This is a genomic window from Bacillus sp. Leaf49 (assembly GCF_001426125.1).
Classification (GTDB): Bacteria; Bacillota; Bacilli; order Bacillales; family Bacillaceae; genus Bacillus; species Bacillus altitudinis.
In genome coordinates this window covers 1-115,343 of the sequence record NZ_LMRK01000021.1, presented here as the reverse complement: position 1 = coordinate 115,343, position 115,343 = coordinate 1, and the positions used below count along the sequence as shown (strand labels likewise).

120 protein-coding genes and 1 riboswitch are annotated in these 115,343 nt (G+C 40.3%); of the genes, 89 read left to right on the top strand and 31 right to left on the bottom strand.

The annotated features are described in order from the left end of the window. Positions 1–404: 404 nt before the first annotated feature. Positions 405–2,510 carry an ATP-dependent Clp protease ATP-binding subunit gene (locus ASG46_RS13690; RefSeq protein WP_056704851.1) on the bottom strand — a complete coding sequence of 702 codons (2,106 nt, stop codon included), beginning with the start codon at positions 2,508–2,510 and terminating at the stop codon, positions 405–407. A gap of 245 nt (positions 2,511–2,755) precedes the next feature. Here ASG46_RS13690 and ASG46_RS13685 point away from each other — a divergent pair, with 245 nt between their 5' ends. The 6 genes from ASG46_RS13685 (at position 2,756) to ASG46_RS13660 (ending at position 6,885) form a co-directional block, all read left to right on the top strand. Beyond that, positions 2,756–3,799 carry a YkvI family membrane protein gene (locus tag ASG46_RS13685; RefSeq protein ID WP_048003074.1) on the top strand — a complete coding sequence of 348 codons (1,044 nt, stop codon included), beginning with the start codon at positions 2,756–2,758 and terminating at the stop codon, positions 3,797–3,799. A 71-nt stretch (positions 3,800–3,870) separates the two neighbouring features. Beyond that, a riboswitch (PreQ1 riboswitch) is annotated at positions 3,871–3,915 on the top strand. A gap of 158 nt (positions 3,916–4,073) precedes the next feature. Further along, the gene (gene queC / locus ASG46_RS13680; RefSeq protein WP_008348090.1) at positions 4,074–4,730 is read left to right on the top strand and encodes a 7-cyano-7-deazaguanine synthase QueC; all 657 of its coding nucleotides are present in this window, start codon (positions 4,074–4,076) and stop codon (positions 4,728–4,730) included. Continuing rightward, positions 4,731–5,171 carry a 6-carboxytetrahydropterin synthase QueD gene (gene queD / locus ASG46_RS13675; protein WP_024719651.1) on the top strand — a complete coding sequence of 147 codons (441 nt, stop codon included), beginning with the start codon at positions 4,731–4,733 and terminating at the stop codon, positions 5,169–5,171. It abuts the gene before it with no gap. Continuing rightward, positions 5,164–5,895 carry a 7-carboxy-7-deazaguanine synthase QueE gene (queE, locus tag ASG46_RS13670; protein WP_024719652.1) on the top strand — a complete coding sequence of 244 codons (732 nt, stop codon included), beginning with the start codon at positions 5,164–5,166 and terminating at the stop codon, positions 5,893–5,895. The genes queD and queE overlap by 8 nt, the downstream gene beginning before the upstream one ends. A gap of 15 nt (positions 5,896–5,910) precedes the next feature. Beyond that, positions 5,911–6,408 carry a preQ(1) synthase gene (queF, locus tag ASG46_RS13665; protein WP_003211403.1) on the top strand — a complete coding sequence of 166 codons (498 nt, stop codon included), beginning with the start codon at positions 5,911–5,913 and terminating at the stop codon, positions 6,406–6,408. A 258-nt stretch (positions 6,409–6,666) separates the two neighbouring features. Further along, positions 6,667–6,885 (top strand): hypothetical protein, encoded by a 219-nt coding sequence (locus tag ASG46_RS13660; RefSeq protein ID WP_056704849.1) that lies wholly within the window; start codon positions 6,667–6,669, stop codon positions 6,883–6,885. Between the two features lie 124 nt (positions 6,886–7,009). Here the strand turns inward: ASG46_RS13660 and ASG46_RS13655 are convergent, their stop codons facing one another. Continuing rightward, positions 7,010–7,198, bottom strand: coding sequence for a YkvS family protein (locus ASG46_RS13655; RefSeq protein ID WP_003211747.1), 189 nt, complete (start codon positions 7,196–7,198; stop codon positions 7,010–7,012). A 167-nt stretch (positions 7,199–7,365) separates the two neighbouring features. On the opposite strand from ASG46_RS13655, the gene ASG46_RS13650 reads away from it, so the two are divergent. The 16 genes from ASG46_RS13650 (at position 7,366) to ASG46_RS13575 (ending at position 25,755) form a co-directional block, all read left to right on the top strand. After that, positions 7,366–7,560, top strand: coding sequence for a hypothetical protein (locus ASG46_RS13650; RefSeq protein ID WP_056704847.1), 195 nt, complete (start codon positions 7,366–7,368; stop codon positions 7,558–7,560). A 306-nt stretch (positions 7,561–7,866) separates the two neighbouring features. Then, positions 7,867–8,520 carry a cell wall hydrolase gene (locus tag ASG46_RS13645; RefSeq protein ID WP_056704845.1) on the top strand — a complete coding sequence of 218 codons (654 nt, stop codon included), beginning with the start codon at positions 7,867–7,869 and terminating at the stop codon, positions 8,518–8,520. A gap of 113 nt (positions 8,521–8,633) precedes the next feature. Further along, positions 8,634–9,950, top strand: a complete 1,317-nt coding sequence (locus tag ASG46_RS13640; RefSeq protein ID WP_017359440.1) for a polysaccharide biosynthesis protein — start codon at positions 8,634–8,636, stop codon at positions 9,948–9,950. A 54-nt stretch (positions 9,951–10,004) separates the two neighbouring features. Continuing rightward, a complete protein-coding gene (gene stoA / locus ASG46_RS13635) occupies positions 10,005–10,493 on the top strand; it encodes an endospore biogenesis thiol-disulfide oxidoreductase StoA (RefSeq protein WP_008348077.1) in 489 nt (162 codons plus the stop codon). Between the two features lie 295 nt (positions 10,494–10,788). Then, on the top strand, positions 10,789–12,708 hold the full coding sequence (locus ASG46_RS13630; RefSeq protein ID WP_056704843.1) for a heavy metal translocating P-type ATPase: 1,920 nt from the start codon (positions 10,789–10,791) through the stop codon (positions 12,706–12,708). A gap of 104 nt (positions 12,709–12,812) precedes the next feature. Beyond that, entirely contained in the window at positions 12,813–13,907 is a 1,095-nt protein-coding gene (locus ASG46_RS13625) for a M24 family metallopeptidase (protein ID WP_007498720.1), read from the top strand. A gap of 292 nt (positions 13,908–14,199) precedes the next feature. Continuing rightward, positions 14,200–15,189, top strand: a complete 990-nt coding sequence (locus ASG46_RS13620; protein WP_056704841.1) for a LacI family DNA-binding transcriptional regulator — start codon at positions 14,200–14,202, stop codon at positions 15,187–15,189. Between the two features lie 55 nt (positions 15,190–15,244). Next, on the top strand, positions 15,245–16,099 hold the full coding sequence (gene glcT, locus ASG46_RS13615) for a glucose PTS transporter transcription antiterminator GlcT (RefSeq protein ID WP_017359435.1): 855 nt from the start codon (positions 15,245–15,247) through the stop codon (positions 16,097–16,099). A gap of 202 nt (positions 16,100–16,301) precedes the next feature. Then, on the top strand, positions 16,302–18,401 hold the full coding sequence (ptsG, locus tag ASG46_RS13610) for a glucose-specific PTS transporter subunit IIBC (protein WP_024719659.1): 2,100 nt from the start codon (positions 16,302–16,304) through the stop codon (positions 18,399–18,401). A gap of 93 nt (positions 18,402–18,494) precedes the next feature. Beyond that, complete coding sequence (locus ASG46_RS13605) at positions 18,495–18,761, top strand: phosphocarrier protein HPr (protein WP_003211078.1); 267 nt, start codon at positions 18,495–18,497, stop codon at positions 18,759–18,761. Continuing rightward, positions 18,761–20,479 (top strand): phosphoenolpyruvate--protein phosphotransferase, encoded by a 1,719-nt coding sequence (gene ptsP / locus ASG46_RS13600; protein ID WP_008348058.1) that lies wholly within the window; start codon positions 18,761–18,763, stop codon positions 20,477–20,479. Before ASG46_RS13605 ends, ptsP begins: the two co-directional genes overlap by 1 nt. 114 nt (positions 20,480–20,593) lie before the next feature. Further along, positions 20,594–20,821, top strand: coding sequence for a transcriptional regulator SplA domain-containing protein (locus tag ASG46_RS13595; protein WP_008361179.1), 228 nt, complete (start codon positions 20,594–20,596; stop codon positions 20,819–20,821). A gap of 80 nt (positions 20,822–20,901) precedes the next feature. After that, on the top strand, positions 20,902–21,930 hold the full coding sequence (splB, locus tag ASG46_RS13590) for a spore photoproduct lyase (RefSeq protein WP_007498710.1): 1,029 nt from the start codon (positions 20,902–20,904) through the stop codon (positions 21,928–21,930). Positions 21,931–22,045: 115 nt separating this feature from the next. After that, the gene (locus ASG46_RS13585; protein WP_056704839.1) at positions 22,046–24,007 is read left to right on the top strand and encodes a methyl-accepting chemotaxis protein; all 1,962 of its coding nucleotides are present in this window, start codon (positions 22,046–22,048) and stop codon (positions 24,005–24,007) included. Between the two features lie 76 nt (positions 24,008–24,083). Beyond that, entirely contained in the window at positions 24,084–24,869 is a 786-nt protein-coding gene (locus ASG46_RS13580; protein ID WP_056704837.1) for an SDR family oxidoreductase, read from the top strand. Between the two features lie 13 nt (positions 24,870–24,882). Next, entirely contained in the window at positions 24,883–25,755 is an 873-nt protein-coding gene (locus ASG46_RS13575) for an NAD(P)-dependent oxidoreductase (RefSeq protein WP_056704834.1), read from the top strand. A gap of 114 nt (positions 25,756–25,869) precedes the next feature. Here the strand turns inward: ASG46_RS13575 and ASG46_RS13570 are convergent, their stop codons facing one another. Beyond that, complete coding sequence (locus tag ASG46_RS13570) at positions 25,870–26,667, bottom strand: CAP domain-containing protein (protein WP_007498701.1); 798 nt, start codon at positions 26,665–26,667, stop codon at positions 25,870–25,872. 336 nt (positions 26,668–27,003) lie between these two features. Between ASG46_RS13570 and ASG46_RS13565 the strand changes: the two genes are divergently transcribed. After that, positions 27,004–29,130 carry a peptidoglycan D,D-transpeptidase FtsI family protein gene (locus tag ASG46_RS13565; RefSeq protein WP_045035143.1) on the top strand — a complete coding sequence of 709 codons (2,127 nt, stop codon included), beginning with the start codon at positions 27,004–27,006 and terminating at the stop codon, positions 29,128–29,130. Positions 29,131–29,286: 156 nt separating this feature from the next. Further along, positions 29,287–31,113 carry a PAS domain-containing sensor histidine kinase gene (locus tag ASG46_RS13560; protein WP_056704832.1) on the top strand — a complete coding sequence of 609 codons (1,827 nt, stop codon included), beginning with the start codon at positions 29,287–29,289 and terminating at the stop codon, positions 31,111–31,113. Between the two features lie 26 nt (positions 31,114–31,139). On the opposite strand, the gene ASG46_RS13555 is transcribed toward ASG46_RS13560, so the two are convergent. Beyond that, entirely contained in the window at positions 31,140–32,312 is a 1,173-nt protein-coding gene (locus ASG46_RS13555; RefSeq protein ID WP_007498694.1) for an aminotransferase A, read from the bottom strand. 294 nt (positions 32,313–32,606) lie between these two features. Here ASG46_RS13555 and ASG46_RS13550 point away from each other — a divergent pair, with 294 nt between their 5' ends. Beyond that, positions 32,607–33,491: a cation diffusion facilitator family transporter gene (locus tag ASG46_RS13550; RefSeq protein ID WP_056704830.1), complete on the top strand. Its 885-nt coding sequence runs from the start codon at positions 32,607–32,609 to the stop codon at positions 33,489–33,491. A 63-nt stretch (positions 33,492–33,554) separates the two neighbouring features. Here the strand turns inward: ASG46_RS13550 and ASG46_RS21135 are convergent, their stop codons facing one another. Beyond that, the gene (locus ASG46_RS21135) at positions 33,555–33,707 is read right to left on the bottom strand and encodes a hypothetical protein (RefSeq protein ID WP_017367142.1); all 153 of its coding nucleotides are present in this window, start codon (positions 33,705–33,707) and stop codon (positions 33,555–33,557) included. 300 nt (positions 33,708–34,007) lie between these two features. Between ASG46_RS21135 and ASG46_RS13545 the strand changes: the two genes are divergently transcribed. The 3 genes from ASG46_RS13545 to ASG46_RS13535 all read left to right on the top strand — a co-directional run bounded on the left by ASG46_RS13545 (position 34,008) and on the right by ASG46_RS13535 (position 36,964). Beyond that, entirely contained in the window at positions 34,008–34,547 is a 540-nt protein-coding gene (locus ASG46_RS13545; protein ID WP_039169112.1) for an RDD family protein, read from the top strand. Positions 34,548–34,671: 124 nt separating this feature from the next. Further along, positions 34,672–35,982: an MFS transporter gene (locus ASG46_RS13540; RefSeq protein WP_008348037.1), complete on the top strand. Its 1,311-nt coding sequence runs from the start codon at positions 34,672–34,674 to the stop codon at positions 35,980–35,982. Positions 35,983–36,055: 73 nt separating this feature from the next. Continuing rightward, the gene (locus tag ASG46_RS13535) at positions 36,056–36,964 is read left to right on the top strand and encodes a chemotaxis protein (protein WP_008348035.1); all 909 of its coding nucleotides are present in this window, start codon (positions 36,056–36,058) and stop codon (positions 36,962–36,964) included. 236 nt (positions 36,965–37,200) lie between these two features. Here ASG46_RS13535 and ASG46_RS13530 read toward each other — a convergent pair whose 3' ends face one another. Together ASG46_RS13530 and ASG46_RS13525 are read right to left on the bottom strand one after the other, a co-directional pair. Then, the gene (locus ASG46_RS13530) at positions 37,201–37,662 is read right to left on the bottom strand and encodes a YkyB family protein (protein WP_007498684.1); all 462 of its coding nucleotides are present in this window, start codon (positions 37,660–37,662) and stop codon (positions 37,201–37,203) included. 219 nt (positions 37,663–37,881) lie between these two features. Continuing rightward, positions 37,882–38,778 (bottom strand): AraC family transcriptional regulator, encoded by an 897-nt coding sequence (locus ASG46_RS13525; protein WP_008348020.1) that lies wholly within the window; start codon positions 38,776–38,778, stop codon positions 37,882–37,884. A gap of 113 nt (positions 38,779–38,891) precedes the next feature. On the opposite strand from ASG46_RS13525, the gene ASG46_RS13520 reads away from it, so the two are divergent. Then, complete coding sequence (locus ASG46_RS13520; protein WP_056704828.1) at positions 38,892–39,836, top strand: DMT family transporter; 945 nt, start codon at positions 38,892–38,894, stop codon at positions 39,834–39,836. Between the two features lie 156 nt (positions 39,837–39,992). Here ASG46_RS13520 and ASG46_RS13515 read toward each other — a convergent pair whose 3' ends face one another. Next, positions 39,993–40,208 (bottom strand): hypothetical protein, encoded by a 216-nt coding sequence (locus ASG46_RS13515; protein ID WP_008348016.1) that lies wholly within the window; start codon positions 40,206–40,208, stop codon positions 39,993–39,995. 167 nt (positions 40,209–40,375) lie between these two features. Here ASG46_RS13515 and ASG46_RS21130 point away from each other — a divergent pair, with 167 nt between their 5' ends. Next, on the top strand, positions 40,376–40,552 hold the full coding sequence (locus tag ASG46_RS21130) for a hypothetical protein (protein WP_200939624.1): 177 nt from the start codon (positions 40,376–40,378) through the stop codon (positions 40,550–40,552). 225 nt (positions 40,553–40,777) lie between these two features. Here the strand turns inward: ASG46_RS21130 and ASG46_RS13510 are convergent, their stop codons facing one another. From ASG46_RS13510 to ASG46_RS13500, 3 genes are all read right to left on the bottom strand, one after another. Further along, positions 40,778–42,055 carry an MFS transporter gene (locus ASG46_RS13510; protein WP_056704826.1) on the bottom strand — a complete coding sequence of 426 codons (1,278 nt, stop codon included), beginning with the start codon at positions 42,053–42,055 and terminating at the stop codon, positions 40,778–40,780. Positions 42,056–42,128: 73 nt separating this feature from the next. Next, positions 42,129–42,626, bottom strand: coding sequence for a L,D-transpeptidase family protein (locus ASG46_RS13505; RefSeq protein ID WP_008348009.1), 498 nt, complete (start codon positions 42,624–42,626; stop codon positions 42,129–42,131). Between the two features lie 156 nt (positions 42,627–42,782). After that, positions 42,783–43,640 carry a metallophosphoesterase gene (locus ASG46_RS13500; RefSeq protein ID WP_056704824.1) on the bottom strand — a complete coding sequence of 286 codons (858 nt, stop codon included), beginning with the start codon at positions 43,638–43,640 and terminating at the stop codon, positions 42,783–42,785. A 139-nt stretch (positions 43,641–43,779) separates the two neighbouring features. Between ASG46_RS13500 and fadH the strand changes: the two genes are divergently transcribed. The 15 genes from fadH (at position 43,780) to ASG46_RS13425 (ending at position 54,831) form a co-directional block, all read left to right on the top strand. Then, positions 43,780–44,544 carry a 2,4-dienoyl-CoA reductase gene (gene fadH / locus ASG46_RS13495; RefSeq protein WP_056704822.1) on the top strand — a complete coding sequence of 255 codons (765 nt, stop codon included), beginning with the start codon at positions 43,780–43,782 and terminating at the stop codon, positions 44,542–44,544. 64 nt (positions 44,545–44,608) lie between these two features. Continuing rightward, positions 44,609–45,829, top strand: coding sequence for an EAL domain-containing protein (locus ASG46_RS13490; protein ID WP_056704821.1), 1,221 nt, complete (start codon positions 44,609–44,611; stop codon positions 45,827–45,829). A 261-nt stretch (positions 45,830–46,090) separates the two neighbouring features. Further along, on the top strand, positions 46,091–46,987 hold the full coding sequence (locus tag ASG46_RS13485) for a manganese catalase family protein (protein WP_007498675.1): 897 nt from the start codon (positions 46,091–46,093) through the stop codon (positions 46,985–46,987). A 184-nt stretch (positions 46,988–47,171) separates the two neighbouring features. Further along, positions 47,172–47,414 (top strand): YkuJ family protein, encoded by a 243-nt coding sequence (locus ASG46_RS13480; protein ID WP_003212254.1) that lies wholly within the window; start codon positions 47,172–47,174, stop codon positions 47,412–47,414. A gap of 139 nt (positions 47,415–47,553) precedes the next feature. Further along, positions 47,554–48,069, top strand: coding sequence for a ribonuclease H-like YkuK family protein (locus ASG46_RS13475; RefSeq protein WP_056704819.1), 516 nt, complete (start codon positions 47,554–47,556; stop codon positions 48,067–48,069). A gap of 149 nt (positions 48,070–48,218) precedes the next feature. Continuing rightward, positions 48,219–48,410, top strand: coding sequence for an antirepressor AbbA (abbA, locus tag ASG46_RS13470; RefSeq protein WP_008347999.1), 192 nt, complete (start codon positions 48,219–48,221; stop codon positions 48,408–48,410). A 146-nt stretch (positions 48,411–48,556) separates the two neighbouring features. Continuing rightward, complete coding sequence (cbpB, locus tag ASG46_RS13465) at positions 48,557–49,000, top strand: cyclic-di-AMP-binding protein CbpB (RefSeq protein ID WP_007498671.1); 444 nt, start codon at positions 48,557–48,559, stop codon at positions 48,998–49,000. A 96-nt stretch (positions 49,001–49,096) separates the two neighbouring features. After that, positions 49,097–49,978 (top strand): LysR family transcriptional regulator, encoded by an 882-nt coding sequence (locus tag ASG46_RS13460; RefSeq protein WP_007498669.1) that lies wholly within the window; start codon positions 49,097–49,099, stop codon positions 49,976–49,978. Positions 49,979–50,072: 94 nt separating this feature from the next. Further along, a complete protein-coding gene (locus tag ASG46_RS13455) occupies positions 50,073–50,480 on the top strand; it encodes a DUF4275 family protein (RefSeq protein WP_056704817.1) in 408 nt (135 codons plus the stop codon). 190 nt (positions 50,481–50,670) lie between these two features. Then, entirely contained in the window at positions 50,671–51,147 is a 477-nt protein-coding gene (locus ASG46_RS13450) for a flavodoxin (RefSeq protein WP_056704815.1), read from the top strand. Then, positions 51,137–52,030 carry a WD40/YVTN/BNR-like repeat-containing protein gene (locus ASG46_RS13445; RefSeq protein WP_008347991.1) on the top strand — a complete coding sequence of 298 codons (894 nt, stop codon included), beginning with the start codon at positions 51,137–51,139 and terminating at the stop codon, positions 52,028–52,030. Before ASG46_RS13450 ends, ASG46_RS13445 begins: the two co-directional genes overlap by 11 nt. Positions 52,031–52,046: 16 nt before the next feature. Then, on the top strand, positions 52,047–52,505 hold the full coding sequence (locus ASG46_RS13440) for a flavodoxin (protein WP_008347989.1): 459 nt from the start codon (positions 52,047–52,049) through the stop codon (positions 52,503–52,505). Positions 52,506–52,614: 109 nt separating this feature from the next. Next, positions 52,615–53,325 (top strand): 2,3,4,5-tetrahydropyridine-2,6-dicarboxylate N-acetyltransferase, encoded by a 711-nt coding sequence (dapD, locus tag ASG46_RS13435; protein ID WP_008347987.1) that lies wholly within the window; start codon positions 52,615–52,617, stop codon positions 53,323–53,325. Positions 53,326–53,359: 34 nt separating this feature from the next. Next, a complete protein-coding gene (locus ASG46_RS13430) occupies positions 53,360–54,538 on the top strand; it encodes an N-acetyldiaminopimelate deacetylase (RefSeq protein ID WP_046527697.1) in 1,179 nt (392 codons plus the stop codon). A gap of 50 nt (positions 54,539–54,588) precedes the next feature. Next, on the top strand, positions 54,589–54,831 hold the full coding sequence (locus tag ASG46_RS13425) for a YkuS family protein (protein ID WP_003211408.1): 243 nt from the start codon (positions 54,589–54,591) through the stop codon (positions 54,829–54,831). A 24-nt stretch (positions 54,832–54,855) separates the two neighbouring features. Here the strand turns inward: ASG46_RS13425 and ASG46_RS13420 are convergent, their stop codons facing one another. Next, a complete protein-coding gene (locus ASG46_RS13420) occupies positions 54,856–55,665 on the bottom strand; it encodes a mechanosensitive ion channel family protein (RefSeq protein ID WP_008347975.1) in 810 nt (269 codons plus the stop codon). Between the two features lie 271 nt (positions 55,666–55,936). On the opposite strand from ASG46_RS13420, the gene ahpA reads away from it, so the two are divergent. The 3 genes from ahpA (at position 55,937) to ASG46_RS13405 (ending at position 58,277) form a co-directional block, all read left to right on the top strand. Next, positions 55,937–56,479, top strand: coding sequence for a biofilm-specific peroxidase AhpA (gene ahpA / locus ASG46_RS13415; protein ID WP_007498654.1), 543 nt, complete (start codon positions 55,937–55,939; stop codon positions 56,477–56,479). Positions 56,480–56,755: 276 nt separating this feature from the next. After that, the gene (locus ASG46_RS13410; protein WP_008345174.1) at positions 56,756–57,214 is read left to right on the top strand and encodes a TlpA disulfide reductase family protein; all 459 of its coding nucleotides are present in this window, start codon (positions 56,756–56,758) and stop codon (positions 57,212–57,214) included. Positions 57,215–57,695: 481 nt separating this feature from the next. Next, on the top strand, positions 57,696–58,277 hold the full coding sequence (locus ASG46_RS13405) for a Rok-like winged helix domain-containing protein (RefSeq protein ID WP_007498648.1): 582 nt from the start codon (positions 57,696–57,698) through the stop codon (positions 58,275–58,277). 62 nt (positions 58,278–58,339) lie between these two features. Here ASG46_RS13405 and ASG46_RS13400 read toward each other — a convergent pair whose 3' ends face one another. Then, complete coding sequence (locus ASG46_RS13400) at positions 58,340–59,257, bottom strand: hypothetical protein (protein WP_025207264.1); 918 nt, start codon at positions 59,255–59,257, stop codon at positions 58,340–58,342. An 83-nt stretch (positions 59,258–59,340) separates the two neighbouring features. On the opposite strand from ASG46_RS13400, the gene ASG46_RS13395 reads away from it, so the two are divergent. Genes ASG46_RS13395 through moaD form a run of 6 tightly spaced genes read left to right on the top strand, consistent with a single transcriptional unit; the run spans position 59,341 to position 63,471 of the window. Beyond that, positions 59,341–59,922, top strand: a complete 582-nt coding sequence (locus ASG46_RS13395; RefSeq protein ID WP_025207265.1) for a molybdenum cofactor guanylyltransferase — start codon at positions 59,341–59,343, stop codon at positions 59,920–59,922. Positions 59,923–59,951: 29 nt separating this feature from the next. Continuing rightward, complete coding sequence (locus ASG46_RS13390) at positions 59,952–60,968, top strand: ThiF family adenylyltransferase (RefSeq protein ID WP_025207266.1); 1,017 nt, start codon at positions 59,952–59,954, stop codon at positions 60,966–60,968. Between the two features lie 9 nt (positions 60,969–60,977). Then, the gene (locus ASG46_RS13385; RefSeq protein ID WP_025207267.1) at positions 60,978–62,252 is read left to right on the top strand and encodes a molybdopterin molybdotransferase MoeA; all 1,275 of its coding nucleotides are present in this window, start codon (positions 60,978–60,980) and stop codon (positions 62,250–62,252) included. Next, positions 62,234–62,761, top strand: coding sequence for a molybdopterin-guanine dinucleotide biosynthesis protein B (gene mobB / locus ASG46_RS13380; RefSeq protein WP_019743802.1), 528 nt, complete (start codon positions 62,234–62,236; stop codon positions 62,759–62,761). The genes ASG46_RS13385 and mobB overlap by 19 nt, the downstream gene beginning before the upstream one ends. Then, positions 62,754–63,245, top strand: coding sequence for a molybdenum cofactor biosynthesis protein MoaE (locus tag ASG46_RS13375; RefSeq protein WP_008345161.1), 492 nt, complete (start codon positions 62,754–62,756; stop codon positions 63,243–63,245). The genes mobB and ASG46_RS13375 overlap by 8 nt, the downstream gene beginning before the upstream one ends. Next, entirely contained in the window at positions 63,238–63,471 is a 234-nt protein-coding gene (gene moaD / locus ASG46_RS13370; protein WP_008345159.1) for a molybdopterin converting factor subunit 1, read from the top strand. Before ASG46_RS13375 ends, moaD begins: the two co-directional genes overlap by 8 nt. A gap of 47 nt (positions 63,472–63,518) precedes the next feature. Here moaD and ASG46_RS13365 read toward each other — a convergent pair whose 3' ends face one another. Further along, a complete protein-coding gene (locus ASG46_RS13365) occupies positions 63,519–63,896 on the bottom strand; it encodes a Rok-like winged helix domain-containing protein (protein WP_017359410.1) in 378 nt (125 codons plus the stop codon). A gap of 518 nt (positions 63,897–64,414) precedes the next feature. On the opposite strand from ASG46_RS13365, the gene ASG46_RS13360 reads away from it, so the two are divergent. The 8 genes from ASG46_RS13360 (at position 64,415) to lepB (ending at position 72,728) form a co-directional block, all read left to right on the top strand. Next, a complete protein-coding gene (locus ASG46_RS13360; RefSeq protein WP_008345152.1) occupies positions 64,415–65,035 on the top strand; it encodes a YIP1 family protein in 621 nt (206 codons plus the stop codon). Positions 65,036–65,055: 20 nt separating this feature from the next. Then, complete coding sequence (locus tag ASG46_RS13355) at positions 65,056–66,162, top strand: efflux RND transporter periplasmic adaptor subunit (protein ID WP_017359409.1); 1,107 nt, start codon at positions 65,056–65,058, stop codon at positions 66,160–66,162. Beyond that, positions 66,159–66,860, top strand: coding sequence for an ABC transporter ATP-binding protein (locus ASG46_RS13350; RefSeq protein ID WP_017359408.1), 702 nt, complete (start codon positions 66,159–66,161; stop codon positions 66,858–66,860). Before ASG46_RS13355 ends, ASG46_RS13350 begins: the two co-directional genes overlap by 4 nt. After that, positions 66,847–68,040: an ABC transporter permease gene (locus ASG46_RS13345; protein WP_017359407.1), complete on the top strand. Its 1,194-nt coding sequence runs from the start codon at positions 66,847–66,849 to the stop codon at positions 68,038–68,040. Before ASG46_RS13350 ends, ASG46_RS13345 begins: the two co-directional genes overlap by 14 nt. A 335-nt stretch (positions 68,041–68,375) precedes the next feature. After that, positions 68,376–69,131: a DeoR/GlpR family DNA-binding transcription regulator gene (locus tag ASG46_RS13340; RefSeq protein WP_008345143.1), complete on the top strand. Its 756-nt coding sequence runs from the start codon at positions 68,376–68,378 to the stop codon at positions 69,129–69,131. Further along, positions 69,128–70,039, top strand: coding sequence for a 1-phosphofructokinase (gene pfkB, locus ASG46_RS13335; RefSeq protein ID WP_056704813.1), 912 nt, complete (start codon positions 69,128–69,130; stop codon positions 70,037–70,039). The genes ASG46_RS13340 and pfkB overlap by 4 nt, the downstream gene beginning before the upstream one ends. 13 nt (positions 70,040–70,052) lie before the next feature. Continuing rightward, entirely contained in the window at positions 70,053–71,945 is a 1,893-nt protein-coding gene (locus ASG46_RS13330) for a PTS fructose transporter subunit IIABC (RefSeq protein ID WP_008345139.1), read from the top strand. 210 nt (positions 71,946–72,155) lie between these two features. Continuing rightward, positions 72,156–72,728, top strand: coding sequence for a signal peptidase I (gene lepB / locus ASG46_RS13325; RefSeq protein WP_034647709.1), 573 nt, complete (start codon positions 72,156–72,158; stop codon positions 72,726–72,728). Between the two features lie 63 nt (positions 72,729–72,791). Here the strand turns inward: lepB and ASG46_RS13320 are convergent, their stop codons facing one another. Beyond that, positions 72,792–73,067, bottom strand: coding sequence for a hypothetical protein (locus tag ASG46_RS13320; RefSeq protein WP_008345136.1), 276 nt, complete (start codon positions 73,065–73,067; stop codon positions 72,792–72,794). A 144-nt stretch (positions 73,068–73,211) separates the two neighbouring features. Between ASG46_RS13320 and ASG46_RS13315 the strand changes: the two genes are divergently transcribed. Further along, on the top strand, positions 73,212–74,831 hold the full coding sequence (locus ASG46_RS13315; protein WP_046343439.1) for an ABC-F family ATP-binding cassette domain-containing protein: 1,620 nt from the start codon (positions 73,212–73,214) through the stop codon (positions 74,829–74,831). Between the two features lie 40 nt (positions 74,832–74,871). Here ASG46_RS13315 and ASG46_RS13310 read toward each other — a convergent pair whose 3' ends face one another. The 3 genes from ASG46_RS13310 to mreBH all read right to left on the bottom strand — a co-directional run bounded on the left by ASG46_RS13310 (position 74,872) and on the right by mreBH (position 77,424). Next, a complete protein-coding gene (locus ASG46_RS13310; protein ID WP_035700613.1) occupies positions 74,872–76,104 on the bottom strand; it encodes an aminopeptidase in 1,233 nt (410 codons plus the stop codon). A gap of 106 nt (positions 76,105–76,210) precedes the next feature. Then, positions 76,211–76,342 (bottom strand): protein YkpC, encoded by a 132-nt coding sequence (locus ASG46_RS21035; protein WP_003210922.1) that lies wholly within the window; start codon positions 76,340–76,342, stop codon positions 76,211–76,213. A 74-nt stretch (positions 76,343–76,416) separates the two neighbouring features. After that, positions 76,417–77,424, bottom strand: coding sequence for a rod-share determining protein MreBH (mreBH, locus tag ASG46_RS13305; RefSeq protein WP_017359401.1), 1,008 nt, complete (start codon positions 77,422–77,424; stop codon positions 76,417–76,419). Positions 77,425–77,700: 276 nt separating this feature from the next. Here mreBH and ASG46_RS13300 point away from each other — a divergent pair, with 276 nt between their 5' ends. The 5 genes from ASG46_RS13300 to ade all read left to right on the top strand — a co-directional run bounded on the left by ASG46_RS13300 (position 77,701) and on the right by ade (position 82,983). Then, a complete protein-coding gene (locus ASG46_RS13300) occupies positions 77,701–77,979 on the top strand; it encodes an AbrB/MazE/SpoVT family DNA-binding domain-containing protein (RefSeq protein ID WP_017359400.1) in 279 nt (92 codons plus the stop codon). 144 nt (positions 77,980–78,123) lie between these two features. Further along, entirely contained in the window at positions 78,124–79,413 is a 1,290-nt protein-coding gene (locus tag ASG46_RS13295; RefSeq protein ID WP_056704811.1) for an ATP-binding protein, read from the top strand. Positions 79,414–79,440: 27 nt separating this feature from the next. Continuing rightward, positions 79,441–80,283 carry a gamma-glutamylcyclotransferase gene (locus tag ASG46_RS13290; protein WP_045034222.1) on the top strand — a complete coding sequence of 281 codons (843 nt, stop codon included), beginning with the start codon at positions 79,441–79,443 and terminating at the stop codon, positions 80,281–80,283. A 37-nt stretch (positions 80,284–80,320) separates the two neighbouring features. Next, positions 80,321–80,989, top strand: coding sequence for a potassium channel family protein (locus ASG46_RS13285; protein WP_008345123.1), 669 nt, complete (start codon positions 80,321–80,323; stop codon positions 80,987–80,989). Positions 80,990–81,252: 263 nt separating this feature from the next. Next, complete coding sequence (ade, locus tag ASG46_RS13280; RefSeq protein WP_056704809.1) at positions 81,253–82,983, top strand: adenine deaminase; 1,731 nt, start codon at positions 81,253–81,255, stop codon at positions 82,981–82,983. 98 nt (positions 82,984–83,081) lie between these two features. Here ade and rnjA read toward each other — a convergent pair whose 3' ends face one another. Next, positions 83,082–84,749 (bottom strand): ribonuclease J1, encoded by a 1,668-nt coding sequence (gene rnjA, locus ASG46_RS13275; protein WP_012009818.1) that lies wholly within the window; start codon positions 84,747–84,749, stop codon positions 83,082–83,084. 5 nt (positions 84,750–84,754) lie between these two features. Then, complete coding sequence (locus tag ASG46_RS13270) at positions 84,755–84,964, bottom strand: DNA-dependent RNA polymerase subunit epsilon (RefSeq protein ID WP_008345114.1); 210 nt, start codon at positions 84,962–84,964, stop codon at positions 84,755–84,757. A 394-nt stretch (positions 84,965–85,358) separates the two neighbouring features. On the opposite strand from ASG46_RS13270, the gene ASG46_RS13265 reads away from it, so the two are divergent. Further along, positions 85,359–86,138, top strand: coding sequence for a Cof-type HAD-IIB family hydrolase (locus ASG46_RS13265; protein ID WP_024719544.1), 780 nt, complete (start codon positions 85,359–85,361; stop codon positions 86,136–86,138). 38 nt (positions 86,139–86,176) lie between these two features. On the opposite strand, the gene def is transcribed toward ASG46_RS13265, so the two are convergent. Both def and ASG46_RS13255 read right to left on the bottom strand, forming a co-directional pair. Beyond that, entirely contained in the window at positions 86,177–86,734 is a 558-nt protein-coding gene (def, locus tag ASG46_RS13260; RefSeq protein ID WP_008345111.1) for a peptide deformylase, read from the bottom strand. A 112-nt stretch (positions 86,735–86,846) separates the two neighbouring features. Then, complete coding sequence (locus tag ASG46_RS13255; RefSeq protein WP_026050085.1) at positions 86,847–87,026, bottom strand: YjcZ family sporulation protein; 180 nt, start codon at positions 87,024–87,026, stop codon at positions 86,847–86,849. Positions 87,027–87,261: 235 nt separating this feature from the next. Between ASG46_RS13255 and ASG46_RS13250 the strand changes: the two genes are divergently transcribed. The 5 genes from ASG46_RS13250 (at position 87,262) to lpdA (ending at position 93,463) form a co-directional block, all read left to right on the top strand. Beyond that, positions 87,262–87,930, top strand: coding sequence for a YkyA family protein (locus ASG46_RS13250; RefSeq protein WP_041507359.1), 669 nt, complete (start codon positions 87,262–87,264; stop codon positions 87,928–87,930). A gap of 567 nt (positions 87,931–88,497) precedes the next feature. After that, a complete protein-coding gene (gene pdhA, locus ASG46_RS13245; protein WP_007498599.1) occupies positions 88,498–89,613 on the top strand; it encodes a pyruvate dehydrogenase (acetyl-transferring) E1 component subunit alpha in 1,116 nt (371 codons plus the stop codon). 3 nt (positions 89,614–89,616) lie between these two features. Beyond that, positions 89,617–90,594, top strand: a complete 978-nt coding sequence (gene pdhB, locus ASG46_RS13240) for a pyruvate dehydrogenase complex E1 component subunit beta (protein ID WP_007498597.1) — start codon at positions 89,617–89,619, stop codon at positions 90,592–90,594. A gap of 108 nt (positions 90,595–90,702) precedes the next feature. After that, the gene (locus tag ASG46_RS13235; RefSeq protein WP_008345100.1) at positions 90,703–92,046 is read left to right on the top strand and encodes a dihydrolipoamide acetyltransferase family protein; all 1,344 of its coding nucleotides are present in this window, start codon (positions 90,703–90,705) and stop codon (positions 92,044–92,046) included. Between the two features lie 4 nt (positions 92,047–92,050). Beyond that, the gene (gene lpdA / locus ASG46_RS13230) at positions 92,051–93,463 is read left to right on the top strand and encodes a dihydrolipoyl dehydrogenase (RefSeq protein ID WP_003211097.1); all 1,413 of its coding nucleotides are present in this window, start codon (positions 92,051–92,053) and stop codon (positions 93,461–93,463) included. A gap of 263 nt (positions 93,464–93,726) precedes the next feature. On the opposite strand, the gene ASG46_RS13225 is transcribed toward lpdA, so the two are convergent. Then, positions 93,727–94,107, bottom strand: coding sequence for a hypothetical protein (locus ASG46_RS13225; RefSeq protein ID WP_223255627.1), 381 nt, complete (start codon positions 94,105–94,107; stop codon positions 93,727–93,729). A 316-nt stretch (positions 94,108–94,423) separates the two neighbouring features. Between ASG46_RS13225 and ASG46_RS20620 the strand changes: the two genes are divergently transcribed. Continuing rightward, positions 94,424–94,543 carry a GapA-binding peptide SR1P gene (locus ASG46_RS20620; RefSeq protein ID WP_003212464.1) on the top strand — a complete coding sequence of 40 codons (120 nt, stop codon included), beginning with the start codon at positions 94,424–94,426 and terminating at the stop codon, positions 94,541–94,543. A 43-nt stretch (positions 94,544–94,586) separates the two neighbouring features. On the opposite strand, the gene ASG46_RS13220 is transcribed toward ASG46_RS20620, so the two are convergent. Next, a complete protein-coding gene (locus ASG46_RS13220) occupies positions 94,587–96,059 on the bottom strand; it encodes an aminotransferase class I/II-fold pyridoxal phosphate-dependent enzyme (protein ID WP_135008947.1) in 1,473 nt (490 codons plus the stop codon). Positions 96,060–96,249: 190 nt separating this feature from the next. Here ASG46_RS13220 and ASG46_RS13215 point away from each other — a divergent pair, with 190 nt between their 5' ends. Continuing rightward, positions 96,250–96,519: a UPF0223 family protein gene (locus tag ASG46_RS13215; protein WP_056704806.1), complete on the top strand. Its 270-nt coding sequence runs from the start codon at positions 96,250–96,252 to the stop codon at positions 96,517–96,519. A 226-nt stretch (positions 96,520–96,745) separates the two neighbouring features. Here the strand turns inward: ASG46_RS13215 and ASG46_RS13210 are convergent, their stop codons facing one another. Beyond that, positions 96,746–97,381, bottom strand: coding sequence for a DUF1054 domain-containing protein (locus ASG46_RS13210; protein WP_008345087.1), 636 nt, complete (start codon positions 97,379–97,381; stop codon positions 96,746–96,748). A gap of 287 nt (positions 97,382–97,668) precedes the next feature. Here ASG46_RS13210 and ASG46_RS13205 point away from each other — a divergent pair, with 287 nt between their 5' ends. From ASG46_RS13205 to ASG46_RS13180, 6 genes are all read left to right on the top strand, one after another. Next, positions 97,669–97,857, top strand: a complete 189-nt coding sequence (locus ASG46_RS13205; RefSeq protein WP_008345085.1) for a hypothetical protein — start codon at positions 97,669–97,671, stop codon at positions 97,855–97,857. Positions 97,858–97,990: 133 nt separating this feature from the next. Further along, positions 97,991–98,797 (top strand): inositol monophosphatase family protein, encoded by an 807-nt coding sequence (locus tag ASG46_RS13200; RefSeq protein ID WP_056704803.1) that lies wholly within the window; start codon positions 97,991–97,993, stop codon positions 98,795–98,797. Between the two features lie 183 nt (positions 98,798–98,980). Then, entirely contained in the window at positions 98,981–100,834 is a 1,854-nt protein-coding gene (locus ASG46_RS13195) for a hypothetical protein (protein ID WP_235562240.1), read from the top strand. After that, a complete protein-coding gene (locus ASG46_RS13190; protein WP_046343461.1) occupies positions 100,824–101,087 on the top strand; it encodes a hypothetical protein in 264 nt (87 codons plus the stop codon). Before ASG46_RS13195 ends, ASG46_RS13190 begins: the two co-directional genes overlap by 11 nt. Beyond that, positions 101,087–101,605 carry an RNA polymerase sigma factor gene (locus tag ASG46_RS13185; protein ID WP_046344970.1) on the top strand — a complete coding sequence of 173 codons (519 nt, stop codon included), beginning with the start codon at positions 101,087–101,089 and terminating at the stop codon, positions 101,603–101,605. Before ASG46_RS13190 ends, ASG46_RS13185 begins: the two co-directional genes overlap by 1 nt. Next, positions 101,602–101,895 carry an anti-sigma factor family protein gene (locus ASG46_RS13180; protein WP_008345075.1) on the top strand — a complete coding sequence of 98 codons (294 nt, stop codon included), beginning with the start codon at positions 101,602–101,604 and terminating at the stop codon, positions 101,893–101,895. The genes ASG46_RS13185 and ASG46_RS13180 overlap by 4 nt, the downstream gene beginning before the upstream one ends. Positions 101,896–101,939: 44 nt before the next feature. On the opposite strand, the gene ASG46_RS13175 is transcribed toward ASG46_RS13180, so the two are convergent. Both ASG46_RS13175 and ASG46_RS13170 read right to left on the bottom strand, forming a co-directional pair. Beyond that, entirely contained in the window at positions 101,940–102,575 is a 636-nt protein-coding gene (locus ASG46_RS13175) for a hypothetical protein (RefSeq protein WP_017359387.1), read from the bottom strand. Between the two features lie 273 nt (positions 102,576–102,848). Continuing rightward, positions 102,849–103,028: a DUF5325 family protein gene (locus ASG46_RS13170; RefSeq protein WP_008345070.1), complete on the bottom strand. Its 180-nt coding sequence runs from the start codon at positions 103,026–103,028 to the stop codon at positions 102,849–102,851. A 113-nt stretch (positions 103,029–103,141) separates the two neighbouring features. Between ASG46_RS13170 and typA the strand changes: the two genes are divergently transcribed. Continuing rightward, positions 103,142–104,980 (top strand): translational GTPase TypA, encoded by a 1,839-nt coding sequence (typA, locus tag ASG46_RS13165; protein ID WP_008345068.1) that lies wholly within the window; start codon positions 103,142–103,144, stop codon positions 104,978–104,980. Between the two features lie 96 nt (positions 104,981–105,076). Further along, positions 105,077–105,358, top strand: a complete 282-nt coding sequence (locus ASG46_RS13160) for a YlaH-like family protein (protein WP_045034298.1) — start codon at positions 105,077–105,079, stop codon at positions 105,356–105,358. A 29-nt stretch (positions 105,359–105,387) separates the two neighbouring features. Here the strand turns inward: ASG46_RS13160 and ASG46_RS13155 are convergent, their stop codons facing one another. Both ASG46_RS13155 and ASG46_RS13150 read right to left on the bottom strand, forming a co-directional pair. After that, complete coding sequence (locus ASG46_RS13155; RefSeq protein ID WP_008345063.1) at positions 105,388–105,618, bottom strand: YlaI family protein; 231 nt, start codon at positions 105,616–105,618, stop codon at positions 105,388–105,390. 105 nt (positions 105,619–105,723) lie between these two features. Then, positions 105,724–106,341: a YhcN/YlaJ family sporulation lipoprotein gene (locus ASG46_RS13150; protein ID WP_041507353.1), complete on the bottom strand. Its 618-nt coding sequence runs from the start codon at positions 106,339–106,341 to the stop codon at positions 105,724–105,726. A 140-nt stretch (positions 106,342–106,481) separates the two neighbouring features. On the opposite strand from ASG46_RS13150, the gene ASG46_RS13145 reads away from it, so the two are divergent. Then, the gene (locus ASG46_RS13145) at positions 106,482–107,804 is read left to right on the top strand and encodes a PhoH family protein (protein WP_025207279.1); all 1,323 of its coding nucleotides are present in this window, start codon (positions 106,482–106,484) and stop codon (positions 107,802–107,804) included. Between the two features lie 15 nt (positions 107,805–107,819). On the opposite strand, the gene ASG46_RS13140 is transcribed toward ASG46_RS13145, so the two are convergent. Beyond that, the gene (locus ASG46_RS13140) at positions 107,820–108,302 is read right to left on the bottom strand and encodes a hypothetical protein (protein WP_008345056.1); all 483 of its coding nucleotides are present in this window, start codon (positions 108,300–108,302) and stop codon (positions 107,820–107,822) included. Positions 108,303–108,422: 120 nt separating this feature from the next. On the opposite strand from ASG46_RS13140, the gene glsA reads away from it, so the two are divergent. The 4 genes from glsA (at position 108,423) to pyc (ending at position 114,704) form a co-directional block, all read left to right on the top strand. Beyond that, positions 108,423–109,352 carry a glutaminase A gene (glsA, locus tag ASG46_RS13135; protein WP_035392166.1) on the top strand — a complete coding sequence of 310 codons (930 nt, stop codon included), beginning with the start codon at positions 108,423–108,425 and terminating at the stop codon, positions 109,350–109,352. A 122-nt stretch (positions 109,353–109,474) separates the two neighbouring features. After that, positions 109,475–109,756, top strand: a complete 282-nt coding sequence (locus tag ASG46_RS13130; RefSeq protein ID WP_003212509.1) for a YlaN family protein — start codon at positions 109,475–109,477, stop codon at positions 109,754–109,756. A 210-nt stretch (positions 109,757–109,966) separates the two neighbouring features. Then, entirely contained in the window at positions 109,967–111,178 is a 1,212-nt protein-coding gene (gene ftsW, locus ASG46_RS13125; protein ID WP_008345051.1) for a putative lipid II flippase FtsW, read from the top strand. Positions 111,179–111,257: 79 nt separating this feature from the next. Next, on the top strand, positions 111,258–114,704 hold the full coding sequence (gene pyc / locus ASG46_RS13120; RefSeq protein ID WP_056704799.1) for a pyruvate carboxylase: 3,447 nt from the start codon (positions 111,258–111,260) through the stop codon (positions 114,702–114,704). A 107-nt stretch (positions 114,705–114,811) separates the two neighbouring features. Here pyc and ASG46_RS13115 read toward each other — a convergent pair. Continuing rightward, on the bottom strand, positions 114,812–115,343 hold a 532-nt coding region (locus ASG46_RS13115), incomplete at its 5' end, for a transposase (protein ID WP_200939623.1).

Below are 115,343 nucleotides of genomic sequence, written 5' to 3'. Positions count from 1 at the left end.
GGAGTTTTCAGCGTGTAGGCAAACCCTCGCATTCTTTGTCAGTCTTGCGTGCTGGTGCTCACGAATGTTACATTCGCTCCGCGCCAGTACTCGTCCTTCCTAGGGCTGCAAAGGTTTTCTATCACGCTGAAAAGAAAACAAAGGGCTAAAATCAAGTTCATTTTAGCTCTTTGTCAACAATCTGGAAACTTCATCTTTTTTGAGCTGTTTCATCTAAGAGCAATTCTTTTAATTTTTCTTCATGTATGATTTTGATCAAATCGTAGTTCCAATTGATCATGTGATCCATGTGATCCACCTCTTTTTCTTTTATCGTAAAGGAAAAGAGGCGGGGGAGCGTCGGCGCTCAGATGGAATTTAGACACTGCCACATGATGGAGCTGAAGATCCTCCTTAGGATGTACTTAGCTCTTTTTCACAACAATTTCGTCATGTTCAACATCGACTGTAAATCCAGTAAGTTTTTCTTCTTCAAGCAAGATGTCCGTCATTTGATCTTCAACATGCTCTTGAATCGTTCTTCGTAACGGACGAGCCCCAAATGCTGGATGGTAACCAAGTTCAGCGATTTTTTCTTTCGCTTCGTTTGTGACGTGAACAGTTAGATTTTGTTCTTTTAACTGCTCTGACAAATCTTTGAGCAGAAGATCCACAATTTTGACTAAATCGTCTTTATCTAATGAATCAAACTGAATGATGCTGTCAAAACGGTTCAAGAATTCCGGTTTGAAATAAGCGCTCAGTGAATCAATCAATGATTGTTCTTCGATGGCTTCTTCTTGTTCAGACTGGAATCCGACTTTGACTGCTTTTTTATCTGTGCTGCCAGCGTTACTTGTCATAATGATGACTGTGTCTTTAAAGCTGACGGTTCTGCCTTGGCTGTCTGTTAGCCGGCCATCTTCCATGATTTGAAGGAACATATGCTGGACATCAGGGTGCGCTTTTTCGATTTCATCGAGCAAAATGATGCTGTATGGTTTTCTGCGAACCTTTTCCGTGAGCTGTCCGGCTTCATCATGTCCAACGTAACCAGGAGGAGAACCGATGATTTTGGACACGGAATGTTTCTCCATGTACTCACTCATATCTAAACGAATGATCGCTTCTTTTGAGCCAAATAATTCTTCCGCTAATGTTTTAGACAATTCGGTTTTCCCGACGCCTGTTGGCCCAACGAAAAGGAAGGAGCCAGTTGGTCTATGTTTTGATTTTAAGCCGGCTCTGCTTCTTTTTACGGCTTTCGCCACTTTTTCAACCGCATGTTCCTGACCAATGACGCGGGCTTTTAAGCGGACATCAATTTCTTTCATTTTTGTTTGTTCGTCTGCTTGTAGTTTGCCGACAGGGATACCTGTTTTTTGTTCTACAATCGACTGAATGTCCTCAGCTGTGACGACATGTTCTTTGTCATTTGTTTTGTTTTGCAATCTCGCTTCAATCGCTTCTTCTTCGTCTCGAAGCTTCGCTGCTTTTTCATAGCGTTCTTCATTTAAAGCGGCTTGTTTTTCAGCGGCAATTTGCGCAAGACGGTTTGTTAATTCATCTTCACTTGCTGCATCAATGGAGAGATTCGCTTTTGAACCTGCTTCATCCATTAAATCAATGGCTTTATCTGGCAAGTGGCGGTCTTGAATATACCGCGAAGATAATTGAACACACGCTTTAATGGATTCGTCAGAATAGGTGACGCCATGATAGGCTTCATACTTATCCTGAATGCCTTTTAAGATCTCGAATGCTTCATCCTGTGTTGGCTCATCAACGATGACAGGCTGGAACCTGCGTTCAAGGGCAGCATCTTTTTCAATCTGACGATACTCTTTTAATGTTGTCGCACCTACTAGCTGCAGTTCCCCTCGAGCTAAAGCTGGTTTCAAAATGTTTCCGGCATCCATTGACCCTTCGGCAGAGCCTGCGCCTACAAGAAGATGAATTTCATCAACGAATAAGATGATATTTTTACGGCTTTGCAATTCTTTAATTAATTGCTTCATCCGTTCTTCAAATTGACCACGTACACCTGTGTTTGCCACAAGTGAAGAGACATCTAATAAATAAACTTGTTTGTTCTTTAATTTATTTGGTACATCTCCATTTGCAATTTTTAGTGCTAGTCCTTCGGCTATGGCCGTTTTACCAACACCAGGTTCACCAATGAGGACAGGATTGTTTTTATTTCTTCTATTTAAAATCTCAATGACTCTTGTGACTTCTTCATCACGGCCAATGACAGGATCGATTAAACCAGCATGTGCGCCATCCGTTAAGTTCCGGCCAAGCTCATCGAGTAAGCCTTTTTGTTTAGGCCGCTCTTGGCTCGTCGCATGTCCTGCTTGCTCAGAGAAGAATGAACCGCCTCCGAAAAGGTTAGGACCCATTTTCATTTTTGACTGTTCCATCAAAGAGGTATAGCAGTCTTCACATAAAACCATTTGGCTACGGGACGAATTTACTTGCATATTCAGGCGAATCGTTGCTTCATTTACTTGACAATGTTGACAACGCATGAGCCATGACCTCCTTAAAATAAAGTTTGACTTTATTTGACCAATGAATGTTAAATAAAATGGTCTGTTGTTTGACCATCTTTGACTATAGTATACTCTGACCTATTTTGACTTTCAACTGTTTTGCTCATCGCTGAATGAAAAAGCCTTTTTTGCATTTAATCATGGTTTGTCCTTCTTTTCAAGGAACTTGTCTCATAGGATAAAAAAGAGACAATCGAAAGTGATGGGTGCGGAGGGGTCATATGAAACGTTCAAATGAATCCGCTTTTCAGCTTGCCTTTGTATATGTAGGAACAGTGGTTGGAGCTGGGTTTGCGACAGGAAAAGAAATCGTAGAATTTTTTGTTCGTTTTGGCTGGATTGGATTGATCGGGATTTTGATTAGCGGTGTTATTTTTACCGGCCTTGGCGCAAAAATGATGCTGATTTCCAAACGAATTGAAGCGGAGTCTTATCAAGATATGAATCGGTTTTTATTTGGAGCTGCTGCGAGTCGATATATTAACATCGTCATGTTTTTTATATTACTAGGTGTGACGTCAGTGATGATTTCTGGAGCAGGCGCTATTTTTGAAGAACAACTTGGCATCTCAAAAGAATATGGTATTTTTTTAACGATTATTTTAAGTGTCATTGTCCTTTTTAAAGGTTCAAAAGGGTTATTTGGTGTCAATGTACTTGTCGTTCCAATGCTGATTTTCTTTTCGCTGATTGTGTTTCTAGACTCATTTGTGTTTAGTAGCGGTGAAAGCCACGTTCTGGGGCTGCAAATGGGAGAGGGCGAATGGATGTTGTCTGCGATTTCATATGGTGCATTTAATTTAGCGCTGTCTCAAGCCGTATTAGTGCCGGTCGCAAACGAAATGACATCCGAAGCCGTTATAAAAAAGGGAGCGGTGCTTGGAGGTCTGATGTTGACACTCATTCTGCTCGCCTGCTTTTTATCCCTTTCTTCATTAGAAATGCTGGAGGCGTATGATATCCCGATGGCTCAAGTGGTGTATCAAGTCGCAAACTCCATTCATCTCATCTATTTATTCGTGATCTTCGGTGAAGTCTTTACATCCGTTATAGGGAATTTATACGGTCTCGAAAGACAAGTGAGGGTGTATATCCGATTGAACAGTACGTATACGATATCCTTTATTCTTCTTTGCTGTTATGTGATCAGTAAAATTGGATACGGCACACTCATTTCAACGGTTTACCCTGTTTTTGGCTATGTCAGTATCTTTTTTATCCTCTTCCTTTGTCTGAAAAAAGTGCCTGCATCAGGTGATAAGTAAAGAAGGGATAGCTTGTACACCAATTATGTGGTACACTATCCTCTGTGAAAATTGAACAAAAATCCGTGAAAACGGGAGAGGTTCTAGCAAAACCCTCTATAAAAAACTAAGGACTTGCCGTATCCTTGGATGTGGCATTTTTTATTTTTTATGGCTGGGACACCTCATACACATGTAAAGGTGTCTTTTCTTTTGAGAAAATAGGGGTTTTCATGAACCTTTCAGATGCAGCTTTGTGCGGTGGTACGGGTCTGCAAAAGGAGGAAAAGGAAAAATGAAAAATGAAAAAGCGGTCGTTGTCTTTAGCGGGGGACAGGACAGTACGACATGTTTACTATGGGCACTTCAACAATTTAAAGAGGTTGAAACGGTAACCTTTCATTATAATCAGCGTCATCAAGAAGAAATTGATGTCGCCAAAAGAATTGCTGACAAGCTAGGTGTGAAAAATCATCTATTAGATATGTCTCTTTTAAATCAGCTTGCACCCAATGCCTTAACAAGAGATGACATTGATATTGAAGAAAAAGAAGGAGAACTGCCTTCCACATTTGTTCCGGGGAGAAACTTAGTTTTCTTATCCTTTGCATCCATTCTTGCGTATCAAATTGGAGCACGTCATATTATCACGGGTGTGTGCGAGACAGACTTTAGCGGCTACCCAGATTGCCGAGATGAGTTTGTGAAATCTTGTAACGTCACGGTGAATTTGGCAATGGAAAAACCATTTGTCATCCATACGCCGCTCATGTGGCTGAATAAAGCTGAAACGTGGAAGCTGGCTGATGAACTGAATGCGCTAGATTTTGTGAAAAATGAAACGCTCACTTGCTATAATGGCATCATTTCTGATGGCTGCGGGGAATGTCCTGCATGTAAGCTTCGGAAAAATGGCTATGACACTTATATGGACATGAAGGAGGCGAACTAAATGCTTTCTCAAATCTATCCACAGACGAATCATCCATTTTCGTTTGAATTAAATAAAGATATGCATGTATCGGCAGCCCATTTTATCCCGAGAGAAGATGCTGGCGCTTGTAGCCGCGTACATGGTCATACGTATACGATTAACATTACGATTGCAGGAGATCATCTAGATGATTCAGGTTTCCTTGTGAATTTTAGCACGCTAAAAAAACTCATTCATGGACAGTACGACCATACACTGCTCAATGACCATGAAGAATTCTCATCGAATGATCCATATGCGATGCCAACCACTGAGGTTGTCGCAAAGACTGTGTATGATAAAGTGGCCGCATATTTAACGACTTTAGCGAACAAACCAGTATGTGTTCAAGTTTTTGTCAGAGAGACACCAACAAGCTACTGCATTTACCGTCCGAAACGAGTTGAGCTCAATGACTAAAGCGATTCCTGTCTTAGAAATCTTTGGTCCAACCATTCAAGGAGAAGGAATGGTTATTGGCCAAAAAACCATGTTTGTCAGAACGGCTGGCTGTGACTACTCTTGCAGCTGGTGTGATTCATCTTTTACATGGGATGGATCAGCTAAGCATGATATTCAGTGGCTTCAGGCAGAGGACATTGTAAAAGAGCTGAAGAGAATAGGTGGAAAGGCTTTTTCTCATGTCACCATTTCAGGTGGGAATCCTGCGCTTTTAAAACAAATGGAATCACTTATTGATTTATTGCATGAAGAAGGAATTGATACGGCGCTTGAAACGCAGGGAACGATGTATCAAGATTGGTTTTTGAAGATAGATGATTTAACCATTTCTCCAAAACCACCAAGTTCAAATATGAAAACCGATTTTACGAAACTTACACGTATCATAGATGAATTGAAAAATGGAAACAGATTGCAACATGCAAGCCTGAAGGTCGTGATCTTTGATGATCTTGATCTAGCCTATGCAAAGGATGTTCATGCGAAATACCCAGAACTCCCCTTTTATTTGCAAGTTGGAAATGATGATACGACGACAGCTGATGATGCGTACTTATTAACGCACTTATTAAAGAAATACGAAATGCTTGTAGATCAAGTAGCGCAAGATCCTGATTTGAATCGTGTGAGAGTCTTACCACAGCTGCACACGCTATTGTGGGGAAATAAACGAGGCGTATAGAAAGGAAGAGACAAAATGACGACAAGAAAACCAGAAGAATTAGAAGGTGTCACTTTACTAGGAAATCAAGGGACCAATTACTTGTTTGACTATGCACCACAAGTGCTTGAAACGTTCCCGAATAAACATACGAATAGAGATTATTTTGTGAAATTCAACTGCCCAGAATTCACATCACTTTGCCCGCAAACAGGGCAGCCAGATTTTGCGACCGTGTATATCAGCTACATCCCAAATGAAATCATGGTCGAAAGTAAATCATTAAAATTATATTTGTTCAGCTTCCGTAACCACGGTGACTTCCATGAGGATTGTATGAATATTATCATGAACGACCTCATTGAATTAATGGACCCAAGATATATCGAAGTATGGGGCAAATTTACACCAAGAGGCGGTATTTCAATTGATCCGTATACGAACTACGGAAAACCTGGGACGAAGTATGAAGAGATGGCATCGTATCGTATGATGAATCACGATATGTATCCAGAAACGATTGATAATCGCTAATAAATAAGAAAAGACATGTGGATGACATGTCTTTTTTTATGGAATAGATCATGATGACACATAAAAAAAGAGAAGAGTCATGTCACTCTTCTCATACCAATAGGAATAGAACTTGCTAGGACGGCTGGGGGCTACCAGCTCGTATGTATAGTATACACGACAGAACGTATGTTTGTAAAGGTGTATCATGCTTTTATTCTTGATATATTTACTTTAAGATAAAATTGAAACGAGCGAATGAAAATGGAGGCGTTTGTATTGGCAAACAAAGAAGACAAAACAGAGAAGCTGCTGATGGAATTGAGGGAAGAGCTTCAGATTCTTGAACATCAAAACAAAGAACGATATAAATGGAGTGCCTCCACATTACTTGGAGTGATCGCCCTTTTAATTGATAAAGGCGTGATAACACCTGAAGAAGTTGATATGTACAAAACAAAAGCGGAAATGCAAACCTTTCACGCGCAAAAAGACTGACGCCACTTAATATGGTTGTCAGCCTTTTTCATATGTGATTGTCAAAAGAGAACAGAGCTGTCACACGAGTCAGCTTTGCTGTGTATATCTTTATGTAACGGTAGTCTGAATTGAGGATTGCAAATTAATGTACGGAGTCTTTGATGATTTTATAGTTTTTATGATTAACGACTGTTAGTGAATCCAGTTCTAAATCTCTATAGTTGTCCATAATGGTGACATCCACAATAACAGAGTTTTCATTCACTTTTTCAACTACACCTGTTAAACCATTTCTAAATTCGATCACATTCCCAATTTTTGCAATCTTCAACCGATCCCTCTCCTTTAAAAACAGATTTCATTCCCTATTAAAAAGTATTTTGCAATATTTTCATACCAATGTAAAGGATAAAGACGTTTTTCTTTCGTTTTCGTTGTACGCTTTGAAAACGAATGGTATATTTAATATTTGATCAAGGCTGAAAAGGAGCGGTTTTTTTGACTGAAGAACACATCAACACAATACTAGAATCATTACGGGATGGTACTGAAAAACAAGTGACCATTCAAAAGGATGATTTTTTAACATTTCGTTCTGTATTGGTCAATCAAGATGATTTTAAACATTTTCGCGGAATCGCCAAGCATGGTGGAGATGTTATTTTTGAATATCTTAAAGAAGCAAGAAGCTAAAGCTTTTTCTCATTCATGAGAAAAAGCTTTTTATTTTGGTTCTTTTGTCACACTTCAAACCAGCTTGATACATATGAAAAGAAAATGTAATAACCCATAATCAGGAGCATAAGGATGATTATAGGCTAAAAAGAGACTATATTAAACGCTTACATTACCAGTTCATGCGTATTTCAACTAGGACATGCCATTTAATGACGGAATTTGGACAGGCATGAAAATCTTTGTGCGTGAAAATAGAAGAAGCTCTTGTTAGAGTGGACAAGTATCTTACGGCCTACATTAATTAAGGGAGGAATGAGGCGAATGATCAAAATTCATACAGCTCTTTTTGCCATCCTTATGCTCATCTCAGCGATCAAGATGGACAATATACAAGAGCAAGAAGGCACATTAAGTCAGAAACTTGAACAAGCACCTGTAAAGCATCAGCTTTCATATATAGATCAAGATAATAAGCATACCGTGATTCCTGCGTTTTCAGAGGAGAAACATCAGCCGAAAGTGAAAATGCTAAGCACATCAACAGAGGAAAAGGCATCAAAACCGAGGCCGAAGAAAAAGGAAACGGCAAAGCCAGCAAGCTCAAGAAATCAATCACACTATTCTAATGAAGAAATGGACTTGCTTTCTCGGTTGGTACATGCTGAAGCAAAAGGTGAATCTTACGCAGGGAAAAAAGCTGTAGCAAGCGTCGTCTTAAACCGCGTGGAACACCGCTCTTTTCCTGACAGTGTCAGAGGCGTGATTTATCAGCGAAATGCCTTCCAGCCCGTATCAAATGGAAGTATCAATGATAAGGCAGACCAGGATTCCGTAAAAGCTGTGAAGCAGGTTGTCAAAGAAGATGACAGAACAACAAAGGCGATTTATTTTTATAATCCAAAAACGGCGACAGATAACTGGATTCGTTCTCGTAAAATTGTAGAACGCATTGGCCGTCACGTGTTTGCAGTGTAAAGAAAAGCAGCGATCAATCAGTCGCTGTTTTTTTGTCTTCAATTATTAAAATATTTTCAGGACTTGTCTCATAGAATGTGAAAAGAATTTGCTTTTAGACAAGGGGAGGCTACATGAATCGATTTGTAAAAGGGGTCATTCTGCTATCTGTCGCAGCTTTCATTGCTGAGTGTATCGAGTTTTTAGTCAATATGATTTTAGCGAGAGAGCTTGGAGAACATGGAATGGGTTTATATATGAGCATCCTTCCCATCATCATGCTTGTGCTTGTGATCGCCAGCTTAGAGCTGCCAGTCTCCATTTCTAAATTCATTGCAGAATCGCATGAGCGGCTTCATAAAAGTATGCTTCGCCATGCATTTAAAATGACGCTTGTGGTGACATGCACAACAACGGCAATAGCAGCCATTGTACTGCCTTTCATTCCTGTATTTCAATCGTATCATCCGCTGATGAAGGGCTTGGTTCTGTCACTTATTCCGATCATCGCATTTACTTCCATTGCACGCGGCTATTTTATGGGCAAGCAGCAAATGGGCAGAATTGCTCTAGCCAATATGCTGAAAAAAACAATCCAGCTTATCTGTTTGTTTTTGTTTTTTCATTGGTATTCGTTTGATATTGAAACAGCGGTGCTTATCGCGATTGGTGTGATTGTTGCAAGTGATCTCGTCGTCTTTATCTATTTATATTCCCAATACGTCATGGCGAAAAATGCTGTGAATGTCAGATCGGTTGAGTTAAGAGGGATTGACGTCAGAAAACGTTTGTTAGCGGTCTCCATTCCGACAACAGGTATGCGTATCTTTCATGCCATTGCCAATGCGATTGAACCGTTTTTAATCAAAGGAGCCCTCGTTGCAGCGGGCATTTCTGGTACGCTTGCTGTAGATCATTACGGAATGCTTGCTGGCGTAGCGATGTCGATCGGTTTTTTTCCGGCGTTTATCGCTCATTCCATTATGATTGTGATGATTCCGAATGTATCAGAAGCCTATGCCTTGGGGCAGTATGATCTCGTGAAAAAACGTGTCAGACAAGCGATTCTCATTACGTTTGGATATGGGGTGCCAGCCGTGATGATCATGTATTATTTCGCTTATCCGCTCACGCAGCTCTTTTTTGACTCACCTCAAGCAGCCGTTTACTTGCAGCTGCTATGGCCTTACTTCTTATGCCACCTGTTCGTGATGCCGTTTCAAGCTTGCTTAATTGGTATGGGTCTTATTAAAGATGTGTTCCTACATAATATATGGGTGCACGTGGTGTCGTTCTCTATGGTGTATTTCCTAGGATCCATCGAATCCTTAAATATGATGGGTGTTATCTTAGGAATGAACACGGGGATGCTGCTATTAACGGCTTTGCATTATGCGACGATTTGCAAGGAACTCGGCGTCTCCATGTTTCTTACATTGAAAAAAGCTTGAATGTCATGTGCAGCTAGCGGGCAAGCTATAGGAAAATCAGGAAGGAAGATGCTGATGAATCGTAAATATCTACCCGCCAGTCTTCTCATGATGACCCTTCTTTTATTTCTGATGAACATAGAGGCTGAAGCAAAAGAGCCTGTCATGGCGCCGAGGATAGAAGCTCCTACATTAACAGGTGAAACGCAGGTGATCCCGGTGAAAGGGAAGCGGACCATTCTGCATTTTTGGACAACGTGGTGCCCATCCTGCAAAATGGAGCTTCCAGCCTTTGAACAGATTGTGAAAGAAAATCAAAGTGATGTAGACATACTGACTGTTAATTTACTTGGTGCTGAGCAAAGCAAGCATGCTGTTGCCCAATTTGTGAAAGACAGAAAGTTTACATTTCCGATCGTTCTCGATGAGCACGGCGAAATGATGAAGAAATACCAAATCATTACGATCCCGACGACTTTTTTCATCAATGAAAAGGGTGAAGTGGTCAAAAACCATGTAGGTCCGCTGACGAAAAAACAAATCAAAGAGTGGACAAATTCTTAGAACACAAGCTTTCTGTAAAGAACCAATGGTCGATCCGTTGGTTCTTTTTTGTGTTCAATTACCTTTCAGATGAATAAAATGTGCTCAGAAAGAGGAAGAAATGTCGGGTGCTAATAATGATAATTATTATCAAAAAGAAATTATAATAATTATTAATTGAAAATTGATCAGAACCTGTTATAATGAGTTACAGACCTATAAAAAGCTTGAAATAGCAGAAAATATAGATGATAAACGGAACGGGCAACGATTGATAATGTGAAAATCATTATCAATTAGAGAGGAGAAAGTAATCATGAATGAGAATACAGCACTTTATCAAACGACAGATCAAAAGGGATCTAACTTGCTCTTTCAAAAATGGGCACAGCACGGAGAATTAATCGCAGCAGGCATTTCGGGGATTCTCATCTTGATTGGATGGTTTCTAAAGGATGAAACGATGTGGAGTATTCCTCTTTTCATTCTTGCTTTTGTTATTGGTGGTTTTGCAAAGGCAAAGGAAGGAATTGAAGAAACCATTTCATCCAAGACATTAAATGTAGAACTCTTAATGATATTTGCTGCGATAGGCTCAGCGATCATTGGCTACTGGGCAGAGGGCGCCATTTTAATTTTTATTTTTTCGCTTAGCGGTGCGCTAGAAACGTATACGTCAAATAAAAGTAAAAAAGACTTAACGGCTTTAATGAGTATCGCTCCAGATGAAGCCACTTTAATTGAAGAAGATGGCACCACCATCCAAATCGCTGCTTCTTCACTTACACCAGGCGACCGTATTTTAATCAAAGCGGGCGAACGAATTGCAGCAGATGGTGTGATCATGAGCGGAAGAACAAGTGTAGACGAATCTGCCTTAACGGGTGAATCGGTGCCTCAGGAAAAAGGGCAAGGGGAAGATGTGTTTGCAGGAACAGTGAATTTAAATGGTTCATTAACAGTAGAAGTAACAAAACATAATGAAGAAACACTTTTTCATAAAATCATTAAGCTTGTGGAATCTGCACAAGAAAGTGTATCGCCAAGCCAAGCATTTATTGAAAAATTTGAAGGTGCATATGTAAAAGGTGTGCTCATCACTGTGGCGATTTTAATGTTCCTGCCTCATTTTGTACTTGGCTGGAGCATGAGTGAAACGTTTTACCGTGCGATGGTGTTTATGGTGGTTGCTTCGCCTTGTGCACTTGTTGCCTCAATTATGCCAGCAGCTCTTTCACTCATCTCAAACGGTGCAAGAAACGGTATGCTTGTAAAAGGAAGTGTCTTTTTAGAAAAACTGGGCACAAGTACGATGATTGCATTTGATAAAACGGGTACGATTACAAGTGGAAAACCAGCTGTTGAAAAAGTGGTCTTGGCAAAAGGGCAGGATGAATCGACCTTTTATCAAGCGCTCTATCAAATTGAAAGTCAGTCAAACCATCCATTAGCTAAAGCCATTTCTGATATGGCAAAAGAGCATCATACAGGGCGGTCAGCCCACGTAACCATTGAAGAAACATCAGGTTTTGGTGTGGAAGCACAATTAAATGAGGACACATGGCGGATTGGGAAGAAAGATTTTGCCGGAAAAGCTTCAATGGATCGTGACATTGAAGAGAATGGTGATGTTCTTTCATCCAAAGGATATACAGTTGTCTATGTTCAAAAAAATCAAGAAGTTGTCGGCTGTCTCGGTTTGAAGGATCAAATCAGACCTGAAGCCAAAAAAATGATTCAGGAGCTGAATGATTTAGGCATCCAAACCGTCATGCTCACAGGGGATCAGCAAAAAACAGCTGAAGCGATTGCAGAGGAAGCAGGCATCCAAACCGTTGTCGCTGAATGTCTTCCAGATGAAAAGGTACACGAAGTCAATCAACTGAAAAAACAAGGTGATTCGATCATTATGGTCGGAGATGGAATCAATGATGCACCTGCACTCGCCACAGCAGATGTTGGCGTCGCAATGGGCGGAGGCACAGATGTTGCTTTAGAAACAGCAGATCTCATTTTAATGAAAAATAACTTAAACAACTTGACAAAGATGATCCGTCTTTCAAGAAAGATGAACCGAATCATTAAACAAAACATCATCTTTTCATTAACTGTTATTTGTTTGTTAATCTGTGCGAATTTCTTACAAGTTCTTGATTTACCTTTTGGTGTCATTGGGCATGAAGGCAGTACGATTTTGGTTATTTTAAACGGACTTCGTTTGCTTCGTGCTTCTTAAGCAAATCACAAAAGCGCACTGGCTTTAGGTCAGTGCGCTTTTGTGCGAAATACAGTGAAAACTGATACAATAGATCAGTAGTCAAACGTGTGAGGAGGATCACGATGAATCGAATGAAAAACTTGTCTTCTTGGCTTAAGAAAAAAGACATTCAAGGTGCATTTATACATACAAAGGAGAATGTATTCTATCTATCTGGATACTTTACAGAGCCGCATGAAAGAGTGATGGGGCTGTTTGTTTTTCAGGAAGCAGATCCATTTTTCATTTTGCCTAAGATGGAAGTTGAGCAAGCAAAAAATGCGGGATGGGCTGGAGATCTCATTGGATATGAAGACCATGAAAACCCCTTTGATTTCATACAAAAGGCACTAGAAAAACGAGGAGTAAAAGCGACTCGCCTAGCGATTGAAAAAGAATCCATTCCTTTGCAAAGAGCAGAGCAGCTTCAAGCTGTCACTGGGGCAGAAACATTTGTCCGGGCAGAAGATGTGCTCAATCAGCTAAGACTAATTAAAGACGAAGCTGAAATTGAAACATTGAAAAAAGCTGCTCAATTGGCAGATGAAGGCGTCAAAATTGGGGTTCATGCTTTAAAAGAAGGGGTGACGGAAACCGAAGTTCTTGCTGTCATCGAATATGAACTGAAGAAAAAAGGCATTCAGGGCATGTCCTTTTCAACCATGGTACTATTCGGAGAAAAATCAGGAGAACCTCATGGAAATCCGGGGCAGGCAGCCTTGAAAAAAGGTGATTTTGTTTTATTTGACCTCGGCGTGATTGTGGATGGCTATTGTTCAGATATTACAAGAACCTTCATCTATCAAGAAGCGTCTGAACAACAAAAGGATATTTACAACACCGTCTTGAAAGCCGAATTGGCAGCACTTGATATGAGCCAGCCGGGTGTGAGAATTGGTGACCTTGACTTAAAAGCAAGAGGGCTGATCGCAGAAGCAGGATATGGCGAATACTTCCCGCATCGTCTAGGGCATGGACTCGGGGTTTCTGTTCATGAGTTCCCTTCTATGAGTCAAGCAAATGATGACCTTCTAAAAGAAGGGATGGTCTATACGATCGAGCCGGGTATTTATGTACCAGGAGTCGGCGGGGTTAGAATTGAAGACGATGTTCTCATTACAAAAGATGGCCCAGTCACCTTAACCAATTATCCAAAAGAGTTGACGATCATCAAGTAATGAAAAAAATCACGATGAACGTCCAAGTATTGGGAGCGTCATCGTGATTTTTTTGTCACTCTTTGCGATCCTTATCAACAAAAAAATCATCAATTGATTGAAACGGCTTGATTTTATGTTCTTTTCCTAAAGGATGTAGTGCGAATCGAGCAGAAAACAAAATAGTCAAACATAATATGATCCATATGATAATACCCATCTTGAATTCCCCTTTCCACCCAGTGATTTGTTCAGCTCACATACATCTTAAAGTATGAAACGCTTACCATATCAAGAGAAAGTAGGAGAAAAAATGCCTAACATAAGGGATATTGCGAAAAGAGCGGGTGTATCTGTTACCACCGTATCACGAGTGATGAATGATCATCCTTATGTCAAAGAAGAAAAGCGAGAGCGCGTACTTAGTGCGATGAAAGAGCTCAAATATACACGTAATATTCAGGCAGTACATTTAGCAAAGGGCTATTCCAATATGCTTGGAATTGTACTTCCGACAATTGATCACTCCTATTTCAGCGGAATTGTCACAGGGATTGCAGAGAAAGCACAGGAGTGCGGAATGCATTTTGCCTTGTTTCAAACAGGATATGACCCATTCAAGGAAAAAGAAGCATTAATGAGCTTAAAAGAGCAGCGTGTAGATGGTTTAATCTTTTGCTCAAATGCGTTAAGTGATCGAGACATTTTAAAGTGGCAGGAATCTGGTCCTATTATCTTTTGTCATCCTACTCCGCATGATACATGTTCATCGGTATCGATTGCGCATGATCAGGCTTTTAAGGAAGGGCTTGAACACTTAGCGGCATGCGGTCATGAGCGAATCGCAATCGTTCTTGCTAGAACAGAAGGGGAGAACAGCCAAGTTCGCATTCAGACTTATCAAGAAATGATGCGGTCGCTTGGGCAGGACATTGATGATGAATGGGTCATTGAAGGAAAACTGACCATTTTTGATGGCAAGCAATTATTTACAGAATGGAAAGAGATGAAAAATCGTCCGACAGCCTTACTGATTACAAACGATGATGTCTCAGCAGGTTTTTTACTAGAAGCACAGCGTCACCAAATAAACGTTGGTGAATCACCAGCCATACTTGGTTTTCAAAACGATCAATTGAGTGAAGCATTGGGGATTTCTAGTATAGACATTCCTCTCAAACAAATGGGGCAGGAAGCATTTGACTTGTTTAATCGAGTGTTACAAGGTGAGGCACCAGAAAAAAGGGTTTTGTCATATCGACTCGTTGAGCGCACAACGACTATTTTGAAAAACAATCGTTGACGCACGTTTCATCTGTTTTGTACGATAAGAAGGATTGAATAAGAAGGAGGTGGGGATGTTCATGGAATCCTTCACCGTTGATAAAGCGTTAAATAATAATGTCATCATCGCAAAACACCCTTCTTTAGGCGAAGTGGTCCTGATTGATAAAGGGATCGGCTTTGGGAAAAAATCGGGTGACGTTCTCGATCAAGCGGCATTTGAGAAAATGTTTGTGTTAAAGAATACAAAAGAGCAAACAGAATACAAACAATTGCTGCACCACATTAATGAGGACATGATTGAGCTTGCCAATGACGTCATTTATCATATACGAGAAAAAATGGGGCATCGTTTAAATGAGCATATTCATATTGCACTAACAGATCATATTGCCTTTAGTTTTAAGCGAGTTAAGCAAGGCTATGATATCACCAATCCTTTTATGCTTGAAACGAAATCCTTATACCCGAAAGAATACGAGGTCGCAAAGGAAGTCGTGGAACTGATAAATGCGCGGCCAGATGTTGAAACAAAGCTGCCCGAAGGAGAGATTGGCTTTATTGCGCTCCACATTCACTCTGCTTTAACGAACCGGCCTTTATCCGAGGTCAACCGTCATTCGCAGCTCATGACACAAATGGTCCAAGTCATAGAAGATGCATTTCATATGAAAGTAGATAGAGAAAGTATTCATTATTTACGCTTACTGCGCCATATTACGTTTTCGATTGAGCGTATTAAACGGGAAGAATCATTAGAGGAGCCAGAAAAGTTGCTTCATCTATTGAAAAATGAATATCCTTTATGCTACAATACTGCTTGGAAAATGATCAAAATTTTGCAACATGCATTGAAAAAGCCTGTACAAGATGCCGAAGCTGTCTATTTGACACTTCACCTGTACAGATTGACGAATAAAATTTCATAGTTTCCTTGAAACGTGTAACTGATTCGATCAGGCATGAGTGACTTAAGGTAAATACAGGATAAGATCCTGTTATTTGCGCAACCTTATATCACCATGTCTTTTTTGTGTTCTGAAAGTGAAATGTAAACGGTTAATTATGAAATGTACGTCAGTGTGTAATTGAAATGCATGTTGTAAGCGAAAACAAAAGGAGGTTCAACCAGTGTTTAAATCACTTTTTGGTGTGTTGCAAAAAATTGGACGAGCACTTATGCTTCCAGTTGCGATCCTTCCTGCTGCTGGTATTTTACTAGCACTCGGAAATGCGATGCAAAATCCGCAGCTGATTGATGTCGCTCAATTTTTAAGCAATGATACAATTCAGCTTGTTGCTAGTGTTATGGAGAATGCGGGGAATATTGTCTTCTCGAATCTTCCACTCTTATTTGCTGTAGGGGTTGCCATCGGTCTTGCCAATGGAGACGGTGTGGCAGGGATTGCCGCGATCATCGGTTACCTTGTCATGAACGTAACGATGAGTGCCGTATTAATGGCCAACGGTTCCATTCCATCCGATTCAATCAAATTGGCTAAGTTCTTTAAGGAAAGTCATCCAGCGTATGTGAATATGCTCGGCATACCGACCTTGTCTACCGGCGTTTTTGGCGGGATTATTGTCGGGGTATTAGCCGCTTATATGTTTAATAAATTTTACAAAATTGAGCTCCCGCAATATCTTGGCTTCTTTGCTGGTAAGCGTTTTGTTCCAATCGTTACGTCGATTTCAGCACTTATTTTAGGGCTTTTGATGCTCGTCATTTGGCCGCCAATCCAAGGTGCATTGAACTCATTTTCAACTGGACTGCTTGCAGCGAATGAGCCGCTAGCTGCCTTTGTATTCGGTGTCATTGAACGCTCATTAATTCCGTTTGGTCTGCACCACATATTCTACGCACCATTCTGGTATGAATTTTTTAGCTATAAGAGCTTATCAGGAGATATTATCCGTGGTGACCAGCGTATTTTCATGGCGCAAATCAAAGATGGTGTTCAGCTGACAGCCGGGACATTCATGACAGGGAAATATCCGTTCATGATGTTTGGACTTCCAGCAGCAGCACTTGCGATTTACCATGAAGCAAAACCTAAGAATAAAAAACTTGTAGCAGGAATTATGGGGTCAGCGGCCCTTACTTCTTTCCTAACAGGGATCACTGAACCGCTTGAATTCTCATTCTTGTTTGTTGCACCGATATTATTTGCGATTCACTGTGTATTTGCTGGATTATCCTTTATGATAATGGATATTCTAAACGTGAAAATCGGGATGACCTTCTCAGGAGGGTTAATCGACTTCTTCCTATTTGGTATCCTGCCGAATAGAACCGCTTGGTGGCTTGTTATTCCAGTCGGTCTCGTACTGGCTGTCATTTACTACTTCGGATTCAGATTTGCGATTCGCAAGTTTAATCTGAAAACGCCAGGACGAGAAGATGAAGCAGCTGACGGTGCAAGTAGCGCTCAATCTGGAAAAGGCGATGACTTACCTTATGAAATTCTTGAAGCAATGGGTGACCAAGAAAACATTAAACACCTAGATGCTTGTATTACGCGTTTACGTGTCACTGTAAATGATCAGAAAAAAGTGGATAAAGACCGCTTGAAAAAGCTTGGCGCTTCAGGTGTCCTTGAAGTAGGGAATAACATCCAGGCCATCTTTGGACCACGCTCTGATAATTTAAAAACACAAATGCAAGACATTATTGCAGGGCGCACACCTCGACCAGCGAAAGACCCTTCTGCAAAAGAAGAAGTCAGTCAGCAGGTTGAAGAAGTCATTGCAAAACCGCTTCAAAACGAACAAGGGGAAGAAACGTTTGCTTCACCAATTACAGGGGAGCTGCATCCAATTACAGATGTGCCAGATCAAGTATTCTCAGGGAAAATGATGGGTGACGGTTTTGCTATCTTGCCAAAAGAGGGAACAGTGGTTTCACCAGTAAGAGGAAAAATCTTAAATGTGTTCCCAACAAAACACGCCATCGGCCTCCAGTCTGATGGTGGACTTGAAATCTTGATTCACTTCGGGATTGATACAGTCAGCCTCAAAGGAGAAGGATTTGAAGCATTTGTACAAGAGGGAGACCAAGTAGAAATCGGTCAAAAACTTTTAGAGGTTGATATTGATAAAATTAAGTCAGAAGTACCATCTTTAATGACACCAATTGTATTTACAAACTTAAGTGAAGGACAATTTATTGACCTTCAAGAATCCGGTGAAATCAAAGCTGGCCAAGAAAACATCATGAAAATTTCAAAATAATTTTCATAACTGCCGTTCTTGTTAGATGACAAGCTCGGCAGTATGATATAATATTGTGGATGTATGAAATGTATAAAAAGGAGATTGATAAAAATGGCTCAACAAACATTCAAAGTAACTGCAGATTCTGGAATTCACGCACGTCCTGCAACAGTTCTTGTACAAACTGCTAGTAAATATGATGCTGATATCAACTTAGAATATAATGGTAAAACAGTGAACCTGAAATCTATTATGGGTGTAATGTCTCTAGGAATTGCGAAAGGTGCTACAATCACTATCTCTGCTTCTGGTTCTGATGAAAATGATGCACTTGCTGCACTTAAAGACACAATGAAAAGTGAAGGCCTAGGCGAGTAATGCAACAACTGAAAGGAATCGGTGCTTCAGCAGGCGTTGCGATTGCAAAAGCATATCGTCTGGAAGAACCAGATTTAACAGTTCACCAAAAAGACATCAACGATCCAGAGACAGAAGTGAAGCGTTTTGAAGAAGCAATTCATGTTTCTAAACAAGAACTTGAAGCAATTAAAGAACATGCGCTAAAAGAGCTTGGCCAAGACAAAGCAGATATCTTTTCTGCACACCTTCTTGTGTTAAGTGATCCAGAGCTGCTCAACCCAGTAAAGGATAAAATCACATCGGATAAAGTAAATGCTGAATTTGCTTTAAAAGAAACAGCAACAATGTTTGTTACAATGTTTGAAGCAATGGACAATGAATACATGAAAGAACGTGCAGCGGATATTCGCGACGTTACAAAACGTGTCACTGGTCATTTGCTAGGCGTTGACATTCCAAACCCAAGTATGATTTCTGAAGAAGTCATTATCATTGCTGAAGATTTAACACCTTCTGATACAGCTCAGCTGAACAGACAATTCGTCAAAGGTTTTGCGACAGATATCGGCGGTCGTACTTCTCACTCAGCGATTATGGCAAGATCAATGGAGATTCCAGCTGTTGTTGGAACAAAAGAAGCAACAAAAACAGTGAAAAACAATGATCTAATCATTGTGGATGGTATTAGCGGAGACGTCATCATTCAGCCTTCTGAAGATGAAGTGAAAGCGTATCAAAAAAAGCATGAAGACTACTTAGCTCAAAAAGCGGAATGGGCGAAACTTGTTGACCAACCAACGGTCACAAAAGACGGCGTTCACGTAGAGTTAGCTGCGAATATTGGAACACCTGAAGATGTGAAAGGTGTACTTGAAAATGGCGGCGAAGCAGTTGGATTGTACCGTACAGAATTTTTATACATGGGCAGAGATCAGCTCCCAACAGAAGAAGAGCAGTTCGATGCGTATAAAACCGTTTTAGAGAAGATGGAAGGCAAGGCTGTGGTTGTCCGCACACTAGATATTGGTGGCGATAAAGAACTTCCTTACTTGCAGCTTCCAAAAGAAATGAACCCGTTCCTTGGCTATAGAGCGATCCGCCTTTGCCTTGAAGAGCAGGAGATTTTCAGAACACAGCTACGCGCGTTACTTCGTGCAAGTACATATGGAAACTTGAAAATCATGTTCCCTATGATCGCGACGTTATCAGAATTTAGAGAAGCAAAAGCTATTTTACTTGAAGAAAAAGAAGCATTGGTTGCTGCTGGTACAGAAGTATCTGATTCCATTGAAATCGGAATGATGGTAGAAATTCCATCAACAGCTGTTATCGCAGATCAATTTGCAAAAGAAGTAGATTTCTTCAGTATTGGAACAAATGATTTGATTCAATACACAATGGCTGCTGATCGAATGAACGAACGAGTGTCTTATCTTTACCAGCCATACAATCCAGCTATTTTACGCCTCATAACGCTTGTGATTGAAGCAGCGCATAAAGAAGGTAAATGGGTTGGCATGTGCGGTGAGATGGCAGGAGATGAAATCGCAATCCCGCTCCTACTTGGATTAGGATTAGATGAATTTTCAATGAGCGCAACATCGATTCTTCCAGCAAGAACGCAGTTAAGCAAGCTTTCTAAGGAAGAAGCTGCATCATTTAAAGAGCATATCTTATCACTGAGCACAACTGAAGAAGTGGTTGATTTCGTGAAAAAAACGTTTCAACATAACTAGGTGATGTAAACCAGACAGGTCAAACTGTCTGGTTTTTTTGTCGAATTTTATCATAATCAGTCATATCGCTTGCAGAGAAGGGCATCCTAAAATAAAAAAATGGAGGTGACCAGTTTGTCTTTCTCTAACTATAAGCCAGGTGATCAAGTATATGTCATTTATCGAAATCCACATGCAGCCAATGTCGCACAAATTAAAGAAGCGGAAATCGTTTCACACCCTTATAATGAGCAAGAGCTTGCGCTATTTCTACTTGAAACATATCACCCATTAGCCCCTGATGATGCCGTATTTCCAACATACGAAGAAGCAGAAGCCCTTTATCAAGATCTGTTTGAATAAGGGAGATTTTAGAAAGGATAGAAGCCATCCTGAGAGGTTAAAGTAACGATATGAACCTATAAGGTAAGGATGTGCTAATTATGATCAAACCGTTCGTTCCCCAGCTTGTGTATATTGAACCTCGGGCGCTAGAGTACCCATTAGGACAAGAGCTGAAAGAAAAGTTTGAAGGCATGGGAATTGAAATTAGAGAAACAACCTCACACAACCAAGTGAGAAATATTCCGGGGAAAAATGATTTGCAAAAGTACCGTAATGCAAAGTCGACGCTCGTTATCGGTGTGAGAAAAACTTTAAAATTTGATACATCTAAACCATCTGCAGAGTATGCCATTCCGTTTGCGACAGGATGCATGGGGCATTGCCATTATTGCTACCTGCAAACGACTATGGGGAGTAAGCCGTACATTCGCACATATGTCAATGTAGAAGAGATATTAGATCAGGCTGAACAGTACATGAACGAGCGTGCGCCTGATATCACGCGATTTGAAGCCTCGTGTACATCTGATATCGTCGGAATTGACCATTTGACTCACACACTCAAACGAGCGATTGAATACTTTGGTCAAACCGATCTTGGCAAACTACGCTTTGTTACGAAATTTCATCATGTAGACCATTTGTTAGATGCAAAACACAATGGACGAACAAGATTCCGCTTTAGTATCAATGCCGATTATGTCATTAAATATTTCGAACCTGGAACATCACCACTCGATCAGCGGATTGAAGCGGCTGTAAAGGTAGCGAAAGCAGGCTATCCACTTGGCTTTATTATTGCCCCTATTTACATTCATGAAGGGTGGCAAGAGGGCTATAAAGTCCTATTTGAAAAACTCGATGCAGCTCTTCCTGAAGAAGTGAGACAAGATATCACCTTTGAAATGATTCAGCACCGTTTTACAAAACCGGCGAAGCGTGTCATCCAAAAAAACTATCCAAAAACAAAACTAGAACTAGATGAAGAAAAGAGAAGATATAAGTGGGGTAGATACGGAATTGGAAAATATATCTATCAAAAAGATGAAGAACAAGAACTTAGACAGACATTAGAATCATATATCGAACAGTACTTTCCGTCTGCAAAAATTGAATATTTTACTTAAAACAAGTCATTATGGCTTGTTTTTTCTATTTAAATTTTCTTACAACTATTGAATGCGGTACCAATTTTGCCGATATACACATTAAGATGCGAAAGTAGGATGTAGGGGTGATGAGATGTTTAAGAAACTTCAAGTGAGAATAGCTGTTTTCATCTCAGTTATTTTAATTTTAACCGTTGTCGCAGTTCAAGTGGGTTCCAATTTAGTATTAAGACCACTGATTGAACGAGATGCGAAAACAACGACAGCAGCAACGGCAGAAAGCATGAGAGACATCATAGCACTAAAGCTTGAGAATTACGGTGATACGATTAACAAATTGGCAACAAGTACACTTACTGAAGATTTTGCACAGAAACAAACAAAACAGACATTGGCATTTGAAAACGATGAATTAAAAGGATTGCAGGAGCAGGATGAACTCATCTCGCTTGCCTATATAGGAACAAGTGATGGTAAAATGTTCGCTTTCCCGGAGTCCGATTTTGGTGAAGGGTATGATCCGTCTAAACGAGACTGGTATATTCAAGCGGCTGAAAAGCCTGACGAAGTCCTATGGACAGATCCGTACATTGATAAAGCAACAAATGAAATGGTCGTTTCAGCCACGAAGGCGATCGTACGAAACGGGAAAGTAGTCGGTGTCGCTGGACTTGACTTGAAACTGGCTTCCATTCAGTCCTTTATAAATGAACAAAAGATTCCTTATATGGGGACGGCGTTCTTAGTTGATGGTACAGGGACTATTTTGGCACATCCAACAGAGCAAGGAAAAAATATCTCAAAAGTTGCTTCTGTGAAAACAGCGATCGACAATTCTGGTATTGATGATGACAAACAGTTGACTGTCATCTCCAAAATTAAAGCAGCTAACTGGACAATAGGTGTTAGCTTCGAGAAAAAGAAACTTCTTTGGATCACTGAACAAATGAATCAGACAAGTATCATCATATCTGTCATTGCCATTATACTTGCCATGATTCTAAGCTACTTATTGGCTAGAAGCATTACAACACCAATTAAACGCCTCATCGAGCATGTTCGTAAAGTGTCTGAAGGCGATTTAACCAGCTCGCTTGAGTCGAAGTCTCAGGATGAGATAGGTTTCCTCACGAAAAGCTTTAATCAAATGACTGAAGGCATCAGGGATTTAATTGAAAAAGTGAAAGAGTCTTCAGATCAGGTTGTGAAATCAACGGATGAAGTGACACAAATTTCAAACGAGACCTTGCTATCTAGTGAACAGATTGCAACGGCTATTCAAGAGGTCGCTGTAGGAGCGACGAAACAAGCATCAGAAGCGGAAACCATTAATGAAAAATCAGAGCATTTGTATGAAAAAGTTCGTCATATGGGTGAGCTTGCCACGCAAATGCAAACCAACTCAAAATCATCGGAAGATGCAAGCTATAGAGGACTTGATGCTCTTGGTCTGCTCGTCCAAAAATCAACACAAGCGAATGAAGAATCGAAGAAGGTAGAGCAAATGCTGCTTGACCTTGAGCATAAAACGAAAAATATTGAAAACGTCGTAACAGCGATCTCTGAAATCTCAGATCAAACGAATTTACTCGCACTGAATGCAAGTATTGAAGCAGCGAGAGCAGGAGAAAGCGGAAGAGGATTTGCTGTTGTTGCAGAAGAAGTCAGAAAGCTGGCTGAACAATCTGCAGAATCAACGAAACATATTAGTGAAACCGTAAAACTCATTCAAGATGAATCGAAAAAGGCAGCTGAAGCGATGACAGCAGCAAGCAAAATGAATGAAGAACAAGGTGATGCCATCAATTCAACAGGAGAGGCACTCAGCAGTATCACAATGGAAATGCAGGCACTTGTCGGCTCCATTGACAGCATTCATACACAAATCAATGAAATGACTGAAGAACAACAGAAAATGAATGATTCCATTCAAAGTATAGCGGCCATTTCACAAGAATCCGCCGCTTCAGCTGAGGAAGTACATGCTTCCACAGACGAACAAGTACAAGCTTTAGAAAGAACGAAAACTTCAACAGAAATGTTGAACGAATCAAGTCAGGCACTGCGTCAGGCAGTCAATCGGTTTAAACTATAATCTTGCAGAAAAGAACCTTGCCATGTGAGCAAGGTTCTTTTTGTATGATAAAATATGAACAGAGGAGGGTGCCAACATGCATGTTAATCTATCTGGAAAAAAAGCATTGGTCGCTGCAAGCAGTCAAGGTATCGGTAAAGCCATTGCCTTTCATCTTGCAAAAGAGGGAGCAGATGTGATGCTCTCGGGAAGACATGAGCACACGCTGCAAGAAGCGGTCAAAGAATTCTCCCCGCTTGTAAAAGGGAAGCTGACTTATCAAGTATGTGATGTATCTGACGCCGAGCAAATTAAAGCGCTTGTCGTCGCAGCAGCAGGTGATGAAAAACGCCTTGATATACTAGTGAACAATACAGGCGGTCCTCAAACAGGAACACTTGAAACCTTAACGGATGAAGATTGGATGGAATCATTTCAGCTTCATTTACTCAGCTATATTCGGTTATTAAAAGAAGCCTTGCCGTATTTAAAAAAACAAGGTGCACGAGTGTTGAATATTGCATCTATGTCGGTCAAAGAACCGATCCCAGGCTTGATGCTGTCGAATACATTTAGACCGGCCATTACCGGCTGGACAAAAACAGCTGCCCAGGAGCTTGCCAAAGATGGTATTTTGATCAATACCTTAGCCCCGGGGAAAATTGAGACAGAGCGTGTGAAACAGTTGGACAAACACCGTGCACAAGAGGAGCAACAATCGGTTGAAGAGATCAAAGCACAAGCTGAACGTATGATTCCGCTGGGCCGTTACGGACAGCCAGAGGAATTTGCAGCATATGCGGCTTTTCTTTTATCTGAAGCCAATACATATATGACAGGTCAAACCCTCATCATTGATGGTGGATTGACGAAGTCTCTATAAGGAGGAATTCTTGATGGCACAAATCAAAACAGTTGGTTTTATTGGAATCGGTGTAATGGGACGTAGTATGGCAGGGCATTTAATGAATGCTGGCTACGAAGTTCTCGTTTATACAAGAACAAAAGCAAAGGCAGACACATTGGTTCAAAAAGGTGCTCTTTGGAAATCGACCGTAAAGGAGATCGCAAAGGAGGCAGATGCCGTCATCACAATGGTCGGGTATCCATCAGATGTAGAAGAAGTCTATTTAGGAGAAGATGGACTCGTGGCACATGCTGCACCTGGTACATACCTCATTGATATGACCACATCGAAACCTCAGCTGGCAAAAGAAATTGAAGCGAAAGCGAAGGAAAAAGGACTATTTGCATTAGATGCGCCGGTCTCTGGCGGAGACGTTGGAGCCCAAAACGGCACGCTGGCCATTATGATTGGCGGAGAAAAAGCAGCCTATGAAGCGTGCCTGCCGCTATTTCAGCAAATGGGAGAAAATATTCAATATCAAGGACCTGCAGGAAGTGGTCAGCATACAAAAATGTGTAACCAAATTGCTATCGCAGCAGGGATGGTAGGTGTGGCTGAGGCAATGGCCTATGCTGAAAAATCAGGACTTGATCCAGAGCAGGTACTTAAAAGCATTACAACAGGAGCAGCCGGCAGCTGGTCTTTGTCAAACCTTGCACCAAGAATGCTGAAAGGTGATTTCGAGCCAGGATTTTATGTGAAGCATTTTATCAAGGATATGGGCATTGCACTTGAAGAAGCAGAGCTGATGGGAGAAGAGATGCCAGGCCTTTCACTAGCGAAGTCATTATATGAAAAACTCAGCGAACAGGGCGAAGAAAACAGCGGAACACAAAGCATCTATAAATTATGGGTGAAATAAAAAAACTGCCCCGCCTAGGTGGAACAGTTTGTAGCGTGTAAACAAGCCCTCACATGGCTAAAAAAAGAAGACAAACTAAAAACCTGTCCCAAATAGAGACAGGTTTTTTTGATCTTATTTTCCGATGAATTGCTGCGTCCAGTAGTTACCAGATTTCACATAACCTACACCGATATGTGTATAGTTTTTGTTTAAAATGTTCGCTCTGTGACCTTCACTGTTCATCCAAGCTGTTACTACTTCTTGAGGTGATCTTTGACCTTGCGCAATGTTTTCACCTGCTGTTTTGTACGTGATACCAAATTGCTTCATTTGATCAAATGGAGATCCGTAAGTTGGGCTTGTATGAGAGAAATAGTTTTTATCTTTCATATCTTGTGATTTAGCGCGAGCAGATTTGCTTAATTTAGAATCAACAGAAAGAGCTTTTAAGCCTTGTTTTGCACGCTCTTTATTTGTCAGCTCAACCACTTCTTGTTCAAATGCATTTAAGCTGCTGTCTGCTTTTGTTGCAGTTGTGTCTTTTTGATCAGATTTTGAGCTGTTGTTCGTTGTGTTTTCTTTTGCTGGTGTGCTTGGTTTAGAAGCAGCTGGTTTTTTCACTGATTCTTGTTTTTGCTCATTTTTTGCTTTGTTTACTTCTTTCACCACTTTTGTTCCAGTAACAGGTTGACCACTTTTGATCAGCTTGTTTAATAGAGCTTCGATCTCTTTTTGATTTGAAGTGCTTAGCTTGTTTACATCTGAAGAGATATGTAATTTTGCAGCTAATGTATGAAGATCAATGGCTTGATGCTGTACGTTTATGACTTGTTTCAGGTTAAGCTCTTTCGCATCAGCTGAATGCCCTCCAGTGAACGTGATCAATGCAGCAGCTGTCAGCGCTGAAAAAATGAATGATTTCTTTTTCATTTTGTAACTCCTCCTAAAATCTTTGTTTTGTTTTCTCACAGAAAATCATAACATGGACTTTTTGTTATAAACGTACCAGCATCCTCCATTGACAACGCCCATTTGTCATTTTTGTTAAAGTCATAGAAAGAATCTCCTCATATCAATGAATGGAGAATCTTTCTATTTAAAGAAAACGACATAAACATACCAATATTTTAAAGTGTTAGTATATTTTTTTGCAGAATAGGGATTGACAGCTTTTTTTCACTTGTTTCGCTGTAACAACTATTACAAAAGTGTTACAATAATGAGTGGTAATTGTAAAAGATTGAAAGGATGAGAGGAGCTACATAAGTGGGAGAGAAACAGCATCAAGGTGCTGCCGAGCAGAAAAAAATGAAGCGCCGGAACGCCTGGAGAATTAATCTCTTTTTCTTCGCTGTATTTAGTTTATTTGCTGGACTTGTCATCAAGCTCGGTGTGCTGCAAATCGTCAATGGTGAGGATTATAAAAAGCAAGCCAACCGAACTGAGGTCAAAACAGCATCATACCCGTCTCCAAGAGGAAAAATGTATGACGCGAGAGGAAGAGTCGTTGTTGATAACGAAAGTGTACCTGCCATCGTTTATACATCAGAAAGCGGTGTGAAAGCGGAGGATAAGATTAAAGTAGCAAGAAAACTTGCGACTTATATAAAAATGGATACAGATTTTTTGAGAGAGCGTGACATTCGAGATTTTTGGCTGGCAAGCCATCCGAAAGAAGCGGATAAGCTCATTTCAAAAGCAGAGCAAAAGAATCTTAAAGCAAAAGATGTCTATCCTCTTCAAGTAGAGCGTGTGCCTAAGAAAGAAATCAAGGCGATCGAAAAAGATGCAGAGGAAAAAGCAGTTGCAGCGATCTATCGCAGGTTTACAGGCGGATATGCCTTTGAACCTCAAATCGTGAAAGCAATGGACCCGAACGAAGAGAAAAAAGGGGACGAAAAAGTTGCGTTGCTTGATGAAACAAAAGAATCAAAACAGACATCATCCGTAAGTTTGACATACGAAGAGATCTCACTAGTATCAGAGCATCTTGATGAACTGCCTGGTGTAAATGTCATCAATGACTGGACAAGGAAATATCCGTATGAAAAAACCCTTTATAATGTTCTTGGCGGTGTCACCACCCCAGAGCAAGGCATTATAAAAGAGCGTGAAGATTACTATATGGCAAGAGGTTACTCGAGAAATGACCGAGTAGGAAAAAGTTATTTAGAATATCAATATGAGGATTTTCTCAATCCAGAAAAAGCAACTGTTCAATATACACAGGTCGGCGGAAAACTGCTTGATGAAATCAAGCGGACAGAAGGACGAAGAGGACTTGACCTTGCACTCACATTTGATATGGAGCTGCAAAAGGAAGTCGACAAAATCGTTGAATCAGAGCTAAGATCCGCTAGTGCAAGAAACTATATGATGGACCGTGCCTTTGTTGTGATGATGGACCCTAACACAGGTGATGTTCTCGCGATGTCAGGGAAGAAAATGGACGGAAGAGACGTCACAGATTATGCGATCGGAACATTTACGACACAGTATGAAATGGGCTCTGTTGTCAAAGGAGCTACTGTCCTCTCTGGTTATCAAGATGGCATGTCACACAACCAATCCTATATGGATACACCGCTGTATTTTGCGGGAAGTGGAGGAAAGCCGAAACAGTCTTACAAAGTTCTTGGATGGGTTAACGACCTTCAGGCACTCCAAAAGAGTTCCAACGTTTACATGTTCCAAGTAGCGATGAGAATGGCAGGGATCACCTATCAAAAGGATGGCCCGTTACCAGCAAGACCTGAACACTTACAAAAAATGAGAAACTACTATGCTCAATTCGGTCTTGGCGTAAAAACAGGCATCGATTTGCCGCAGGAATCAAGCGGAATGCAGACGCATCCTAAGACAGTCGGCGGACTCTTACTTGATGAAGCGATTGGCCAGTATGACACGTATACACCACTTCAAGTCGCACAATACATGTCGACCATCGCAAATGGAGGTAACCGTATTCAGCCAAGAGTGGTGAAAAGTGTTCACTTCCCAACGAATAAGGAAGAAGTAGGTCCTGTTGTGAAGAAATATGAGCCGAAGGTGCTGAACACCATTAACAACTCGAAAGCAGATATCGACCGCGTCAAAATGGGACTAAAAATGGTCACATCAACAGGCGGGACTGCCGCTGGCCGGTTCGGTCAGCATGATGTCGCAGGGAAAACGGGTACAGCCCAAACCTTCTACTATGGTGCCAACCGGAGCTGGTGGGGGAATGCCACGTACAATTTAACCTTTGGAGGATATTATCCTTCTTCCAATCCGAAAGTGGCATTTAGTGTCGTCACACCGTATGTATCAGATAAAGATCCTGTCATTAAAACCATTCCAAGTAAAATTGTTGATAAGTACGTTGAATTACAAAAGAAATATGAAAAGCAATAAACAGCAGGGAGCACAGCAAGAGAAAGTGCTCCCTTTTTGCTGAAAATATGGACGTTTCACACGAGATTGGGAGGAAAATACGGTTTTTCTAGCGAATCCTTTTTATACATCAAACTAAGGACAACCCTAAAAAAATTAAAGGAGGGTCGGACGACGATGGAACAAAAAATGAAAGATTCGAATCAGCTGTACTCGAATATTGATTTACATGCCGTTCTTTCTTCTAATGGCCGCTTTCTCTACATTTCTTCCAATTGTAAGCAGCTTTTGCTCTATGAACAAAAGGATTTACTAGGGTGTTTTTTGAAAGACTTTGTTCATACCGAAGATCAATTTCTCGTCGAAAGTTATTTCTATAATCAGCACATGCTAGAGATTTGCCACTTTAGACTGCTTAGAAGTGATCTTACAGCTGTATGGGTAGAAGCAAGCATTGATTTTGTTGCTTGTGATGGGTTAGACAACGATTTAAGTAGAGAAATGATCCTGAAAATGAGGGTAATGAATACAGAGCCTCAAAAAGCAGCATTTCAACCAACAGAAGTGTCAGAACAGTCGTTAGGCAGTCTACCGGCTTTCCAAGATGTCAGTGAAGCTGAAAATCTGATTGCCATGCTGCCAAATCCGTTATGTATTACGGCGCTTGGAAAAATTGTGTATGCCAACGATGCGATGCTGCAATTAATGGGTGTATGTACAAAAGATGAAATGATCGGCAAGTCTGCGTTTGATTTTATTGCCGAGGAGTATCATGACATTGTGAGAAGCCGAATCAAAAGACTGCAGCAAGGCCTTCCAGTCGGAATGATTGAACAAATATGGAAAAGGAAAGACGGGAGTACAATTCACATTGAAGTGAAGTCATCTCCGGCAATTTATCAAAATCAACGGGCAGAACTTTTACTATTAGTGGACATCTCTTCCCGTAAAAAATTTCAAACCGTTCTTCAGAAAAGCAGAGAGCGGTATCAGCTGCTTATCCAAAATTCGATTGATACGATTGCCGTCATCCACGATCATAAATGGGTATTTATGAATGAATCAGGTATTAAATTATTTGAAGCAGAACATTACGATAAATTAATCGGAAAAGATATCTTTCATCAAATCCATTCATGTGATCAGCAAAAAGTCAAAAAGAGCTTATCACGTATTATCGAAAGAGCATCAGATTCTGAGATTGTGACGATGAGCTGCCATACGTTTAAACACCGGTTGATTTATACAGAAATGGTTTGTATTCCAACTACATTTTTTGGTGAAACAGCCGTTCAAATTATTTTAAGAGATATATCTGAACGAAAACAGACAGAGGAACTCATGCTGCGCTCTGAAAAATTATCAATCGCAGGTCAATTGGCAGCAGGCATTGCACATGAAATAAGGAATCCACTGACGGCGATTAAGGGCTTTTTACAGCTCATTAAACCAAAAACAAAAGACCGTGATCAATATTTTGAAATTGTCTTCTCTGAGCTGAGCCGGATTGAAATCATCTTAAGTGAGCTACTAATGCTTGCGAAGCCGCAGCAAACGGCATCCATGCAGACGCTTGATTTGAAAAAAATCATTAGCGAAGTCACCGCTCTGTTAGAGACACAGGCCAACTTAAATGGAATTTTGATGAACACAAGTGATATCGAGGAGGATCTTCTGATGAATGGGGATCAAAACCAGCTGAAGCAAGTGTTTATCAATTTAATCAAAAATGCCGTCGAATCCATGCCGGACGGAGGGAAGGTAGACATTACCGCCAAAGCCGAAAAAGAAGGAATACTTGTCACGATTAGAGATGAAGGAATTGGTATTCCTGAATCGGTCATGAAGCGGATCGGTGAACCTTTTTTAACAACAAAAGAAAAGGGAACAGGACTTGGGCTCATGGTGACATTTAATATTTTAGAAAATCACAACGGAACCATCCGGGTAGATAGCGACCCAGAGAAAGGGACTGTGTTTCACATCATGTTTCCCGCAAAATAAAAAACAACGGCAAGAGAGCCGTTGTTTCATCCGTCTATTGATTGTATGGAACGCTTTTCAAGAACAAATTGTTCGAGACGGTCAAGTCCTTCTTTTAACGTTTCAAGTGAATATGCATAGGAAAGGCGCACATATCCTTCTCCGAGTGAAGAGAAAGCAGAACCAGGTACGACCGCAAGTCTTGTACTTTCTAACAACTCCATGCAAAAATCAAATGAACTCATCCCAAACGATTCAATGGAAGGGAAAATATAAAAAGCGCCGGAAGGCTTAATGACCGGAAGCCCCATAGAAATGAGTCGATCATATACATAGTCGAGTCTTTTCTTATATTGCTCTCTCATGATCAGTGCATCATCCACACCATTTGTCACTGCTTCAAGTGCCGCCTTTTGTGAGATAGCCGAGGCACAAGACACGTTATATTGATGTACTTTTAATACATGTTTAGCAATAGGAGCGGAAGCAAATAAAAAGCCGATTCTCCATCCGGTCATGCTATGAGACTTTGACAGTCCATTGATGACAATCGTCTGTTCCTTTAAGAAAGAAGCAATGGAATGATGCGGACGATCAAATGTCAACTCACTATAAATTTCATCAGATAGAATAAAAATATCCTTTCCTTCAAGAAGCTGTGCAATTTCTTTCAATTCTTCTTCTAATAGCGTGACCCCAGTTGGATTTGAAGGGTATGGAAGGACAACACACTTTGTCTTTTCCGTTAATGCATCTTCAATCAGCTTGGCATTTAATTTAAAACCGGCATTTGTTGTGTCGATATGCACGGGCACCGCACCGCACATCCGAATGATCGGTTCATAGCCAGGGTACACAGGGCCGGGCAGGATGACCTCATCGCCTTCAGTCAAAATGGTTCGAAACGCAGCATCAATTGCTTGACTCGCACCTGTTGTCACAATGATTTCTGTCTCTGCATCATAATCAAGATGGACTTTCTTTTTGATGTACTGCTGGATTGCTTGTCTTAGCTCTAAAAATCCAGCATTATGAGTATATGAGGTGAAATTCTCGTCAATGGCTGTTTTGGCAGCTGTTTTGACATGATGCGGCGTATAAAAATCGGGCTGACCTATGGTCAATGAAACGACATCCTCATATGAAGATACGAGATTTGAAAATGTTCGAATGCCTGAAATTTCAATATCCTTTACTCTTGGATTCAGCAAATGCTCCATTTCTCATCACCTTAAAAATTTATGTTTTTATCCTATTTTACCATTCACTGCATAAATGTCACCTGCGGAAAGGCTTCGGATATCGTTATATGTAGTCTATTCTCCTATCCATCACAGCATGAGTGATATATGAAGAAAGAGCAACATTTATTATAGCGTAACCTGCTCGGAAAATACAGCTCTGCTTAAGATGATTAGAATAAGGCAAAACGGTATAAACTGAAAGAATGAGAGAATGAAGTCATGGGAATTGCTTTCACAGGCATACGATCTCCTGAAGGAGGACGATAATAGATGGATCAATCAGCAAAGACATCGAAAATAGCCTTTTTATCCGTCATGAGTAATACGTTTGTTGTGGTCCTTAAAATCATTGTAGGGGTGTTAACTGGATCTGTTGCGGTTTTATCAGAAGCCATTCACTCTTTTCTCGATTTAATGGCCTCTTTTATTGCATTTATCTCTGTTCGTATTTCAAGAAAGCCGGCAGATTCAAAACATCCTTATGGACATGGGAAAGTTGAAAATATTTCTGGAACGATTGAAACTTTGTTGATTTTTGTTGCTGGGATTTGGATCATTTATGAGTGTGTTCATAAATTAATGCATCCTGAGCCTGTTAAACTGCCGGTACTTGGTATTGTGATCATGCTGATCGGCGCACTTATCAATTTTGTTGTGTCGAGAGTTGTGAACAAAGAGGCAGAGCGAGTACATTCTGTTGCCATGAAATCGAATGCACTGCATCTTTTAACAGATGTGTTTACGTCACTAGGAGTCGCCATTAGTTTATTGCTTGTTGCATTAACGGACTGGTATTTCCTCGATCCGATTATTGGAATGGTGCTAGCGCTCTATATTATGCGTGAAGCGTTTAAACTCATGAAGGAAGCCTTCCCACCGCTTGTCGACGCCCGGTTAACCCCCGAGGAAGAACAAGCGATTGAATCAATCATTCAAGGATTCAGTCAAGAGTTTATCGAATATCATGACTTTCGAACAAGACGATCCGGTGCTGAAGAATATATTGACTTCCATTTGATTGTTCATGGAAAAACAACCATTGAAGATGTTCACCAATTATGTGATCGAATTGAAGAGAACATTCAGCAGGCGTTTCCGCATGCACAAATCTTTATTCATGTAGAACCTGAAAGTGAAAGAAGCACACAAACGTAAAAAGGCGATACCACCTCTTTGAAGGTTGTATCGCCTTTTTTACGCTTCATCTATGAAATGAAATCAATATCCATAAGCAGTATCGTAATCTTCATACCAAGAGATATAAGCAGCATCTTCATTAGATAAACCATGTTTCATATCTAAAAAATCAGCTTCGCAAATATCTTCAATCACAGTCATTTCGTTGTTCTTTAATAGTACGACAGTTCCCATCATGAACACCTTTCTTTAAAAAATCCTTGACTATTGTACCATGTGAAACGTGATTGTCAACAGAAGAATCGAAATGAGACGAAAATATCACAAAATGTTAAAAAATCAGGCGTTGAAAGAACTAGATGTGCCATAATTTTCGTGAATTTTCAGTATTTATTCACATAAATCATCATTGAAAAATGATCTAAAATTCATGTAAAAATGTAAAGCTCCATTGATCTTGCGATATTCATAAGATATAATAACGAATGATTATAAGAAATTTATAGAAAACATACATAATAAAGGAGAAATAGGATGGAAACAAACATGTCAGAAGCACCTATTCAAGAAGAAAAACATCCTGAACTAGCTGGTGTAGGTTATCGCTTTCTTGCTCATCTTTTAGACGGTGTCATTATTAGTGTACCATTTTCATTCATTGTATTTATTCTCGCAACACTCTTTTTTGTCTCAAGCCCTGAGGCGGCATTTTTAATGTATGATGATAGCTATTACTATTCTTCAACGGTGATCACGGATGAAGAATGGGCAGTCATAATGGGCTTTATCTTTTTTTATGGCGTAACGATTTTAGTCGGTATCGCGGTGACTTGGCTTTATTATGCGATCATGGAATCATCAAAGCTGCAAGGAACTCTTGGCAAGATGGCTCTTGGCATCAAAGTGACAAAAGTAACGGGTGGAAAAATAACATTCGGGCGCGCGACAGGCCGCTTTTTTGCAAAAGGCTTTTTGTCTCCAATCTTATTCATTGGCTACATCATTGCGTTTTTCACAGAAAAAAAACAAGCACTTCACGACTTGATTGCAAGTACCATTGTCGTAAAGAAATAATGAAGAGAAGCACCTCTGCTAAATAGTAAGGGGTGCTTTTTGTATAGATTGCTTGTATGGAAGAGGGAAACTTCACATAAAGTAGAATGATAGTGAAAATAAAGCAGAGAAGGGAGTCAATCTATTGAAAAGAGGGAAAATGACCGTTCAGAAAAAAGGGGTAAGCTTCGGGCTCTTTTTCACCGCACCTGTTTTGGCCTGGGCATTGTATGATTTTGCAAATACGATATTTTCATCGAATATGATCACCATTTTCTTCCCATTTTACTTACAGGAGACGATAGGCGACAGTGCGAGGATGGATCAAATCGCCAGTACATTTATTTCTTATGCGAACGCACTTGCAAGCTTTTTCCTCGTCATTTTTACGCCTTTATACGGTGTGCTGATTGATCGTACAGGGAAAAAGAAGCGGTATATCACGGTGTTTACCCTGATTTGTATTGCCTGTACCTTTATGATGGGAATCTTTGCTGGGATTGATTTCTCAAGCGAATGGTTTGGTCTTCCTGTCTCCTTATTGGTGGTGGTTACCTTGTTCGTCATCGCCAAATTTTTCTATCACTCTAGTCTTGTTTTTTATGACACCATTTTGCCCGATCTTGGGACAAAGGATGAAATCCCCCTCATTTCTGGATTCGGTATTGCTGTCGGCTATTTAGGTACACTTGTCGGCCTTTCTGTTTATTTACTTGTAGGAAATGACCAGTTTCATGAAGCATTTATTCCGACAGCCCTTTTATTCTTTCTCTTTTTTCTTCCCTTTCTCTTTATTATAAAGGACCCCCACCCTCTGCCGCAGCAAGAGAGAAAGGCGTCTTTTTTCAGCGGGTATAAAGAGATTATTCGTACGTTTAAAGAGATGAAGCAGTACAAACCGGCCTTTATTTTTATGATCGCCTTCTTTTTTATGAATGATGCGTTGCAGACAGCGATTGCGATGATGGCTGTTTATGCAAAAATTATCATTGGTTTTACGGCAGGTCAATTTATTTTGCTGTATCTTGTGTCCACGATTTCAAGTATCATTGGCTCGTTTCTATTCGGATATGTCACAAAGGCCATCGGGGCAAAGCGCTCGATTACAGTCGTGTATGTCATTTTAATTGTGGCGCTCATTCTAGCTGTGACAGCGACAACGGAATGGGTCTTCTGGGTAGCAGGCAGTCTATTCGGCATTTCACTTGGCGCAAGCTGGGGATCATCACGAATCCTCATTATTGAGCTGACGCCTAAAGAAAAACGAGGGCAATTTTTTGGTCTCTTTGCGTTTTCGGGAAAGGTGTCTTCAATTGTTGGTCCCATCATTTATGGCTCCGTCACACTTCTATTTGCAGCACATGGGAATCTCGCAAGCCGTCTTGCATTAGGGTCTTTGCTCATCCTTGCAGCCATAGGACTTGTGATTCATCAATTCGTGCGAGAGAAAGCGTAAAGAAACGTCAACTTTTTACCCATGCTGCCGATATAAAAAGTACAATCTTATATTGAAGAATAGAGGGATTTCCGTGGCTTTAAACAAACAAGAAATTTTACTTGACTCTGGTACTAATGAATTGGAAATTGTGAAGTTTGAAATTGGTTCAAATCAATTCGGCATTAACGTCATGAAAGTAAGAGAAATTATTCAGCCAGTTGAGGTGACAGTTGTACCGCACTCTCACCAAGATGTAGAAGGGATGATTAGTTTACGAGGCGAGATTTTACCAGTCATCAATCTATTTTCCTTTTTTAATGTCGAGTCAGATCAGTCAGAACAAGAGAAATACATTGTGACTGAATTCAACCAACGGAAATTTGTGTTCCATACAGGAACGGTATCACAAATTCACCGCGTCAGCTGGGAAGAGATTGAAAAACCAACTGCACTCAATCAAGGAATGGACCGTCATTTAACAGGGATCATCAAGCTTGACGAGAAAATGATTTTCCTTCCAGATTACGAAAAAATCATCTATGATATTGAATCCGCATCTGGCGTAGACACATATCATATGTTTGACGGTGAGAAAGATGAGAGAAGAACAGGGAAGAAGCTGTATGTTGTTGAAGATTCTCCGCTTCTCATGCGCTTATTAACAAATGAATTAACCGAGGCAGGCTATAAAAACATTGTGACCTTTGAAGATGGGAAACAAGCATATGATCATGTCATGGATCTTGTCAGTAAAGGCATTAGTGTGACAGAAGAAATTGATATGATTATTACAGATATAGAAATGCCAAAAATGGATGGACATCGATTAACAAAGCTGCTGAAGGACAATCCTTTAACACAGTCCATTCCAATTCTCATTTTCTCTTCATTAATTACGGACGATCTGCGTCATAAAGGGGAAACCATCGGTGCAGATGATCAAATTAGTAAACCAGAAATTCATCAGTTGATTGAAAAAGTAGATCATTTTATTATCTAAAGAAAAAACCACTCGCTTTGGGTGGTTTTTCAGCGTGTAGACAAACCCTCGAATTCTTTGTCAGTCCTGCGCGCTGGTGCTCACGAATGTCAAATTCGCTCCGCGCCAGTACTTGTCCTTCCTAGACTGCAAAGGTTTTCTATCACGCTGAAAAGAAGACAAAGGGCTAAAATAAACAACATTTTAGCCCTTTGTCCATAATCTGAAAAACCACTCTCTTTGAGTGGTTTTTCTGTTTAAAAATAACTTTCCCCGAGCCGTTTGAAGACGGGTTTTGTATAATGTGATTTTTGTTTTGTGGCGGCAGGTTTTTCTTTTAAACCGACATACGTTTGAAGTATTTGTTTCGCTCGATTTAATGACATATTCGCTTTCGGATTGCGATATGATTGATTTAAATTTCCTAAGTGTGGCAAAAATTCGAAGTCTTCTTTAGTTGGTGGCAGATGAAAATAATAATCTCCAATTTCAATCAGCACGTCGGACTGTTGTTGACTATATCTGGGATTGTTAGAGAAATGTAGGCCCACTTTTCTTCCTTTACCTTCTTGCAATAGTTTTTGCAGCGCACGTTTTTTCAAAAGATAAAGAAACTTGGGATTTGGTGCGGTTTTAGCATGGCGGTTAACAGTATAAATGGCTTTTGCGATGTTTTCTGCTGTAGGTTCTATGTCTTTAGTATGAGCATAATCGTCCATTTTTTCTCTCCTTTGTCTTTCGTCTTCCTGTGCTTAGTATAAATTATACGTTTTTATTAGTAAATTGCAAATAGACTTATTGTAAAAAGCATTAGATTTTCATCACTCTTATTTACAATAGCCATTCATGATGATTCTGAAACGTGAAGAAGAACAATGAATGAATCCTTCTTAGCAAGAGCATCATCATTTATCCGGTATCCTTTCCAACTAGGCGTTTCAGTTGGATGTAAACGATGCCTTTGATTTTCTATATGATAAAGGTGTTGTATTTTTTATTCTTTTAAAAATACTAATAAAATAGCTAGTGCTGCTGAAGCCAACTTGGTAGGCGATTTCTGTTATGTTTAAGTCCGTCTTTTGAAGCAAAATGAGGCTTTGCTGAATTCGATATTCATTCACATAATGTATAGGAGATTTCTTTAAAATATCATTGAAATATCTACAGCATTCAGAGCGGCTTAATTGTCCTTCACGAGCGATATCTTGAAGAAGAACCTTTTCATGATAATGTTCATGAATCCAATTCAGCATATGTTTCATACGTTCATTTCTATCGTGCTTACGTGCATCATATGTCAGTTGAAAACGATTTTGTAAAAGGCATTTCCAAATCGTGATGAGCTGTATATTAAGTTCGAGTTCATAATATGCCGGAGTTTGTTCGATTAATCGTTGAATGATTTGTATACATTGATAGATTTGGTTTGGCCATCCGTCTTTTCGGTTGAATAAAATAAAAGGTGTTTGACTCGCATGCATATATGGATGAACGAACGTGGTGAATAACTCATTGGTTGTGATGAAGTGAGGTGAAACGTTTAAACAAATATAAGTACATGTCGTCCCATTTGCATCCTTTGCCATGTGTAAGCAGCCACTGTTGATGAATACACCATCTCCTTGCTGAATGTTTAATATCTTCTCGTTAATGTGAAATTCAGCCTCTCCCTCCAAAATAAAGACGAATTGAAATTCGTCGTGCCAATGAAGAGGGATATATCCGCTCATATGATCACGAATCTTTGTATGATATAGAGCAATAGGCCATGTGGTGGTTGAATGCTCCGTTAATTCTTTCAGTTTGTTGTCAATAAGAAAATGATGATTGTGCATGGTTCTCCTCAATATTCTTTTATTTTTATGTTCAATTGATATATCAATATGTAAAAAATTGAACTACTATCAACTATATTATCATGATTTTTTTAGAATTGAGGAGAATAAAAATGAAGAGGAGAAAGGGAATTTTTCTTGTACTGATAGGAGCTATCTGTTGGGGAGTAGGAGGAACCGTTTCACAAAAATTGTTTCAGCAATATGGAATTGACGTCCATTGGCTGGTCACTGTCAGGCTACTCATTTCAGGCGGGTTACTTTTATTTGTTCATTACATGACGAAAGAACGCACGCAATTGATTGGCGTGTTGAAAATGAAGAGTACGGCCATTCAAGTGCTGATATTTGGACTAATGGGCATGTTAGCTGTTCAATATACTTATATGGTGTCCATTCATCATGGGAATGCTGCGGTGGCTACATTGCTACAGTATACAGCACCTGTCATGATTATCGTGTATCTAGTATTTCGCCGGCAATCCACTTTTACAAAAAGAGATATGTTGACGGTCGCATTGGCTTTGGTTGGCATGTTTCTCTTATTGACGAATGGTTCCGTTTCCACATTAACTGTTCCAGCTGTCGCGGTATTTTGGGGAATACTATCAGCCGTGGCATTGTCCTTTTATACGTTATATCCAATCAAGCTGTTAAAACAATTCGATTCACTTGTTGTTGTTGGCTGGGCGATGCTTATAGGGGGAGCTGCCCTTAGCTTGGTCCATCCTCCATGGAAGGTGAATCTGTCTCAATTACCTTTTGAAGCATATATTTATTTATTATTTGTCATTGTATTTGGAACGATGATCGCATTTTGGTTTTACATCGAAAGTTTGAAGTATTTATCTCCGAAGGACTCAAGTTTAATTGGAAGTGTCGAACCCCTTGCAGCAGTGATAACCACTGTTTTCTGGTTAAAAGAGCCATTTGGTCTTTTCCAGTGGATAGGGACAGCGTGTATTGTATACATGATATTATTCATGGCATTATACCAGCCTAAAATAAGAGGGGAAAAGAAGAAATTGGGTTCATTGATAGATGATAAGGTAAATTAAATACGTGAAATGTATATAAAGTGAACTATTAAACGTAGATAACTACCTATTTTAAAATAAATGGGTAGTTAATGACTTATATGAGAACGGGATTGCCGGATAAAATCTACCATATGCAAGACAATCATGGTCGAACATATGGCTTAAGAACATGGACTATTTCGTATGGCTAGAATAAGCACAGTAAAAACAGCCGTTAAAATCAGTTTCACTCGTCATTTTTTTGGCTTCATCCATGGCGCTTTCACTGTTCATGTGTAGACCAATCAACGTACGGCTTGCTGCATCACCTAAAAATGCGCAGTCTTCTGTATGTACAACGTATTGTCCTTGATCATTTTTTGTATGAATAAAATAATAGCTTTTTAGCATACCCCTCACCTCCAACCTGACTATCCTACTATAAAACTTCCAATAATGTAAAGGTTTTTTATTAAAATTGATGCAATTTTATACATATTCCTTTTATTTCATAAAAAGGGAAATGTGTTGTAAAATATGAAGATCAAAGTCAATGAGAACAGAAAGGACGGTTTAGATTGAAAGATATTTTTACGCCTTTATTGGTCGCTTTTGTCGTTGGAGGCATTGTGTACATGGTAGATGATCGGCCGATTCATCCTCTTCTTCTTTTTTTTATCTTATTTATCAGCTTTTATACAGTCGATAGAATCGTTCATTTTGCTTCAAATCATTTCGATGAGCAGAAAAAATAATCGTCGTTTATGTTACTGCCATGAAAAAAGGACTTTCTATAGAAGAAAGTCCTCAGCGTGTAGACAAACCCTCGCATTCTTTGTCAGTCCTGCGTGCTGGTGCTCACGAATGTGAAATTCGCTCCGCGCCAGTACTCGTCCTTCCTAGACTGCAAAGGTTTTCTATCACACTGAAAAGAAGAAAAAGGGCTAAAATAATGTTTATTTTAGCCCTTTTTGCTTCATCTATTGTACTCCTTGCCCTTTTAATTCACGCTGCACATCTAAGTCAGCAGCTTCTCTGCTGAACTTTGGCAGTGTAATGAAGTAAAAAAGGAAGACGAGTAAAATAACAATACCCATTCCGTAATAAATGTAAGAAACATTGGTGATGAGCTTTGGAAATAACACGGCAATTAAACCTAGCGTCATTGATTGTGCAAACATGGTGAGCGGATCAACCCACCCTGATACGCGTCCCATCAGACGAGGGTGAACAATTCTTGGGAGCCAGCCTCCAATGACAATGTTGACTGGACCAATACATGTACCAATGACAAATGATGTGACATAAAATAACCATAATGTATGGGTAGAACCAAGGACAAAAATTAAAATACCTGCAACTAGAATTGGAATCGACATGAGATATTGCATCTTTACCTTTTTCGCAAGAATAGAGCCAAGTAAGCTTCCAACTAGAAGTCCGGCACCGATCGCGATCGTAAAAAAGGATGTATGCAGTTCAAAATGGTCCGGTGAAAGACCGTATTTCATTGTAAACATCGGAAGAACGGCAAATGCGCCATTCACAAGACCAAAAACAAAAAAGCCGAAAATTAAAGAAGCCAATAATTTATTTTTTAAAATATAGAGAATGCCTTCTTTAAAATCTTTTAGAGATGTTTTAACGGTCATGCCTTTCCAGCCTGCTTGTCCATTTGGCTGTCGTGCTTCAATTGGAATATTGCATGATCGAATGAGAATACCGGAAATAATAAAACTGACCAAATCAATGGTAATGGCACCGTGAAGTCCAATCGTTTTATACATAATGGCACCTATTCCAACACCAAATACCATAAACAAACTAAACAGCATCTGATTTAAACCAGCAGCTTTTGCATATTGATCTTTATTTAAAATGGCCTGAACGAGAGAGGCTTCAGCTGGATAGAAGAACTTCGTAATGGCACTTCGTATAAACAAGATCAAGAAAATAAGCGGCAGTGAATTAAAATAAATGACGATAAATAAAACGATCGTCAGCCCAGCTCGTATCCAATCACAATTCTCTGCGACTTTTTTACGATCAAAACGGTCTGCGACCACACCGACCATAAAAAAGACAAAGATCGTAGGCAGTGAATACATTAACTCTGCTAAAGTGGCGTAAGCGGGCTGATGACTAAAATGGTCGAGCAAATAAAAGGCAAACGCCATATTGCCTACTGTTGTCCCCATTTGCGAGGCAAGTGCTGCAAAAAAGAGACGAACAAAATTTCTGTTTTTAAAAATATCCATAAATACGCTCCTTAACCTGAAGATCCCACTTTCTATCATATAAAATTTTAACCATTCGTACAATTGATTTCTCCTACTGGCTAATGGTCACAGGTGTTCCATTTGGAACAATTGAAGCAAGTTCGATGACATTCTGATTGTACATGCGAATGCACCCTCTAGACACAGCTTTACCAATTGAAGACGGGTTATTCGTTCCATGGATGCCATAATGAACTTTTGAAAGGCTCAGCCAATAGGCGCCAAAGGGACCTCCTGGGTTTGGCTGTCTGTTGACAATATAATAAGAACCTGTCGGTGTCATGTTTAATATTCTACCAGTTGCAATCGGGTATGAGCGCAAGAGCTGTGATCCAGAAAACAGCACGAGACGTTTCGCTGAAATTGACACAGATATGCGGTAAGGGATCGTGTTAGGATCCGGTAACCCAGGGATGATGATGACTTCATTTTGTTCTGGCTCGCGGGCTTGAAGTGACGGATTTGCAGCCTTTAAAGCATCTGTCGTTGTTCGAAAATCAAGTGCTATAGAAGCAAGTGTTTCTCCACTTTTTACCGTGTATCGCAGCACGAAAGGACACTCCTTTTACTCAAATAAAAGAAGCCGTGATCCCCGTCTCACATATACTATATGGACGGGATCAGGCCCAGTAAGGTTTCTCCTAACATTTGTCATGAGAATGATCTTTGTTTATACATATGCAGGAAAAGGTGATTTGGCTTCTCTTTACACGTGAGATGTTAAGGTGAAAAAAGTGATTTCAGGTTTGGCTAAAAACCGAAGCGGCAGTCTAGTTGTCCCAAGCCCGCGGTTGACATAGATACGGTGCTGATAGCTACCGTATAAGCCTTCGACATATGTACGCCCAAAAGGTGCTGTGAGAATCGGTCCATAGAAAGGAAGCTGTATTTGACCACCATGCGTATGCCCAGAAAGCTGTAAGTTAATAGGTGTTGTTTCAAGCTCTAGTGCCGCATCAGGCTCATGCACAAGCAATAACGTAAAGAGATCAGAAGAGACTTCTCGTTTGATGAAATGGTAATCAGGCATACTCATCATGAGATCATCCAGTGTAGCGATCTGTATGAGTCCGCCTTCTTTTTCTAAGTGAAACACTTCATTTTTACATAATGTAAAACCGCAAGCTTTCATCGTTTCCTCATATAGATCAATGCCAAATGGTCCGTAGTCATGATTTCCGCATATGGCAAACTTTCCAAACGGAGCATCAAGCTTAGACAAAGAGGCTTTGGCTTTTTCATGTTCTTCAATCGATGATTCAAAATCAACAAGATCACCTGTAAACACAATGAGATCGGGAGATGCAGCGTTGATCTTTTGGACAACAATCTCTAAATCTTTTGCCGAAAATGTATCACTTAAATGAACATCACTAAATTGTGCAATTTTAAATTGGTCAAACGAAGCCGGTAGCTGAGCATCATGAATGGTGAGTGATACGGTGTCGATCATGCGCGGCTCAATGTACCGAGCATAGCCATAACCGGATGTGGTCGCCAAAAGTCCGAGAATACTCGCACCAGCTGCTCCTTTTAAAAATTGCCTACGGGAAAGTTGCTTCATATAAGACTCCTTTAAAAATAAAATTAAGTATAGCATGATTTTTGATGAATCTCCCATATGGTGTATGGAGGGGAAATCATGATATGATAGATGGATAATGAATGAATAGTCATTCAAAACGCACAAAGGGGGAGAACAAATGACGAAGCAAACAGTGATTGTCACAGGGGGATCAAGCGGAATGGGAAAGGCGATGGCGACTCATTTGGCACTCGGGGGCTGGAATGTTTTGATTACTGGAAGAACAGAAGAGACCCTTGAAACAACGGCAAATGAAATCAAACAGCAAGGTGGTTCGATCGCTTATTTTCAAATGGACGTGCGAGATCCAGAAGATGCTGATCAAATGGTGAAGTTTGCAGTAGATACATTTGGTGATGTGGATGCACTCATCAATAACGCAGCAGGCAACTTTTTAGTTCCAGCAGAAAAACTGTCTCCTAACGGCTGGAAAGCGGTCATTGATATTGTGCTAAATGGCACCTTTTTTTGCAGCCATGCAGTGGGCAACTATTGGATTCGTCAAAAGAAAAGCGGAAGTATGATCAACATGGTCGCCACATATGCATGGGGGGCTGGTGTTGGTGTAGCGCATTCAGCAGCCGCAAAAGCAGGCGTACTATCACTTACCCGAACGCTTGCAGTCGAATGGGGAAAGCAATATCGCATTCGCGTAAATGCCATTGCGCCGGGGCCCATTGAAAGAACAGGTGGTGCTGATAAACTGTGGGAATCTGAAGAGGCTGCCCAAAGAACATTAGATAGTGTTCCGCTCGGTAGACTTGGCACACCAGAAGAAATTGCAGAACTTGCGAGTTTCTTATTATCTGAGCATGCATCGTATATTAATGGAGATTGTATCACGATGGATGGGGGGCAATGGCTCAACCAATCACCATTTTGAATGACCGTGTAAGACCTGCTTTTGATATGGTATAATCACACAAAGAGAGAAGCAGGTGATGAATATGGTCGATCCATTGGATATTTTAACGAATATTGAAGATGTTTTCCCTCACTATCAAGCAATCTTCAGTGCGGAGGAACAAAAAGTGATAGGCTATGAGATTCTTGGAAGAATGAAGCTTGAGTCGGGAACAGTTAGTCTAGGCTCCTTCTTTACGGATTCATCTATTCCTGACGAATATAAATTGGAAGTAGATCACAAAGTATTAAGTCAAGCGCTTGATCTCTTCACAACCGCAGATGAAGATTTGCTCATCTTTATTAATCATGATGCGAACGTCCTCATGCTTGATCATGGCGAAAGTTTTTTAGAACTTTTAAAAGAATATGAAGCAAAGGGTATTCAGCTTAGCCGGTTTGTCATTGAAATTACTGAACATACGTTTAGCGGCGACATTGAACAGCTTTACCATACGTTAACGTATTATCGTACATATGGGATCAAAATCGCCGTATCTAATATAGGAAAAGAAAGCAGCAATCTTGACCGGATTGCTCTGCTTTCACCTGATCTATTAAAAATAGATCTACAGGCTTTAAGGGCTTCGTCTCCATCTCCTTCCTATGAATATGTGTTATACAGCATTTCACTTCTTGCAAGAAAAATAGGAGCGGCTTTAATCTATGAAGACATTGAAGCGAATTTTCAGCTGCAATATGCATGGAGAAATGGCGGAAGATATTTTCAAGGCTTCTACCTTCACGAGCCTGCGGCAGAATTAATTGACCGGAACAAACGAAAAGAGCGGCTTAAAGAAGAATTTCAGCAATTCATTGCCCATGAGAAAAAGAAACTCCAAGCTGTCTATGAACATTCTGAAACCTTTTATAAGCGAATACATCAAGCCGTCAGTACGTTAAAAAAATCATGCAGCACAAATGATGAACTTATACAAAAACTGGCACATGAACTAACCGATTGCAGCTTTCGCATTTATATGTGTAATGAAGAAGGGTTTCAAATCACTGGGAATGTGTTTAAGAAAGAGAAAGAATGGCTGTTTCAGCCAGAGTATATAGAGAAAAACTGGAGCTGGCGCCCTTATTTTCTAGCGAATATTCTTCAAATGAGAATTAGCGGAAAAGGATTTTTCAGCGATATCTACAGTGATTTAGAAACTGGAGAACGAATACGTACGTTTTCTTATCCGTTAGAGGGAGACGTGTATTTGTTTGTAGATCTTCCGTATGCTTATCTATATGAGCAGGAAGGATTAATTTAAAAGCAGCCGTCATGGCTGTTTTTTTTATTAGAAAAAAGATAGAAAAAATGGTTGACAATGAAACTGATAATCATTATCATTTAGTTATAGAGAGAAGCTACTCTCTGTTCCCCAACCCCTCTATCAGATCAAGATCCAAAAAACTTGGCGCTACCCCCGCCAAGTTTTTTTTGTGCGCCAATCATTCCCTTCATGCATAGGACATCCCAATTCATCCATACACCTTAAATGATGATAGTTAGACAGTAGGAGGGAAAAGTCATGATCAAACGTGACAAGCGGCTGCTGATTGATTTACCAATGCCTGATCACCCAGATGCAAATGGTGCAGCGGCTGTGCAAGAATTACTCGGCGGAAAATTTGGTGAAATGTCCACATTAAATAACTACATGTTTCAATCGTTTAACTTTAGAGGGAAACGAAAGCTCAAACCATTTTATGATCTTGTATCAAGTATTACAGCTGAAGAATTCGGTCATGTAGAGCTTGTGACAACTGCAGTCAATCTCATGATTACGGGAACCACCCATGGGGGCGATCCAGATACGACCCCGATGAAAGCGGCTGTTGATAAACGAAATACGCAGCATTTTATCCAAACGGCACAAACAGGCTATCCGTTTGACTCCATGGCAAAGCCGTGGACAGGTGAGAATGTGTTCTCAAGTGGTAATCTGATTCTGGATCTTCTTCATAACTTCTTCCTAGAGTGCGGAGCTCGTACGCATAAAATGCGCGTATATGAAATGACGGATCACCCTACGGCAAGAGAAATGATCGGTTATTTACTTGTCAGAGGCGGCGTACATGTTGTGGCGTATGCAAAAGCCCTTGAGGTAGCGACAGGAGTAGATGTTGGGAAGATGCTGCCGATTCCAAATCTCGACAATAAATACTTTGATTCTGCAAGAAAGTTTGAAGATCAAAATGTTCATACAAAGCTGTATACATTTAGTGACACGGATTATAAGGATATCAATCAAATTTGGAAAGGAAACCATCCGATTGATGGAAAGCCGCTGACAGTTATTGAGGGTACGCCAAAAGGTGCACCCGTGCCAGATTATAGAGATTTGCCGGAAGAGTTTGCTCCAGGTATTTCAAAAGAAGATTTTGACGAAATTGCGAAACGCCTGATGAGATCGGCCGGTTTATAAAAAACAAGATGCATGAGATAAGAAAAAAGACTCAAAATAAAAAAACAGATTCTTTTTCTTTTTTTGAATTCAAGAGGAAAAATATCATCTGAGAACACTTTATGGTATGATGCTTTGTAGGACTTGTGTATAATCAATACGGGTTCATCTTGAGTTGTTTTTTTGAAAGGAGTCTTTTTTTAGAATGTCACAATTAATGGGTATCATTACAAGGCTGCAAAGTCTTCAAGAGACAGCAGAAGCTGCAAACGAGCCGGCACAGCGTTATTTCGAAGTGAACGGTGAGAAAATCTGTAGTGTTAAGTATTTCGAAAAGAATCAAACGTTTGAATTGACTGTTTTTCAACAAGGGGATAAGCCAAACACTTTCCCATTTGACAACATTGATATGATTTCGATTGAGATTTTTGAGCTTCTACAATCCTAAGCTGAATCGTATGAAATGTTTTTTCTAAGAATTCCTTCGTTGATTGCGGAAGCATACACTTCATAAGTGATGAACAAATGGAAGATGATCATTCAGTGCAATATTCGGATAAGAGACCATTAAAAAGGAGTTCCTTTCTGTGAGTGATTCTTTTTTCTTTAATCTTTCTGAAGAGCATTTAGCGTTTTCTGATGTTGTCATGAGAATGAAAGACTTTATTCAAAAAGACCCGAGATCTGTTTATGTACTATCAATTGGTACGGACTCTCAGGTCAATCAGAATGTCACAACATTTATGACTGCCATTCATCTTCACCGGATCGGCAAAGGAGCTTGGGGCTGTCTCACGCAGCAAGTGTTGAATCGGCCTGTACAAAGTCTTAGAGAAAAAATTTCATTAGAGACAGCGTTTAGCCAAAAGGTATGTGCAGACATCCTTGAGGGACCTTTAACAGAACTGATGGATTTGCTTCTTCCGTTTGCTGAGGAAGAGGCAGACCTTCGTTTTGAAGTCCATCTAGATATTGGCAAAAAAGGAAGTACAAAAGAGCTGATCCAGGAAATGACCGGAATGATCACAGCCATGGGAATTGAAGCAAAAATAAAACCCGACTCATACGCAGCATTTTGCTACGCCAATCGATACACAAAATAAATTCCGTCATTTTTCTCCAAACGTTGTCGAAACGTGCGGTTGACGATTCGATTCTAGTTCCTTATTCTAGCTGTATAGAGAGGAAGCAGACATTCAAACGCCTGCTAATCAATATAAAAGCATATATGAAACAGGGGGCCTGATGTTGAATGAGCGTCATCGAAAATCGTTTTAATGAAGAAGAGAAAAAGCTATTATTAAACGTATTACTGAATCAGGAATATGCTGTCGAATTACTAAGCAGTGAGATCAATGATATAGAATGTGGAACAAAAAATGTCGACGACAATACGTATAAGAAATTGATCACATTGTATGACAGAGTAAGGTTTGAGAATTAATATCGATTGAACATTCTATTAGATACTCTACGCTGAGTATCTTTTTTATGCAGAAAAAAATCTTTCGACAAAATTCGTTTTAGTTTATGCTTAATGTTAAAGGGGAATGTATGATTGATGATTGAGAGAAAAGGGGTCGAAGAAACATGATAGAGATAGAACCGGCTCAATTACTTGAGTCAACAGTAGCTGAGCATATGATTGATGCAGATAAAGTGGCACACGTTCAAATTGGAAATAATCTTGAGCACGCCCTATTGGTCCTGACAAAAACAGGATATACAGCCATACCTGTTCTGGATGCTTCTTATCACCTTCATGGGTTAATTGGAACAAATATGATCATGGATAAAATCTTTGGCTTAGAACGAATTGAATTTGAAAAGCTCGACCAATTGAAGGTAGAAGAGGTCATGCTATCAGATATTCCAAGACTGAAAACGACGGATCCTGTTTTAAAAGGCGTTCACGCTGTGACGAATAATGGATTTGTTTGTGTGGAAAATGAAGAGCAAGTATTCGAAGGAATTTTCACTCGGCGTGTTGTATTAAAGCGCTTAAATGAAGTCATTCATTCCGCAAAAAAATGAGCTGCAGCCCAGCTTATTTTTTTTGCCTTCATAAGCTATTATTTATATAATGACTATATAAAATAAGAAAAACTTATCAAGAGAAGGAGGGCGCCCATGCAGCTTCAAGAGTTACATATGCTTGTTGTACTTAGTGAGGAATTGAATATGAGAAAGGCTTCAGAGCGGCTCTTTGTCTCTCAGCCTGCCTTATCTCAAAGACTGCAAACGATTGAAAAAGAGTGGGGAACCAAAATCTTTTTTCGTTCACAAAAAGGCTTGACAGTCACTTCAGCCGGCGAACAGATTATTCAATTCGCCAAAGAGGTCACGACTGAGCAGGATCGAGTGCGAGAGAGAATTGACGAGCTTGAAGGAGACATTCACGGTACACTCAAGCTTGCAGTTGCGTCCATTATTGGTCAGCACTGGCTGCCAAAGGTGCTGAAGCGGTATGTCGAGAAATACCCAAATGCCAAAGTATCTCTTGTGACAGGCTGGAGCAGTGAGATGCTTAAAAGTCTGTATGAAGACCATGTCCACATTGGCATTATTCGAGGGAATCCTGATTGGAAGGGCACAAAGGAATACTTAATGACCGATCATTTATATTTAGTCGATTCTGTCATCAAGGACGTGGATGAGTTAATTGAGACAGAACGCCCGTTTATTCAATTTAAAAGTGATAGCACCTATTATCAAGAAATTCAGCACTGGTGGCATCAAAAGTTTAAAGTGTCACCAAAACAGACGATTCTTGTGGACCAGATTGAGACATGTAAACAAATGGCCTATCACGGTATCGGCTACGCCATTTTGCCTTCGGTCACCTTATATGATCATGAGAAAAGCGTACACAAAACCCCGCTCGTAGACGCAAATGGAGAGCAAATCGGACGTGACACGTGGCTGTTAGGATATGAAGCCTCTTTTCAGTTAAAACAAGTTCAAGCATTTGTTGGTGTGGTGAAAGAAATGCTTGAAAGTGAGGCAGTGTAAGTACTTCTGGAAGAGGAGGTGCTTTTTAGGATAAGTGGTTTGATAGGTTTCTAATAGATTTATCTACTGAAAAAGCAGAAAGCTGGAAGAAATGATGAGAAATCAACAAAAAAAGAAGATGGATATACCGAAGTGGGGAACTTATTTACGCGAGAGATGGCGTGGACGTTTTGCAAGTCATCTTTCTTTAGAAGAACAAAAAGAGATTGGGATGGATGGCTTCCTATGGCACTTATGTAGCTGGGGAAAAGTTGAATGCCTTGAAAAAGAGGCAGCGATCAACGCCTTTCATCAGCAATCAAAGCGTACATGTACGATTTTTTATCAATTTACTCAAGAAGCGTATCTGTTTGAAAACGCCGCTGACCTGTCAGTAAAGGAATTGCCGTATACAGACGGACACATGGACTATAGTGATCTGTATGTCATGGATTGGGAAGAAAATTGGACATTTGTGATGACGCACGAAACCGATTGCGGTCCATATTTTATTCAGAAATAAAAAAACGAGTGACATAGGGTCACGATCAATTAGAGCCGCCTTCCAATTGGAATGAGCGGTTTTTTGATGTACGTCATGTTTATTTTGAACAACACCTTTTCATAAAACATTTGACAATGAAAATCATTATCATTTAAAGTGTACATATAATAATTGAAAATGATTATCATTTAGATGAGGTGACCAATAGATGAAAGCACTAATTGCATTTGCGAGTATGTCTGGCAATACGGAAGATATGGCAGCGATCTTAAAACAAACGCTTGAAGGAAAAGGGATAGAGACAGAGATGATGGAATTTGACGACACAAGCGTAGAAGATCTTTCTTCATACGATTATGTCATGATCGGCTCTTACACATGGGGTGACGGTGATTTACCTTATGAAGCTGAAGATTTTTATGAAGAGGTCTCAGCCCTTGAACTTAGTCACATCAAAGCGGCGGTATTTGGATCAGGCGATTACAGTTATCCGAAGTTTTGCGAGGCTGTTCATACCTTTCATGACATGCTGAAATCGACAGGTGCATCCGTATTTCCTGAAACATTGAAAATGGAACTTGCGCCAGATACAGATGAAGATGTGGCGTGCTGTGAGGAGTTTGCAACGAGCTTTTTAACGTGGGCATCATTGTCTGAGAAAAGAGTTGAAAATCATGTTTCATAAAGGTGCGACAGCTGTTGCTGCGTCTAAAAGTGGCGGCTACTTTGTTGCTGTCAAACGAGAAGGTATTTTTCATTACAGTGTGGAGGGCGGATGGCAGCAGCTTTTTAAGCTCAAGCATAAAATCCACGCTATCAGTTATATTGGTCCGTATTTGTTCGGAGTTGGTGAAAATGGAACTGTCATACGATCAGGAGATGAGGGCCACACGTGGGCGCTATCATCTTTTCCGACAAATGCAGTTGTTTGGTCTATTACAGGACGCAAAGATGGGTTTGTATGCGCACATGGAAAGCATAGTATTTATGTGTCAACCGATTTCGGAATTTCCTGGGAAATTATGAAGCCATTTGCTCATGTAAATCAGCCCCCTGTGATTCGCTCATTATGTGTAGCCGGTGATTATCTTTATATTGGAACACAGATTCATGAGGTGCATGGAGGAATATGGGTGTATGACTTGCAAAGTGAACAGATTTTTCTCCTAAACAGAGAAGAGCACCGAATGACTGCTTCTATGTTGCTTTGCGGGGAACACCTCCTTGTCTGTGCGATGGGCTCTAAAAAAGGGAAAAGAGGATCTGTTCAAATTTTAGACTTACATACAAATATGCTGCATGATATTCAATCACAAGCTTTTGCGCGAGAGGAATCATTTTTGGATGTGTCAGAGGATAACGGCATTGTGTACGTGACCACCTCACAGGACGAGCATGGATTTTCTAAGGTATATCAGCTTGATATAGAGCAAAAAGAGCTCAAGTGGTTTGATACGATCAAAGGGCACGGTTTTCGTGTCGCCAATCAAAAGGAGAATTTTTTCTGTGCGGGTTTATATGAAAGTAAGTTTGTCAGGCCTTATGAGGAACCTGCACTGATTCATTAATAAGGAGGAAGAAAAAGTGACGAAAAAAGTTTTATTGGTGTATGCCACAATGTCAGGAAATACAGAAGCAATGGCTGATTTAATCGAAAAAGGATTAAAGGAAGCTGGGGCTAGCGTGGACCGGCATGAAGCGATGGATATTGATGCTGAACTTCTTCATGATTACTCGCACATTCTGTTAGGTGCATATACTTGGGGAGATGGTGATCTTCCAGATGATTTTATTGATCTATATGAGGAAATGGAAGAGCTTGATTTGACGGGTAAAGCATTTGCTGTATTCGGTTCTGGAGATACATCTTATGAACATTTTTGCGGAGCTGTGGATTTAATTGAAGAAAAAGTGAAGGAACTGGGCGGTGATATCGTCCTACCATCCATCAAAATTGAGCTGAATCCAGAAGGAAACGAGGAAGAGGAATTGATTTCTTTTGGTAGACAATTTGTTCATCTTCACCAGCAAGAAGCGGGATAAAGAGGCCCGCTTGTTTTATTTGCCAAGGCGCAGACGATTCTTTCACTTGTCATTAAAACTCTCCTTTGGTACAGTAATGAAGTATAAATTAAGAGGAGGACATACATACATGAAACAAATGGACGCTAATGAAATTATTTCATTTATTCAAAATAGTACAAAATCAACACCTGTGAAAGTCTACATTAAAGGGGACTTAGAAGGTATTGAATTTGGTGAACATGCAAAAACATTTATCACAGGTAACACTGGTGTTGTCTTCGGTGAGTGGAGCGAAATTCAAGAAGCTCTAGCATCAAACAAAGACAAAATTGAAGATGTTGTCGTGGAAAATGACCGTCGTAACTCTGCGATTCCTATGTTGGATTTGAAAAACATCAAAGCACGTATTGAGCCAGGTGCAATCATTCGTGATCAAGTGGAAATTGGCGATAATGCAGTCATCATGATGGGTGCTTCTATTAATATTGGTTCAGTCATCGGTGAAGGTACGATGATTGATATGAACGTTGTTCTTGGCGGCCGTGCGACAGTAGGTAAGAACTGTCATATCGGTGCGGGATCTGTTCTTGCAGGTGTTATTGAGCCGCCTTCTGCTAAGCCAGTTGTAGTAGAAGATGATGTTGTCATCGGTGCAAACGCTGTTGTTTTAGAAGGTGTGACAATTGGAAAAGGTGCAGTTGTAGCAGCTGGAGCGATCGTTGTGAACGATGTCGAGCCTTACACGGTTGTAGCAGGTACACCTGCAAAGAAAATCAAAGACATTGATGAAAAAACAAAAGGTAAAACTGAAATCAAACAAGAACTGCGTCAGCTTTAATTGACACAATTCGCAGCTGAAGACATAGACGTGGATGATATATCCACGTCTTATTCGTATAGAGGAAAGGAAGCGAGTTCACTTGTTAAATCGTGAGCAATTAATATCCATTCGAAGAGATTTGCACCAAATTCCTGAGCTTGGTTTTAAGGAATTTAAAACACAAGCTTACCTCATCAAGCATCTCGAATCGTACCCAACAGATCGAATCGAGATGGAAACATGGCGGACTGGACTTTTTGTGAAAGTAAAAGGGACAAATCCTACGCGCGTCTTTGCGTATCGTGCAGATATGGACGGATTATCTATCCCTGAAGAAACGGGCTATCCATTTCAATCGGTACATGAAGGCCACATGCATGCATGTGGACATGATCTTCATATGACCATTGCTCTTGGTATCATTGATCATTTCGTGCATCAGCCAATCAAAGAAGATCTGCTATTTATTTTCCAACCGGCAGAAGAAGGGCCAGGCGGAGCTGAACCAATGCTTACAAGTGATGTTCTAAAAAAGTGGACGCCAGACTTTATTACAGCGCTGCATATTGCACCTGAATATCCAGTCGGCACGATTGCAACAAAGCCGGGCTTATTATTTGCTAATACGAGTGAGCTTGTGATCGATCTTGAAGGAAAAGGCGGGCATGCCGCATACCCTCATTTAGCAAATGATATGGTGGTGGCTGCAAGTGCACTAGTAGGGCAGCTGCAATCGGTGATTTCACGAAATGTGGACCCTCTTGATAGTGCCGTTATTACAGTTGGCACGATTACAGGTGGCACTGCTCAAAATATCATTGCGCAGCACGCAAAGCTTGATGGAACCATTCGCACGCTCTCGCCAGAGTCTATGGAAAAGGTGAGAAAACGAATTGAAGCACTGGCAAAGGGAATTGAAATTGGCTACGAATGCAAGGCGACAGTTCGATACCCTTCATCTTATTACGAAGTGGACAATTCAAAGGATTTGACAGAGGAATTTATGTCATATGTAGCCGAAGAAGGTCTTGCGAATGTCATTGAATGCAGAGAAGCGATGACAGGAGAAGATTTCGGCTACATGCTGAAAAAATATCCCGGGTTCATGTTTTGGCTAGGGGTAGATTCAGAATATGGTCTGCACCATGCAAAACTCACGCCTGACGAAAATGCGATTGAAACAGCTGTAAACGTCATGACAGCTTATTTTAAAAAGCAAGCAGGTGAATGAATAATCAAATGGTCTCCTGTACACCTTATGAACAGGAGGTGTTCTTGATTATGACAAGAATTGGTGTAGAACCATCTTTATCCGATGTAGAAGAGCTTTTGAAGCAAAAAGGGTATGATGTCGTACGTATTCAAAATGAACAGCAAATGGATCAGTGTGACTGCTATGTGGTCACAGGACTAGATTCAAATGTTCTTGGCATTTCAGACACAACGACAAAGGCATCTGTCATTACAGCGTCAGGTATGACGGCTGATGAAATTTGTCAAGAAGTAGAACAGCGTGTTCAATAAAACTAACAAAAAAGAACCAGGATATTATGATCCTGGTTCTTTTTGCTCTTTGGCTAGATCGAGTGCTTCTTTCATTTTTTTGCGTAGAATTCGTTCGACACGCCACTGCTCCATCGTTTCAGTTTTTGCAATGATACGAAGGACGAGGGATGAGGAGCCAAATGATTCCACTCCAACGACTTGAGGACCTTCAATGATTTGCGGCATGCTCTCACGAACTTCATCACAGGCTGCTTGCAAAGTGGTGATCATCTGATCCACATTTTCATCTGGGGATAATTCGATATCAACGAGTGCCTGCATCGTCCCTCGTGAATGATTGCTTACATTCAGTATACTTCGGTTCGGAATGAAATGAAGAGTGCCATCAAAGCTTCGAAGCTGTGTTGTTCTCAGTCCAATTTGTTCAACGATCCCATCGAAACCAGCAACCGTTATATACTCGCCGACATCAAATTGTTTTTCCAGCAGTATGAAGAAGCCTGTCACAATATCACTCACCAATCCCTGAGCGCCAAATCCAATGGCAAGTCCTACAACACCTGCGCCAGCCAGCAAGGCGGTTGGGTTATAATGAAATAAGTCGAGGATCATCACAACTAGAATAAAAATCAGCAAGTAGGCGAAAATATTTAAGGTAAGACTTTGCAGCGTTTGAGCTCGTGATAAAGAGACATCGTGCTTCTCAGAGAATGCTGAATAGGCACGCTTAATCATCTTATTTCCAATCGCTCTGATGATAAAATAAATCACAAAAATAGCAATGAGTTTTAGCAAAATCATACTGATATTCATGATGATGGAAACCCAATCTACTTGTTCAAGTGCTTTCATGATCTTCAAAACCTTTCTATGTATGTGCGAAATGAGAAGCTAATCATTTGTTCCCTTAAGCAAGTCATGTTAAACTTTTAATAGTTGGAGCGAGAGATTGTGACAAATCGTTAATTAAATTTATTATTAATTAATATTGACTAAAAATCGCTTAAGTATTATAATTATATTTGTGAAGTTATTAACTAAATGAGAATTCAACCTGTTGATTCTCATTTTATATACAGCTAAGAAGTCTGTATAAAGATATTATTTTTGGAGGGATTTACATATGGCAGAGCGTTTTGTAGGAAAACAAGCTCCACGTTTTGAAATGGAAGCAGTACTTGCTAATAAGGAATTTGGTAAAGTGAGTTTAGAGGAAAACATCAAGAATGACAAATGGACAGTTCTTTTCTTCTATCCAATGGATTTCACTTTTGTTTGTCCAACTGAAATTACAGCAATGAGCGATCGTTATGATGAGTTTGAAGATTTAGATGCAGAAATCATTGGTGTATCTACTGATACAATCCATACGCATCTTGCTTGGATCAACACAGATCGTAAAGACAATGGTCTTGGTGAATTAAAATATCCACTAGCTGCTGACACAAACCACACAGTATCTAGAGAATACGGTGTTTTAATTGAAGAAGAAGGAATTGCACTTCGTGGTCTATTCATCATTAATCCAGAAGGCGAACTTCAATATCAAACAGTATTCCACAACAATATCGGTCGTGATGTAGATGAGACACTACGTGTTCTTCAAGCATTACAAACTGGTGGACTTTGCCCAGCGAACTGGAAACCTGGTCAAAAAACACTTTAATTGATAGTTGAAGAAACAGTCTAACGGGTGTTAGACCTTCAGATTGTTGACAAAGGGCTAAAATGAACTTGATTTTAGCCCTTTGTCTTCTTTTCAGCGTGATAAAAAACCTTTGAAGTCTAGGAAGAACGAGTACTGGCGCGAAGCGAATGTGACATTCCGTGAGCACCAGCACGCAGGACCGAAAAAGAATGCGAGGGTTTGTCTACATGCTGGGGTCTAACTGATGTTAGACTTTTTTGTTTCGAGACATACAATGGATGGAGGCGCTTCAAAATGAAATTACGTCAACCAATGCCAGAACTAACTGGTGCAAAAGAATGGTTAAATGGAGAAGTAACAAGAGAAGAATTAATTGGTGATAAACCAACATTGATCCACTTCTGGTCAGTTAGCTGTCACCTTTGTAAAGAGGCGATGCCGCAAGTGAACCAATTCCGTGATGAATACAAAGATCAACTAAACGTGATCGCAGTTCACATGCCACGTTCAGAGGATGACCTTGATCTAGAAAAAATCAAAGAGGTTGCAAATGAGCATGAAATCACTCAGCCAATCTTTGTAGACAGCGACCATAAATTAACAGAAGCATTTGAGAACGAATATGTACCAGCTTACTATGTATTCGATAAAACAGGTGCTTTACGCCACTTCCAAGCTGGCGGAAGCGGTATGAAAATGCTTGAAAAACGTGTCAATCGAGTTCTTTCTGAGTCTGAAAAGGCTGCAGAATAGGCTTTCCCCCCATGAATGGGGGTTTTTTCATGGGGAAAAATAGGAGACATATTGCACTGGATGAATATGATTGTAGGTGGAATGCCTAAGAAAAGAGAAAATGAGGGATTTCATTAAAAAAATTTCCTAAAATAAAAAGGTATTATGACCTATTTACATTTTTATTTTGAAATGAAAATGTAAAGATTTTAACTTTTTACTATTCAGAACGTTTTTGCACAAAAGAAATTTCAGTTTGGTAAATAACTATATAAATCAAGTAGTATAAGCATTTATTCAAAATTTTTACAATATTTTAAAGGTGGTCAAAAGCCTATAGTGGCAATGAAATGGGTGCCGATTTTTCTTCTTTGGCAAAATTTTAGTTGGAAATACCTATCTGATAGCAAACTGTAAAATGATAAAAAAATAGTTGATAAAATTAGTTTTCTAATCTAATATTTACTATAGAATATTTTTTATATGATGAGGGGGAAATCCATTGTTTAATGAGAGGGAAGCGTTACGTTTACGATTGGAACAATTAAATGAAGCAGAAGTAAAGGTCATCCGTGAATATCAAATTGAACGAGATGCGATTTACGCAAAACTAAGAGAATTAGACCGTCAAGGTACAGGTCTCGTCACAGATACAAAAAAAGAAGTACGTACAGAGAGAAAAACAGATTCACTGCCTGTATTAGCTGAGCTGGCTGCACAAGAAATGAGAAGCTACAATCAGCCTGCGCAAACGCAGTCAAACGTTACATCATCTTTAGGAACAGGTCAGCTAAATGGTGCACCTGTAGGTATTCCTGAAGGATCTACAAGACGCAGAAGAGGCACAGCTAGACCTGGATCAAAGGCAGCTAAGCTTCGTGAAGCTGCAATCAAAACATTAAAGCGTCATAATGCGGCGATTAAAAGCTCTGAACTTCAAAAAGAGATTGAAAAAGAGAGCGGTCTTGAAATTCCAAATATGACAACGTTTATGCAAAGCTTAATTAAAATGTACCCAGAAGTGAAGAAACCTTATCGCGGACAGTATATTTTAGAAGGCGACATTCAAACAGAAGACGAATAAATAAAAAAGAAACTGCTGGGCGTAAATGCCAGCAGTTTTTTCTTGCGTACGTGATGAATGAATCACTTTTTTTGATCAACTGTATAGACAATCTTTCGTTCTTTGGGCATGTTGTCGCGCTGTTTTTTAAATCCATCGATCTTCACTGTCATGACCTCTCCACTCCGCTGCACCGCATCAACTTTTGCCTGGAGCGTTTCTACTTGTTCGTTTAGTTTCTTCAAAATCGGTCCTATTTCTTCGGTTGTTTGTAAAATAGGGTCTTGTGAGAACGGCTCGGCATTTGTTTGGGCTGACTGGTCGATATCAGCAAAATGAGAAGCGATCCATTCCTCGCTTTCGGCCAACTGTTTTTGGTAGCTCGTGAGCGTTTCATAAAAAATGGCTTCTTTTGCTTTTTCGATTTGCAGTAATTTTTCTTGTGTTTCATAAAAACGCTCCTGTAGATGCCGGACGCCTTCTTGTAATAAATGAAGCTCTGCGTTTTTATCGCCTAGAGTTTGCTGCAGTTTTTCAATCACAGCGGATAAAGTATTTCCTTTTTTCTCCTCTTTTGCAAGCTGTTTATCTTGGTCTAGTAATCGCTCCTGTAGTTGCTGAGACATTTCCTTATATTTTACAACCTTCAAATGCAATCGGTGCTTTTCCTCTGTTTCTTTTCGTCTATGATAGGTTTCCTTTTGCAGCATTTCATGAAGAAGGACGATTTTATGTAATAATTCCGATTTGCTATAAGAGAGATCTTGTATTTTAGATGATGCTTCGTCTTGGTCAATGGTCATTTCATCCAATTGTTGTTTTAATTGAGTGAAATCCTTTTTCATCTCATGATATTCTTGAGATAGCTTCTTGTTTTTAGCATAGGTATACGTGGACTGTAAATCTGAAATTATCTGTTGATATTTGGCCGTTTCAGCTTTTAAAAATAGATTTTCTTGAGACAGATCATGGAATAGGGGAGAAGCATGGCGCCGGTTCATAGGTAGACCCTCCTTATTCATGTTATCAATAAAGTATGCGAAATGAGTGCGATTAGAACAACCATATCAAAGGGGATGAGATGATGAGAATAGTGAATGTGATACTAGCCGGAGGTGCTTCTAGGCGTTTTGGAGAGCCAAAGGCAAGTCATGTCTATCAGGGGAAACCACTATATGAACATGTGAAAGAGCAACTTTTGAAAGGGGAAACCATCATCATCAGTCACCCGAAGCTTCTCCCTTTTTTCAAAGCAAGAGGGGAACAAGCTGTTTGGTTAGATGATGAACAGGTGCGCGGGTATGGCCCGCTTGCAGGTATATATACCGCTATGCAAAAGCAAGAAGCAGATTGGTATTTAGTGACGGCATGTGATATGCCATTCATACGAAAAGAGACAGCCGTCGCTTTATCTTCTTATTGCCATGAGCATGTAGATGCTGTGGTTCCGATGGTACAGGGAAGATTACAGCCGTTATTTGCGCTTTATCACCGCCGCAGTCTTCCGTTTATTTCTGCGTGTTTAAAAGAGAATCAATTAGCTATCAAAGACTTACTGCAAAAACTTCACGTCCAGGTTGTTCCAGTCGACGAACTGAACGTAGCACCAAAGGAATTTCATAATATCAATAAAAGAAGCGATTTACCTGAAAACGGTATGATATGATACATAAAAACGAGGAGGAGAGAACAATATTGAACGAGCGATATTCAAGGCAAATTTTGTTCCCTCCGGTAGGGAAAAAAGGGCAGTCTGCGCTTGCCGAAAGTCATGTCCTTATTGTTGGAGCTGGTGCACTTGGAACAGCGTCTGCTGAAGGGCTTGTCCGGTCTGGAATTGGTACTTTGACGATTGTAGATCGCGATTATGTCGAATTCTCAAATTTACAGCGGCAGCAGCTGTACACAGAACACGATGCAAAGATGCATGTACCAAAAGCGGCAGCAGCTAAAAAACGTCTCCAAGAGATCAATCGTGAAGTGACCATACACGCCCTTATTGAAGATGCGGGGGTGGAGCTGTTAAGACCTTTATTCCAAAAAGCAAATATCGTCATTGATGCGACAGATAATTTTGAGACAAGAATGGTGATGAATGATTTATCTTTAGAAACAAATACGCCTTGGATTTACGGAGCCTGTGTGAGCAGTCAGGGAATGTATATGACCATTTTGCCGGGCAAAACACCTTGCTTATCATGTGTGTTTACCTCAATGCCTGTTGGGGGTTTGACATGTGATACAGCTGGTATTATTTCTCCTGCTGTCCAAATGGTGTCGGCTTATCAGCAGACAGAGGCATTAAAATATTTAACAGGGCATGAAGAGCAAATGGAGCGAAAGTTTGTCACGTTTGATTTGTGGCAGTCGTCTTCGTTTAAAATGGATGTATCTCGTACGAAGCAGGAAAGCTGTCCATCTTGCGGCACACATAGAACGTATCCATATTTAGATGAACAGCGTAAAAAAACAGCGGTTCTTTGCGGACGTGACACCATTCAGATCATATCGAAGGATTTGGAAAACCTTTCATTTCAGCGTGTAAAAGAGCGTCTGTCCTCTATTTGTGAGGTGGAAGTGAACGATTTTTTAATTCATATACGCTATGAAACACACCGTATCGTTTGTTTTAAAGGAGGACGTGTATTAATCCATGGGACTAATGATGAAAGAGTAGCCAATTCATTACTAGCAAGACTGCTAGGCATATAGGAGTGAGAAGTGATGGAAAGACGACAGCCAATTCCAGTAGAAGAGGCAGTAAAGAAAGTCCACCAATTTCAAAAACATGGACAAGTCGAATGGGTTCCTTTAAAGAACAGCCTTGGAAGATGGATTGCAGAGGATATTTTAGCAGACCATGATGTTCCTGCCTTTGATCGTTCTCCGTATGATGGTTTTGCACTTCGGGCAGAAGATACAAAGGAAGCATCAAGCGAGCATCCGGTTGAATTTGAGGTCATTGATCATATTGGGGCAGGTATTGTTTCTGCAAAAACGATCGGTCCTTTTCAAGCGATTCGCATCATGACAGGAGCGAAGATTCCAAAAGGAGCAAATGTTGTGATCATGCTCGAATTGACGAAAACGTTTGAAAAAGACGGTAAATCAATGATGTCACTTAAAAGACCTCTGAAAAAGGGTGACAATATTTCTCGGCAAGGAGAAGAGACCCTCAAAGGGAACGTCATGATCAAAAAAGGCTCAAAAGTAACCCCAGGCGTGACGGCGATATTAGCAACGTTCGGGTATGCGGTTGTGCCAGTCGTCAAAAAACCGGTGATCGGTATCATCTCAACAGGTACCGAGCTCCTACAAGTAAGTGATGCCATGGTGGACGGTAAAATTAGAAATAGTAACCTAAGCATGGTATACGCTCAGGTTCTTGAAGCTGGAGGAGAACCGCTTGATTTAGGCGGTGTATCCGATGATTTTGATCAAAGCTATGAAGCAGTAAAAGCAGCCTTAAGCAAAGTTGATATGCTCATCACAACAGGTGGTGTATCGGTAGGTGATTTTGACTTTTTACCTGCTATTTATGAAAAACTAGGTGCAGAGGTGTTGTTTAATAAAGTCGCCATGAGACCTGGAAGTGTGACGACCGTTGCTGCGTTGTCAAATGGTCAATTGCTTTATGGGCTGTCAGGAAATCCGGCTGCCTGTTTTGTTGGCTTTGAACTATTTGTCAAACCGATCATTTATAAATGGTGTTTGAAAGAAAATCCATTTCCCGTTTTTGCTGAGGCGAAGCTGACACATGATTTTCCAAAAGCCAATCCGTTCACACGATTTGTTAGAGCATCACTTGATTTCGCTGGCAGCCAGCTGAGTGTGACGCCAACCGGTCTTGATAAATCTAGTGCGGTGACATCTATTGCTCATGCTGATTGTTTCATTGTTTTGCCTGGAGGAACAAGAGGGTTTAGTGCAGGTGACCAGGTCAGCGTTCTGCTATTTCACCACGAAGGCGGTGCTCCATGTTGGATGACAAATTAAACATTCTACAAGTCGTGGGCTATCAAAATAGTGGTAAAACGACGCTGATCGAAAAATTATGTCAGCTGGCGGATGAAGAAGAAATGCAGCTAGGCTGCTTCAAACATCACGGACATGGCGGAAAACCAGACCGTCTGTTCAAACAAAAAGATACGGATCGATATGTTCAAGCGGGTGCATTTGCCGCAGGTGTGGAGGGAGAAGGTGAATGTCACTTTTTCATACGGCACATGACATTCACACAACTAATCAACATGTGTCAGCATCTTCCTTTAGATGCCGTCTTGATCGAAGGATACAAACAGGCGCCTTACCGCAAAATCCTGTGTGTCAAAGACGAACAGGAACTCATTGATCTTTCGACACTTTCTCATATACAAGCAGCCATTTATTTCAATAAAGAAATACAATTCACTGAGAAATACCCGTTTCCTGTGTTTTCAGCATTTGACAGGCGCGGGATCACATTTGCTTTTAATTTATTGAAGGGGGAAGCCTCGTATGAATGAACTTTTTAAGATCACAAAAGAGCCAATTGATGTGAATGAATTGATTCAGCATGTCACAAGGCGCAAAGCAGGAGCCATTACGACATTCATAGGCACGGTAAGAGAATGGACAAATGGCAAAAAAACGCTGCGTTTAACATATGAAGCATACATACCAATGGCGGAAAATATGTTGAGTCAAATTGGACAAGAAATTAAAAAACGCTGGCCTGATACAGAAGCTGCCATTGTGCATCGTATTGGCACTCTTGAGATATGTGACATTGCAGTGGCAATAGCTGTTTCATCACCTCATCGGAAAGCTGCATACGAAGCCAATGAATATGCGATTGAACGAATAAAGGAAATAGTTCCTATATGGAAAAAGGAATACTGGGAAGATGGAGAGGCTTGGATAGGTGATCAGCTTGAAACCGTTTCATACCCGGAAGGAAAACCTAGTACTCTACAACTTAACGAGAAAGAAGGGAAGCGGCATGATTAGCGTATTATTGTTCGCCGGCCTTGCTGAGAAGGCCGGTAAACAACAAATCATCATTCAAAAAGATCAAACAACGGTTGATGAGATTAAAATAGAATTACAGGAGGTATATGGTGTTGATACTGCACAAAACGTGATGGTTGCAGTCAACGAAATATATACGAGGGGAAATGCTGAAGTGCGTAGCGGGGACACTGTTGCACTCATTCCTCCTGTAAGTGGTGGATAATAGATATTAGAGGATTTGGTTATGGCCAGCGGCTGTAACCAATTTTTTTATGTGTGAAAAGTTTGGAGAGGTACTTGGGTATGATCTTCGTAAATAAAACATCCCCGGCGTGCTTTAGAAATGTGAGGATCGAGCTGTTGAATGAGATCATACAATTCGCTGATTCGTCTCACATTGAAATCTGTTTGAGCTTGAAGCTGTTCTTTTAGTTCTTTTGTGCTCACGATGCTTCCCTTTTTTTCTTTAATAATATCTACACACCTTGCTGCGTAGTATATTTTGTCATTAGAAGGTCTGCTCTCTTTCATATCAAGTAATTTGAGCTCATGATAAATCAGTTCTCTTTCCTTTCTAAAGTATTGCCATGCTTCTTGTTCCTTTTCATAAAGTAAAATCAATTGCATTTTCAATTTTTCTCTTAACATTCACTTGACTCCATTTCCACTATCATTTAACCTACCTCTATTTTACATTATATGAAAAAATAACATTTGATCAAGTAAAATCCTTTTATTTTTATTTTTTTAATATGAAAGTATTGATACTAAAGGCTCATCTGTTCTATAAAAGGCGCTAAACATAGTCCTATAAAGCCGGGATTCATTGAAATTACTAGGAATATTTTAACAAAAAATTGTTGTGTCTAACTGAGACCATCTGAATCCAAAGGAAAAGGATATTTATTCCGAAAGACATGTTGTTTACTTCATAAACTGTTTTTCAGTCAGTAAAATCATGATTTTTTCATATGAATATGGTCGGATCAAGGTATCATTTGAAGGATGTCGTTCATGAAAATAGAATAATAGATTCAATCCTATCACTATGAAAATAAGAAAATCAAATGATCTATCACTTATTGGCAATCTTTTGATAAAATAGAAACAACAAGATTATGAAAAAACGTTTCGATACTTACAGCACATGGAGAGGATGACATTTGATGAAAGAAACAACGCCAAAACCCACAATGATTGGAGTAAGCACAAGACCATCAGAGCATTTAAAAAGAGTGTGGGAGCAGCCATTCGTTTGGTGGCCTTTATCATGTGTGCTTGTATTAACAGTTGTTGTCACTTATTTGTCTCAGCTAGTGAATGAAGGATTGTGGGCAGATTTAATTTTACCAATCCCTTTCGTTTATGTGATCACGCTTATTGGTCTGGTCATTGGGATTGTCATTAATACTGCCGTATACAAGTTCATCGTCTTTTTAGCAAAAGGTGATGCAACATTTCATCAGCTGTTTTCAGGTGTACTGTATATCACACCTATTACGATCATTGGTACGATTATTTCTCATTTGGCGATCATTTTTTTTCATGTGCCAAAAGATATCACGGTTACCTCATTAAACGCATTCATTCGAATGTCTGGTCCATGGCATGCCGTGTTAGCCAATATCGATCTTTTTGTGATCTGGAATCTTGTTTTAACAGGCTTTTTATTGATCAAAGTCGGCCGCATTTCGCCAAGAATATCTTGGATTATTGTGAGTGTCTTTTATGTATTATCTTTAATTTTTCAATATGTAGGAACCACAATCACCATCAACATGCAGTAAGCTGGGGGTAGAATGTTTTTATGAGAAAGAAAATCATTATCGGATCCATTATCATTATTGTGATTGGTCTATTCATTGGATTTAATATTGCAAAAAACCAATCAAAGCCTGCCTCTACGGCATCATTTAAAACAGTCCAACTTGCATCAAAAGAAATAACTTCTACGGTGATGACGCCTGGAACACTTTCATTCTCGGAGGAGCAATTCATTTATACAGAAGAAGAGAAGGGAAGCCTGAATCATATCGCTGTGAAAGAAGGAGAAAAGGTGAAAGTTGGAACACCGCTCCTTACATATGAAAATAAGGAACTGGAGCTTGAAGAACAGCAGCAAGCACTTGCGGCTGAATCAAGTACACTAAAGCTTGAACAATTACAAAATAGACTCAATACATTAGATGAAAATCAGGGGAAAAAGGCGGGCTCTGATTCGAAAAACGAGCGAGATCAGCTTGAACTCGAACTCAAAGCCGCTGAATTAGAGCAAAAACAAGCGGAGCTTAACCAAGAAAAAGTAAAGGCACAAATAGAAGATTTAACGATACATAGCAAAATTGAAGGAACAGTCATCTCCATCGAGCAAGATGCTGGCGCAGGGAAGCTAGAAGAGAGGCAGCCGGTGATCCATATTGGCAATGAGAAAAAAATGATCGTACGAGGCTTAATCACTGAGTATGACGCTATGAAAGTCAAAAAGAAACAAAAAGTAAAGGTAACGTCTGATGTCATTCGCGGAAAGAGCTGGCAAGGAGTGGTGAAAAAAGTGGGCGCTGTGCCTGCCCAGTCAACAGCAGAAACAGCTGCTAGTGATCAAACCGTACAATATCCAGTCGAAATTGAAATAAAAGGGAAAAAGCCGGATGCAAAACCAGGCTTTAAAATGATCATGGAAATTGAAACGGACAAGCGTCAAGTGCTCACAATTCCTGAAACAGCTGTGAAAAAAGAGGAAGATGGATCATACGTTTATGTTGTTGAAAAGAATGCACTAAAGAAAGTAAAAGTGACATTAGGTGAAACGTCAGGTCAAGATCTTGAAGTGACGAAAGGTTTAACAAAAGAAGATCAAATCATTGCAGAGCCATCAGATGATATGTATGACGGAATGGAAGTGAATGCTGAATGATTCAGCTTTCAAACGTGACAAAAAGCTACGAAGTCGCTGAGGAGACTTTTGATGTATTAAGTGATGTGAACCTTGTCATTGATAAAGGCGAGTATATGTCCATTATGGGCCCGTCCGGCTCTGGAAAATCAACGTTAATGAATATCATCGGCTGTTTGGACCACCCGACCTCCGGACAGTACCATTTTCAAGGTATGGAGCTGTCGGCAGCAAAGGATCAAGAACTGGCAGTGATTCGAAATCGATCCATTGGTTTTGTTTTTCAACAATTTTATTTACTGCCTAGATTAAATGCGAGGCGAAATGTTGAACTTCCGATGATTTACGCTGGTATCAGTCAAAAGGAAAGAAAAGAACGTGCGGAAATGGCACTTGAAAAGGTTGGTTTGGCAGATCGAATGAAGCATATGCCAAACGAGTTGTCAGGGGGTCAAAAGCAAAGAGTAGCCATCGCACGTGCGATTGTCAATGAGCCGGAGCTCATCTTGGCAGATGAACCAACAGGCGCTCTTGATTCAAAAACGAGCGGCTCGATTATGGAACAGTTTACAAAGCTCAATGAGGAAGGAACAACGGTTGTGCTCGTTACTCATGAAGAAGAAATAGCTGCGTATACAAACCGGATAGTCGTTGTAAGAGATGGACGCCTCGTTCAAGATAGATTGATACAAGGAGACGCAATGAATGAAACTCTTTGAAAATATCAAAATAGCGCTAAATTCTGTCCTAGCTCATAAATTGCGGTCTATTTTAACAATGCTTGGAATTATTATTGGGGTTGGATCAGTGATTGCAGTCGTTGCCATCGGTCAAGGCGGAGAGCAAATGCTGAAAGAATCAATTTCAGGGCCAAACAATACCATTGATATGACCTATACACCCTCTGATGAGGAGTTAAATGCGAATCCTAATGCGTTATTTGAAGCCACATTTACTGAAGAAGACATTCAAAGTGTTCAAGCATTGAATGGGGTTAAACGGGTTGCCTCCTCCACGGCACAAGGCATGCAATTAAGATTCCAAGATACAACAATAGATGCAACGGTCAATGGGATTAATGAAGGGTACACGAATGTACATTCATTACATATAGCAGAAGGACAGGACTTACGTGAAATCGATTTTAGGAGCGGAAGAAGGGCAGCTGTTATTTCAGAAGGGATACAAAAAGAATTGTTTAATGGAGAGAAGGCAGTAGGCGAGTTGATTTGGATGAATGGACAGCCGGTTGAGGTGATCGGAGTTTTAGCAAAACAGGAAGGTCTGTTTTCATTTGATATGAATGAAATATATGTCCCTTTTGCAATGTTGACAACTGCATTTGGTGTGAAAGAATATGATAAGTTGTCTATTCAAGTTGCACATGCTGATCAAATGAAAGAAGTGGGAAAGAGTGCGGCTGCACGCTTAAATGAAAATCACCATACAGAAGATGCTTACGAAATGATCAATCTGGAAGAGATTGCAGCAGGCATTGGTCAGATTACGTCTGTCATGACAACAATCATTGGCTCAATTGCTGGTATCTCATTACTTGTCGGCGGCATTGGTGTCATGAATATTATGCTCGTATCTGTCACAGAAAGAACAAGAGAAATTGGAATTCGAAAGGCACTTGGGGCAACTAGGGCTCAAATACTCGTTCAGTTTTTAATTGAGTCTGTCGTCCTGACACTGATCGGTGGGTTACTTGGAATCGCGCTTGGCTTAGGAGGTGCTTCACTTGTGTCACTGTTTGCAGGATGGCCTTCTCTTGTATCGTGGCAAATCGTATGTGGAGGCGTCCTATTTAGTATGCTCATTGGTATTATTTTTGGACTGATTCCTGCCAATAAAGCAGCGAGGCTCGATCCGATTGAATCACTTAGATATGAATAATCCTAAAGTTAACGTACGAGGTGCTGACAAGAAGGTAGAACGAGATATATTGCCTGCTGCTCCGCACCTGAAGCTTTTATGCAAAACGCATAAAGGCTTTTTTTCGTTCAATTGAATGAAATGAAAAATGATAGAAATGCTAATATCATGACTTTCTTCTCAATGTCACATATTTTTCAGTTTACAAATGGTACATATAAAGGTAAGATGACCATTGTGAAAGATTTTGATAGTTATTGAATGTATTTGATTGTTTTGTATTGATAATGTTGAAAAAAGCGATTACAATAAAGGTGCGCGCAAAATGAATACGTTTTCAAAAGGGGGTGTTTTCAATGCTAACACCAGAAAGACATCAACTCATTATCGACTATTTAGAAGAAAACGATGTCATCAAAATACAGGACTTAACGATTATGACGGATGCGTCTGAATCTACAATTAGAAGAGATTTGTCAGCCCTCGAAGAAAAAGGCTTTCTTAAAAGAGTTCACGGAGGAGCAGCTAAAATATCTAGTATTCGTCTTGAACCAGATGTGTTTGAGAAATCTGCCAAAAACCTTCATGAAAAGTCATTGATTGCAGAGGCAGCTGCATCACTTTTAAAACAAGGCGATTGTATTTACTTAGATGCTGGTACGACAACACAGCAAATGATTGACTTTATCGATCCAGATCAAGATATCGTGGTGGTGACAAATGGTGTCATGCACATTGAAGCACTCATGAGAAAAGGCATTTCTTTTTACCTGATAGGCGGATCAGTGAAACATCGAACAGGAGCCATGGTGGGAGCCGCAGCTTTGACAGCTATGGAAAATTACCGTTTTGACAAGAGCTTTGTTGGGACGAACGGCATTCATCCCGAGGCAGGGTTTACAACACCTGATCCAGAAGAAGCGCTCATTAAAAAAAGAGCCATGAAGCAGGCGAAAAAAACCTACATCTTAACAGATGCCTCAAAGTTTGGCGAAATATCGTTTTCAACCTTTGCTAGTTTACAGGAAGCCACCATTATCACAAACGACGCAAAAGAGGATTCATTCGATAATTACCATGAAAAAACGGTTATAAAGGTAGTGAAAACATGATTTATACAGTTACTTTAAACCCATCAGTTGATTACATCGTACACGTGGAGGATTTTGCGGTCGGCGGTTTAAATCGTTCAACCTATGACAAAAAATATCCAGGTGGTAAAGGAATCAATGTCTCAAGGCTTTTAAAACGGCACGGTGTTGAATCAAAAGCACTTGGATTCATTGGCGGTTTTACAGGCAAATATATTCAAGACTTTTTACAAAACGAACAATTACAAACAGCCTTTCATGAGGTGTCAGAAGATACACGTATCAATGTGAAACTAAAAACAGGCGAAGAAACAGAAATCAACGGGCTCGGTCCAAGTATTACTGAAGCACAGTTCGATTCGTTTTTATCCCAATTCACTTCATTAACAGAAGGCGATGTCGTTGTATTAGCAGGTAGCATTCCTTCTTCACTGCCTCATAACACATATGAGCGCATTGCTGAGGTATGTGCGAAGCAAGGGGTAAGAGTAGTACTTGATATTTCTGGAGAAGCCTTAAAAAAAGCAGCAGATCTGCAACCATTCTTAATGAAACCAAACCATCATGAGTTAGGTGAAATGTTTGAAACCAGTATTTCATCTGCAGAAGAAGCCATTCCTTATGGGAAAAAGCTGTTGGAACAAGGTGCTGAACATGTCATTGTATCTATGGCTGGAGACGGCGCTCTCTTATTCAGTAAGGAAGGGATCTTTCAATCTAATGTTCCAAAAGGCAAGCTGATCAACTCAGTTGGTGCAGGGGATTCAGTCGTTGCAGGATTCTTAGCTGGCGTTTCTAAAGGCCTTTCCAGAGAAGAATCATTTAAGCTTGGCGTCACATCAGGAAGTGCTACAGCATTTTCTGAGGAACTTGGAACAAAAGAGCTTGTCGATACATTATTGCCACAAGTAAAAGTCACACGCATTTAAAGGAGGAGTCATCATGAAAATTACAGAACTACTCACGAAGCATACGATTAAGCTTCAATTAGACAGCCAGCAAAAAGAAGCCGTTATTGAAGAACTGGTCACTGTTTTAGATACAGCTGGTAAATTAAATGATAAAGAAGGCTACAAAGCAGCTGTTGTTAATCGTGAAAAACAAAGCTCTACGGGAATCGGAGAAGGAATTGCGATTCCTCATGCGAAAACAGCAAGTGTGAAAGAACCTGCTATTGCATTTGGCCGTTCAACAGCCGGTGTAGATTATGAATCATTAGACGGACAGCCAAGTCATCTTGTCTTTATGATTGCAGCAACTGAAGGCGCAAACAACACGCATTTAGAAGCACTTTCTCGTTTATCCACACTTCTCATGCGTGAAGAGATCCGAAAGCAGCTTCTTGAAGCGGCTACTGAAGATGAAATCATTGAAATTATCAATACACATGATAAAGACGATGAAGAAGAAGAGGAAGTCAAAGAGGAACCGGCTGCACCGGGAAAACCTGCTAAAATTTTAGCGGTGACAGCTTGTCCAACAGGCATCGCGCATACATTTATGGCCGCAGATGCTTTGAAAGAAAAAGCAAAAGAAATGGGCGTTGACATTAAAGTTGAGACAAACGGCTCTAGTGGAATTAAACATGCCCTGACAGCAAAAGAAATTGAAGAAGCGCCAGCTATTATTGTGGCAGCTGATAAACAAGTTGAAATGGAACGCTTTAAAGGCAAACATGTCATTGAAGTACCTGTGACAGCTGGAATTCGCCGTCCGCAAGAATTGATCGAAAAAGCCATCAATCAAGATGCGCCGATTTATAAAGGTTCAGGCGGCAGTTCTTCAAAAGATGAAAATGAATCGTCAGGCAAGGGAAGAAGTGGATTCTATAAGCACTTAATGAGCGGTGTAAGCAACATGCTTCCGTTTGTTGTTGGGGGCGGTATCCTCGTTGCGATTTCATTCTTCTGGGGAATTAACTCAGCTGACCCTAAAGATCCTTCTTTCAATTCATTTGCAGCTGTATTAAAAGGGATTGGCGGAGATAATGCACTTGCCTTAATCGTTGCTGTATTAGCTGGATTTATCGCAATGAGTATTGCAGACCGTCCAGGTTTCGCACCAGGTATGGTTGGCGGATTCATGGCCTCTGCAGCAGGTGCTGGATTCTTAGGCGGATTGATTGCTGGTTTCCTTGCTGGTTACATTGTGGTGCTGCTCAAAAAAGTATTCACTTTTGTACCACAGTCGCTCGATGGTATTAAACCAGTTCTGCTCTATCCATTGTTCGGTATTTTCTTTACAGGAATTATCATGCATTACATCGTCAACACACCTGTTAAAATGGTAATGGACGGATTAACACACTGGCTTGAATCACTTGGTACTGGAAACCTTGTATTAATGGGGATTATTTTAGCTGGTATGATGGCCATTGATATGGGTGGTCCGATTAACAAAGCTGCCTACACATTTGGTCTTGCGATGATTGCTGCTGGCAACTATGCACCGCATGCTGCGATTATGGCAGGCGGAATGGTGCCGCCGCTAGGAATTGCCCTAGCGACAACGATCTTTAGAAACAAATTCTCTAAACGTGACCGTGAAGCAGGTATTACATGTTACTTCATGGGAGCTGCGTTCATTACGGAAGGGGCTATCCCGTTTGCAGCGGCAGATCCTCTGCGCGTCATTCCTTCAGCTGTGATTGGTGCAGCAGTTGCAGGTGGATTAACAGAATTCTTTAGAGTGACGCTTCCTGCACCGCACGGGGGACTATTCGTTTTCTGGGTAACAAACCATCCAGTTCTTTACATCATCAGCATCTTAATCGGTGCCATTGTTACAGCGCTACTTCTCGGAATTCTAAAAAAACCAGTCCGACAAGAAGCTTAATTTGAAAAGAAGCATCGTGAAGAGCGGTGCTTCTTTTTGTTTAATCATCAGCAAATTAGGAAAAAATATCTAATTGAATGGTTGTCTTGTGAATTTTTAAATGACATGTGATAAAGTAAAGTTATTCAATTCACGTTTCAAGTCTTTTAGCAGAAAGTCTTAGGAGGAAGCAGTATTTTGAACGAAGAAAACAAACAAAACGAAAATGACATTCAATCTGATGGGAAACAAGCCAAAAAAGAGAAGAAAAGTTCTCTGTTTGAATGGATCAAAGCTATTTTAATTGCACTTGCCCTCGTCCTCATCATCCGTACGTTTATTTTTGAGCCGTATGTGGTGGAAGGAGAGTCAATGGAACCAACCCTTCATGATGGAGAAAAGCTGTTTGTTAACAAAACCATCAACTATCTCGGTGGAGTCAAACGTGGTGACATCGTGATTATTAATGGAAAAGACGGTCAGAAAATACATTATGTCAAACGATTGATCGGCCTTCCAGGCGACACGATTGAAATGAAGGATGATACGCTTTACATTAATGGTAAAAAAGTAGATGAGCCTTATTTAAAAGAGAACAAGGCACATGCCAAAGAGTATGAGGTACATTTAACAGGAGATTTTGGTCCAGTGAAAGTACCGAAAAACGATTACTTTGTTATGGGTGACAACAGACTGAATTCTATGGACAGTCGAAATGGACTCGGACTCATTGAAAAGGATCGGATTGTCGGCACATCAGAATTTGTTTTCTTCCCATTTGGCGATATTCGACAAACACAATAAATACACCTTTCTCATTGCGTAAGAAAGGTGCTTGAATGGACGACCCTTCATGTAGGGTCGTTTTTAATTTGGTGTGAGCATCGTGACAATGATGACAATGGCCAAAACAGAAGCGAAAACGGACCCGGTAATCGCCAAAACAGAACGGAATAATCCAATTTTCACATTGTCTTTTCCGCGCTTTTGTAAAAAGCGTTTTGAAAAGATGTGGACCAGTGTGTAAATGAGGACAAGCCCAATATAAAGGCCAAAGTCTCTTGCATTAAAGCCTGTCGCCGATAAATAAATGCCCATAAAGAAAATCAATAAACAGTATTCCATGAGTGTGAGTAATCTCAAATCGCCCGAACTCCTTCAACAAAAACATTCCCACTTATTATACCATATTGGACAAAAAGCCTTTGTTCTTAGCGAGAGACGTTTCTATCAATCGTTATTCATGTTATACTTCATATTGATGAATGAGTGATGGAGGATTAATAAATGATTGCAGTGAATAATGTTAGTTTGCGATTTGCTGATCGTAAATTATTTGAAGAAGTAAATATTAAGTTCACTCCTGGCAACTGCTACGGACTAATTGGTGCCAATGGAGCTGGTAAATCAACGTTCTTAAAGATTCTTTCTGGAGAAATTGAAGCTCAAACGGGCGATGTTCATATGAGTCCTGGTGAACGTTTAGCGATTTTAAAACAGAACCACTTTGAATACGAAGAGTTTGAAGTGTTAAAAGTCGTCATCATGGGTCACAAACGTCTATATGATGTGATGCAGGAAAAAGATGCGATTTATATGAAACCTGATTTCTCAGATGAAGACGGGATTCGTGCAGCAGAGCTTGAAGGTGAGTTTGCTGAGTTAAACGGATGGGAAGCGGAAAGTGAAGCTGCGATCCTATTAAAAGGTCTTGGCATTCCAGAGAGCCTGCAATCGAAGAAAATGTCTGAGCTTGGCGGATCTGAAAAGGTAAAAGTGCTTTTAGCACAAGCTTTATTCGGTAAACCTGACGTTCTCCTTCTCGATGAGCCAACGAACCACTTGGACTTACAAGCGATCCAGTGGCTAGAAGAGTTCCTCATTAACTTTGAAAATACCGTCATCGTCGTATCGCATGATCGTCATTTCTTAAACAAAGTATGTACGCATATTGCAGACCTTGACTTTGGAAAAATTCAAGTGTATGTCGGTAACTATGATTTCTGGTATGAATCAAGCCAGCTGGCATTAAAACTCAGCCAGGATGCCAACAAGAAAAAAGAAGAACAAATTAAGCAGCTTCAAGAATTCGTTGCTCGGTTCAGTGCGAACGCATCTAAATCGAAGCAAGCGACATCAAGAAAGAAATTGCTTGATAAGATTTCGCTAGATGACATTAAACCATCTTCTCGTAAATATCCTTATGTTCATTTTGCGCCAGAGCGTGAAATCGGAAATGATGTCCTTCAAGTAGAAGGTCTATCAAAAACGATTGACGGTGTAAAAGTACTGGATAACGTCAGCTTTATTATGAATCGTGAGGATAAAATTGCGTTCTTAAGTCGTAATGAACTTGCTGTCTCTACTTTATTTAAAATCCTTGCTGGTGAAATGGAGCCAGACAGCGGGACGTTTAAATGGGGCGTGACAACATCTCAAGCCTTTTTCCCTAAAGACAATAGCGAATACTTTGAAGGAAATGATGTCGATCTAGTGGATTGGCTTCGTCAATATTCTCCGAATGATCAAAGTGAAAGCTTCCTGCGTGGTTTCTTAGGCCGTATGCTTTTCTCTGGGGAAGAAGTGAAGAAAAAAGCAAGCGTCTTATCAGGTGGAGAAAAGGTTCGTTGTATGTTATCAAAAATGATGCTGTCTGGAGCGAATATTTTGCTGTTAGACGAGCCGACGAACCATTTAGACCTAGAGTCCATCACAGCGCTGAATAACGGTCTAATGAGCTTTAAAGGGGCTATGCTCTTCTCATCTCATGACCATCAGTTTGTTGAAACAGTTGCAAACCGGATTATCGAAGTGACGCCAAACGGCATCGTTGATAAACAAACAACTTATGATGAGTTCTTATCAGATCAAGACATCCAAAAAAGGCTACAAGAGCTGTATGCATAAACATAAAGAAAAGACATCCACATGAGGATGTCTTTTTTCTTTAAAAAGCCCAATTTCCATTACGGAAAATCGGTTCACGTTTACCATCTTTTGTGATCCCATCAATATTCATTTCCTTTGAACCAATCATGAAATCGACGTGTGTAATACTGCTGTTCACACCCGCTGCGTCTAATTCCTCACGTTTCATCTCTTTACCGCCTTCGATATTAAATGCATAACCGCTGCCAATGGCAAGGTGATTGGATGCATTTTCATCGTAAAGTGTATTGTAATAGAGGATATTTGAATTAGAAATTGGTGAATCATCTGGTACAAGGGCAACCTCACCTAGATAATGTGAGCCTTCATCTGTTTCAACGAGAGAGGTTAAAATGTCTTCGCCCTCTTTTGCTTTCACATCTACAATACGCCCATTTTCAAAGGTTAACGTAAATTCATCGATAATGTTTCCTGCATAACTAAGTGGCTTTGTGCTAGAGACAGTCCCGTTTACACCATCTTTTTTAGGTACGGTAAAGACCTCTTCTGTCGGCATATTGGCCATGAATGATACGCCGCGTTCACTCACGCTGCCAGCACCTACCCAAATATGCTGCTCTGGAAGTTCAATCGTTAAATCTGTACCTGGTGCTTCATAGTGCAGCTTGTGGTAATGACGTTCATTTAATACTTTTACTTTTTCATTTAGTGATTCATCATGCTTTTTCCACGCTTCAACAGGATCTGGCTGATCAGCGCGGGCGACTTTAAAGATTTGGTCCCATAATAATGAAACAGCTTCTTCATCGGCATGCTTAGGGAAAATCTTTTTCGCCCAATCTTTTGATGCAGCACCGACGACTGTCCATGCGACTTTGTCAGATTGAACGTATTGACGATATGTATGAAGTGCTGAACCTGCAGCTTTTTGCTGTGAAGCAATTTTTTTCGAGTCAATGCCACTTAGAAGATCAGGGCTTTCTGACAAGATCGTAATAAAAGCACCGCCACGTTTTGCGATGGTTTCCATCATCTGTGCTTCCCATTCTGGAAATTGCTCAAACACATCTTGTGGGGCATGTTCATATTTTAAACGGGTAAGAACACCATCACTCCAGCGGATATGTACGTTTTTCGCTCCGCGCTCATATGCGTGTTTTGCCACAAGGCGGACAAGATCTACAGATTCAGTGAACGCAGATACGACCACTTCTTGACCACTTTGAACATTTACACCTACTTCAACGATGGTTTTTGCATATTGATCTAGTTGTTTTTCGAATGAACTCATAAAAAACCCTCCTTTAGTCATGTTCATCATATCAGATTTAAGACCGAAAAGGAAAATAGGGAGCCGTCCCGAAGCAAAATAAAAAAGCCGCTTTCGTGCGGCTTTTTTAGCGGTTCAGTTGTTTCACAGGCTGTGCATTAGAAGGGGGCATATGTGAAAACGACAGGCTCATTCCTCCTAAAATAATACCGGTTAAAATGACTGTGACAACGACCCGTTTACCTAAATCAAGCAACATGTTCTTCCTCCTTCACGTTTATCCATTCATCACGATATGATCGAAATGATGAAAAAAGAAGTAGAACATGAAGATTATTTTAATGTTTTTTGCAATTTGTCGATGACTTCTAATGAACGACCTGTTCCAATTGCGACAGATTCAAGAGGATTTGCTGCGATATGAACTGGGACGACAATTTCTTGAGAGAGCCATTCTTGAATGCCGTTTAATAGTGCACCACCGCCAGTTAGAATGACGCCGCGATCTACGATATCACCACTCAGTTCTGGAGGGCTGTCTTCTAATGTAGCCCGAATCGCCTCTAAAATATGAAGAAGTGATTCACGCATAGCACCTTGAATTTCTGTTGATTCAAGTGTAATTGTTTTTGGAAGACCTGTGACAAGGTCGCGTCCACGTACTTCTAATGACTCAGGTTCGTGTTCAATGAGTCCATAACCAATTTCCATTTTTACTTGTTCAGCTGTCCGTTCACCGATCAGTAAATTGTATTTCTTTCTCACAAAAGTAATGATATCTTCATCCAGTTGATCTCCGCCAATTCGGATCGAATGGCAAGAGACAACTCCGCCAAATGAAATGATCGCTACCTCTGTCGTTCCTCCGCCAATGTCTACAACGACGTTGGCAACAGGCTCGTCCACCGGGAGATCAGCACCGATTGCAGCTGCGACGGGTTCTTCAATTAAATGCACATGCTTGGCCCCGCAATTTTTGACAGCATCGCTGATCGCGCGGCGTTCGACAGCTGTTGAACCTGAAGGTGTACAAACAACCACAGTCGGCTTTCTAAAGGTAAACCCAATATTTTTTCCTGCTTTTTTCATAATTTGTTTGAGTAAATCGGTTGTCATATCGTAATCAGCGATGACACCATCTTTCATCGGACGGATCGCTACAATTTTTCCAGGTGTTTTCCCAATCATCTCTTTTGCTTCTGACCCCACTGCAAGGACAGTTTTTGTTTCCGTATCTACTGCCACAACGGATGGTTCATTGAGAATAATTCCTTTATTTTTACTGTAAACCAATATGTTAGCTGTTCCTAAATCAATTCCAATTTCGGCATTTTGAAACATGTTTTCACCCAATCTCTAATTTTGCTGTTTTAAACAATTTTACATTTAAAAGTTCAGAGGGTTGAGGTCATTTGTGGGGGTGTGTGATCATCTTGAAATGAATCTGTAAAATTCAAGTCTCATTTTGACATTCACAATAAATTTTCCCTTTGGTTTTTCGATTTTGAAAAAAATTTTTATGCAGGAGAAACCTTTTAAGAATCTCTTACGTCTACGATATATCAATTGGTGAAAAACAGATTGATCTTGAGCTAATGAAAGAAAGAGGGAACGAAATTGAAATCTATCGGAGTTGTAAGAAAAGTAGATGAACTAGGGCGTATTGTGATGCCAATCGAATTGAGAAGAGCACTTGATATCGCTATTAAAGACAGTATGGAATTTTTTATAGATGGAGATAAAATCGTCTTGAAAAAATATCAGCCAGAGGGCGTCTGCCTGATGACTGGTGAGATTACTTCTGAGAACCACGAGTATGGAAATGGTCAAATTACATTAAGCGCTGAAGGCGCAGAACTACTGCTAAAAGAGCTTCAAGAAGCCCTTCAGCAGTAAATAAAAATAGCCTGTTCTCTCCCATTGTGCTGAGAGCAGGCTTTTTTTTCTAAAAAAGTTCCTTAAAAATGCCACATCTTCCTCAAAAAATAAGTGGAAAATGGTACAATTGACAAAGAATCTCAGGGCGGCAGGTGGAATTATTTGAACAAAACTTATCAAGTACGGATCCTGTTATCCGTTCTTGCATTTATATTAATTTTGAGCTGGGATTTCTTTTATTATCTTAGCGGCTATCACATTAATTGGCCGCTCGATCTAGCCTTTACAGTCGTTGTTTTGGCCGGTATTTGGACCATCTCAGGCTACGTGGACCGGTTGAATTTGATTGTATCAGATTTAAATAAACGAGAAAAAGAAGCACACGAACTGACAGAGCGGCTGAATCGAATCACAGATAACTTGCAAGAAATCGTTTTTGAAACCAATGAAAAAGGTGAAATCATTTTTTTGAATCAAGCATGGAAACAAATGACGGGTTACGACATAGAGGAGTGTCTAGGTACGATGTACAATCAGTACTTTGATCAAGAAGAGCATGTCGTTCAGCATTTGTTGTCTGTGATCAAAGAGCATAAGGATGAGGGGCGGGTGGAGCTGCAGCTTCTCCATAAAGAAGGAAAAAAGGTATGGGGAGATGTGCATTATAAGCTTTATTTCGATGAACAGCACCAGTTTACTGGAGGTATTGGAACGGTTGCAGATATCACGAAACAAAAGCAGGCAAAGCTTGAACTTGAAAGATCAAATCAGCAATTGCAAATGCAGGCACAAAAGCTGGCTGTTGCAGGACAAATAGCCGCTGGCATTGCCCATGAAGTCAGAAATCCGCTCACCTCAGTCAATGGATTTTTGCAGCTGATGAAAACGCAATATCCTGAAAGAACCGATTATTTTGATATCATCTTTTCTGAAATTAAACGCATCGATTTTGTTTTAAGTGAACTGCTTGTCTTAGCAAAACCTCAATCGGTTCAATTTCAAGAAGTACAGCTCCATGATTTGCTAGAGCAGGTGATTACCTTATTAAACACAAATGCCGTTCTTTCAAATATTGATCTCAAACAGCCATTTAAAAAGCAGGATGCTGGCACGATATTAGCAGACGCCAATCAAATGAAGCAGCTGTTCATTAACTTAATCAAAAATGCGATCGAGGCAATGCCTGAAGGCGGCAATATATACATATCAACAGAAAAAGTGATGAATGAATGGAAAATCACGATTCAAGATGAAGGAAAAGGAATGTCCGAAGAGGACATTCTGAAAATATATGATCCTTTCTTTTCGACTAAAAAAGAAGGTACAGGACTTGGTTTAACGATCTGTGCGACGATCTTAAAAGATCACCATGGAAGAATGGATGTAAAGAGCGAGCTCAGCAAAGGGACGGCTTTTGATATTTACTTACCTGTGTATCAAAAAAGCAGATAGTAGCAAGGTGAGAGGATGTGATGTGTGATGACGAAGGAGACAAAGACGTTATTTGTGTATGGGACACTTTTAAAGCACGAAAAGTATCACGAGACATTGATGAAAGAAAGCAGTCCATTAGCAGCATCTGCTTGGATAAAAGGGAGACTGTACGATACAGGTGAGGGTTACCCTGTGTGTGTTGTCTCGGAACAAAGCACAGTATATGGAGAATTGTATGAGGTCAGTGATGAAACGCTGCATAAGATAGATGAGCTAGAGGAAGGGTATGACCAGCAGGAAATAGAGGTTATGACAGACCAGGGGCCAAGGTCAGCCGTTGCTTATACAATATGTAAGCAGAAGGCATCGAGTCTAAAGGAGATTGAAAGCGGCTGCTGGAAGTCATATCAACTATGGGAGCGCAAACCGTCTTCCTTCTATTATTTTGCCTATGGGTCCTGTATGGATGATGCAAGGTTTAAGCTTGCGAAAGTGGAACATTATTTCAAACAAATCATCGGCGGCGGCACACTTGATCGTTTTACCACAAGGTTTACATTGGTGCGCCCTGATGGATCAAGAGCAGATATGGTAGAAGACGGCGGAGAAACAGAGGGTGTTCTATATGAAGTACCTTTTGATGCCATTCGTTATTTGTACAAACGAGAAGGTGTAAATGAAGGAACTTATCGTCCAGCATTTGTCGATGTCACAGTAGGTGATCAAGTGTATGAGGACTGCTTAACGTTTCTCGTTTTAAAAAAGAGCGAAGAAATTGCGCCTCCTGGTCATTATCGCAGTGAAATCGAAAAAGGAGCAGACCTTTACTTAAGTGAAGCGTTTCGTAAAAAAATACGGTCGCATATGGATTCATTAATGAAACCGTAGTAAAATGCATGGTAAGTGATATAAAAGGAGTCTGAACATGAAAAAGGAATATGCAGTCATTGGTCTTGGACGCTTCGGCGGAAGTATCTGCAAGGCGCTAAGCGAAGAAGGACTTGAAGTCATGGCCATGGATATGAATGAAGATCGTGTGAACGAATATGCTAAAATTGCATCACATGCCGTGATTGGTGATTCGACGGACGAATCTGTCCTAAAAAACCTAGGCATCCGCAATTTTGATCATGTGATCGTGGCGATAGGTGAAAACATTCAGGCGAGTATTTTAACAACGATTATGCTGAAAGAACTTGGTGTCAAAATGGTCACAGTGAAAGCTCAAAATGACTACCATGAAAAGGTTTTGAATAAAATTGGTGCGGACCGTATTGTCCATCCTGAACGAGACATGGGCAGACGGATTGCACATAAAATTATTTCTAACAACGTGCTTGATTATTTAGAGCTGTCAGATGAGTACAGCCTCATTGAAATCGTAGCCAACAGCAGACTTGCTGGGCACTCTTTGTTAGATCTCGACATTCGTGCAAGGTACGGGATCAATATCGTGGCAATTAAACGCGGGAAAGAAGTGATCGTTTCACCGCTCGCAGATGAAATGATTCAAAAAGAAGATATCCTCATTGTCATTGGGGCAGTGGCAGATATCGGGCGCTTTGAAAAACGGGAAATGCAGAACGACTATTAAACACTCCGAGAAGGGGTGTTTTTTTGCTTTAGAAGTGTACATATGGGGCGGACATTGCGGGAGAGAACAAAGTGGAAAAGAGCCGTTTACTTTCTAAAAGAACAGCAAAATAGAACATGGTTATTTTTCAGCCAATTATCACTATTCAGAAATAAAAATCAATCTTTTGATATGGTTGATTTTCTCTAAATGTCATTGACTGGGCAAACAGATTCGTTTACGATAAGAAACATTATATTGTTTACTCGGAGGAGGCAGTGTCGTTGGATAAGGAGCTTTTCAGACATCAAATTGAGGTAGCTGCAAAGAGAAAAAAGGCAGCCCTAGTGATTAAACATGCGAAGGTTATGGACGTGTTTAACCAGGAATGGATAGACGCTGATGTCGCTGTTGAAAATGGAAAAATAGTAGGAATTGGGGAGTATGAAGGAGAACAGGAGCTGGATGCAACAGGTCAAATGCTTGTTCCCGGATTCATTGACGGCCACGTTCATATCGAATCCTCGATGGTGACTCCTGCTGAATTTTCCAAAGCTGTCGTTCCTCACGGTGTGACAACTGTTGTAACAGACCCGCATGAAATTGCCAATGTATCCGGTGTTGCAGGTATCCGTTTTATGCTCGAAGAAGCGAGAAAAGCTGCTCTAAATATATATTTCATGCTGCCATCCTGTGTACCGGCAGTCAGCTTTGAACGATCAGGTGCTACACTAAAAGCAAAAGATTTAAAGCCTCTTTATCAGGAGAAAGAAGTGCTTGGTCTTGCCGAAGTGATGGATTATGTCGCGGTGGAACAAGCGGAAGAAGATATGCTTCAAAAACTGCTTGATGCTCAACATGAACAGAAACTCATTGATGGCCATCTAGCAGGATTAACGGACCGATTAATTAATGTGTACCGAACAGCTAATGTCCAAACGGATCATGAGGTGACAACAGCTCAAGAGGCCCTTGAACGTGTCAAAAGAGGCATGTATGTCATGCTGAGAGAAGGCTCTGTTGCTAAAAACGTGAAAAACGTATTGCCTGCTGTCAATGAGAAGAATGCGAGACGCTTTTTCTTTTGTACGGATGATAAACATTTAGATGATTTAATGGCTCAAGGAAGTATTGATGAACAAGTACGGATGTCGATACAAGAAGGATTGGACCCCTTTTTAGCATATCAAATGGGAAGTTTAAACGCAGCGGAGTGCTTCGGTCTCAAAACAAAGGGAGCAATTGCACCAGGCTTTGACGCGGACTTTATGCTCATTTCTGACTTACATGAGGTAGGAATTACAAGCGTCTTTATCGCAGGAGAATTGGTCTCTGAACATGGAGAATATTTGCCAAGTGTCGACAAGATCACGCCAAATTCTTCGCTCATGCAATCGGTACATGCAGTGGACGTTCAAGAGAAAGATCTAACGCTGCCTATAACAGATCACCAAAAGATGAATGTCATTCGCATTATACCGAATCAGCTTGAAACGAAATTAGAACAAATATCTCCTTCTGGAAGCGATGGACAATTTACGAGTGATATTGATCGAGATGTATTAAAAATAGTACTTGTCGAACGCCATAAAGGTCTATCTGAAATTGGGATAGGGGTCGTCAGCGGTTTTGGCTTAAAAGAGGGGGCGATTGCAACAACAGTTGCCCATGACTCGCATAACTTAATTGCTGTTGGAACAAATGATGCTGATATGATCAAAGCCATTGAGACGTTAAAAGAAGCAGGGGGCGGTTTGACCGTTGTAAAAGACGGAGAAGTTCTTCATACGCTTCCATTACCGATTTCCGGTTTATTATCAGATCAACCTGCACATACGGTCAATGAAAGCCTTCATGCACTCCATGATGCTTTAAAGGAAACAGGCTTTACCTTAGACTTTAATCCGTTTTTGACATTATCCTTCTTGGCACTGCCAGTCATTCCTGATGTGAAAATGACAACACAAGGATTGTTTGATGTGAGAAGTTTTCAGCATCTCCCGATTCAATCGTAAAACAATGACTGAACCCGCACGTATCTTACAGATATGCGGGTTTTTTAATGCGCATAAAAAAGAGACACAGCCAATTGGCTGTGTCTCCTTGTACGTCATTACACTTCCATAATAATCGGTAAGATCATTGGGCGGCGTCTTGTTTTTTCATAAAGGAAAGGAGCAAGAGTGTCAGTAATCTCGTTCTTAATTTCTGACCATTGAGTCGTCTTACGTTCCATTACTTTTTCAAGATGCTTTGAAATGAGATCTTGCGCGTCATTAATGAGGTCTCCAGATTCTCTCATGTAGACAAAACCTCTTGAGATTAAATCAGGACCTGCAGAAATTTTGAATTCTTTCATATCCATGCTGACAACAACAATGACAAGACCTTCTTCTGAAAGAATGCGGCGGTCTCTTAACACGATGTTGCCGATATCACCAATTCCGCTTCCGTCGATATATACGTTACCTGAAGGAATTTTGCCAGCGACACTTGCTTCGTCACCTTTTAGTGCAAGAACTTCACCATTATCCATGATAAAGCAGTTTTCCTCAGGAATTCCGCAATCATTCGCCAGTTTAATATGCGTTTTTTGCATGCGGTATTCACCGTGAATCGGCATGAAGAATTTAGGTTTAATTAAACGGAGCATCAGCTTTTGTTCTTCCTGCCCGCCGTGTCCAGAGGTATGAATATTATTGAGTGAGCCATGAATGACTTCAGCACCAGCACGATAAAGCTGGTTAATGGTACGGCTTACGCTAATATTGTTACCTGGGATCGGTGAAGACGAGAAGACAACAGTGTCTCCAGGGTTAATTGAAATCTGGCGGTGCGTACCGTTGGCAATACGAGAAAGAGCGGCCATCGGTTCGCCCTGACTACCAGTACAAAGAATGGTTACTTTGTTTGCTGGAAGGCGGTTAATTTCATTGTGTTCAATGAACGTGTTTTTTGGACATTTAATGTAGCCAAGATCTTGTCCAATATCAATAGCAGACTCCATACTTCGTCCAAACACCGCAACTTTTCGACCGTTGGCAACAGCGGACTCGATCACTTGCTGAAGTCTGTGAATGTTTGAAGCAAACGTAGCAAAGATGATACGGCCGTCGACTTTTCTAAAAATGTCATCAATGCTTTCACCTACGCGTCTTTCAGACATCGTAAATTCTGGAATTTCACTGTTTGTACTATCGGATAAAAGACATAGAACGCCTTCTTTCCCGATTTCAGCCATTTTTGTTAAGTTGGCAGGCTCGCCAACAGGCGTAAAGTCAAACTTGAAATCACCTGTATGTACGATGTTACCAGGAGGTGTCTTCACGACAATTCCATAAGAATCTGGAATACTGTGTGTTGTTCTAAAGAAAGACACAGCTGTTTTTCTAAATTTAATGGTATCTTCTTCTTCAAAAATGTGAAGTTTTGTCTGTCTCAAGAGACCGTGCTCTTCCAATTTATTACGAAGTAGGCCGATTGCGAGTTTGCCGCCGTAAACTGGAATATTCACTTGCTTGAGAAGGTAAGGGATACCGCCGATGTGGTCTTCATGTCCGTGAGTAATAAAAAGACCTTTGATTTTATCTTCGTTTTTAACTAAATACGTATAGTCAGGGATGACGTAATCAATTCCAAGAAGTTCATCTTCAGGGAACTTAATACCAGCATCAATCAAAATGATTTCATCTTGAAATTGAACGCCATACGTGTTTTTACCGATCTCGCCTAATCCGCCGAGCGCAAAAACTGCCGCCTGATCGTTTTTTACAAATTTCATTCCTCTCATAGCTCCAATACTTTAAAATTTTCACTTTCTCGTTCATAGTCTAAAAAAGCACCGTCTACAGGCTGAATGAATTCAATATTGTAGTTATGTTTTTTCAACTTATCGCGTACGTCTCTTTCAGAAACCGCTTCAACGTATAGTGAATCTGTGTGTTCTCTCACAGGTACCTCAGTCGTACTTGCCTGAAAAAATACCTTATATATCATCCAAATCTCTCCTTAAATACCGTATGTTACACTCGCTTATTCTATTATATTAAAAAAACGCGCATAAGAAAAGTCTCAGAGAAAAAAGGACCTTCAGCAAATGTGCGGAAGATCCTTTTAAGCAATCGATTTTTTACGAAGCATGTCCTTCCATTGTCTTCGAATTTTCTTGCGCAGACGACGAAGCATCGCGGATCGCCTCCTTTCGGTATGAGTCTCATTCAGCCATTTGTTCCGTTCTCTCTATATACTTGTATTATATGATGTTTCCACTTAATGTTACATGGTTATATGTGGGAAATGGGCGTTTTAAGAGGAAGTGGTTTCGTCAGTGAAGATCTTTCTGTATGATGAAGGGGAGAGGGTATACATAACAAGAGACAGGAGACGAGATATGAATAAAAAAGTCATCTTCTTTGATATCGACGGTACTTTATATGACCATGATAAAAAAATACCTGAATCAACGAAGCGAGCTGTTCGTTTATTAAAAGAAAAAGGGCATCATCTCTTCATTGCATCTGGTCGTTCGCCTTTTCTCATCCAGCCTATTTTAGAAGAAATAGGGCTTGACTCATTTATTGCTTATAACGGTCAGTATGTCATGTACGAAGGAGAAGTCATTTACGGCAATCCGCTTAAGCAAGAGCTGATGGATAAAATTTATGAAACAGCGGATCAACATGATCATCCGCTTGTTTTCATGGGAGAGAAGACGATGAAGGCGTCTGTGCCGAACCATCCATTTATCCATGAAGGGATTGGCACTTTAAAAACAGAGCATCCCGAGCATGATTTGTCATTCTTTAAAGAAAACGTCATTTATCAAATGCTACTATTTTGTAAAGCAGAAGAGGAACATCTATATGAAGCGTTCCGTGAAGAAATTGATCTCGTCAGGTGGCATGAGCTGTCTACTGATGTCCTGCCAAAAGGTGGATCGAAGGCTGAAGGAATTAAACGAGTCATTGAAAGACTTCCGTACGATCAAAAGGACACAATTGCCTTCGGTGACGGGCTGAACGATCGAGAAATGATTTCTTTTGTTGGAACAGGCGTTGCGATGGGGAATGCAGTCAATGAATTAAAAACATTAGCTGACTTTGTCACCAAACCTGTAGATGAGGATGGCATATTCCACGCTGTGACTGAATTAGGCCTTATTGATGAATAAAAAACAAGACCCGCTGATGGACGGGTCTTGTTTTTATGTTATGATCTGCCGATCGCAACCGCGTTGTCTGGCTCGGCGAATGGATGATCTTTTTGAATATGATCATAAAACATAATGCCATTTAAGTGGTCAATTTCATGCTGGAAAACGATGGCCGGAAACCCTTTGAGGCGAATATCAATGTCTTCACCTTCAAGCGTTGTACCTTTCACCCTGATTTTTTCATAGCGCGGGACGAATCCAGGGATGGCTTCATCAACAGATAAACAGCCTTCTCCAGTAGCTAAATAAGCTCTTTTGACTGAATGGCTAACAATGCGAGGATTGAATAATGCATAGCTGTAAAGTTCTCCGCCCTCGTCTTCACAGTGAACAGCGATCATTCGTTTACTGATATTGATTTGCGGAGCTGCTAGGCCAACACCGGGTCTAAGTTCATATTTTTCAGCAATGTCTGCATCCTGACTGTTTTTGACAAATTCAATCATGTCAGCTAATTGCTGTTTTTCTTCTTCTGTTGGCGGGAGTTCGACCGCTTCAGCTGTTTGTCTTAAGACGGGATGCCCGTCTCGTACGATATCATCCATGGTAATCACAAAACTTCACTCCTATTTCCTTTGTATGTAAAGTATATAAAATGATACACAACATATGCAATGAAATAAAGAAGACCGGTCGTATGAGACCGGTCAGAGGCTTATTCAGCCATTAGCAGCAGCCACCGCCGCCTAAGAATGCTGCGCCAACAATGATCAATAGAATGAATAGGACGACGATTAAAGCGAATGTACGTCCACCACCGTAACCGCAACCGTATCCACCACCATAACTTGGATAGCAACAACCGCCGCCGTATCCATAACCGTAACCGCCGTATCCACCATACATACTTCCATGACTATAATTAGACATACTTTTGACCTCCTTTGGAAATACACTCGGCCTCTCATAAGTGAAGGCGAAGCGTGTAATATAAACTATGTATGAATGCACTATTTGTATAGTCATGAGCCTAGAGCATGAAAAAAATCTTCTTTCCCCTCAAAAAACCATCCTCTTTCCTTGTCACAACCGCCCTGAAAAATTATAGTGGTATGTGGAGATGTAAAGGGGGACCTTGTAATTGAAACAGATGAAAAGAAGAATAAAAGCAGGTGCAACTTTAGCGGGGATATGTACCCTCTTGCTTGCGGGCTGCGGAGGTCAAAATCCGCTTTATGAGATGCAAGATGCCATGACAAAAATGAGCGAAAAAGAAGCATCCTTTGAAAAAGAACAAGGCGCACTGCAAAGCTATGAGAAAAAAGAGCAGCAGTTGTATAAAAAAATGATTCAAACAACAAAAGACCACACAAAAACCGTCTCAAACTTGTCTGATCAAGCATTAGCATCGGCAGAAAAGCGTGAAGAACATTTAAAAACAGAAAAAGACAGCATGGATCAATCGAAAAAAGAATTTCAATCTGTAAAGGAATTCGCTGGACAGATAAAAGATGCAGAAGTAAAAGACAAAGCAGAACAAACAGTCAAATCAATTGAAAAAAGATACGCATCGTATGATCAGCTTTACCGTGAGTATCAAAAGGCGCTGAAACAAGACAAGCACTTGTATGAATCCTTAAAAAGAAAAGACTTAGGATACGCTGAGCTGAAATCCAAATTAAAGACAGTGAATCGTTCCTATAGTAAAGTTAGAAAAGAAAGCAAGAAGTTCAATCAATATACAGATCAATTGAACGAATATAAACAAGCTTTATACAAAACAGCTCAGAAAGAATCACAAAACAGCTAAAAACAGTACTTGCATATTTGCTAGCTCTGTTTATCGCTGCTACTCCCAAAGTGCCTGCGTGTCGTTACTCGTTTTTCCAAGATGTCAAACTGAAAAGAAGAGAAAGGGTTAAAATGAAGTTCATTTTAGCCCTTTGTCCATCACGATCAAAAGAGCTGAAAATAGCTCTTTTTTTATTTTTCGACAAAAACAAACATGTGCTATTGTAGTACAGTGATCCACTCTATACTAGTACAGTTTGTGCTGTTGATTAAACAGATTGATACAGGTCACCATAAAAAGTAAAGCGAATACATTTATTTAAATAAAGCCGTTAAATCAATTGACGGACTATTTTTCTTGTTGTAAACTATTCCTTGTTAACAGAAGTTGTATTAGTTTTTTGTGAACTATCGTTAATACAGTTAGAAAAACTCAAAAGCAAGCGATCATCCAATGTTTCGACAATGATCTTTGTGGCTATTATATACAGGAGTCATATGAGCATTTTGGGTTATCCTATATCTGTATGTATAAATGGATTCACGACAAATTGACTGTTAAAAGAAAGGAAGAGGTGACTTTAGAATGGCTGCAAAAACAAAAAAAGCAATTGTTGATAGCAAAAAGCAATTCGATGCCATCAAAAAGCAGTTTGAAACGTTCCAAATTTTAAACGAAAAAGGCGAAGTCGTAAACGAAGCGGCAATGCCAGATCTTTCAGATGACCAATTAAAAGAATTAATGCGCCGTATGGTGTTTACACGTGTATTAGATCAACGTTCAATTTCATTGAACCGTCAAGGACGTCTTGGCTTCTATGCGCCAACAGCTGGACAAGAAGCTTCTCAGCTTGCAACTCACTTTGCACTTGAGAAAGAAGATTTCATTCTTCCAGGATATCGTGATGTACCACAATTAATCTGGCATGGTCTTCCACTAACAAAAGCATTCTTGTTCTCTCGTGGACACTTTGTTGGAAACCAAATGCCTGAAGATGTGAATGCACTTTCTCCGCAAATCATTATCGGTGCACAAATCATTCAAGCTGCTGGTGTAGCTCTTGGTTTGAAAAAGCGCGGTAAAAATGCTGTTGCAATCACTTACACTGGTGATGGTGGAGCTTCACAAGGTGATTTCTACGAAGGTATTAACTTTGCAGGGGCTTACAAAGCGCCAGCGATTTTTGTTGTCCAAAACAACAGATATGCGATCTCTACACCTGTTGAAAAGCAATCTGCTGCACAAACGATTGCACAAAAAGCAGCTGCAGCTGGTATCGTAGGCGTACAAGTTGACGGTATGGATGCATTAGCTGTATATGCAGCGACTGCTGAAGCTCGTGAGCGTGCTGTAAATGGTGAAGGTCCAACATTAATTGAAACTCTTACATTCCGTTACGGCCCACATACAATGGCTGGTGACGATCCAACAAGATATCGTACAAAAGAAGATGAAAATGAGTGGGAGCAAAAAGATCCATTGGTACGCTACCGCAAATTCTTGGAAAACAAAGGCCTTTGGTCTGAAGAAGAAGAGAATAAAGTCATCGAAGATGCAAAAGAACAAATCAAACAAGCAATCAAAGAAGCTGACGAACAGCCTAAGCAGAAAGTCACTGATTTGATTGAAAACATGTACGATGTGAAACCATTTAACTTGGTTGAACAGCTTGAAATCTACAAACAGAAGGAGTCGAAGTAAGCCATGGCGCAAATGACATTGATTCAAGCGATCACTGATGCGTTACGCACAGAACTGAAAAATGACGAAAACGTTCTTGTTTTCGGAGAAGACGTTGGTAAAAACGGCGGCGTATTCCGTGCGACTGAAGGATTGCAAAAAGAGTTTGGTGAGGATCGTGTATTCGATACTCCACTTGCTGAATCTGGTATTGGCGGTCTTGCAATTGGCCTTGGACTACAAGAATTCCGCCCAGTAATGGAAATTCAATTCTTCGGATTCGTTTACGAAGTATTAGATTCTGTTTCTGGACAAATGGCTCGTATGCGTTACCGTTCTGGTGGACGCTGGCATTCTCCAGTGACAATCCGTTCTCCATTTGGCGGAGGAGTTCACACACCTGAGCTTCACGCTGATAGCTTAGAAGGTCTTATTGCACAACAGCCTGGTATCAAGGTTGTTATTCCTTCAACACCTTACGATGCAAAAGGACTTTTAATTTCTGCAATCCGTGACAACGATCCGGTTGTATTCCTTGAGCATATGAAACTTTATCGTTCTTTCCGTCAGGAAGTTCCTGAAGAAGAGTACACAATTGAAATCGGTAAAGCTGACGTGAAACGTGAAGGTTCTGACCTTTCAATCATCACTTACGGTGCAATGGTTCACGAATCACTTAAAGCTGCTGAAGAACTTGAAAAAGAAGGCGTTTCTGCTGAGGTCGTTGACCTTCGTACAGTGAGCCCGCTTGATATTGAAACAATCATCGCTTCTGTTGAAAAAACAGGCCGTGCGATCGTTGTTCAAGAAGCACAAAAACAAGCTGGTATTGCAGCAAACGTAGTAGCTGAAATCAATGATAGAGCAATTCTTAGCCTAGAAGCACCAGTACTTCGTGTAGCTGCACCTGATACTGTATTTGCTTTCTCTCAAGCTGAGAGCGTATGGCTTCCAAACCATAAAGACGTGCTTGAAACAGCTAAGAAAGTTCTTGAATTTTAATTAAATGACAGAGGGGAAAAGAATTTATTTCTCTTCCCCTTTATCAATTACATGACCGTGTAATGTTGACAGAACAAGGGTTTAACATAATCTAGGAGGCGAAAAACAGTGGCATTTGAATTTAAACTTCCGGACATCGGAGAAGGTATCCACGAAGGTGAGATCGTTAAGTGGTTTGTAAAACCAAACGACGAAATCAATGAAGATGACGTTTTAGCAGAGGTACAAAATGATAAAGCAGTTGTAGAAATTCCTTCACCTGTTAAAGGAAAAGTATTAGAATTAAAAGTTGAAGAGGGAACAGTTGCAACTGTAGGACAAACAATCATTACGTTTGATGCACCTGGTTACGAAAATCTTCAATTTAAAGGCAGCGAAGAAGAAGGCGAAGCGAAAACTGAAGCTCAAGTACAAGGTACTGCTGAAGCTGGTAACGAGCCTGAAAAGAAAGAAGTTGCTCAAGAAGAAGCGGCAGCAGCAACTGGTGCTGGCGCACAAGAGCAAGTAGATGCTGATCCTAACAAACGCGTTATTGCTATGCCATCTGTACGTAAATATGCGCGTGAAAAAGGCGTTGAAATTTACAAAGTTGCAGGTACTGGTAAAAATGGCCGCGTGCTAAAAGAAGATATCGACAGCTTCCTTAATGGCGGTTCTGCAGCAACTCAAGAAGCAGCACCTCAAGCAGCTGAAAGTGCGAAAGAAGAAGCGGCTCCAAAAGCGGCAGCAGCTCCAGTTCTAGAAGGAGAATTCCCAGAAACTCGCGAGAAAATGAGCGGAATCCGCAAAGCGATCGCAAAAGCAATGGTGAACTCTAAGCACACAGCTCCTCACGTAACATTAATGGATGAAGTTGATGTAACAAACCTTGTTGCACATCGTAAACAATTCAAACAAGTTGCAGCTGATCAAGGAATCAAGTTAACTTACTTGCCTTACGTTGTAAAAGCTCTAACTTCTGCTTTGAAAAAGTACCCAGTACTTAACACTTCTATCGATGATAAAACAGATGAAGTTGTTCAAAAGCATTACTACAACATCGGAATTGCAGCTGATACTGAAAAAGGCTTGCTTGTTCCAGTTGTGAAAAATGCAGATCGCAAAGCGATTTTCGAAGTATCTAACGAAATCAACGAGCTTGCAACAAAAGCACGTGATGGTAAATTGGCTCCAGCTGAAATGAAGGGTGCATCTTGCACAATCACAAACATCGGTTCTGCTGGTGGACAATGGTTTACTCCAGTCATCAACCACCCAGAAGTAGCGATCCTTGGTATTGGCCGTATCGCTGAAAAAGCGGTTGTTCGTGATGGCGAAATCGTTGCAGCTCCAGTCTTAGCTCTTTCCCTAAGCTTTGACCACCGTATGATTGATGGAGCTACTGCGCAAAATGCCCTTAACCACATCAAGCGTTTATTGAATGATCCACAATTAATTTTAATGGAGGCGTAAATTCATGGTAGTAGGAGATTTCCCAATCGAAACAGATACTCTTGTCATCGGTGCAGGTCCTGGTGGATATGTAGCTGCTATTCGTGCTGCACAGCTAGGACAAAAAGTAACAATCGTTGAAAAAGGAACACTTGGCGGCGTATGTCTAAACGTCGGCTGTATCCCTTCAAAAGCATTGATCAATGCTGGACATCGTTTCGAGAATGCAAAGCATTCTGAAGACATGGGTATCAAAGCTGAAAACGTAACAGTTGATTTCACAAAAGTTCAAGAGTGGAAAGCTTCTGTTGTCAACAAATTAACAGGTGGAGTTCAAGGTCTTCTAAAAGGAAATAAAGTAGACATCGTCAAAGGTGAAGCTTATTTCGTAGACAGCAACTCTGTACGTGTCATGGATGAAAATTCAGCGCAGACTTATACATTTAAAAATGCAATTCTTGCAACTGGATCTCGTCCAATCGAATTGCCTACATTTAAATACACAGACCGCGTGATTAACTCAACTGGTGCTTTAGCGCTTAAAGAAGTACCTAAAAAGTTAGTTGTCATCGGTGGTGGATACATCGGTACTGAGCTTGGTACTGCTTATGCGAACTTTGGAACAGAAGTTGTCATCCTTGAAGGTGGAGACGAAATCCTTCCAGGTTTTGAAAAGCAAATGAGCTCATTAGTGAAACGTAACCTGAAGAAAAAAGGAAACGTTGAAATTCACACAAACGCTCTTGCAAAAGGCGTTGAAGAAAAATCTGACGGTGTCACTGTTACTTTCGAAGTAAAAGGTGAAGAAAAAACTGTCGATGCTGACTACGTACTTGTGACTGTTGGTCGTCGTCCAAACACAGATGAGCTTGGTCTTGAGCAAGTTGGTGTTGAATTGACAGACCGCGGAGTTGTCAAAACTGACAAACAATGCCGTACAAGCGTTTCAAACATCTATGCAATTGGTGACATCGTTGATGGACCACCACTTGCACACAAAGCTTCTTACGAAGGTAAAATTGCTGCTGAAGCAATCGCTGGAGAGCCAGCTGAAATTGATTACCTTGGTATTCCTGCTGTTGTATTCTCTGAGCCAGAACTTGCAACTGTTGGATACACTGAAGCAGAAGCAAAAGAAGAAGGAATCGACATCGTTGCAGCGAAATTCCCATTCGCAGCAAACGGACGTGCACTTTCTCTTGATGCAACTGATGGCTTCATGAAAATGATCACTCGTAAAGAGGATGGTCTTGTGATCGGTGCACAAATCGCAGGTGTTGGTGCTTCTGATATGATTTCAGAGCTTAGCCTTGCAATTGAAGCTGGTGTGACAGCTGAAGATATCGCAATGACAATTCACGCTCACCCAACTTTAGGTGAAATCACAATGGAAACGGCTGAAGTAGCAATCGGAAGCCCAATCCATATCGTAAAATAATGAACGTTGAAACCCTCTCCACAAGGAGAGGGTTTCAGATTGTTGACAAAGTCTAGGAAGGACGAGTACTGGAGCGGAGCGAATTTGACATTCGTGAGCACCAGCACGCAGGACTGACAAAGAATGCGAGGGTTTGTCTACACGCTGAAGCCCTCTCCACACGGAGAGGGTATTTTTATGTATGTGAAAACTCGCTGAAAACGAAAAACCCTCATGAGCTGAGGGTTTTTTTCATATGGATATATAAGTGCAAAGTCGAACCGTTAATTTGTATTCACTCGATCTAATGCTTGGCATATGGGTGATAAGATATCCTCTTTACTTCGGACATTACCTTCCACCTTCACAATGACTTTTTCATTATTGACAAGTAAAATAGCCGGCAGTTCGTCTACTTCATTTTTCCAGCCTTTACGATCTTCTTTGACAATCATCTTGGACATTTCCTTCGGATATTCATTTTTTAAATCGAGCACTGCGTCATAATAAGGACTTTCTTTATCAAGATTTTCTGCATCAGTAAAAAAGAGAATTCTCGGCTTTTGAATATGACTGACCTGGTCTGTCTGATTCGGTATGATATACGCAAATGAGCATGAACTAAGTACAAAGAGCATAGGGAATATAATGAGAAGGGTCCTCATAAAATTCAATCTATTCACCTCAAAATCCTTTGGGGTTGTACCAACATTTTTAGGAGCCAGTTCCCTGTTAGTCACTCTAGTGTATCACGTCCTTTTTGACAATTTTCGATTGTTACTCAATTGTTACAGAATTGATATGAAGCAAAATACATTTGAAACGTTTCCTCAATATGATGAGAAAAAAGCATATTTTTATAAAAAATGATTAAATGTGTCATACAATTAACCGTTGACAACTTAAATGTGACATCATATTATAGAGATATGAAATAGATTAAACGCTTTCAAACTTTGAGTAAAGAAAAGGGGAATGTACGTGGGTACAATTATTTGTCAAGATTGCAATGAAACCATTGATCAATTTGAAAATGAAAAAGTGACAACACTTTATGGAACATGTGGTCACTGTCATTGCTGTGATGAAGCCTCTGAATAAATAAAAAAGCATGCAGCTCCAATTGGGGCTGCATGTTTCTTTTTTATAAAATGGCTTTTTGTTCTTTAATGACACGAATCATATCTAGTGTGGAATCTTCAGGTCCTTGAACAGGAAGACCGATTTCGATATTTTTAAAGATATAGGAGATATTTTCTTCTGTGATAATTTCTCCTGGTATAAAAATAGGAATACCAGGCGGATAAACCATGACAAATTCTGCAATGATCCGGCCAGCCGCTTCTTTAAATGGAATGACTTCCGTTGTTGCGTAAAAAGCGTCACGCGGCGTCATCGCAAGCGAAGGGATCTCAGGCAATAACACTTCTGTCACGGCTTGTTTGCCGCTTTGACGTGCAGAGGTGGCCGCAATTTCCTTCATAGCCGTTACAAGCGTATCAATCGTCTCATCACAATCGCCAGGCGTCACGATACATAAAATATTGTATAGGTCAGAGAGCTCTACTTCAATTCGGTAGCTTTCTCTCAGCCATTTCTCCACATCATGGCCATTGAGTCCAAGGTCTTTAATGGAGATGATTAATTTTGTTGGGTCATAATCGTAAGTAGAAGGTGAACCGAGAATTTCTTGACCAATACAAGTAATACCTTCAATTTCGTTTAAACGAGTTCTTGCTGATTCAGCTAATCGAATGGCTTCATCTGCAAGTGCCTTTCCTTCAGTCGCTAATCGCTTTCTAGCGACATCCAGGGAGGCTAAAAGCAAATAAGAAGTAGACGTAGTTGTCAGCATGCTTAAAATAGATTGTACTCGATCCTTTGAAACAAGCCCTTCTTTTATATTTAAAATCGAGCTTTGGGTGAGAGAGCCGCCAAGTTTATGCACACTTGTTGCTGCCATATCAGCTCCCGCCTGCATCGCAGACAATGGAAGCTCATCGTGAAAATGAATATGCACACCATGTGCCTCATCTACAAGAACAGGTACGTCATATGAATGAGCAATCTCTACAATGGTTTTTAAATCAGCTGAAATGCCAAAATACGTTGGGTTAATTACAAGCAGCCCTTTCGCATCTGGATGTTTAGTCAGCGCTCTTTTAGCTGACTCTGGCGTGATGCCATGAGAGATGCCAAGCTCTTTGTCAATTTCCGGGTGAATAAAAACAGGTACTGCACCAGAAAATACAATAGCAGACATAATCGACTTATGGACATTACGTGGAACAATAATTTTGTCTCCAGGGCCACAGACGGTCATCACCATTGTCATGATCGCGCCGCTTGTTCCTTGTATAGAGAAAAACGTATGGTCGGCACCAAATGCTTCTGCTGCAAGCTCCTGTGCTTCTTTGATCATTCCTCGAGGCGAATGTAAATCATCAAGAGGTTCTATATTAATAAGGTCAATGCTTAATGCATTGTCTCCAATGAATGCTCTAAATTCAGGATCCATTCCGGCTCCTTTTTTATGGCCTGGAATGTGAAATTGGACTGGATTGGTTGAAGCGTGTTTTTTTAGTCCAGTGTATAAGGGTGTATCATGTTGTGACAATTGCTTTCCCACCTTCATCGAAATACCTGCTATTATTATCCCAATAACAGCAGATTTCATTGCATAAAACAAAAGAATTATATTATGAACTGATCGGAATGTAAAGCATAAAATCAATCGGATTCTGATCAAACAGATGCTATAATAAAAGTTCAAATAAGAAATGTGGATTAAAGTGAGGGACAAGTAAATGGAATATCAATATCCAATGGACGTCGACTGGACAACTGAAGAAAAGATGGCGGTCATTTCATTTTTTCAAGCCGTTGAAAAAGCCTATGAAACAGGAATTGCGAAACAAGCATTACTAGAGGCTTATAAACGATTTAAAGAAGTTGTACCATCAAAAGCAGAAGAAAAGACGCATTGTGCGGCGTTTGAAAAGGGAAGTGGGTATTCCCCTTATCGCACAGTAAAAAGTGCAAGAGAGGCTGAAGAAGCAGCTATGATACGGATGTAAAAAACGAGCCAATATAGGCTCGTTTCAGCGTGTAGACAAACCCTCGCATTCGTTGTCAGTCCTGCGCGCTGGTGCTCACGAATGACAAATTCGCTCCGCGCAAGTAGCTGTCCTTCCTAGACTGCAAAGGTTTTCTATCACGCTGAAAAGAAGACAAAGGGCTAAAATAAAGTTCATTTTAGCCCTTTGTCAACAATCTGAAACGAGCCAATATAGGCTCGTTTTTTTATACAGATTCTTTTTGTGTAAAGCGGTATAGATAAGTTACTGTGCGGAAGGCATCTTCAATTTTTGATAAGAATTCTTCATTATTCATTTGAACAACTTCTTCTCTAGGAAGCTGGATGCCGCAAAGGAGTTCGGCCTTTTTGACTGTTTGAACACGTTCAAATAGTGTTCTCAGCTGTTCAGCATCAAGTTCGCTGTGGCGGAGGACGTCCGGTTTCATATGATCCTTAGACCAAACAAAGTCTTGCGGTATTTTCTTTTGGATCGTGTCCAGCTCTTTTTCGAATAGTTGCCCATATTCACCTTTCACTGGAGATTCATAAATGAGCGCAAACCATACAAATACATGAGTTTTCCAAAGCCCAATTTGAAAATGAGGGAGCTTTTTATACCCACGCTTACTGTTAGCGAAAGCCACCCAAGTGTCATTTGGCGGGTTGACTGATCTTCTTGCATGTTTTGCCACGTGGACAAACATTTCGTCACCTGTAATAGAAGAAAGAAGCGGTGCAAAATGTTCACCAAGTGCTTCAAGCTTTGGACGGACTCTCTCTTTTAATACGGTCATACGTTCATCTAAACCGTCTACTGTGAATGTTTCAAAATCTTCATCTCTAAAACGCATTTCACTCATGTTATGCCTCCTGTATCTTTTTGCTGATCATATTTTATCATAGCTTGGGTCAAGCTCAAAAAAAGATGCACTTTAAAGAGAAAGATAGCAGGGATCTTGGTTCGGCGTTTAAAAACTTCGATTTTGTGGTACATAACAAATAGGTAAAAACACAATTTTCAGAATGTCGTTGCGGTTATGCGATCGCTTCATACGATATAAGCAAGAACCATTTCTCTTATCGATTGTATTTTTTATCAATGAAAACTGACAAGGAATGAATCATTCTCTGGAAGGGGCGTTGACCAGTGAAGCAAATCGTGAAGCATGGGTATAGACAAGAGAAGAAGAATCGCATCGCTGTGTGGAGATTAGAGGTTGATTATGAGCTTTCTACGCTTCATGAAGCCATCGAGCAAAAAGATGATATCCAGGTAGAACGCAGCAAACGAAAGCTTGAGCGCCTAAGAAAAGAGTGGGAGCAGCTTCAAGGGTAAAACAAGGTGAGGTAAAAACGAACCAATTCATCGGTTCGTTTTTGTATGAAGCTGCTTTTTTCTTGCTTTTACGTACATAATATCAGTATGCTAATACAAATAGGTACTACATAGAAAAGAGGTTTACAGTCCGATGACAAACTGGGTGGAAATTGACCGACTTGCAAAGCTTTGGGTAAAAGAAGCGGGTAGCCGCATTAAAGCATCCATGCAGGAAGGTCTATCAATTGAAACGAAATCAAATCCAAATGATCTTGTCACAAACATCGATAAAGAAACAGAACGTTTCTTCATTGAAAAGATACAGTCGACATTTTCAGATCATCATATTTTAGGAGAAGAGGGTCAAGGGGAAGAAGTGACCTCTCTAGACGGGATAGTATGGATCATTGATCCAATTGATGGCACCATGAACTTTATCCATCAAAAACGAAATTTTGCCATTTCAATTGGGATATTTGAACATGGTGTGGGGAAAATCGGCCTTATTTATGACGTCATCCATGACGAGCTCTATCATGCAGTCAAAGGAGAAGGGGCGTATATGAACGATACCTTACTCCCGCCTTTAAAAGATGTCGCCATTGAAAAAGCCATTGTCGGCATTAACCCAACATGGGCGATTGAAAGCCCTCATTTTGACGCTAAGCCGTTTGCCCGTCTCGTACGCGATGTGAGAGGAACACGAACGATTGGGTCAGCTGCACTTGAACTAGCTTATATTGCAAGCGGAAGAAGCGACGCATATGTCACGTTAAGGCTAGCGCCTTGGGATTATGCGGCTGGATGTGTGTTACTTGATGAGGTAGGCGCTGTTTACTCGAATATTCACGGAGAACGCTTGACGTTTCTAGAGAAAAATAGCATTGTTGCTGGAAATCGATCCGTCTGTGAAAAAATCTTGCATGATTACATAAAGGGAAGCGGAAATAAACAATAAACAACATCACTTCATGAGAATGAAGTGATTTTTTGTATTTGATGAAACTTTTTAACAAGTCAAATGTCTATACGAACGAGGCCTTAATTTGAAGTAAAGGATTGTGTAGCGATGTTTGATTTGTTTAGTGATTTATCCCTCCATTTTGAAAGGTTTTTTATTTTAAATGAGTACAGTATCCACATGATTCAATGGTGTGTGCTTGGACTATTTGTCCTTTTTATTACACTTCCCATATGGAAAGAAAAGAAGAGTAGTTATGTATTTTATGCTGGAATCATATTAAGAGTAGTTCTGCTAGGGAGTATGACACTTGAGATGATCCACCAAGTGCTAGCTAGACAGTATACGATCGAAACATTTGAAGTGCTGACAGATTTCATGCAATTTCTCATCTATGGTTATGTCTTGCTTGCATCACTTTTTTATGTGATTTCTCTTCCTTATTTAAAAAATAGGGGCATGTTTTTTGCGTTTGATTTATCTGTGTTACTTCTGCCTTTATGTCAAACGGTATTTATTGTGTTAGTTGAAAGCAAAAAGTTCTTTCTCAGCGGTGATACGGAGCTGGTATGGAGAGATTTGATCATCATTTTGCTTATGATTGGCTTTGCCGCTTTGGTACTTTACCTATTCTTTCGTTTGTTTTGGCATCAGAAGTGGAAAGAATTGCTGTTTTTCTATGGCCTGATTTTCGCTGCGCTGCTGTATATTTTTTATCCTTCTATCTCGAAGCATGAGCTGCAATCTTCGTTTAAATCCATTGTGATTTTAGTAGCGGCCGCAGGAAGCTTTATGACATTACATTTGTTATGTGCGTTACTACAAAACAAGGTGAAGTTGAGAAAGTGGGGTGCTTGGGGAATTGTCGTCTTTTTTATGCTAATGCTAAACCCGGTCCTAAATCTCCCACATATCATGTTTCAATTTACTAAAACGGAACTGACAGATACTTTCTCAGAAGAATATCGCCCTTTATCTGAAGCAAGTGCAAAAGCATTCGCTTCAAAGTTTGTACCATCGGACACTACATTATATTCAACGACTTATAAACAGCCGATCTCTTATAACTATGTGTTTGCAGCCGATCAATATGAAGTGAATGTTTCTGCGTTTACAGGTGAATTAAACAGCTATTTTTATCATGGTCGCGCAAAGGGTCAGCATTTGACCGATAAAGAATATAGGGAAAAAACCATTGAATTTTTTGAAAGAAGCGGCCGATCCGTTGATCTAGACCGCATTCATATCGTCGTCGAAAAAGAAGACGGGGAGACAAGCGTTCTTCTTTTGCCAAAAATGTCTCAGAATAAAGATGAGAGCCTAGCGTTTGCCACATGGAAAAAAGAGACGCTTCGACAAGCGCAATATGGGAACGCCATCTTTCAATTAAAGGATATAGACGGGATCAATTTAACAAACAAAGAAATGAAAACGAAAATAAATCGTATCTATAAAAAACTAAATTTACAGCCAACAGATTATCAGATTACAGACGTTGATGGCTTTTATTTTCAGTGGCAGCATGAAGTGGAGGTAAAGACAGCCGATCAATCTACATTTGTGTTTAATGGTTCAACGAAAGAATTGCTAAAAATACAGCTATCAAAAGCGATTCTTCAACAGAAAAAAGGAAATATCAGTGACGAAGATTTGTTGGAAATGATAGGGGAACAGTCAAAAGACGTGAAGACAGAAACAGGATCTCGTGAACACAAACAATATACTTTTAACGGGTCATCCCATTTACTTCATGTGACGAGAGATGCCGATGGAATTGCGTTGAATTGGCAATCAGACTCTTCTTTACCGCATACGGTATCGAATCAAGAACGTGATGAAGTCTATCAGCAAGTCCTCAAAAAGTATGAACCTTATGCCATCTATAAAAAACAAATCAAGCCGGTGAGGATGATCGACAAAGATGGGAAAATGAGCATTTCGTGGTTTGTGATCATTCAAACTTTCGGATCGAATGAGCGGAAAATATATGAAGTAAATGGACGAACAAAAGAGGTGCAACGTTTTGACAGATAAAGAAAAAAAAGCCATCTTTCAAGACTTATATGAATTGTATCAGGAAGGGGAGCTTGGAGAAGAGGCTTCTAACTGGATGAAGGCGCATGAAAAGCAGTTTCAGCATTCTTTTAAGGGAAACGAGTTTGCTCCTGCCCACACTGAGGATCAGAGCGATTATCTCGAATTAAAACGCATGAAGTGGTTTATTTCTTCGTTATACTTCTTTTTTATCGTATTATCAATTTGGATGACTGTGTGGTTTTATTTTTGATGTCTAGACCGACCAATCAAATTGAAAAAATATATGAAGAATATTTTCAGGAAATCACCAAATATTTATATCGCAGAACGGGAAATGTCGAAACAGCCAAGGATCTTGCGCAGGATGTATTTATCAAGGCACTGCATGGATTATCCTCTTTTAAAGGACATTCAAGCATTAAAACATGGCTTTACACCATTGCTTATCATACGTTTGTCAACGACTATCGCCGAAAAGTAAAACGAACTTTTACGGATGTAGAAAAAGCTGATTTTTTAGAGCAGCAGATATTCATGACACCTGAAGACCATTTAGAAACTCAAGCTGATATTCAAAGGCTGTGGAGCCAGATCAATCAATTGAAGGATTCTTACCGAGAAGTCCTCATTTTAAGAGATATTCAGGAATTATCGTATGAAGAAGTAGCGGAAATTTTGAATTGGACCTTATCTAAAGTAAAGACAACCCTTCATCGAGCAAGATTAGAGCTGAAACGAAAGCTATATTGTGAGGAGTTCAACAAATGAGCTGTTATTTGATTGAAGAACTATTACCGCTTTATATAGAAGGGGACACGAGTGAAGAAACAAATCAATTAGTGAATGAGCACTTACGTTCATGCAAAAAATGCCTTCATCTATATGAAGAAATGAAAGAACCAGTCTCTATTGCAAAGTCAACAGATTTTATACCGTTCATAGATGAAAAAGAAGAAAAAAGAAAGTTTGAAAAGCGCTACTATGGAAAACTGTTATTACGAGCAAGTATCGTTTTTAGTATCGTCTATCTCATCATGCTCTTGATCTATTGGATATAAGAAAGAACCCCCATCTGGATGAACCGGATGGGGGTTTTTTGAGCTTAGTTCAATTTTTCTTTAGCAATTTGAACTGCATCATAGAACGTTTTTAATTGCTCTTGAGGAATTTTCTTAAGCAATTGGTTGAAAACAAGTAATTCAGTAGAGCTGAATCCAAGACCTTTAGCGATTTTAGAATCAATTACAACGTTTCCTTTTTTGTCTAGAACAAGTGCATCACCAGCAAGATCAGCAATTCTGATCACTGATTTGAAAAGCTTTTCGAATTTAGTTGCTTCTTCTTTAGTAAGACCAAGTTCAACAGCTTTTTCTGCATCAAAAACTAATTTTCCTTTTTCGTTTTTAGTGATGCTTTCACTGAAAACGATTGTAAGAACAGCTGCGCGATCTAAGAATTTCTCAGCAGTCGCTGCTTCTTCTTCAGTAAGACCGAGCTCAACAGCTTTTTTCACATCAAATGTGTAGTTGTTGTCTTCCTCAACAAATGAATTGATGAGAATGCTGATAACACGCTCGTTTTTCTCCAATAAATCTTTAATAATTTGTTGCTGCTCAAAAGGAATCCCTTTGAAAGTTGCAGCACTTGCTTGCCCAGGAGCTACTGTTGTGAAAGTAAAAATGATAGCTAAAGCGAAAAATACAACAGAGCTGAGCGATTTGCTCAAAAACTTCTTCATGCTTCTTTTCTCTCCCTTTTCTGTTAAATTTTGTTGCAAGAACAGCATACCATGAGAAACTTTGTGGAAGAATAGGAAAAATGTAACTTTGTGTTTGTTTTTGGAGAACTATAAAAGTTCTTGTCGAAAAATGGAAGAGTTCAGATTGCTTATATTTGCCAACTCTATATGAAGTTTTTAGTTGAATCACTAGGGTTACATAGGTGGTTAGTCTTGTTTTTACCCAAAATAAAAGCCTTCTACATGTAAAATGTAAAAGGCTTTTCATAAATTTTATGATTGTACGTTTAATTTTCGTTTTAATGTAAATCCTGTACCCATGAAAATCATGGCAAACACAATACTTAAGCATGTTCCCAGTATGCTTTTTTCTGCAACAGACACTCCAATAAACGCCATACTGACGACGGCAAGTAATGCACATAATAATAGAAGCCATTTGATTTGTTTCATTTGTCTCCATCCCTTTTTTTAGAGTTAATATAAGTTTACAGAAAAACGATCGGCATTTAAAGGGGATTGTGATATAATATGAAAGTTATCTAATTATTTTAGGAGATGAAAATGTGAAACTTCGAAAAGACCTTCGCAACATCGCAATTATTGCCCACGTTGACCATGGTAAAACGACGCTTGTTGACCAATTGCTCCATCAAGCTGGTACTTTCCGTGCGAATGAAAATATCGCTGAGAGAGCCATGGATTCAAATGATTTAGAGCGAGAGCGCGGTATTACGATCTTAGCTAAAAATACTGCGATCCATTATAAAGATACACGCATTAATATTTTAGATACACCAGGACACGCCGATTTCGGTGGTGAAGTTGAGCGTATCATGAAAATGGTAGATGGTGTACTTCTCGTTGTGGATGCATATGAAGGTTGTATGCCTCAAACACGATTCGTGCTAAAAAAAGCACTTGAGCAAAACTTAACACCAATTGTTGTTGTCAATAAAATTGACCGTGACTTTGCTCGTCCAGCTGAAGTAGTCGATGAAGTCATTGACTTGTTCATTGAATTGGATGCAACAGAAGAACAGCTTGAATTCCCAGTTGTATATGCATCAGCAATCAATGGTACAGCAAGTAACGATGCTAGTAAGCAAGATGAAAACATGGAATCGTTGTTTGAAGCGATTGTCAACCATATCCCATGCCCAGTCGACAACCATGAAGAACCGCTTCAATTCCAAGTGGCGCTACTTGATTACAATGATTATGTTGGAAGAATTGGAATTGGCCGTGTATTTAGAGGAACGATGCAAGTAGGACAGCAAGTTGCTCTAATGAAAGTGGATGGCAGTGTAAAACAATTCCGCGTGACGAAGATTTTTGGTTTCCAAGGGTTAAAACGAGTGGAAATCAATGAAGCGAAAGCTGGAGATCTTGTCGCAGTATCTGGTATGGAAGACATCAACGTAGGAGAAACAGTCTGCCCGGTAGAACACCAAGAGGCTTTGCCGATCCTTCGTATTGATGAGCCGACACTTCAAATGACATTTGTTGTCAATAACAGCCCATTTGCAGGCCGTGAAGGAAAGTACGTGACATCACGTAAAATTGAAGAGCGTTTAGAACAGCAGCTTCAAACAGACGTAAGTCTTCGTGTAGATCCAACGGATTCACCTGATGCTTGGGTCGTATCAGGACGCGGTGAGCTTCACTTATCAATTCTGATTGAGAATATGAGACGTGAAGGATTTGAACTGCAAGTATCGAAGCCAGAAGTTATTGTAAAAGAAGTAGATGGTGTTCGATGTGAGCCTGTAGAGCGTGTTCAAATTGATGTACCTGAAGAGCATACTGGCTCTGTTATGGAATCAATGGGTGCAAGAAAAGGTGAAATGATTGACATGATCAATAATGGTAACGGTCAAGTTCGCCTGATCTTTACAGTTCCATCACGTGGTTTAATCGGATATACAACTGAATTTCTTTCATTAACTCGTGGTTTTGGTATTTTGAACCATACGTTTGACAGCTACCAGCCGATGCAGTCTGGTCAAGTTGGCGGACGCCGTCAAGGTGTACTTGTTTCAATGGAAACAGGTAAAGCAACTGCTTACGGAATCCAAGGCGTTGAAGAGCGCGGTGTGATTTTCGTTGAGCCGGGTGTTGAAGTATACCAAGGAATGATTGTTGGTGAGCATAACCGTGAAAACGATCTTGTTGTCAACGTAAGCCGTATGAAACAACAAACAAACGTACGTTCAGCGACAAAAGATCAAACGGTTAGTATGAAAAAGCCACGTATTATGTCACTTGAGGAATCTCTTGAGTACTTAAATGAAGACGAATACTGTGAGGTTACACCGGAATCGATCCGTTTAAGAAAGAAAATTTTAGATAAAAACGAACGTGAGAAAGCTGCGAAGAAGAAAAAGCTAGCAGGATTATCTTAATTCCATGAAGAATTAAAAAGATAGAACCCTGAAAGATAAGGGGAGGGAATCTTTTTGAATGATCAGGAAGTAAGTGAGAATCTATCCTTTTTCGCGATGCTGTTTCGTGTCGATGAAAATCCGCAAACAGGGATGTGGCTCCTATATGGCACCATCCTTGTTTTAGCGATTATTGTTTTTAAACTCGGCTTTGCTAGACGTTTACCGATTTTAAAAGCACTTGTCATTTATTTGTTTTTGATTTTTGGTTGCACGTTTCTCACATTTCTAGGTATCTTCTTGCCAGTCGCAGAAGGCCTGGTTGTGGCAGCTGTCATTTTGATTATTTATAAAATACGACTGCATCGTGCGAAAAAAGAAGGAACAGTAAGTACGTAAAAAAGACCTGAACTTGTGTCAGGTCTTTTTTATGTCTTCTGTTCTTTTTTTCCTTTTTTCTTCTTTTTCTCTTTCGTCGCAGGATCTTGATAAAGAGAGAATCTGCCAGTTTTGATGCGTGCCTCTGTCTTTACTTTAATTCTTTCTTGGCAGTCATCGCACATATATGTATGAATCGGTCGATTTCTTAACCGTTTAGCAACAAGTGTATCATCATTAATGGTTTCAAGCTTTTCACATAATGAGCACTTCACTCTCATCATTTTCACCTCACTTTGGTCATGCCTTCATTATAGCATGTTTTTTGAACCACTTAAAATCAGCATAAAAAAGGCTTATATCACAATAGATATAAGCCGTTCTCATTATTTCTTCTGATTCATATGATGGTTTGATTGATCGTTTTGGTTTTTTTCTAATTGCTTTTGATCTTGTTGTTTGAGCTGATGATTCGGATCATTCGTCGGATCTGTTTCGTTACGGTCGATTTCATTTCGAGGCATTTCTGGCATAACACGGCCCACAATAGCTGCTAATTCGTCCATAATTCCGCTTACTGGCCTGCCAGCTTGTATTTCTTTGCCCATTTCCTTTAAACGACTCACTGTATCTGGATCAGCGACGACAACAGCATTCGCACCTTCTGGGTCATTTTTTAGTGCTTTGGCGACTGAATATTTAATGGTTTCAACTTTGCTTCTATCTAAATCATCTTTTACATCAATGCCGACGACAGCATACTTGCCGATGACGATCGCTGTTGCATCATTTACATCTGCTACATGCTCAGTCACATTCACTAGGTGCTTTGCTACATCTGTTGATGGGCGGGCTTTGTCAGTGTTTTTCTTGGATGAGTCTGATACTCTTACTAAATGCTTGTTTCCGTCTTGATGTTCTTGTGCCAAAGGCTTCTCTTGATGCTGGCAAGCGCCTAATAAAAGAATGGTTTGAACCATGAATATCGTCAAAAATAGTCGCATGTGTATTCCCTCCTTCACAAATTGCATGATTTATTTTATTGTTGAATTAACCTTCTAACTTTATTCATGAAAACATATATTTTAACAATCGTTTTTGGAAAGACAAGGATGAATGAAACCCCGATCAGGAGGCGAAGGACCTGAGTAAAATTTATGTATTAGACACAAATGTGTTATTACAGGATCCGAATTCAATCTTTTCATTTGAAGACAACGAGGTCGTGATTCCGGCCGTAGTGTTAGAAGAAGTAGACTCGAAGAAGAGATATATGGACGAGGTTGGGCAAAATGCACGGCGTGTCTCACGTTTAATCGACGGGTTGAGATCGAAAGGGAAACTGCATGAAAAAATTACGCTGGAGTCAAAAGGAACGCTGCGTATTGAGCTGAATCATCGCTCTTTCCATGAGCTTCAAGAAATTTTCATCGAAAAAACAAACGATAACCGGATTTTGGCTGTTGCGAAGAATTTGAGCCTAGAGGAAGAAACAAAACCGGATGGCCGGCCTGTTATTTTGGTCAGCAAAGATGTCCTAGTGCGAGTAAAGGCGGATGCCATTGGTCTGCAAGCAGAGGATTTCTTAAGCGATCGAGTGCTACAAAATGAAGACATTGATAACGGCTATCACGAGCTCTATATTCCGACTGAGCAGCTGAATACATTTTATAAGCAAAATCAGTTACCGATAAAAGACGTTACCCAAACGCCATTAAACCCTCATCAATTTGTTATTATGAAGGGAAATGAGGGTGGTTCTGCTTTGGGGATGCTTGATCAAAAAGCAGAGCATGTGAAACGGCTTATTTATGACCAAGAACATATTTGGGGAATTCGCCCAAAAAATGTCCAGCAAACGATGGCGCTTGAGTTACTTTTACGCCGCGATATTCCGCTTGTGACACTTATCGGAAAAGCGGGAACAGGAAAGACACTGCTTGCACTTGCTGCTGGATTAATGCAGACAGAGGACCTCGGCATGTTTAAAAAGCTCATCGTGGCCCGCTCCATTGTTCCTGTCGGTAAGGACTTAGGGTATTTGCCAGGCGAAAAAGAAGAGAAGCTCAGACCGTGGATGCAGCCGATCTATGACAACCTAGAATTTTTATTTAACACAAAAAAACCTGGTGAACTCGATGCGATACTAGCGGGCATCGGTTCAATTCAAGTGGAAGCTTTAACGTATATTCGCGGGAGAAGTATCCCTGATCAATTTATCATTATCGATGAGGCGCAAAATTTAACAAAACACGAAGTAAAAACATTATTAACGCGGGTTGGTGAGGGAAGTAAAATTGTGCTGATGGGAGACCCAGAGCAGATTGATCACCCTTATTTAGACAGCTTAAATAATGGGCTCACATATGTCATTGAGCGTTTCAAAGGGCAGCAAATATCTGGACATGTCAAGCTTGTCAAAGGAGAAAGGTCTGGACTTGCACAGCTTGCAGCTGATTTATTATAGTCCAGACCCGCCATCTTATGTAATGATTAACTCTTTGACGCCTTTAATCGGCTGAGTGATGTTGGACTGATCCTCGAAATAAACGTGGATTGGTCCTTCTTCTGTTATAGGTTTTCCATTTTGGCTGAAATGGGCAATGCTATCCATCGCCTTAGAGAGCGGAACAGCAATTGTTTCTGTTTCTGTGACAAATTCACACGTCTCTGCTTGTTCGAGCGGTTCTGCATTTTTTATCATGTCGCCAAGTTTCATCCCGAAGCTGCCTGTGACAAGTCTTTCTTTTTCGTACTTTTTCTCTGTTTTTAATGTGGGTGGAAGTGTTTGACCTTCTCTTATGACCCGCTCTTGATCAAGCTCCTGATCTAGCTGCTGCTCTTCGTTTGCTGCACTTTTCTCAAAAAATGAATCCATTAAAAATTTACGGTCATCAAAAATCCATACACTCGGATCAATGGTGATCTTGTATTGTACGTTCCCCTTGATTTGAATAATGCTCATGTTCAAGACAACCCCTTTCCAACATAAATTATAGAAGTTTTCGCCCGCTTTGTCACTTTCATAAACATGCACCTCCTTGTACAAACTACGATTAGACGAAAAATAGGGAGGATTTTGGGCATGGCATGTCGTGACAATGAAGAGCTTCAGCGATTTGTAGAAGAGGCAAAAAAGGTGGCCAAAAATGGAAAGGTAGCATCCTATATTCCGGCACTCGGTAAAGCGGATCAATCGGATTTATCTGTCGCTGTTTATCATGTGAGTAATACGTGCCACTCAGCAGGAAATGTTGATAAACGATTCACCCTGCAAAGTATTTCAAAAGTATTAGCACTGGCGCTCGTGCTCTCAGAAGAAGGACCGAAAAAAGTGTTTCAATATGTTGGACAAGAACCGACTGGCGACCCGTTTAATTCGATGATTAAACTAGAGACAGCAAGCCCAAATAAGCCGCTTAACCCAATGATTAATGCAGGAGCGCTTGCCGTTACAAGTTTAATAAGAGGGGCAACGCCGCAAGATCAGCTGAACCGGCTGCTTGGTTTTATTAGAGAGCTTGCCAATGACACCACCATTACATATTGCAAAGAAACCGCTGCATCCGAATTTGAAACATCAATGATTAACCGCGCAATGTGCTATTATATGAAGCAATATCATATCATTAAAGGGAATGTAGAAGAGGTGATGGATGTCTATACGAAGCAGTGCGCCGTCATGATGAACAGCCTGGATTTGGCGAAGATCGCGTGTGTTTTTTCATTAGATGGCAGGCATCCAGAGACAGGAAAGCAAATCCTTTCGAAAGATGTCGCTAGAATTTGTAAAACGTTTATGGTCACATGCGGTATGTACAATGCGAGCGGGGAATTTGCGATCAATATCGGAATCCCTGCTAAAAGTGGTGTTTCAGGCGGAATTATGGGGGCGGCGCCATACGACTTTGGGATAGGTATATTCGGGCCTGCTTTGGATGAAAAAGGGAATAGTATTGCGGGTATTAAGCTGCTTGAGCTCATGAGTGAAAAATATGAGATGAGTATCTTTTAATAACGAATGGCTTCTTTTTATTTTTACAGAGCGAACTGTACAAATCTGCTTGCAATTTTGGGCGTTTCGCTTTATGATAAATAGAAGAATTAGGTACTCGCCTGGGGAACGGAGGGATACTTTTGGCGTCAGAAATTTTAGTCGATCATCGGCAAAAAGCACTGGCTTTATTAAAATTGGATGCAGATAAAATTTTAAAATTGATCCAAGTGCAAATGGACAACTTAACGATGCCGCAATGTCCTCTTTATGAAGAGGTTTTAGATACTCAAATGTTCGGATTATCGAGAGAAATTGATTTCGCTGTCCGGCTTGGATTAGTTGATCAACATGAAGGCAAAAAACTACTCGATAAACTTGAGAGAGAACTATCCGCACTTCATGATGCGTTCACAAAAAAATAATGATTGAAAACTCAAACTTCCACAACATAAGTTTGAGTTTTTTTGTCCGCCTTTTTATTTTGATTGATGCCAAACGGACTTGATTGTCTCATGAAAGACGAACAATATAAAGAGGTAAAACGGGATCAAACGGAGAAAATGTAGTAGAATAAGAACAGCTAAGAGAAGAGAATATCAAGCAGTAGAAATAGACGTTAGGAAGAGGATTATATGTTAAAGAGAATGCTAAAATCGTATGACTACTCATTATTGTTCGCCATTATATTAATTAGCGCATTCGGCTTGGTGATGGTGTATAGCTCAAGTATGATTACATCTGTGATCAGATATGATGCTGCGCCAGATAATTTTTTCAAGAAACAGCTTTTATTTATGATTGTCGGGGCGGTCATCTTGATTTTTACAGCCCTCATTCCGTATCAGCTGCTCTTAAATAAAAGATTCCAAATTGTGATGCTTTTGCTATCTGTGTTTTCTCTCATTTATGTGTACTTTGGCGGTCACATTGCAGGGAATGCTAGAAGTTGGATCAAATTTGGGCCTTTTAGTCTTCAGCCAGCGGAATTCGTGAAGATCGTTGTCATCATTTATCTTGCTGCTGTCTATGCAAAGAAGCAGCATTATATTGACCATATTTTAAGAGGGGTTACACCTCCAATTGTGGTTGTCTCCATCCTATGCGGATTTATTATTTTGCAGCCAGACTATGGGACAGCTTTTATCATTGGTATGATTGCCCTTGCGATGATTTTATGCTCAGGGTTTAGCGGTAAAACGCTGGCCAAGCTGCTCGCTTTATTTAGTGCGGTGATGGTTGTTGTGACACCGTTTATTATTCTTTTTTGGGATAAAATTTTCACGCAGAATCGTCTTGGACGTTTTGAGAGTTTCCAAGATCCATTTAAAGACGCAGGCGCTTCTGGGCATCAATTGATTAATTCATATTATGCGATTGGATCAGGCGGCTTTTTTGGTCTTGGTCTTGGAGAGAGTGTACAAAAGTATGGATACCTTCCAGAACCGCATACAGATTTTATCATGGCAATTATCTCGGAAGAGCTTGGTTTTTTCGGTGTATTTTTTGTCCTTGCTCTCCTTGGCTTTATTGTCGTGAAAGGTTTTTACATTGCGAGAAAGTGTGAAGATCCGTTTGGAAGTTTGCTTGCAATAGGAATTTCTTCAATGATTGCCATCCAAACGTGTATTAATTTGGGCGGTGTTTCAGGGCTCATTCCGATCACTGGGGTTACACTTCCGTTTATCAGCTACGGGGGATCCTCTATCATTTTACTGAGTGGATGTATGGGAATATTGCTGAATATCAGCATGTTCACTGAATATAAAGAGCGTTATAAAAAGAAAAAATCAATCAGCAAACCATCGATTCAAAAAAATGGATTGCAGAAAACTTTGAATCTTTAGAAAACAAAAGTGTACAGTTTTCATTTCTTCCTTTATTATAGAGTACATATAAAATTTTAAGGGATATGGAGGAGTGAGAATGTCACAGAGAACAATTCAAAAGGTTCTAGTTGCAAACAGAGGGGAAATCGCTATCAGAGTCTTTAGGGCCTGTACGGAGCTCAACTTACGTACAGTGGCCATTTACTCCAAAGAAGACTCGGGCTCTTATCATCGCTATAAAGCCGATGAAGCATATCTAGTTGGAGAAGGTAAAAAGCCGATTGATGCCTACCTTGATATCGAGGGGATCATCGAAATTGCAAAACGAAATGACGTGGATGCGATTCATCCAGGATACGGATTTTTATCTGAAAACATTCATTTTGCAAGACGATGCGAAGAGGAAGGCATCCAATTCATCGGCCCAACTTCTCAACATTTAGATATGTTTGGAGATAAAGTAAAAGCGAGAGATGAAGCGAAAAAAGCTGGAATTCCAGTCATTCCAGGAAGTGACGGGCCAGTTGATTCGGTCAAAGAAGTCGAAAAATTCGGTGAAGAATATGGTTACCCGTTTATTATTAAAGCTTCACTTGGAGGCGGCGGCCGAGGTATGCGGATTGTCAGATCAAAAGAGGAGCTGAACGAAGCCTATGACCGTGCAAAGTCAGAGGCGAAAGCGGCTTTTGGAAATGACGAAGTATACGTTGAAAAGCTGATTGAAAATCCGAAACATATTGAAGTGCAGGTGATTGGAGACAATCACGGCAATATCATTCATTTATATGAGCGTGACTGCTCTGTTCAAAGGCGTCATCAAAAAGTCATTGAGGTTGCACCAAGTGTGTCTCTTTCTAATCAATTGCGTGAAGACATCTGTGAAGCGGCTGTTCAGCTGGCGCAGAATGTATCGTATATCAATGCAGGGACTGTAGAATTCCTAGTGGCAAATGGGGAGTTTTATTTTATTGAAGTCAATCCTAGGGTCCAAGTGGAACACACGATCACAGAAATGATCACAGGTGTCGATATCGTCCAAACCCAAATTCTTGTCGCAAAAGGACATGACCTTCACAGCAAAGAAGTCGGGATACCAAAACAAGAAGATATCTTTACACATGGATTTGCCATTCAATCAAGGGTCACAACAGAAGATCCTTTGAATGACTTCATGCCAGATACAGGAAAAATCATGGCTTACCGTTCAGGCGGTGGTTTTGGTGTACGTCTTGATACAGGGAACAGCTTCCAAGGTGCGGTGATTACACCTTATTACGATTCACTGTTGGTCAAGCTGTCTACTTGGGCACTTACATTTGATCAAGCTGCGGCTAAAATGGTCCGAAATTTACAAGAATTCAGGATTCGCGGCATTAAAACAAATATCCCGTTTCTTGAAAACGTCGCAAAGCACGAGAAGTTTCTAAGAGGGGAATATGATACATCGTTTATTGATTCAACACCTGAGCTATTTAACTTCCCTAAGCAAAAAGACCGTGGAACGAAAATGCTTACTTATATTGGTAACGTTACCATTAATGGGTTCCCTGGTATTTCGGAAAATAAGAAGCCTCATTTTGATAAACCAAATGTGCCGAAACTTGCTGTCCATGAAACGATTCCTTCTGGAACAAAACAATTGTTAGACAAGCATGGACCTGAGGGGCTCGCCAATTGGGTGAAAGAGCAAAGCGGTGTACTTTTAACGGATACAACCTTTAGAGACGCACATCAATCCCTGCTTGCAACACGCTTTAGAACACACGACTTAAAGAAAGTTGCGCAGCCAACAGCAGGTTTATGGCCAGAGTTATTCAGTATGGAAATGTGGGGCGGCGCTACATTTGATGTGGCATATCGTTTCTTGAAAGAAGATCCTTGGGAAAGATTGAAAGAGCTTCGTCAAGAAGTGCCAAACACTTTGTTCCAAATGCTATTAAGATCATCAAACGCTGTCGGATATACAAACTATGCGGATAATGTGATTAAAGCATTTGTAAAGGAATCGGCAGAGGCAGGCATTGACGTCTTCCGTATTTTTGACAGCCTAAACTGGGTCAAAGGCATGACGCTTGCCATTGATTCTGTTCGTGAATCAGGCAAAGTGGCAGAGGCAGCGATTTGTTATACAGGTGATATTCTTGATCCATCACGTCCGAAATATGATTTGAAATATTATGTCTCTCTTGCGAAGGAGCTTGAATCCGCAGGCGCTCATATTTTAGGCATTAAAGATATGGCGGGATTATTAAAACCGCAGGCGGCTTATGAACTTGTATCTGCTCTAAAAGACGAGCTCACGATTCCAATCCATCTTCATACACACGATACGAGTGGAAATGGACTCTTCACCTATGCAAGAGCGATTGATGCAGGTGTTGATATTGTTGATGTTGCAGTCAGCTCTATGGCGGGGCTCACATCACAACCAAGTGCGAGCTCATTATATTATGCTTTAGACGGACATGAAAGAAAGCCCGAAATGAATGTTCAAGCGGTTGAACGTCTTTCTCAATATTGGGATTCCGTCAGAAAATATTACCATGAGTTTGAAAGCGGAATGAATTCACCGCATACAGAAATTTATGAGCATGAAATGCCTGGCGGTCAGTATAGTAACCTGCAGCAGCAGGCGAAAGGTGTCGGCCTTGGCGAACGCTGGAATGAAGTAAAAGAAATGTACAGACGTGTAAATGACATGTTTGGTGACATTGTGAAAGTGACACCGTCTTCTAAAGTGGTCGGAGATATGGCACTTTATATGGTGCAAAACGATCTGACAGAAGAGGATGTTTATGAAAAAGGAGCAACACTGGATTTCCCAGATTCGGTTGTTGAATTGTTTAAAGGCTATTTAGGACAGCCTCATGGCGGATTCCCAGAAAAGCTGCAAAAGCTGATTTTAAAAGGGGAGGAGCCGCTTACTGTCAGACCGGGTGAGAAACTGAAGCCTGTGGATTTTGAAGAGATCAAAAAGCAGTTCAAAGAATCACATGATCTGACGTTGACAGAACAAGATGCCATTGCATATGCTTTATACCCGAAAGTCTTTTCTGAATTTGTTCAAACAGCAGAAAGCTATGGAGATATCTCTGTTCTTGACACACCTACCTTCTTCTACGGCATGAGACTTGGTGAAGAAATTGAGGTAGAAATTGAAAAAGGGAAAACCCTCATTGTCAAACTCGTGTCCATTGGAGAACCGAATCCGGACGCTACAAGAGTGCTTTACTTTGAACTGAATGGACAGCCGCGTGAAGTGGTCATTAAGGATGAAAGCATCAAATCCTCCGTTCAAGAAAAAATGAAGGCAGATCGCTCAAATCCAAATCACATTGCGGCATCGATGCCAGGCACTGTGATCAAAGTACTTGTTGAAAAAGGACAGAAAATTTCTCAAGGTGAGCATTTGATGATCAATGAAGCGATGAAAATGGAAACGACGGTACAAGCACCGTTCTCAGCAGTCGTGGATGAAATTCATGTCACGAATGGAGAAGGGATTCAAACTGGAGATCTGTTGATTGTCTTAAAGCCTGAATAATGAGTGAGACACATCCATTTGGATGTGTCTCAGACCGTAGACAAACCCCACCTTTACATCAAGTAAAAGTGGGGTTTTCACATTTTTTGATAAAAACATTATGTGTTTTACGCTGGACATGGCTCTTTCCATGTCCAGTTTGCTAGCTTTTTAAGATTCATGGCAGCGAAAGTAAGCATCGCCTGCATTGAAACTTTTTTGAGTCCTCGAAGTTTCGTCCAACGCATACCATGCTTTTCTTTTGCATCCGCAAAAACGCGTTCTATTGTTTCTTTCCGTTTTGCATAGATGTCCTTATTCATTTCAGTGAGTCTCAGATGATCTGCTTTGTCTAGGTAGTCCTGCCAAATATGTCGGTGAATCTGTTTGGTGTGATTTTGACTTTGTGTACAGTTATCTAGAAACGAGCAGGATTTACATACCTCTGAATCGGACGCATATTGCTTATATCCCTCTCTAGTCGTTGTACGATAAGAAAGAATTTGCCCGTTTGGGCAAATGTAACAATCAAAATGTGCGTCATATACGTATTCATTCTTTTTCAAGTAACCAGCTTTTGTTCTTGGACGAGTGTAAGGCATGACAGGTCTTATTTCTTGATCCATTAAAAACTTAGCGATGTAAGGTGTTTTATATCCT

Excerpts from the sequence above, each read along its gene's own strand:
- ASG46_RS13690 (WP_056704851.1), bottom strand. The coding sequence starts at position 2,510 with ATGCGTTGTCAACATTGTCAAGTAAATGAAGCAACGATTCGCCTGAAT.
- ASG46_RS13685 (WP_048003074.1), top strand. The coding sequence starts at position 2,756 with ATGAAACGTTCAAATGAATCCGCTTTTCAGCTTGCCTTTGTATATGTA.
- queC (WP_008348090.1), top strand. The coding sequence starts at position 4,074 with ATGAAAAATGAAAAAGCGGTCGTTGTCTTTAGCGGGGGACAGGACAGT.
- queD (WP_024719651.1), top strand. The coding sequence starts at position 4,731 with ATGCTTTCTCAAATCTATCCACAGACGAATCATCCATTTTCGTTTGAA.
- queE (WP_024719652.1), top strand. The coding sequence starts at position 5,164 with ATGACTAAAGCGATTCCTGTCTTAGAAATCTTTGGTCCAACCATTCAA.
- queF (WP_003211403.1), top strand. The coding sequence starts at position 5,911 with ATGACGACAAGAAAACCAGAAGAATTAGAAGGTGTCACTTTACTAGGA.
- ASG46_RS13645 (WP_056704845.1), top strand. The coding sequence starts at position 7,867 with ATGATCAAAATTCATACAGCTCTTTTTGCCATCCTTATGCTCATCTCA.
- ASG46_RS13640 (WP_017359440.1), top strand. The coding sequence starts at position 8,634 with ATGAATCGATTTGTAAAAGGGGTCATTCTGCTATCTGTCGCAGCTTTC.
- stoA (WP_008348077.1), top strand. The coding sequence starts at position 10,005 with ATGAATCGTAAATATCTACCCGCCAGTCTTCTCATGATGACCCTTCTT.
- ASG46_RS13630 (WP_056704843.1), top strand. The coding sequence starts at position 10,789 with ATGAATGAGAATACAGCACTTTATCAAACGACAGATCAAAAGGGATCT.
- ASG46_RS13625 (WP_007498720.1), top strand. The coding sequence starts at position 12,813 with ATGAATCGAATGAAAAACTTGTCTTCTTGGCTTAAGAAAAAAGACATT.
- ASG46_RS13620 (WP_056704841.1), top strand. The coding sequence starts at position 14,200 with ATGCCTAACATAAGGGATATTGCGAAAAGAGCGGGTGTATCTGTTACC.
- glcT (WP_017359435.1), top strand. The coding sequence starts at position 15,245 with ATGTTCATGGAATCCTTCACCGTTGATAAAGCGTTAAATAATAATGTC.
- ASG46_RS13605 (WP_003211078.1), top strand. The coding sequence starts at position 18,495 with ATGGCTCAACAAACATTCAAAGTAACTGCAGATTCTGGAATTCACGCA.
- ptsP (WP_008348058.1), top strand. The coding sequence starts at position 18,761 with ATGCAACAACTGAAAGGAATCGGTGCTTCAGCAGGCGTTGCGATTGCA.
- splB (WP_007498710.1), top strand. The coding sequence starts at position 20,902 with ATGATCAAACCGTTCGTTCCCCAGCTTGTGTATATTGAACCTCGGGCG.
- ASG46_RS13585 (WP_056704839.1), top strand. The coding sequence starts at position 22,046 with ATGTTTAAGAAACTTCAAGTGAGAATAGCTGTTTTCATCTCAGTTATT.
- ASG46_RS13580 (WP_056704837.1), top strand. The coding sequence starts at position 24,084 with ATGCATGTTAATCTATCTGGAAAAAAAGCATTGGTCGCTGCAAGCAGT.
- ASG46_RS13575 (WP_056704834.1), top strand. The coding sequence starts at position 24,883 with ATGGCACAAATCAAAACAGTTGGTTTTATTGGAATCGGTGTAATGGGA.
- ASG46_RS13570 (WP_007498701.1), bottom strand. The coding sequence starts at position 26,667 with ATGAAAAAGAAATCATTCATTTTTTCAGCGCTGACAGCTGCTGCATTG.
- ASG46_RS13560 (WP_056704832.1), top strand. The coding sequence starts at position 29,287 with ATGGAACAAAAAATGAAAGATTCGAATCAGCTGTACTCGAATATTGAT.
- ASG46_RS13555 (WP_007498694.1), bottom strand. The coding sequence starts at position 32,312 with ATGGAGCATTTGCTGAATCCAAGAGTAAAGGATATTGAAATTTCAGGC.
- ASG46_RS13550 (WP_056704830.1), top strand. The coding sequence starts at position 32,607 with ATGGATCAATCAGCAAAGACATCGAAAATAGCCTTTTTATCCGTCATG.
- ASG46_RS21135 (WP_017367142.1), bottom strand. The coding sequence starts at position 33,707 with ATGGGAACTGTCGTACTATTAAAGAACAACGAAATGACTGTGATTGAA.
- ASG46_RS13545 (WP_039169112.1), top strand. The coding sequence starts at position 34,008 with ATGGAAACAAACATGTCAGAAGCACCTATTCAAGAAGAAAAACATCCT.
- ASG46_RS13530 (WP_007498684.1), bottom strand. The coding sequence starts at position 37,662 with ATGGACGATTATGCTCATACTAAAGACATAGAACCTACAGCAGAAAAC.
- ASG46_RS13525 (WP_008348020.1), bottom strand. The coding sequence starts at position 38,778 with ATGCACAATCATCATTTTCTTATTGACAACAAACTGAAAGAATTAACG.
- ASG46_RS13520 (WP_056704828.1), top strand. The coding sequence starts at position 38,892 with ATGAAGAGGAGAAAGGGAATTTTTCTTGTACTGATAGGAGCTATCTGT.
- ASG46_RS13515 (WP_008348016.1), bottom strand. The coding sequence starts at position 40,208 with ATGCTAAAAAGCTATTATTTTATTCATACAAAAAATGATCAAGGACAA.
- ASG46_RS13510 (WP_056704826.1), bottom strand. The coding sequence starts at position 42,055 with ATGGATATTTTTAAAAACAGAAATTTTGTTCGTCTCTTTTTTGCAGCA.
- ASG46_RS13500 (WP_056704824.1), bottom strand. The coding sequence starts at position 43,640 with ATGAAGCAACTTTCCCGTAGGCAATTTTTAAAAGGAGCAGCTGGTGCG.
- fadH (WP_056704822.1), top strand. The coding sequence starts at position 43,780 with ATGACGAAGCAAACAGTGATTGTCACAGGGGGATCAAGCGGAATGGGA.
- ASG46_RS13490 (WP_056704821.1), top strand. The coding sequence starts at position 44,609 with ATGGTCGATCCATTGGATATTTTAACGAATATTGAAGATGTTTTCCCT.
- ASG46_RS13485 (WP_007498675.1), top strand. The coding sequence starts at position 46,091 with ATGATCAAACGTGACAAGCGGCTGCTGATTGATTTACCAATGCCTGAT.
- ASG46_RS13480 (WP_003212254.1), top strand. The coding sequence starts at position 47,172 with ATGTCACAATTAATGGGTATCATTACAAGGCTGCAAAGTCTTCAAGAG.
- abbA (WP_008347999.1), top strand. The coding sequence starts at position 48,219 with ATGAGCGTCATCGAAAATCGTTTTAATGAAGAAGAGAAAAAGCTATTA.
- cbpB (WP_007498671.1), top strand. The coding sequence starts at position 48,557 with ATGATAGAGATAGAACCGGCTCAATTACTTGAGTCAACAGTAGCTGAG.
- ASG46_RS13460 (WP_007498669.1), top strand. The coding sequence starts at position 49,097 with ATGCAGCTTCAAGAGTTACATATGCTTGTTGTACTTAGTGAGGAATTG.
- ASG46_RS13455 (WP_056704817.1), top strand. The coding sequence starts at position 50,073 with ATGAGAAATCAACAAAAAAAGAAGATGGATATACCGAAGTGGGGAACT.
- ASG46_RS13450 (WP_056704815.1), top strand. The coding sequence starts at position 50,671 with ATGAAAGCACTAATTGCATTTGCGAGTATGTCTGGCAATACGGAAGAT.
- ASG46_RS13445 (WP_008347991.1), top strand. The coding sequence starts at position 51,137 with ATGTTTCATAAAGGTGCGACAGCTGTTGCTGCGTCTAAAAGTGGCGGC.
- dapD (WP_008347987.1), top strand. The coding sequence starts at position 52,615 with ATGAAACAAATGGACGCTAATGAAATTATTTCATTTATTCAAAATAGT.
- ASG46_RS13430 (WP_046527697.1), top strand. The coding sequence starts at position 53,360 with ATGATATATCCACGTCTTATTCGTATAGAGGAAAGGAAGCGAGTTCAC.
- ASG46_RS13425 (WP_003211408.1), top strand. The coding sequence starts at position 54,589 with ATGACAAGAATTGGTGTAGAACCATCTTTATCCGATGTAGAAGAGCTT.
- ASG46_RS13420 (WP_008347975.1), bottom strand. The coding sequence starts at position 55,665 with ATGAAAGCACTTGAACAAGTAGATTGGGTTTCCATCATCATGAATATC.
- ahpA (WP_007498654.1), top strand. The coding sequence starts at position 55,937 with ATGGCAGAGCGTTTTGTAGGAAAACAAGCTCCACGTTTTGAAATGGAA.
- ASG46_RS13410 (WP_008345174.1), top strand. The coding sequence starts at position 56,756 with ATGAAATTACGTCAACCAATGCCAGAACTAACTGGTGCAAAAGAATGG.
- ASG46_RS13400 (WP_025207264.1), bottom strand. The coding sequence starts at position 59,257 with ATGAACCGGCGCCATGCTTCTCCCCTATTCCATGATCTGTCTCAAGAA.
- ASG46_RS13395 (WP_025207265.1), top strand. The coding sequence starts at position 59,341 with ATGAGAATAGTGAATGTGATACTAGCCGGAGGTGCTTCTAGGCGTTTT.
- mobB (WP_019743802.1), top strand. The coding sequence starts at position 62,234 with ATGTTGGATGACAAATTAAACATTCTACAAGTCGTGGGCTATCAAAAT.
- ASG46_RS13375 (WP_008345161.1), top strand. The coding sequence starts at position 62,754 with ATGAATGAACTTTTTAAGATCACAAAAGAGCCAATTGATGTGAATGAA.
- moaD (WP_008345159.1), top strand. The coding sequence starts at position 63,238 with ATGATTAGCGTATTATTGTTCGCCGGCCTTGCTGAGAAGGCCGGTAAA.
- ASG46_RS13365 (WP_017359410.1), bottom strand. The coding sequence starts at position 63,896 with ATGTTAAGAGAAAAATTGAAAATGCAATTGATTTTACTTTATGAAAAG.
- ASG46_RS13360 (WP_008345152.1), top strand. The coding sequence starts at position 64,415 with ATGAAAGAAACAACGCCAAAACCCACAATGATTGGAGTAAGCACAAGA.
- ASG46_RS13355 (WP_017359409.1), top strand. The coding sequence starts at position 65,056 with ATGAGAAAGAAAATCATTATCGGATCCATTATCATTATTGTGATTGGT.
- ASG46_RS13350 (WP_017359408.1), top strand. The coding sequence starts at position 66,159 with ATGATTCAGCTTTCAAACGTGACAAAAAGCTACGAAGTCGCTGAGGAG.
- ASG46_RS13345 (WP_017359407.1), top strand. The coding sequence starts at position 66,847 with ATGAAACTCTTTGAAAATATCAAAATAGCGCTAAATTCTGTCCTAGCT.
- ASG46_RS13340 (WP_008345143.1), top strand. The coding sequence starts at position 68,376 with ATGCTAACACCAGAAAGACATCAACTCATTATCGACTATTTAGAAGAA.
- pfkB (WP_056704813.1), top strand. The coding sequence starts at position 69,128 with ATGATTTATACAGTTACTTTAAACCCATCAGTTGATTACATCGTACAC.
- ASG46_RS13330 (WP_008345139.1), top strand. The coding sequence starts at position 70,053 with ATGAAAATTACAGAACTACTCACGAAGCATACGATTAAGCTTCAATTA.
- ASG46_RS13315 (WP_046343439.1), top strand. The coding sequence starts at position 73,212 with ATGATTGCAGTGAATAATGTTAGTTTGCGATTTGCTGATCGTAAATTA.
- ASG46_RS13310 (WP_035700613.1), bottom strand. The coding sequence starts at position 76,104 with ATGAGTTCATTCGAAAAACAACTAGATCAATATGCAAAAACCATCGTT.
- ASG46_RS21035 (WP_003210922.1), bottom strand. The coding sequence starts at position 76,342 with ATGTTGCTTGATTTAGGTAAACGGGTCGTTGTCACAGTCATTTTAACC.
- mreBH (WP_017359401.1), bottom strand. The coding sequence starts at position 77,424 with ATGTTTCAAAATGCCGAAATTGGAATTGATTTAGGAACAGCTAACATA.
- ASG46_RS13290 (WP_045034222.1), top strand. The coding sequence starts at position 79,441 with ATGACGAAGGAGACAAAGACGTTATTTGTGTATGGGACACTTTTAAAG.
- ASG46_RS13285 (WP_008345123.1), top strand. The coding sequence starts at position 80,321 with ATGAAAAAGGAATATGCAGTCATTGGTCTTGGACGCTTCGGCGGAAGT.
- rnjA (WP_012009818.1), bottom strand. The coding sequence starts at position 84,749 with ATGAAATTTGTAAAAAACGATCAGGCGGCAGTTTTTGCGCTCGGCGGA.
- ASG46_RS13270 (WP_008345114.1), bottom strand. The coding sequence starts at position 84,964 with ATGATATATAAGGTATTTTTTCAGGCAAGTACGACTGAGGTACCTGTG.
- ASG46_RS13265 (WP_024719544.1), top strand. The coding sequence starts at position 85,359 with ATGAATAAAAAAGTCATCTTCTTTGATATCGACGGTACTTTATATGAC.
- ASG46_RS13255 (WP_026050085.1), bottom strand. The coding sequence starts at position 87,026 with ATGTATGGTGGATACGGCGGTTACGGTTATGGATACGGCGGCGGTTGT.
- pdhA (WP_007498599.1), top strand. The coding sequence starts at position 88,498 with ATGGCTGCAAAAACAAAAAAAGCAATTGTTGATAGCAAAAAGCAATTC.
- pdhB (WP_007498597.1), top strand. The coding sequence starts at position 89,617 with ATGGCGCAAATGACATTGATTCAAGCGATCACTGATGCGTTACGCACA.
- lpdA (WP_003211097.1), top strand. The coding sequence starts at position 92,051 with ATGGTAGTAGGAGATTTCCCAATCGAAACAGATACTCTTGTCATCGGT.
- ASG46_RS13225 (WP_223255627.1), bottom strand. The coding sequence starts at position 94,107 with ATGAGGACCCTTCTCATTATATTCCCTATGCTCTTTGTACTTAGTTCA.
- ASG46_RS13215 (WP_056704806.1), top strand. The coding sequence starts at position 96,250 with ATGGAATATCAATATCCAATGGACGTCGACTGGACAACTGAAGAAAAG.
- ASG46_RS13210 (WP_008345087.1), bottom strand. The coding sequence starts at position 97,381 with ATGAGTGAAATGCGTTTTAGAGATGAAGATTTTGAAACATTCACAGTA.
- ASG46_RS13200 (WP_056704803.1), top strand. The coding sequence starts at position 97,991 with ATGACAAACTGGGTGGAAATTGACCGACTTGCAAAGCTTTGGGTAAAA.
- ASG46_RS13195 (WP_235562240.1), top strand. The coding sequence starts at position 98,981 with ATGATTCAATGGTGTGTGCTTGGACTATTTGTCCTTTTTATTACACTT.
- ASG46_RS13185 (WP_046344970.1), top strand. The coding sequence starts at position 101,087 with ATGTCTAGACCGACCAATCAAATTGAAAAAATATATGAAGAATATTTT.
- ASG46_RS13180 (WP_008345075.1), top strand. The coding sequence starts at position 101,602 with ATGAGCTGTTATTTGATTGAAGAACTATTACCGCTTTATATAGAAGGG.
- ASG46_RS13175 (WP_017359387.1), bottom strand. The coding sequence starts at position 102,575 with ATGAAGAAGTTTTTGAGCAAATCGCTCAGCTCTGTTGTATTTTTCGCT.
- ASG46_RS13170 (WP_008345070.1), bottom strand. The coding sequence starts at position 103,028 with ATGAAACAAATCAAATGGCTTCTATTATTATGTGCATTACTTGCCGTC.
- ASG46_RS13160 (WP_045034298.1), top strand. The coding sequence starts at position 105,077 with ATGCTGTTTCGTGTCGATGAAAATCCGCAAACAGGGATGTGGCTCCTA.
- ASG46_RS13155 (WP_008345063.1), bottom strand. The coding sequence starts at position 105,618 with ATGAGAGTGAAGTGCTCATTATGTGAAAAGCTTGAAACCATTAATGAT.
- ASG46_RS13150 (WP_041507353.1), bottom strand. The coding sequence starts at position 106,341 with ATGCGACTATTTTTGACGATATTCATGGTTCAAACCATTCTTTTATTA.
- ASG46_RS13140 (WP_008345056.1), bottom strand. The coding sequence starts at position 108,302 with ATGAGCATTATTCAAATCAAGGGGAACGTACAATACAAGATCACCATT.
- glsA (WP_035392166.1), top strand. The coding sequence starts at position 108,423 with ATGGCATGTCGTGACAATGAAGAGCTTCAGCGATTTGTAGAAGAGGCA.
- ftsW (WP_008345051.1), top strand. The coding sequence starts at position 109,967 with ATGTTAAAGAGAATGCTAAAATCGTATGACTACTCATTATTGTTCGCC.
- pyc (WP_056704799.1), top strand. The coding sequence starts at position 111,258 with ATGTCACAGAGAACAATTCAAAAGGTTCTAGTTGCAAACAGAGGGGAA.